Origin of the sequence: Pseudomonas sp. KUIN-1 (genome assembly GCF_009176725.1) — a bacterium.
Classification (GTDB): domain Bacteria; phylum Pseudomonadota; class Gammaproteobacteria; order Pseudomonadales; family Pseudomonadaceae; genus Aquipseudomonas; species Aquipseudomonas fragariae.
The window spans coordinates 2062325-2175910 of sequence record NZ_AP020337.1; the positions used below are offsets into that span (position 1 = coordinate 2062325).

100 protein-coding genes, 1 tRNA gene and 5 pseudogenes (2 of these 106 only partly in view) are annotated in these 113586 nt (G+C 59.3%); 61 read left to right on the forward strand and 45 right to left on the reverse strand.

Features of this window, described 5'->3' with window-relative positions; all coding sequences use genetic code 11:
* Both KUIN1_RS09685 and KUIN1_RS09690 read right to left on the reverse strand, forming a co-directional pair.
* Window positions 1-655, reverse strand: partial view of a hypothetical protein gene (locus KUIN1_RS09685; RefSeq protein WP_024642073.1) — the 5' portion only. The gene continues 149 nt to the left of window position 1, outside the view; 655 of the gene's 804 nt are visible here — the first part of the coding sequence; it begins with the start codon at window positions 653-655; its stop codon lies beyond the left edge, outside the window.
* Window positions 656-798: 143 nt separating this feature from the next.
* On the reverse strand, window positions 799-1830 hold the full coding sequence (locus KUIN1_RS09690) for an alpha/beta hydrolase (protein ID WP_011267282.1): 1032 nt from the start codon (window positions 1828-1830) through the stop codon (window positions 799-801).
* 141 nt (window positions 1831-1971) lie between these two features.
* On the opposite strand from KUIN1_RS09690, the gene aroC reads away from it, so the two are divergent.
* From aroC to KUIN1_RS09720, 6 genes are all read left to right on the forward strand, one after another.
* The gene (aroC, locus tag KUIN1_RS09695) at window positions 1972-3063 is read left to right on the forward strand and encodes a chorismate synthase (RefSeq protein WP_003405788.1); all 1092 of its coding nucleotides are present in this window, start codon (window positions 1972-1974) and stop codon (window positions 3061-3063) included.
* Window positions 3064-3093: 30 nt separating this feature from the next.
* The gene (locus KUIN1_RS09700) at window positions 3094-4257 is read left to right on the forward strand and encodes an MFS transporter (protein ID WP_058399269.1); all 1164 of its coding nucleotides are present in this window, start codon (window positions 3094-3096) and stop codon (window positions 4255-4257) included.
* The gene (locus KUIN1_RS09705; protein WP_003405783.1) at window positions 4254-4868 is read left to right on the forward strand and encodes a methylthioribulose 1-phosphate dehydratase; all 615 of its coding nucleotides are present in this window, start codon (window positions 4254-4256) and stop codon (window positions 4866-4868) included. The genes KUIN1_RS09700 and KUIN1_RS09705 overlap by 4 nt, the downstream gene beginning before the upstream one ends.
* A gap of 80 nt (window positions 4869-4948) precedes the next feature.
* Window positions 4949-5494: a 1,2-dihydroxy-3-keto-5-methylthiopentene dioxygenase gene (locus tag KUIN1_RS09710; protein ID WP_011267284.1), complete on the forward strand. Its 546-nt coding sequence runs from the start codon at window positions 4949-4951 to the stop codon at window positions 5492-5494.
* Between the two features lie 16 nt (window positions 5495-5510).
* Window positions 5511-6194 carry an acireductone synthase gene (mtnC, locus tag KUIN1_RS09715; RefSeq protein ID WP_024640613.1) on the forward strand — a complete coding sequence of 228 codons (684 nt, stop codon included), beginning with the start codon at window positions 5511-5513 and terminating at the stop codon, window positions 6192-6194.
* A 254-nt stretch (window positions 6195-6448) separates the two neighbouring features.
* Complete coding sequence (locus KUIN1_RS09720) at window positions 6449-7171, forward strand: helix-turn-helix transcriptional regulator (protein ID WP_024640612.1); 723 nt, start codon at window positions 6449-6451, stop codon at window positions 7169-7171.
* Between the two features lie 110 nt (window positions 7172-7281).
* Here the strand turns inward: KUIN1_RS09720 and KUIN1_RS09725 are convergent, their stop codons facing one another.
* Entirely contained in the window at window positions 7282-7560 is a 279-nt protein-coding gene (locus KUIN1_RS09725) for a DUF3509 domain-containing protein (protein WP_003315128.1), read from the reverse strand.
* A 346-nt stretch (window positions 7561-7906) separates the two neighbouring features.
* Here KUIN1_RS09725 and KUIN1_RS09730 point away from each other — a divergent pair, with 346 nt between their 5' ends.
* Together KUIN1_RS09730 and KUIN1_RS09735 are read left to right on the forward strand one after the other, a co-directional pair.
* On the forward strand, window positions 7907-8452 hold the full coding sequence (locus KUIN1_RS09730) for an ankyrin repeat domain-containing protein (protein ID WP_152091959.1): 546 nt from the start codon (window positions 7907-7909) through the stop codon (window positions 8450-8452).
* Between the two features lie 100 nt (window positions 8453-8552).
* A complete protein-coding gene (locus tag KUIN1_RS09735) occupies window positions 8553-9071 on the forward strand; it encodes a hypothetical protein (protein ID WP_003405772.1) in 519 nt (172 codons plus the stop codon).
* Here the strand turns inward: KUIN1_RS09735 and KUIN1_RS09740 are convergent.
* Window positions 9068-9994: a ZIP family metal transporter gene (locus KUIN1_RS09740; RefSeq protein WP_003405769.1), complete on the reverse strand. Its 927-nt coding sequence runs from the start codon at window positions 9992-9994 to the stop codon at window positions 9068-9070. The genes KUIN1_RS09735 and KUIN1_RS09740 overlap by 4 nt on opposite strands.
* Window positions 9995-10149: 155 nt before the next feature.
* On the opposite strand from KUIN1_RS09740, the gene KUIN1_RS09745 reads away from it, so the two are divergent.
* From KUIN1_RS09745 to KUIN1_RS09785, 8 genes are all read left to right on the forward strand, one after another.
* Window positions 10150-10341, forward strand: a complete 192-nt coding sequence (locus KUIN1_RS09745; RefSeq protein WP_003315122.1) for a PLDc N-terminal domain-containing protein — start codon at window positions 10150-10152, stop codon at window positions 10339-10341.
* A gap of 200 nt (window positions 10342-10541) precedes the next feature.
* Window positions 10542-11402: a polyamine aminopropyltransferase gene (gene speE, locus KUIN1_RS09750; protein ID WP_003371548.1), complete on the forward strand. Its 861-nt coding sequence runs from the start codon at window positions 10542-10544 to the stop codon at window positions 11400-11402.
* A gap of 263 nt (window positions 11403-11665) precedes the next feature.
* Entirely contained in the window at window positions 11666-13753 is a 2088-nt protein-coding gene (locus KUIN1_RS09755) for an LTA synthase family protein (protein ID WP_058822460.1), read from the forward strand.
* Between the two features lie 191 nt (window positions 13754-13944).
* Window positions 13945-14181 carry a hypothetical protein gene (locus KUIN1_RS09760; RefSeq protein WP_003405762.1) on the forward strand — a complete coding sequence of 79 codons (237 nt, stop codon included), beginning with the start codon at window positions 13945-13947 and terminating at the stop codon, window positions 14179-14181.
* 247 nt (window positions 14182-14428) lie between these two features.
* Entirely contained in the window at window positions 14429-14770 is a 342-nt protein-coding gene (locus KUIN1_RS09765) for a ribonuclease E inhibitor RraB (RefSeq protein ID WP_003371555.1), read from the forward strand.
* Between the two features lie 461 nt (window positions 14771-15231).
* Window positions 15232-16641, forward strand: a complete 1410-nt coding sequence (locus KUIN1_RS09775; RefSeq protein ID WP_003371557.1) for a circularly permuted type 2 ATP-grasp protein — start codon at window positions 15232-15234, stop codon at window positions 16639-16641.
* Between the two features lie 12 nt (window positions 16642-16653).
* The gene (locus KUIN1_RS09780) at window positions 16654-17613 is read left to right on the forward strand and encodes an alpha-E domain-containing protein (protein ID WP_003405759.1); all 960 of its coding nucleotides are present in this window, start codon (window positions 16654-16656) and stop codon (window positions 17611-17613) included.
* The gene (locus KUIN1_RS09785) at window positions 17610-18440 is read left to right on the forward strand and encodes a transglutaminase family protein (protein WP_116886305.1); all 831 of its coding nucleotides are present in this window, start codon (window positions 17610-17612) and stop codon (window positions 18438-18440) included. The genes KUIN1_RS09780 and KUIN1_RS09785 overlap by 4 nt, the downstream gene beginning before the upstream one ends.
* A gap of 54 nt (window positions 18441-18494) precedes the next feature.
* On the opposite strand, the gene KUIN1_RS09790 is transcribed toward KUIN1_RS09785, so the two are convergent.
* Window positions 18495-18866 carry a rhodanese-like domain-containing protein gene (locus KUIN1_RS09790; protein WP_011267291.1) on the reverse strand — a complete coding sequence of 124 codons (372 nt, stop codon included), beginning with the start codon at window positions 18864-18866 and terminating at the stop codon, window positions 18495-18497.
* Window positions 18867-19475: 609 nt separating this feature from the next.
* Here KUIN1_RS09790 and KUIN1_RS09795 point away from each other — a divergent pair.
* Window positions 19476-20204, forward strand: a complete 729-nt coding sequence (locus KUIN1_RS09795) for an amidotransferase (protein WP_011267292.1) — start codon at window positions 19476-19478, stop codon at window positions 20202-20204.
* 63 nt (window positions 20205-20267) lie between these two features.
* On the opposite strand, the gene KUIN1_RS09800 is transcribed toward KUIN1_RS09795, so the two are convergent.
* The 3 genes from KUIN1_RS09800 to KUIN1_RS09810 all read right to left on the reverse strand — a co-directional run bounded on the left by KUIN1_RS09800 (window position 20268) and on the right by KUIN1_RS09810 (window position 22471).
* A complete protein-coding gene (locus tag KUIN1_RS09800) occupies window positions 20268-21239 on the reverse strand; it encodes a magnesium and cobalt transport protein CorA (protein WP_024651623.1) in 972 nt (323 codons plus the stop codon).
* Between the two features lie 123 nt (window positions 21240-21362).
* Window positions 21363-22052: a crotonase/enoyl-CoA hydratase family protein gene (locus tag KUIN1_RS09805; protein ID WP_010427065.1), complete on the reverse strand. Its 690-nt coding sequence runs from the start codon at window positions 22050-22052 to the stop codon at window positions 21363-21365.
* Window positions 22053-22177: 125 nt separating this feature from the next.
* Window positions 22178-22471 (reverse strand): DUF6388 family protein, encoded by a 294-nt coding sequence (locus tag KUIN1_RS09810; RefSeq protein WP_003396701.1) that lies wholly within the window; start codon window positions 22469-22471, stop codon window positions 22178-22180.
* Between the two features lie 152 nt (window positions 22472-22623).
* Between KUIN1_RS09810 and KUIN1_RS09815 the strand changes: the two genes are divergently transcribed.
* Entirely contained in the window at window positions 22624-22953 is a 330-nt protein-coding gene (locus tag KUIN1_RS09815) for an EthD family reductase (protein ID WP_024651624.1), read from the forward strand.
* A 1-nt stretch (window position 22954) separates the two neighbouring features.
* Here KUIN1_RS09815 and KUIN1_RS09820 read toward each other — a convergent pair whose 3' ends face one another.
* Window positions 22955-23374: a hypothetical protein gene (locus tag KUIN1_RS09820; protein ID WP_003405745.1), complete on the reverse strand. Its 420-nt coding sequence runs from the start codon at window positions 23372-23374 to the stop codon at window positions 22955-22957.
* A 150-nt stretch (window positions 23375-23524) separates the two neighbouring features.
* Between KUIN1_RS09820 and KUIN1_RS09825 the strand changes: the two genes are divergently transcribed.
* A complete protein-coding gene (locus KUIN1_RS09825) occupies window positions 23525-23695 on the forward strand; it encodes a DUF6021 family protein (RefSeq protein ID WP_003405741.1) in 171 nt (56 codons plus the stop codon).
* Between the two features lie 65 nt (window positions 23696-23760).
* On the opposite strand, the gene KUIN1_RS09830 is transcribed toward KUIN1_RS09825, so the two are convergent.
* The 3 genes and pseudogenes from KUIN1_RS09830 to KUIN1_RS09840 all read right to left on the reverse strand — a co-directional run bounded on the left by KUIN1_RS09830 (window position 23761) and on the right by KUIN1_RS09840 (window position 25492).
* Window positions 23761-24129 (reverse strand): c-type cytochrome, encoded by a 369-nt coding sequence (locus KUIN1_RS09830; protein ID WP_003405739.1) that lies wholly within the window; start codon window positions 24127-24129, stop codon window positions 23761-23763.
* Between the two features lie 66 nt (window positions 24130-24195).
* A pseudogene (locus tag KUIN1_RS09835) lies at window positions 24196-24727 on the reverse strand (hypothetical protein).
* A gap of 261 nt (window positions 24728-24988) precedes the next feature.
* A complete protein-coding gene (locus KUIN1_RS09840; RefSeq protein ID WP_024651626.1) occupies window positions 24989-25492 on the reverse strand; it encodes a cupin domain-containing protein in 504 nt (167 codons plus the stop codon).
* Window positions 25493-25707: 215 nt separating this feature from the next.
* Between KUIN1_RS09840 and KUIN1_RS09845 the strand changes: the two genes are divergently transcribed.
* The 8 genes and pseudogenes from KUIN1_RS09845 to KUIN1_RS28600 all read left to right on the forward strand — a co-directional run.
* Window positions 25708-25965, forward strand: coding sequence for a DUF1652 domain-containing protein (locus KUIN1_RS09845; protein WP_003405731.1), 258 nt, complete (start codon window positions 25708-25710; stop codon window positions 25963-25965).
* A gap of 590 nt (window positions 25966-26555) precedes the next feature.
* Window positions 26556-26714, forward strand: coding sequence for a LexA family protein (locus KUIN1_RS28585; protein WP_225650781.1), 159 nt, complete (start codon window positions 26556-26558; stop codon window positions 26712-26714).
* 75 nt (window positions 26715-26789) lie between these two features.
* Window positions 26790-26927, forward strand: a pseudogene (locus KUIN1_RS09855) (Y-family DNA polymerase); the annotation flags it as partial.
* A gap of 151 nt (window positions 26928-27078) precedes the next feature.
* Window positions 27079-27303 (forward strand): annotated as a pseudogene (locus KUIN1_RS28590) (hypothetical protein); the annotation flags it as partial.
* Window positions 27304-27333: 30 nt separating this feature from the next.
* Window positions 27334-28566 carry a M10 family metallopeptidase C-terminal domain-containing protein gene (locus KUIN1_RS09860; protein WP_232060021.1) on the forward strand — a complete coding sequence of 411 codons (1233 nt, stop codon included), beginning with the start codon at window positions 27334-27336 and terminating at the stop codon, window positions 28564-28566.
* A gap of 231 nt (window positions 28567-28797) precedes the next feature.
* Complete coding sequence (locus KUIN1_RS09865; protein WP_032657254.1) at window positions 28798-29778, forward strand: IS5-like element ISPsy2 family transposase; 981 nt, start codon at window positions 28798-28800, stop codon at window positions 29776-29778.
* 229 nt (window positions 29779-30007) lie between these two features.
* Window positions 30008-30136, forward strand: a pseudogene (locus KUIN1_RS28595) (DNA polymerase V subunit UmuC); the annotation flags it as partial.
* 62 nt (window positions 30137-30198) lie between these two features.
* Window positions 30199-31112: pseudogene (locus KUIN1_RS28600) on the forward strand (tyrosine-type recombinase/integrase); the annotation flags it as partial.
* Window positions 31113-31134: 22 nt separating this feature from the next.
* Here the strand turns inward: KUIN1_RS28600 and xopG are convergent.
* The 6 genes from xopG to KUIN1_RS09905 all read right to left on the reverse strand — a co-directional run bounded on the left by xopG (window position 31135) and on the right by KUIN1_RS09905 (window position 34705).
* Window positions 31135-31791: a XopG/HopH/AvrPtoH family type III secretion system effector gene (gene xopG / locus KUIN1_RS09885; RefSeq protein ID WP_080269078.1), complete on the reverse strand. Its 657-nt coding sequence runs from the start codon at window positions 31789-31791 to the stop codon at window positions 31135-31137.
* Window positions 31792-32140: 349 nt separating this feature from the next.
* Window positions 32141-32590 (reverse strand): recombinase family protein, encoded by a 450-nt coding sequence (locus tag KUIN1_RS28605; protein WP_442963278.1) that lies wholly within the window; start codon window positions 32588-32590, stop codon window positions 32141-32143.
* 172 nt (window positions 32591-32762) lie between these two features.
* Entirely contained in the window at window positions 32763-33155 is a 393-nt protein-coding gene (locus KUIN1_RS28610) for a M91 family zinc metallopeptidase (protein WP_162885989.1), read from the reverse strand.
* Between the two features lie 18 nt (window positions 33156-33173).
* The gene (locus tag KUIN1_RS28615; protein WP_161936261.1) at window positions 33174-33482 is read right to left on the reverse strand and encodes a hypothetical protein; all 309 of its coding nucleotides are present in this window, start codon (window positions 33480-33482) and stop codon (window positions 33174-33176) included.
* Between the two features lie 205 nt (window positions 33483-33687).
* Window positions 33688-33777: transfer RNA gene (locus KUIN1_RS09900), tRNA-Ser, on the reverse strand.
* A 178-nt stretch (window positions 33778-33955) separates the two neighbouring features.
* Entirely contained in the window at window positions 33956-34705 is a 750-nt protein-coding gene (locus KUIN1_RS09905) for a 3-oxoacyl-ACP reductase family protein (protein WP_003315093.1), read from the reverse strand.
* A gap of 113 nt (window positions 34706-34818) precedes the next feature.
* On the opposite strand from KUIN1_RS09905, the gene KUIN1_RS09910 reads away from it, so the two are divergent.
* Entirely contained in the window at window positions 34819-35385 is a 567-nt protein-coding gene (locus KUIN1_RS09910; RefSeq protein WP_058821963.1) for a cysteine hydrolase family protein, read from the forward strand.
* A gap of 13 nt (window positions 35386-35398) precedes the next feature.
* Here KUIN1_RS09910 and KUIN1_RS09915 read toward each other — a convergent pair whose 3' ends face one another.
* From KUIN1_RS09915 to mfd, 3 genes are all read right to left on the reverse strand, one after another.
* Window positions 35399-38143: a DEAD/DEAH box helicase gene (locus KUIN1_RS09915; protein WP_011267302.1), complete on the reverse strand. Its 2745-nt coding sequence runs from the start codon at window positions 38141-38143 to the stop codon at window positions 35399-35401.
* Between the two features lie 75 nt (window positions 38144-38218).
* Window positions 38219-38743, reverse strand: a complete 525-nt coding sequence (locus KUIN1_RS09920) for a CsiV family protein (protein ID WP_032655223.1) — start codon at window positions 38741-38743, stop codon at window positions 38219-38221.
* Window positions 38744-38754: 11 nt separating this feature from the next.
* Window positions 38755-42207: a transcription-repair coupling factor gene (gene mfd, locus KUIN1_RS09925; protein WP_011267304.1), complete on the reverse strand. Its 3453-nt coding sequence runs from the start codon at window positions 42205-42207 to the stop codon at window positions 38755-38757.
* 190 nt (window positions 42208-42397) lie between these two features.
* On the opposite strand from mfd, the gene KUIN1_RS09930 reads away from it, so the two are divergent.
* Both KUIN1_RS09930 and KUIN1_RS09935 read left to right on the forward strand, forming a co-directional pair.
* Window positions 42398-43861, forward strand: a complete 1464-nt coding sequence (locus tag KUIN1_RS09930) for a glyceraldehyde-3-phosphate dehydrogenase (RefSeq protein ID WP_024640601.1) — start codon at window positions 42398-42400, stop codon at window positions 43859-43861.
* Window positions 43862-44008: 147 nt separating this feature from the next.
* Entirely contained in the window at window positions 44009-45271 is a 1263-nt protein-coding gene (locus KUIN1_RS09935) for an MFS transporter (RefSeq protein ID WP_152091960.1), read from the forward strand.
* 64 nt (window positions 45272-45335) lie between these two features.
* Here the strand turns inward: KUIN1_RS09935 and KUIN1_RS09940 are convergent, their stop codons facing one another.
* Window positions 45336-46628 carry an MFS transporter gene (locus tag KUIN1_RS09940; RefSeq protein ID WP_003405709.1) on the reverse strand — a complete coding sequence of 431 codons (1293 nt, stop codon included), beginning with the start codon at window positions 46626-46628 and terminating at the stop codon, window positions 45336-45338.
* A gap of 382 nt (window positions 46629-47010) precedes the next feature.
* Between KUIN1_RS09940 and KUIN1_RS09945 the strand changes: the two genes are divergently transcribed.
* Together KUIN1_RS09945 and sthA are read left to right on the forward strand one after the other, a co-directional pair.
* Entirely contained in the window at window positions 47011-48033 is a 1023-nt protein-coding gene (locus KUIN1_RS09945) for an FAD:protein FMN transferase (protein WP_172980044.1), read from the forward strand.
* A 165-nt stretch (window positions 48034-48198) separates the two neighbouring features.
* On the forward strand, window positions 48199-49593 hold the full coding sequence (gene sthA / locus KUIN1_RS09950) for a Si-specific NAD(P)(+) transhydrogenase (protein ID WP_003436620.1): 1395 nt from the start codon (window positions 48199-48201) through the stop codon (window positions 49591-49593).
* Between the two features lie 42 nt (window positions 49594-49635).
* On the opposite strand, the gene KUIN1_RS09955 is transcribed toward sthA, so the two are convergent.
* Together KUIN1_RS09955 and KUIN1_RS09960 are read right to left on the reverse strand one after the other, a co-directional pair.
* Entirely contained in the window at window positions 49636-50358 is a 723-nt protein-coding gene (locus tag KUIN1_RS09955) for a glycerophosphodiester phosphodiesterase (protein WP_003405702.1), read from the reverse strand.
* 41 nt (window positions 50359-50399) lie between these two features.
* Window positions 50400-50987 carry a PilZ domain-containing protein gene (locus KUIN1_RS09960; RefSeq protein ID WP_058821961.1) on the reverse strand — a complete coding sequence of 196 codons (588 nt, stop codon included), beginning with the start codon at window positions 50985-50987 and terminating at the stop codon, window positions 50400-50402.
* Window positions 50988-51089: 102 nt separating this feature from the next.
* Here KUIN1_RS09960 and KUIN1_RS09965 point away from each other — a divergent pair, with 102 nt between their 5' ends.
* From KUIN1_RS09965 to queF, 4 genes are all read left to right on the forward strand, one after another.
* Window positions 51090-52340, forward strand: coding sequence for a lipoprotein-releasing ABC transporter permease subunit (locus KUIN1_RS09965; RefSeq protein ID WP_003405692.1), 1251 nt, complete (start codon window positions 51090-51092; stop codon window positions 52338-52340).
* A 7-nt stretch (window positions 52341-52347) separates the two neighbouring features.
* The gene (gene lolD, locus KUIN1_RS09970) at window positions 52348-53031 is read left to right on the forward strand and encodes a lipoprotein-releasing ABC transporter ATP-binding protein LolD (protein ID WP_172452211.1); all 684 of its coding nucleotides are present in this window, start codon (window positions 52348-52350) and stop codon (window positions 53029-53031) included.
* Between the two features lie 75 nt (window positions 53032-53106).
* Window positions 53107-54351, forward strand: coding sequence for a lipoprotein-releasing ABC transporter permease subunit (locus KUIN1_RS09975; RefSeq protein WP_152091962.1), 1245 nt, complete (start codon window positions 53107-53109; stop codon window positions 54349-54351).
* Between the two features lie 130 nt (window positions 54352-54481).
* Entirely contained in the window at window positions 54482-55312 is an 831-nt protein-coding gene (gene queF / locus KUIN1_RS09980) for an NADPH-dependent 7-cyano-7-deazaguanine reductase QueF (protein WP_116886361.1), read from the forward strand.
* Between the two features lie 149 nt (window positions 55313-55461).
* Here queF and KUIN1_RS09985 read toward each other — a convergent pair whose 3' ends face one another.
* Both KUIN1_RS09985 and KUIN1_RS09990 read right to left on the reverse strand, forming a co-directional pair.
* Window positions 55462-55731, reverse strand: coding sequence for a DUF4404 family protein (locus KUIN1_RS09985; RefSeq protein ID WP_003407026.1), 270 nt, complete (start codon window positions 55729-55731; stop codon window positions 55462-55464).
* A gap of 103 nt (window positions 55732-55834) precedes the next feature.
* On the reverse strand, window positions 55835-56443 hold the full coding sequence (locus tag KUIN1_RS09990) for a hypothetical protein (protein ID WP_003407024.1): 609 nt from the start codon (window positions 56441-56443) through the stop codon (window positions 55835-55837).
* Between the two features lie 198 nt (window positions 56444-56641).
* Between KUIN1_RS09990 and KUIN1_RS09995 the strand changes: the two genes are divergently transcribed.
* Entirely contained in the window at window positions 56642-57343 is a 702-nt protein-coding gene (locus KUIN1_RS09995; RefSeq protein WP_003407022.1) for an MlaA family lipoprotein, read from the forward strand.
* An 88-nt stretch (window positions 57344-57431) separates the two neighbouring features.
* Here the strand turns inward: KUIN1_RS09995 and KUIN1_RS10000 are convergent, their stop codons facing one another.
* On the reverse strand, window positions 57432-57731 hold the full coding sequence (locus KUIN1_RS10000) for a PilZ domain-containing protein (RefSeq protein WP_032655216.1): 300 nt from the start codon (window positions 57729-57731) through the stop codon (window positions 57432-57434).
* A gap of 267 nt (window positions 57732-57998) precedes the next feature.
* Between KUIN1_RS10000 and rssB the strand changes: the two genes are divergently transcribed.
* On the forward strand, window positions 57999-59183 hold the full coding sequence (gene rssB, locus KUIN1_RS10005) for a two-component system response regulator RssB (RefSeq protein WP_003407019.1): 1185 nt from the start codon (window positions 57999-58001) through the stop codon (window positions 59181-59183).
* Window positions 59180-59665, forward strand: coding sequence for an anti-sigma factor antagonist RssC (gene rssC, locus KUIN1_RS10010; protein ID WP_003315067.1), 486 nt, complete (start codon window positions 59180-59182; stop codon window positions 59663-59665). Before rssB ends, rssC begins: the two co-directional genes overlap by 4 nt.
* Before the next feature lie 85 nt (window positions 59666-59750).
* Here rssC and tal read toward each other — a convergent pair whose 3' ends face one another.
* A complete protein-coding gene (gene tal / locus KUIN1_RS10015) occupies window positions 59751-60692 on the reverse strand; it encodes a transaldolase (RefSeq protein ID WP_024642154.1) in 942 nt (313 codons plus the stop codon).
* 352 nt (window positions 60693-61044) lie between these two features.
* Here tal and KUIN1_RS10020 point away from each other — a divergent pair, with 352 nt between their 5' ends.
* From KUIN1_RS10020 to KUIN1_RS10035, 4 genes are all read left to right on the forward strand, one after another.
* On the forward strand, window positions 61045-62307 hold the full coding sequence (locus KUIN1_RS10020; RefSeq protein ID WP_032655213.1) for a M20/M25/M40 family metallo-hydrolase: 1263 nt from the start codon (window positions 61045-61047) through the stop codon (window positions 62305-62307).
* 137 nt (window positions 62308-62444) lie between these two features.
* Complete coding sequence (locus KUIN1_RS10025; RefSeq protein WP_054092462.1) at window positions 62445-62888, forward strand: LexA family protein; 444 nt, start codon at window positions 62445-62447, stop codon at window positions 62886-62888.
* A gap of 78 nt (window positions 62889-62966) precedes the next feature.
* A complete protein-coding gene (locus KUIN1_RS10030) occupies window positions 62967-63206 on the forward strand; it encodes a hypothetical protein (RefSeq protein WP_024642150.1) in 240 nt (79 codons plus the stop codon).
* A gap of 133 nt (window positions 63207-63339) precedes the next feature.
* On the forward strand, window positions 63340-64467 hold the full coding sequence (locus tag KUIN1_RS10035) for a sensor histidine kinase (RefSeq protein ID WP_172980095.1): 1128 nt from the start codon (window positions 63340-63342) through the stop codon (window positions 64465-64467).
* A gap of 93 nt (window positions 64468-64560) precedes the next feature.
* Here the strand turns inward: KUIN1_RS10035 and KUIN1_RS10040 are convergent, their stop codons facing one another.
* Both KUIN1_RS10040 and KUIN1_RS10045 read right to left on the reverse strand, forming a co-directional pair.
* Entirely contained in the window at window positions 64561-64854 is a 294-nt protein-coding gene (locus tag KUIN1_RS10040; protein WP_172980045.1) for a hypothetical protein, read from the reverse strand.
* Window positions 64855-64933: 79 nt separating this feature from the next.
* Window positions 64934-65749: an isocitrate lyase/PEP mutase family protein gene (locus tag KUIN1_RS10045; RefSeq protein ID WP_024660675.1), complete on the reverse strand. Its 816-nt coding sequence runs from the start codon at window positions 65747-65749 to the stop codon at window positions 64934-64936.
* Window positions 65750-65892: 143 nt separating this feature from the next.
* Here KUIN1_RS10045 and KUIN1_RS10050 point away from each other — a divergent pair, with 143 nt between their 5' ends.
* The 10 genes from KUIN1_RS10050 to KUIN1_RS10095 all read left to right on the forward strand — a co-directional run bounded on the left by KUIN1_RS10050 (window position 65893) and on the right by KUIN1_RS10095 (window position 76458).
* Window positions 65893-66843: an alpha/beta fold hydrolase gene (locus tag KUIN1_RS10050; protein WP_232060022.1), complete on the forward strand. Its 951-nt coding sequence runs from the start codon at window positions 65893-65895 to the stop codon at window positions 66841-66843.
* 176 nt (window positions 66844-67019) lie between these two features.
* On the forward strand, window positions 67020-67949 hold the full coding sequence (locus KUIN1_RS10055; RefSeq protein WP_024640595.1) for a ThiF family adenylyltransferase: 930 nt from the start codon (window positions 67020-67022) through the stop codon (window positions 67947-67949).
* 43 nt (window positions 67950-67992) lie between these two features.
* Window positions 67993-69216: an MFS transporter gene (locus KUIN1_RS10060; protein ID WP_011267319.1), complete on the forward strand. Its 1224-nt coding sequence runs from the start codon at window positions 67993-67995 to the stop codon at window positions 69214-69216.
* Window positions 69191-69850, forward strand: coding sequence for an N-acyl amino acid synthase FeeM domain-containing protein (locus tag KUIN1_RS10065; RefSeq protein ID WP_003406999.1), 660 nt, complete (start codon window positions 69191-69193; stop codon window positions 69848-69850). The genes KUIN1_RS10060 and KUIN1_RS10065 overlap by 26 nt, the downstream gene beginning before the upstream one ends.
* A 41-nt stretch (window positions 69851-69891) precedes the next feature.
* Window positions 69892-71160: a diaminobutyrate--2-oxoglutarate transaminase gene (gene ectB, locus KUIN1_RS10070; RefSeq protein WP_162496678.1), complete on the forward strand. Its 1269-nt coding sequence runs from the start codon at window positions 69892-69894 to the stop codon at window positions 71158-71160.
* A complete protein-coding gene (locus KUIN1_RS10075; protein WP_003406996.1) occupies window positions 71160-71870 on the forward strand; it encodes a TenA family transcriptional regulator in 711 nt (236 codons plus the stop codon). The genes ectB and KUIN1_RS10075 overlap by 1 nt, the downstream gene beginning before the upstream one ends.
* Before the next feature lie 7 nt (window positions 71871-71877).
* A complete protein-coding gene (locus KUIN1_RS10080; RefSeq protein ID WP_024640593.1) occupies window positions 71878-72324 on the forward strand; it encodes a cupin domain-containing protein in 447 nt (148 codons plus the stop codon).
* A 283-nt stretch (window positions 72325-72607) separates the two neighbouring features.
* Window positions 72608-73531 (forward strand): LysR family transcriptional regulator, encoded by a 924-nt coding sequence (locus tag KUIN1_RS10085; protein WP_116830397.1) that lies wholly within the window; start codon window positions 72608-72610, stop codon window positions 73529-73531.
* 240 nt (window positions 73532-73771) lie between these two features.
* The gene (dusA, locus tag KUIN1_RS10090) at window positions 73772-74791 is read left to right on the forward strand and encodes a tRNA dihydrouridine(20/20a) synthase DusA (protein ID WP_024660678.1); all 1020 of its coding nucleotides are present in this window, start codon (window positions 73772-73774) and stop codon (window positions 74789-74791) included.
* A 179-nt stretch (window positions 74792-74970) separates the two neighbouring features.
* Complete coding sequence (locus KUIN1_RS10095; RefSeq protein ID WP_197739789.1) at window positions 74971-76458, forward strand: glucan biosynthesis protein; 1488 nt, start codon at window positions 74971-74973, stop codon at window positions 76456-76458.
* Window positions 76459-76477: 19 nt separating this feature from the next.
* On the opposite strand, the gene KUIN1_RS10100 is transcribed toward KUIN1_RS10095, so the two are convergent.
* Together KUIN1_RS10100 and KUIN1_RS10105 are read right to left on the reverse strand one after the other, a co-directional pair.
* Window positions 76478-77980 carry a glucosyltransferase domain-containing protein gene (locus tag KUIN1_RS10100; RefSeq protein WP_172980046.1) on the reverse strand — a complete coding sequence of 501 codons (1503 nt, stop codon included), beginning with the start codon at window positions 77978-77980 and terminating at the stop codon, window positions 76478-76480.
* A 25-nt stretch (window positions 77981-78005) separates the two neighbouring features.
* Window positions 78006-79472: a glucosyltransferase domain-containing protein gene (locus tag KUIN1_RS10105; protein ID WP_152091965.1), complete on the reverse strand. Its 1467-nt coding sequence runs from the start codon at window positions 79470-79472 to the stop codon at window positions 78006-78008.
* A gap of 236 nt (window positions 79473-79708) precedes the next feature.
* On the opposite strand from KUIN1_RS10105, the gene KUIN1_RS10110 reads away from it, so the two are divergent.
* Window positions 79709-80140 carry a universal stress protein gene (locus tag KUIN1_RS10110; RefSeq protein WP_011267332.1) on the forward strand — a complete coding sequence of 144 codons (432 nt, stop codon included), beginning with the start codon at window positions 79709-79711 and terminating at the stop codon, window positions 80138-80140.
* Here the strand turns inward: KUIN1_RS10110 and KUIN1_RS10115 are convergent, their stop codons facing one another.
* Genes KUIN1_RS10115 through KUIN1_RS10130 form a run of 4 tightly spaced genes read right to left on the reverse strand, consistent with a single transcriptional unit; the run spans window position 80141 to window position 84787 of the window.
* Window positions 80141-80605 carry a response regulator gene (locus tag KUIN1_RS10115; protein ID WP_003406975.1) on the reverse strand — a complete coding sequence of 155 codons (465 nt, stop codon included), beginning with the start codon at window positions 80603-80605 and terminating at the stop codon, window positions 80141-80143.
* A complete protein-coding gene (locus KUIN1_RS10120) occupies window positions 80602-82941 on the reverse strand; it encodes an ATP-binding protein (protein WP_152091966.1) in 2340 nt (779 codons plus the stop codon). Before KUIN1_RS10120 ends, KUIN1_RS10115 begins: the two co-directional genes overlap by 4 nt.
* Window positions 82938-83606, reverse strand: coding sequence for a response regulator (locus KUIN1_RS10125; protein WP_011267334.1), 669 nt, complete (start codon window positions 83604-83606; stop codon window positions 82938-82940). Before KUIN1_RS10125 ends, KUIN1_RS10120 begins: the two co-directional genes overlap by 4 nt.
* Window positions 83603-84787, reverse strand: coding sequence for a sensor histidine kinase (locus KUIN1_RS10130; RefSeq protein WP_024660682.1), 1185 nt, complete (start codon window positions 84785-84787; stop codon window positions 83603-83605). Before KUIN1_RS10130 ends, KUIN1_RS10125 begins: the two co-directional genes overlap by 4 nt.
* 192 nt (window positions 84788-84979) lie before the next feature.
* Here KUIN1_RS10130 and KUIN1_RS10135 point away from each other — a divergent pair, with 192 nt between their 5' ends.
* Entirely contained in the window at window positions 84980-85504 is a 525-nt protein-coding gene (locus KUIN1_RS10135; RefSeq protein WP_003406965.1) for an SgcJ/EcaC family oxidoreductase, read from the forward strand.
* A 78-nt stretch (window positions 85505-85582) separates the two neighbouring features.
* Here KUIN1_RS10135 and KUIN1_RS10140 read toward each other — a convergent pair whose 3' ends face one another.
* Window positions 85583-86119: an RNA polymerase factor sigma-70 gene (locus tag KUIN1_RS10140; protein WP_003319375.1), complete on the reverse strand. Its 537-nt coding sequence runs from the start codon at window positions 86117-86119 to the stop codon at window positions 85583-85585.
* Between the two features lie 316 nt (window positions 86120-86435).
* On the opposite strand from KUIN1_RS10140, the gene KUIN1_RS10145 reads away from it, so the two are divergent.
* The 4 genes from KUIN1_RS10145 to KUIN1_RS10160 all read left to right on the forward strand — a co-directional run bounded on the left by KUIN1_RS10145 (window position 86436) and on the right by KUIN1_RS10160 (window position 102177).
* A complete protein-coding gene (locus KUIN1_RS10145) occupies window positions 86436-87194 on the forward strand; it encodes a thioesterase II family protein (protein ID WP_011267336.1) in 759 nt (252 codons plus the stop codon).
* A gap of 95 nt (window positions 87195-87289) precedes the next feature.
* Window positions 87290-100300 (forward strand): non-ribosomal peptide synthetase, encoded by a 13011-nt coding sequence (locus tag KUIN1_RS10150; RefSeq protein WP_152091967.1) that lies wholly within the window; start codon window positions 87290-87292, stop codon window positions 100298-100300.
* A gap of 164 nt (window positions 100301-100464) precedes the next feature.
* Window positions 100465-101877 carry an aspartate aminotransferase family protein gene (locus KUIN1_RS10155; protein ID WP_011267338.1) on the forward strand — a complete coding sequence of 471 codons (1413 nt, stop codon included), beginning with the start codon at window positions 100465-100467 and terminating at the stop codon, window positions 101875-101877.
* A gap of 81 nt (window positions 101878-101958) precedes the next feature.
* Window positions 101959-102177 carry an MbtH family protein gene (locus KUIN1_RS10160; protein ID WP_003304661.1) on the forward strand — a complete coding sequence of 73 codons (219 nt, stop codon included), beginning with the start codon at window positions 101959-101961 and terminating at the stop codon, window positions 102175-102177.
* Between the two features lie 622 nt (window positions 102178-102799).
* Here the strand turns inward: KUIN1_RS10160 and KUIN1_RS10175 are convergent.
* The 8 genes from KUIN1_RS10175 to KUIN1_RS10210 are packed head-to-tail and all read right to left on the reverse strand — an operon-like array spanning window position 102800 to window position 109003.
* A complete protein-coding gene (locus KUIN1_RS10175; protein ID WP_024659859.1) occupies window positions 102800-103717 on the reverse strand; it encodes a metal ABC transporter substrate-binding protein in 918 nt (305 codons plus the stop codon).
* Window positions 103718-104617, reverse strand: a complete 900-nt coding sequence (locus KUIN1_RS10180) for a metal ABC transporter permease (RefSeq protein ID WP_024641872.1) — start codon at window positions 104615-104617, stop codon at window positions 103718-103720.
* Entirely contained in the window at window positions 104617-105381 is a 765-nt protein-coding gene (locus KUIN1_RS10185; protein WP_024641871.1) for a metal ABC transporter ATP-binding protein, read from the reverse strand. The genes KUIN1_RS10180 and KUIN1_RS10185 overlap by 1 nt, the downstream gene beginning before the upstream one ends.
* Complete coding sequence (locus tag KUIN1_RS10190) at window positions 105378-106310, reverse strand: metal ABC transporter substrate-binding protein (protein WP_011267340.1); 933 nt, start codon at window positions 106308-106310, stop codon at window positions 105378-105380. Before KUIN1_RS10190 ends, KUIN1_RS10185 begins: the two co-directional genes overlap by 4 nt.
* 35 nt (window positions 106311-106345) lie before the next feature.
* A complete protein-coding gene (locus KUIN1_RS10195; protein ID WP_024650818.1) occupies window positions 106346-106912 on the reverse strand; it encodes a DUF6162 family protein in 567 nt (188 codons plus the stop codon).
* Window positions 106909-107241 carry a hypothetical protein gene (locus KUIN1_RS10200; RefSeq protein WP_003406932.1) on the reverse strand — a complete coding sequence of 111 codons (333 nt, stop codon included), beginning with the start codon at window positions 107239-107241 and terminating at the stop codon, window positions 106909-106911. The genes KUIN1_RS10195 and KUIN1_RS10200 overlap by 4 nt, the downstream gene beginning before the upstream one ends.
* Window positions 107238-107783 carry a thiamine pyrophosphate-binding protein gene (locus KUIN1_RS10205; protein WP_116886356.1) on the reverse strand — a complete coding sequence of 182 codons (546 nt, stop codon included), beginning with the start codon at window positions 107781-107783 and terminating at the stop codon, window positions 107238-107240. Before KUIN1_RS10205 ends, KUIN1_RS10200 begins: the two co-directional genes overlap by 4 nt.
* Window positions 107780-109003, reverse strand: a complete 1224-nt coding sequence (locus KUIN1_RS10210) for a PepSY-associated TM helix domain-containing protein (protein WP_003406927.1) — start codon at window positions 109001-109003, stop codon at window positions 107780-107782. Before KUIN1_RS10210 ends, KUIN1_RS10205 begins: the two co-directional genes overlap by 4 nt.
* 296 nt (window positions 109004-109299) lie before the next feature.
* On the opposite strand from KUIN1_RS10210, the gene KUIN1_RS10215 reads away from it, so the two are divergent.
* Complete coding sequence (locus KUIN1_RS10215) at window positions 109300-110277, forward strand: TauD/TfdA family dioxygenase (RefSeq protein ID WP_024650819.1); 978 nt, start codon at window positions 109300-109302, stop codon at window positions 110275-110277.
* Window positions 110278-110643: 366 nt separating this feature from the next.
* On the forward strand, window positions 110644-113586 hold the 5' portion of the coding sequence (locus KUIN1_RS10225) for a non-ribosomal peptide synthetase (RefSeq protein WP_152091968.1). Its footprint extends 468 nt past the window's final position; the window shows 2943 of its 3411 coding nt (coding positions 1-2943); the start codon lies at window positions 110644-110646; its stop codon lies off the right edge, out of view.

A 113586-nucleotide genomic window follows, 5' to 3' on the forward strand; every position in this document is an offset into this window, starting at 1 on the left:
TCAGATTTTTCTCGGCCTTTTCCAGCATCTGCGAGGCTTCGAGAATCTCGATGATCTGCACCTTGTCGTTGTTCCAGGTGCTGTGCAGGTTGCCAACGTGTACATCCTTGATCGCGCCTTTCATGTGCTGGGCATCGGCATACGTCACTTCAAAGCCCAGCGTGCGCAGAAAGTGATCGCGACGCAGACGTGTGTCTTCGTTCAGACCGTCCTTGCTGGCCAGCGCCACGCCTTCAATCTTGTAGGAAGACCATCTTTTCTGCGCCCAATGCACCGCATGAGCAATCATGAAGCGTCCGATACCGCGGTTCCATGGCTCGATCTGCAAGCCTGACTCGGGACCGAAGCGCACCATGCGTTTTTCGTGGTCGGCCCAGATATCCAGATGGTTCTGTTCCTTGCGCACCCGCTGACCTGGCAATTGCACCGTGATGCGCAGCAGGCTCAACGCCTTGCTGTGCCGCTCGGCACGGCCAAACTGTACGAAGCGCAGGGGGCGGCCGCCTGTGGCTCGGTCGGTGGGCAGTGGCGACAGACGCAGCATCTGAAAGCTTTCGGGCAGAACGTCTTCCCACGGCTGCGGGGGCACCGGCACTGCGACTTCTGCGCTGGCCGGTTCTGCGGGGGTTTCAGTCATGGTAGTTGCGTCTGTCATAAGGGTGTCCTTTCCTGGGCCTTGCCCCGGAGCACGTTCGCCGGGGCATAAAGGTGCCGAAACACTAAGGTGCCGGAACACAGGGCCAGCAAATCGCTATCGGCCAGATTCGCCAGGACTGAAGGGCTTTTGACTAACGCGCGTCAGATCTTTTTCCCGGGTGTGGCATCCGGGTGAGGCAGCGCCTTGATGAAGCTCAGGATCCGCTCGGTCACTTCACTGGCCAGCGGCTGGGTCGGATTGCGGTAGGAGAGCAGTTGTTGCTGCAAATCGTCCGGGACGATGCGCAGCACATGATTCATGCCGTCGATCAGGGCCAGCTGTGCATCCGGCTTGGCCTTCTGCAACAGCAGCGCATCACCCACACCGACCTGAATGTCGTTGCGACCCTGAACGATCAGCGCCGGAATGTGCAAGGCACCGAAAGCCGCCGCCGGGTCCTGGCGGAACAGCGAGATCAGGTACGGCTGGACACTGGGGCGGAACACCACTTCCAGCTCGGCGGGCACGTTGTCATCGGTCTTGCCGGCCTTGAGTTCGTCGAGCAACTGATCGCTGCGCTGCAGCAGGTCCGGTGGCAGGCGCTCCTGAAACTGTTCGCGCAGCACCTGATCCACCGGTCGCCCGGTGCCGGCCACGGAAATCAGCGCCGCTGCTCCTACTTTTTCAGCCGCCAGCGTCGCCACCAGCGCGCCTTCGCTGTGGCCCAACAGAATCAACTGGCCCAGGCGCGGGTTGGCTTTCAGCGCTCTGGCCCAGAGCTGCACATCGGCCACATAGCGCTCGACGCTCAGGTTGCGTTCATCCGGCGTGACCGCCTTGCTGGCCGCGACGCCGCGTTTGTCGTAGCGCACGCTGGCGATATTGTTGCTGGCCAGGATCACCGCCAGGCGTTTCATGCTGTCGTTGCGTCCACCCTCCGGGTTGTTGCCGTCGCGGTCGGTGGGGCCGGAACCGGCGACGATCAGCACCACCGGCACCGGTTTGTCGGAACGCGGCATGAGCAGCGTGCCGTACAGCTTGCCGTTCTCGGTATCCACGCTTATCGGCCGCTGCACCGTACCGGGCGCCGCAGCGCTGGCGGTTGCGGCGGCCAGGCTCAGGATCAGGGTTATCGGCAGGGCCAGCAGACGCAGCGCGTTGGGAACTCGAAGCAGGGAAATACCGGATAACATCGCAAGGCCATCATTGGGGGAGTCACGCTTGGACGCACGCGGTGACAGAAGGTTCGAGGATGAACTGAACCGCGAGCCTGCGTATACTGGCGCGCTTGGTTTAACGATCTGGTTTTTTGGCTGATTTTTCGGAGCGCCCGCATGTCCGGCAACACTTTCGGCAAGCTGTTCACTGTCACCACCGCCGGCGAAAGCCACGGCCCGGCGCTGGTCGCTATCGTCGACGGCTGCCCGCCGGGGCTGGAGCTGGACCTGCAAGACCTGCAGCGCGACCTGGACCGGCGCAAGCCGGGCACCAGCCGCCATACCACGCAGCGTCAGGAAGCCGATGAGGTCGAGATACTCTCGGGTGTCTTCGAGGGCAAGACCACCGGCGCGTCCATAGGCCTGCTGATCCGCAACACCGATCAGAAATCCAAGGACTATTCGGCGATCAAGGACCTGTTCCGCCCGGCCCACGCCGATTACACCTATCACCACAAGTACGGCATCCGCGACTACCGCGGTGGCGGACGCAGTTCGGCAAGGGAAACCGCCATGCGTGTGGCTGCGGGGGCCATCGCCAAGAAGTATCTGGCAAGCCAGGGCATCGTCATTCGCGGCTACATGAGCCAGCTGGGCCCGATCCAGATCCCGTTCAAGACCTGGGATTCGGTAGAAGACAACGCGTTTTTCTGCCCCGACCCTGACAAGGTGCCGGAACTGGAAGCCTACATGGACCAGCTGCGACGTGATCAGGACTCGGTCGGTGCGAAAATCACCGTGGTCGCAGACGGGGTAATGCCGGGTCTCGGCGAGCCGATCTTCGATCGTCTGGACGCTGAGCTCGCGCACGCGCTGATGAGCATCAACGCGGTCAAGGGTGTGGAAATCGGTGCCGGTTTCGACTGTGTTGCCCAGCGCGGCACCGAGCACCGTGACGAGATGACGCCACAGGGTTTCCTGTCCAATCACGCGGGCGGCATTCTCGGCGGCATTTCCTCCGGCCAGCCGATCATCGCGCATCTGGCGCTCAAGCCGACCTCCAGCATCACCACGCCAGGACGTTCTATCGATGTCGATGGCAACGCCGCCGATGTCATCACCAAAGGTCGGCATGACCCGTGTGTCGGCATCCGTGCCACACCGATTGCCGAGGCAATGATGGCCATCGTTCTGCTCGATCACCTGCTGCGCCATCGCGGTCAGAACGCCGACGTCAGCGTCAACACACCTGTGCTGGGGCAGGTGTAATGTACGCCGTCACGGTTGCGGACTGCTAGCGTGGCGCAACCTGGCGGCGGACAGCTGCCTTACTGGCGGCTGTCCGGGTTCTACGTATGCTATTTCGCCTTGCTGGGCCTGTCGGCGCCGTTCATGGCCCTTTACCTGCACCATCTGGGTTTTTCCAGCGCACGGATCGGCGAGCTGGTCGCCATTCCCATGCTGATGCGCTGCGTCGCGCCCAATCTCTGGGGGTGGCTGGGTGATCACACCGGTTGGCGTCTGACCATTGTGCGGTCTGGTGCCATCTGCACGTTGCTGGCGTTTTCGCTGATCCTGGTCGAAAAAAGCTATGCCTGGCTGGCAATGGTCATGGCGCTCTATGCGTTCTTCTGGCACGCCGTCCTGCCGCAGTTCGAAGTTATCACCCTCGCACACCTGCAAGGCCAGACCTCGCGTTACAGCCAGATCCGCCTGTGGGGCTCGATCGGTTTCATTCTGGCCGTCGTGGTGCTGGGGCGGGTGTTCGAATGGTTCAGCCTGGACCTGTTTCCCTATATCGCGCTGACGATCATGTCCGGTATCGTTATCAGCAGCTGGTGGGTGCCGAATGCGCATCCCGCACCGTCGAGCCGCGAAGCCGGGTCGGGCGGTTTTCTCAGGCAACTGGCGCGCCCCGGTGTATGGGCGTTCTACCTCAGTGTCGCGCTGATGGTGCTCAGCCATGGGCCGTATTACACCTTTTTGACCCTGCACCTCGAAGAACTCGGTTACAGCCGCGGCCTGATCGGCCTGCTATGGGCGGTCGGCGTGGTGGCTGAAGTGCTGATGTTCATGGTTATGAGCCGGATTCTGCAGCGCTTCACCGTGCGCCAGGTACTGTTCGCCAGTTTTCTGCTGGCCGCACTGCGCTGGCTGCTGCTGGGGCTGTTTGCCGATCACCTCACCGCGCTGCTGATTGCCCAGGTGATGCACGCCGCCACGTTCGGCAGCTTTCACGCCGCTGCCATTCATTTCGTGCAAAGTAGCTTCGGTCCGCGTCAGCAAGGTCAGGGGCAAGCGCTTTATGCTGCCTTGTCCGGGGTCGGCGGGGCGTTGGGCGCTCTGTATTCCGGTTACAGCTGGAACGCGCTGGGGCCGACCTGGACCTTTGCCATCGCCAGCCTTGCAGCCTTTGCCGCTGCCGTCATGATTGTCACACCCAAGAAAGAGGAAGGTGTATGAGCCGCGAACAATTGAGCCTGGAAATCATCGAGGCCGGGCGTTTTCTGTACGGCCGTGGCTGGTCGCCTGCCACCAGTAGCAATTATTCTGCGCGCCTTTCTGCCAGTGAGGCGTTGTTGACCGTATCCGGCAAGCACAAGGGCCAGTTGGGCCCTGACGATGTGCTGGCCACCGATCTGGCTGGCAACAGCCTGGAGCCCGGTAAAAAGCCGTCTGCCGAAACCTTGCTGCATACCCAGTTGTACAGCTGCAGGCCGCAAGTCGGCGCGGTGCTGCACACCCATTCGGTGAACGCGACCGTGTTGTCGAGGCTGACCACGGCCGATCATCTGGTGTTCGAGGATTACGAACTGCAGAAGGCCTTTAGCGGCGTGGTCACTCACGAGTCGCAGGTCGTGGTACCGATTTTCGACAACGATCAGGACATTGCCCGTCTCGCGGCAAAGGTGCAGCCTTGGCTGGACACCCATCCCGAGTGCGCCGGCTACCTGATCCGCGGTCATGGCCTCTACACCTGGGGGGCTAAAATGAGCGACGCCTTGCGCCAGATCGAAGCGTTCGAGTTCCTGTTCGAATGCGAACTGAAAATGCGCGCGGTAATGAACCGCTGACAACGTCTTGCCAAACCAGTCTGTAAGCCTGACCGGCCTGTAAAAGCCGGAAGGCGTTGCACCAAACCGAGGATTCACGCATGAGCAGCCTGTCCGTTTATCACGTTTCAAGCCCTGATATGCCCAACAAGGTGCTGACCCATCTGGAAGACATCGCGTCGACACTGGCCGAGCACGGCGTGGCGTTCGACCGTTGGGAAGCCGCGACGCCGATCACTCCCGGTGCCAGTCAGGAAGAGGTGATCAGCGCCTATCGCACGCAGATCGACACGCTGATGACCGAACGCGGTTATGTCACCGTGGACGTCATCAGTCTCAACAGCGATCACCCGCAAAAAGCCGAATTGCGCGCCAGGTTTCTTGAAGAGCACCGCCACGGCGAAGACGAAGTACGCTTTTTCGTCGCCGGGCGGGGCTTGTTCACCTTGCACATCGACGACTATGTGTACGCCGTGCTGTGCGAAAAGAACGACCTGATTTCCGTACCGGCCGGCACGCGGCACTGGTTCGATATGGGCGAAAACCCGCACTTCGTGGCCATCCGCCTGTTCAACAACCCGGAAGGCTGGGTGGCCAATTTTACCGGTGAAGACATTGCCGGCCGTTTTCCACGGCTGGAAGACTGACAGGAGCCCGATTCTGATGCCCATCAAAGCTATCCTCACGGATATCGAAGGCACCACCAGTGCAGTGAGTTTCGTTTTCGACGTGCTGTTTCCGTTCGCCAGAAAGCACCTGCCCGCATTCGTTCGCGAACATGCCGAGCAACCGGCCGTGGCGCAGCAGTTGCAGGCGGTGCGCGACCTGGCCGGTGAGCCGGACGCCGATGTCGAGCGCGTCATTGCACTCCTGCTGGAATGGATCGCCGAGGACCGCAAAGCCACACCGCTCAAGGCCCTGCAGGGGATGGTCTGGGAGCAGGGTTACAACGCCGGACAGCTAAAGGGGCATGTTTATCCGGATGCTGTCGATGCCTTGAAACACTGGCATCAACAGGGCTACCGGCTTTACGTTTATTCCTCGGGCTCTATTCAGGCTCAGCAATTGATTTTCGGCTGTTCCGAGGCGGGCGATCTGTCCGGCCTGTTCAGCGGTTACTTCGATACGACCTCCGGCCCCAAGCGCGAAGCGCAGTCCTACCGGACGATTGCCCAGGCAATGGACTGTCCTGCCGGGGACATTCTGTTCCTGTCGGATATCGTCGAAGAACTCGATGCCGCACAGGCCGCCGGCATGGCCACCTGTGGTCTTGCGCGTGATGGCGGGGCACTTGCCGGGCACCGGTATGTGACCAGTTTTGCGCTTATCGACCCAGCCGCTTTCTAGAAGACTCCCGCCTGCTGTGCGCGGCATCGTCCTGATGCCGCTGCATTGAAAACTGCCTGCCGCAAGGCTCACGCACTACGTCTGTAGGACTTTTCCTGCTTTCTGGTGAGCTGTTGCCGGGTTGAAAGTGCGTTGAATCTGTTTGTTCTGTTCGCCGTTTTTCAACGTGATTATTCGTGTAAGTTCTGCGCCATCGCCAACGGGGTCACGGACAACACCTGTACCGATTCACGGGCGAACAAGGAGCGGCAGCGATGTGCAGTGCCATGACAGAAAGCGCAACCAGGGACTTATTGATACAGCAGATGGTGAGCACGATTACCGAGCTCGATGGGCAGACCGCCATCGAAAATGCACTCGAGTGGTTACGGCGCGAATGCAACAGCGAGCGCGCGATGTTCTTTCAGTTCAAGGGGCCGCTGTTGCTGACGTTCATCACCTCCAACGTCGACGAAGCGTGGGGCGATGCCTACCGTCAGCACGATCTGATCATGCAGGACCCGGTAATCCGTTGTTATCGCAATCAACTGGGCTTCCTTAACTGGCAGGATGCGTTCAGGCAATACCCGGTATCCGCCTTTTATGACGAGCTGGTCGATGCCTGTGAACTGCTTCCGGCCATCTCCTACGGCTACACCAATCATTGCCGCGGTGCCGACAGCGTGACATCGGTGTGTAGCCTGGGCGAAGTGGCGCGGCCCATCAGCGCTGAACAAAAGTACCTCATGAGCAGTCTCATGCCGGTGCTGCACAGTGTCGCGCGGGGTCTGAAGTTCTGTTCGCGCGGTCTGACCCATCGTGAGCTGGAAGTCTTGCAGTGGGCCAGAGACGGGAAGACGGCCTGGGAGATCTCGATGATCCGCGACGTGTCGGAGTCGACGGTGAAGTATCACCTCAAGACCATCTACTCCAAGCTCGGCGTTGCCAACAGGGCACAAGCGGTGGGCGAAGCACTGTGTCGTGGCCTTATCAGATAGTCGGCGGACAAAACGCAGGCAAAAAAAAGCCGCGAGAACAAGGTGTAATCGCGGCAAACAAGGGATGAGAGAGCGTACAGCGGGTGCCACCCAAGAGGGTGGCGGGCAAATCAACGTGTGTGATACGTCGGCAGATCAAAACGGTGCTGGCTTTGCAGCATCGAGATGGCTGGCAACTCGCTGGCTTGTGCAGCCAGGTCACGGCGGATGGCACTGATTACCCATTCCAGTTGAACCGGAGTGTGCAACTGAGCATAAGAGACTGAGCGACGGATCTGCTTACCATCCTGGGTACGCAGTGACAACAGAACACCACCATCGGGACGCGGTTGAGTGGTGACGGTGTAGTCGGAGAATACGGAAGCGAATTTTTCTTGAATAAAAGTCATGTGAGGCGGCTCCATTGCTCATGGGATAACAAGCTTGCAAGTACTATTGCAGTGTCTGTGCCAGACTTTCCTTGAAATTTAATCCTTTAAAATCAATAACTTGAAATATCTCTTGTTTTCAGGCTTCGTGCATTTTGCATGAACACCCGTCGTGCGCCCTGCATTTTGCCGTTTCTTGCACGATGGGCATCGGGCAGAAGGGCGATTGCATGCATTGCGGCGATCATGAGCAGGCATTGCGCATGGGGATCGATGCCAATCGAACAGCTGGCGAGACTTGAGGTCAGTGTGTTTATCGATGCCGGGTCAACGCATACCCGGAGTACCGTGCGCCAAGGAGTAGTTAATGACCGATACAGATATCAGCGCTTCGAAAACCATGACTGAAGAAGAAGCTGCCGAGTTCGCCGAGCAGGTATTCGATGTGGCTCGCCAGGGGAATGCCGTCATGCTCGAGCGTCTGCTTGAAAAGGGCCTGCCGGCAGATCTGCGCAACCACAAGGGCGATACGCTGCTGATGCTGGCCAGCTATCACTGCCATGCGGATGCGGTCCGTGTGCTGCTGAACCACAAGGCTGATCCTGAAATCCGCAACGATAATGGCCAAAGCCCCATCGCCGGCGCAGCGTTCAAGGGCGATCTGGCAGTGGTCAGGTTGCTGGTCGAGGCGGGTGCCGATATAGACGGTGCCTCTGCTGATGGCCGTACCGCATTGATGATGGCCGCGATGTTCAACCGCAACGAGATAGTCGATTACCTGATCAGTCAGGGCGCGGACCCGCATGCCACCGATGCCAAGGGCATCACTGCACTGGGCGCCGCTCAGGCAATGGGCGCGACCGTCACCATCGAGCAGTTGAGCAAAATGGGCGTGCAGCCAGCCCGGTCCTGACGGCGAGTGCATTGACCGCAAGGCATGAACACATAGAGGCGCGATGGATTTACCGTTATCCTTCGCGCCTCTTTTTTTGCCCGCTATCAGGATCGCCCCCATGAAAGACTCACTGGTCGAATTAATCAGCAAAGTCAGCTCCGGCTGCATGGGCGACGATGAGATCGTGCATATCGCCGATGAAGCCGCGCAGGCGTATGCCGATCCGCAGGCATTTCTGGCGGCCAACCCTGATATCAACTACGACGATACATTCCCGATCCCGCTGGGCGAGTGGGTCGTGGTGGGCAGCCTGCCGGAAACCGTACTGTTCCAGGCCGACAGCTACATGGACCTGTTCGAGCAGATCGTGCAGTCGTTTGGCAAGGACGTGACCTTCAACATCAAGCCCAGGCAACTGGCCAAGGTAGAGCCGCTGGTCGCGCTCAATCGCATTCAGATTCAGTTGAGCAGCATGAACAAGGAGATGGGCGGCTATGTGCTGATGAACTTCAGCCAGCCACTGGATGACGAGTTGCAAGCGGTGCTGGTGTATGGCCGTGACGAAGCACGCGTAGTCGAGCTGGCAGCAACGGCCGGCATCCATGCCGCACCTGCACTGCAAGCCTTGCGCGGTTAACCCAGCGCCGTATCGAGAAACATCATCACCGCAAAGCCGCCCATCAGGCCCAGGGTTGCCGAGGTCTGATGGCCATTGCGGTGGGTTTCCGGGATGACTTCATGAGAGACCACGAAGATCATCGCGCCTGCCGCCAGCCCCATGCTCAACGGGTAGGCGATGGCAAAGCCGCTGGAGATGCCCAGGCCCACCAGTGAGCCCAGCGGCTCCATGAGGCCGGAACCGATGGCCACCAGCATCGCCTTGAAGGCCGACAGGCCGGTCGCGCGCAGGGCCAGCGCAATGGCCAGACCTTCGGGAATGTCCTGAATGGCGATGGCCGTGGTCAACGGCAGGCCGACGTTCATGTCGCCGCTGGCGAAACTGACGCCAATCGCCATGCCCTCGGGCAGGTTATGCAGGGTGATCGCCAGCACGAACAGCCAGACCCGACTGATTCGATCCGAATGAGGCCCCTGGCGGCCTACGCTTTCATGTTCGTGCGGGGTGAACCTGTCCAGCCCCAGCATCAGCAGCACCCCCAGCCCCAGGCCGGCGACAACTGTCGCAGCTGCCCACGGCCCGCTGTCGGTAATGTCCCGGGCGGCTTCCAGGCCTGGAAGAATCAGCGAGAACGAACTGGCCGCCAGCATCATCCCCGCAGCGAACCCGAGCATGATGTCCTGAGCGCGTTGCGAGACGTTGCGCAGGGCAACCGCCATCACTGCGCCTAGCGCCGTCGCCAGAAAACCCGCGATACCGCCCAGCAGGGCGTGATTGAAGTTGACCTGACTGGTGCCATAGAAGGCGTTGTAAAGACTGATGCCGCCGAGGCCGACGACGATCAGCAGGGCCAAGGCGAAGCCCAGGCTTACCAGCGGGCTGCCCTGAAGCTGGTTTAACCAGGCCGCCCAGGGCGTTCGGGATGATGCGGGCGTAGGCATTGATAGGGCTACCTTTGTAAAGGGGGAGAAGCAATGGTGACTGAAATATGAAGTCGACCCCGTCTGGGAGCCCGAGAATATAAGGTTGGTTCAACGGAACCCCCGAACGGCGCGACTATCCTAGGAGGGTAAGCATTCAATTTAGGGGCAACACCATGGGTTCTAGCTTCAACGGCCTGGTCGGCTTGATCATTCTGGCGCTCGATATCTGGGCCATCATCAACGTCTTGAAAAGCGGTGCCGAGACGGGCAAGAAAATCCTTTGGGTATTGCTGATCGTACTGCTTCCCGTGGTGGGCCTGATCATCTGGGCTATCCTCGGGCCGCGTGGCAACGTACGCATGTGATACGTCCACACGCTGGGCAAATAACGCTTGATTACCCTGGGTAATCAGGCGTTTTTCGTTTCATGCGTCGGGCATTTGCAGCGGCAATGCCACGCCAGGCTGCATAGAGGTTCGACCTGTCATGTTCCTCGACGTAGAATGCGCGCCTTTGTTGTGGGCGGTCGGCCGTCCTGTCATCAGTACCCAGCGGGAGCTTACCCATGAGCGATTATCAGGAAACGTTATACGAAGGCTACGGCCAACGCTTTCGTATGGAAAAAATGCTTCACGAAGTACGTACCGATCACCAGCACCTGGTGATCTTCCAGAACCCGCGCATGGGCCGTGTCATGGCGCTGGACGGCGTCATTCAGACCACCGAAGCGGACGAATTCATCTACCACGAAATGCTCACCCATGTGCCGATTCTGGCGCACGGTGCAGCCAAGCGCGTACTGATCATCGGCGGTGGCGACGGCGGTATGTTGCGTGAAGTCGCCAAGCACATGAGCGTCGAACACATCACCATGGTCGAGATCGATGCGACCGTGGTCGAGATGTGCAAGGAATATCTGCCCAATCATTCCAGCGGTGCCTTCGACGATTCGCGTCTGAACCTGGTGATCGACGACGGCATGCGCTTCGTCGCGACCACCGAAGAGAAGTTCGACGTGATCATCTCCGACTCCACCGATCCGATCGGCCCGGGTGAAGTCCTGTTCTCGGAAAACTTTTATCAGGCCTGCCATCGCTGCCTCAATGAAGGCGGCATTCTGGTCACCCAGAACGGCACGCCTTTCATGCAGTTGAGCGGTGTGCAGACCACGGCCGGGCGCATGAACGGTCTGTTTGCCGACTGGCATTTCTATCACGCAGCGATCCCGACCTACATCGGCGGCGCAATGACTTTCGCCTGGGGTTCGACCGACAAGAGCTATCGCAAACTGCCGCTGGAAACCCTGCGTCAGCGTTTCTCGGGCAGCGGTATTGTTACGCGTTATTACAATCCGGAAGTCCACATCGGCGCATTCGCCTTGCCACAGTACGTTCTGCAGGCCGTGGGCAAGGCCAGCAACGACTGATGAGTCGGTCCGGCTCCTCGAGCCGGATTTTCTCGAGCGTGGCCTGTGAGGCTTTATAAGCGCTTAATTCGCGACAGAAATTTCACACGATCTGTCACAAAATTGCGCGCGAAGCTGAACAGGCACGCGTCTTCATGGGCCGACCTGGCCCCTGGCGACCCGCAATCAAGTAATATCTGCGCCCTGTCGCGCGCCGTCTCCCTCAAGAGGAGGGCGGCGCTGCACTCTGAACCTACCCCTGAATCCACCGGATCCTGACAACCATGGCCAAAACGGACGCCCAGATTCATCGGCAAGCCCGCCTGCAAAACCCCACTGTCAAATCGCATCTGGCGTACATCCTGCTCAGCGGCTTCGCCCTGATGGTGATGTACACGCTGTTGCGTATCGGTCTGCTGGTCTACAACCGCGAGATGATTGGCGACACGCCTGCCTCGACGTTCCTTGAAGCACTGTTCAACGGCACGCGCTTCGACCTGCGCCTGACCATGTACCTGTTGATTCCGCTGGTGCTGTCGCTGTTCAGCGCACGCGCCATGGCGGCCCGCGGGTTCTTCCGTTTCTGGCTGACCCTGGTCGGCAGCATCACGCTGTTCTTCGGCTTGATGGAAATGGACTTCTACCGTGAGTTTCACCAGCGCCTGAACGGCCTGGTGTTTCAATACGTCAAGGAAGACCCGAAGACTGTTCTGAGTATGCTCTGGTACGGTTTCCCGGTGGTCCGCTACCTGCTGGCATGGGCCGTGGTGACCTGGCTGCTGAGCCTGGTGTTCAAGGGCATTGACCGTGCAACCCGTCCACGTGTCGCTGCAAAAACCGGTCCGCAAGCCACTCGCTCCGTTGCGCCGTGGTATGTGCGCGCCGGCGTATTCGTGCTGGTGTTGCTGGTCATGGTGGTCTGCATCCGTGGCACTTTGCGCCAGGGCCCGCCGCTGCGCTGGGGCGACGCTTACACCACTGATTCCAATTTCGCCAACCAGTTGGGCCTCAACGGCACACTGACGCTGATCACTGCGGCCAAGAGCCGTATGTCCGAAGATCGCGACAACATCTGGAAAGCCACGCTGCCACAGAACGAGGCCCAGCAGACCGTGCGCGACATGCTGCTGACCCCGAACGACAAGCTGGTCGAGCCGGATATTGCGGCTGTGCGTCGTGACTTCACGCCACCGGCAGAGAACACCTTGCCGATCCGCAATGTGGTCGTGATCCTGATGGAAAGCTTCGCCGGTCACTCGGTGGGCGCGCTGGGCAACGATGCCAACATCACGCCGTACTTCGACAAGTTGTCCAAGGAAGGCCTGTTGTTCGATCACTTCTTCTCCAACGGTACCCACACCCACCAGGGCATGTTCGCCACCATGGCGTGCTTCCCGAACCTGCCGGGCTTCGAGTACCTGATGCAGACGCCGGAAGGCAGCCACAAGCTGTCGGGTCTGCCGCAATTGCTGAGCACGGGCCGCAACTACGATGACGTCTACGTCTATAACGGCAACTTTGCCTGGGACAACCAGTCGGGTTTCTTCAGCAACCAGGGCATGACCAACTTCGTCGGCCGTGAAGACTTCGTCAACCCGGTGTTCTCCGATCCGACCTGGGGTGTTTCCGACCAAGACATGTTCGACCGTGGCGCGCAGGAGCTCAAGGCGCGTCAGGACGGCAAGCCGTTCTATGCGTTGCTGCAGACCCTGTCCAACCACACGCCGTATGCGCTGCCGGATCCTCTGCCGGTCGAGCGCGTCACCGGACACGGCTCGCTGGACGAGCATTTGACCGCCATGCGTTATGCCGACTGGGCGCTGGGCCAGTTCTTCGAGAAGGCCAAAAAAGAGCCTTACTACAAGAACACGTTGTTCGTGGTGCTGGGTGACCATGGTTTCGGTAACGACAAGCAACTGACCGAAATGGACCTGGGCCGTTTCAACGTGCCTCTGCTGCTGATCGGCCCTGGTGTGCAGGAGAAGTTCGGCCAGCGCAGCAGCATCGTGGGTACGCAGGTCGACGTCGTGCCGACCATCATGGGCCGTCTGGGTGGTCTGAACCGCAACCAGTGCTGGGGCCGCGATCTGCTGAACCTGCCTGAGGGTGACAAGGGCTTCGGCGTGATCAAGCCGTCGGGCAGTGAGCAGGTGGTCGCTATCATCAGCGGCAACCGTATCCTGATCGAACCGACCGAGATGCCTGCCAAGCTGTTGACCTACACCCTTGGCGCCAAGCCGCATGCCGAAGAAGTGCCTGATGCGCCCGACACGCAGGAGCTCAAGCGCAAGCTGGAAAGCTTCCTGCAGACGGCCACCAAGAGCCTTCTGGACAACACGGCAGGTGTAGAAGCCAGCAAGAACCGCAACTGATGACAACTGACTCGTCCGGCTGACCGGCGAGTCGGATCAGTCAAGCGACGAAGGCCCTCGGCATTGACTGCGAGGGTCTTTTTTTTTGCCCGGCATGGCTGGCCCGGCGGCGTAATCGGTTGAACGAATACGCGGGCCAAAAGGTCCAGATCACATAAGCCAGAGTGCCTGGCTTCGTACGGGAGGCATTGATGAAACAGTGGGCCATTGTGTATCTGGACAAGGATGGTGTGCAGCAACGCCGCGAGGCTGGTTTTGATCAGCGTCCCAGTGAGGAGGAGGCCGCGCGTTTCCTGCGCAAGGACCTTTACCCGGTCACCGACGAGCTGGATCTGAATGATCTTGATGGGCGCACTGAGGAACCTACCGTGAAGACGCTCAAGGACCATAACAGTGTGCAGATCGTTTCCATTACAGAAGTCGCCTGATCTGCGCTGATCAAAAACCTTTTCGTGGCAACCACTTGGCATCCGGCCCACGATAGGGCTACTCTGCAGATGAGGCTGTTCAGGCAGCCTCTGACATCTCGATACCCGACCGGCGCCAAGCCTGGTCCGGTCAGCTACATGCTTGTTTCCCCGCGCCGGATTATCTGTCGTGAGGCGACCTCCGAAGACTCGGCGGTCGCTCTGGAAGAGTTGAAACTCTATCTATCGTTGCATAGGAGGACGTTTCATGAGCACAGCCTATCAAGAGGACATCAGCAGTAATGTACTGCGCCGCATGAAAGAAGGCGGTTTTGACTTCGCACGAATCTATCCCATCGAGTTCTACGCCATCTTCCCGGACGAGGAGCGGGCACGGCAGGCCGCAGAGCAATTTCGCGGCGAATCCCTCAACACTCAGGTAAACGTACGTGATGACGGCCATTGGCACCTGCAATTGAGCAAGGTCATGTACGCGACTTATCACGGCATTGGTGACTTCGAGCAGGACTTCCAGACGGTCATTTCACCTATGGACGGCGAAGTCGAGGGATGGGGCGTTACTCAGGAGATCAGAAGACTGCACGCTTGATGGCTGCGGATTGTCAGGCAATACACCACCGGCTGATTCGGGACACGTCCCGGATCGGCCGGTTCTGTTTTAGCGCCTCGTTCATAAACATTGATCAAAAAAAAGCCACTCAAACGAGTGGCGCAAAGGGAAGTCTGTTTAAAATCCGCAGGCATTTCTCGCCTGCTGGACAAAATATCGGTTGCGGCAAAAGCGGCGTTTGGTGCCCTGTTTGCTCGGTTGATATGGAGTGTGGAGAACTAATGTCGTTGGCGGAAATCAACTCTGACTATGCTGATCATAGATTTCACGGTTGAATGACGCCTCCGAATGAAGCGCGAAAGAATTGGCTTGGGCGTTTAGTGCACAGGAATGGTGCGTGGAACGTAGAGTGTTTACCTAACCTTTTGAAATCAAAGCGTTTATGCCGGTGGCACGGGCTTTGCGATGGTCTTGGTGTCCATGGTGACAAGGAGTACGGCATGATCCGCACCTTTTATGACGAGATGTACGATGCGGGCGGCGTAGTCCGTCCGCACTATCGGGAGTTCGCCCGCTGGCTGGGTGATACACCTCCCGAGCTTTTGGCTCAACGCAGGCGCGAAGCTGATCTGCTGTTTCACCGTGCCGGGATCACGTTCACACTCTATGGTGATGAGCAGGGCACCGAGCGGCTTATCCCTTTCGATACCATCCCGCGCAGCATCCCGGCCAGCGAATGGCGGGTTGTCGAGCGTGGCTGCATTCAGCGCGTCAAGGCGCTGAACATGTTTCTGGCGGATCTGTATCACGACCAGCGGATTATCAAGGCCGGGATAATTCCCGCCGAACAGGTGCTGGCCAACGAGCAGTATCAGCTGGCAATGCAGGGCCTGAACCTGCACCGCGATCTGTACTCGCATATTTCCGGCGTCGATCTGGTGCGCGACGGTGACGGCACCTATTACGTGCTGGAAGACAACCTGCGCACCCCGAGCGGCGTGAGCTACATGCTCGAAGACCGCAAGATGATGATGCGCCTGTTCCCGGAGCTGTTTTCCGCGCAGCGCATTGCGCCGATCGACCACTACCCGAATCTGTTGCTCGACACGCTCAAGAGTTCCAGCCATCTGGACAACCCGAGTGTCGTGGTGCTGACGCCTGGCCGCTTCAACAGCGCCTTTTTCGAGCATGCATTTCTGGCTCGCGAGATGGGCGTCGAACTGGTGGAAGGTGCTGATCTGTTTGTCCGCGATGACCGCGTGTTCATGCGCACCACTGATGGCCCGAAAGCCGTTGACGTGATCTATCGTCGTCTCGATGACGCATTCCTCGATCCGCTGGCCTTCAACCCTGACTCGATGCTGGGCGTCCCGGGGCTGCTGTCTGCCTATCGATCCGGCAACGTGGTGCTGGCCAATGCGATTGGTACCGGCGTTGCGGATGACAAGTCGGTTTATCCCTACGTCACCGATATGATTCGCTTCTATCTGGACGAAGAGCCGATTCTCAAGAACGTGCCGACCTGGCAGTGCCGCAAGCCCGAAGAGCTGTCGCATGTGCTGGCCAACCTGGGCGACCTGGTCGTCAAGGAAACCCAAGGCTCCGGCGGCTACGGCATGCTGGTCGGCCCCGCAGCGACCGCCGCCGAGATCGAAGCCTTCCGGGCGCGCCTCAAGGCCAAGCCGCATGCGTACATCGCCCAACCCACCTTGTGCCTGTCGACCTGTCCGACCTTTGTCGAGAACGGCATCGCCCCGCGACATATCGATTTGCGCCCGTTTGTTCTGTCCGGTCGTGAAACCCGCGTTGTGCCTGGCGGGCTTACCCGAGTGGCCTTGCGTGAAGGCTCACTGGTGGTCAATTCGTCACAGGGTGGCGGAACCAAAGACACCTGGGTGGTCGAGGATTAAGGATGCCTGCCAATGTTAAGTAGAACTGCCTCTGATCTTTTCTGGATGTCGCGTTACCTGGAGCGAGCGGAGAACCTCGCCCGTATGCTGGACGTGAGCTATTCGCTGTCGCTGATGCCACAGGACGGGCGGGGCGACGGACTGGATGAAATAGCCATGCCGTTGCTGATCACCGGAACGCTGGAAACCTATATCGAGCGTCACGGCGAGCTGCATGCCGAGCGCATGCTGCATTTCTTTGCTCTGGACGCTACCAACCCGGCCAGCATCTACAGCTGCCTGGGCGCAGCAAGGGTCAGTGCGCATGCCGTGCGCGGCCGCATCACCGCAGACATGTGGGAGAACATCAACTCCACCTGGCTGGAGATTCGCGGCATCGCCCAGCAGGGGCTGACCCGCTACGGCATGAGCCGTTTCTGCGAATGGGTCAAGGAGCGTTCGCACCTGTTCCGTGGCGCGACCTACGGCACCATCATGCGTAACGATGCGTTCCGCTTCATCCGTCTGGGTACGTTCATCGAGCGCGCCGACAACACCATGCGCATGCTCGATGCCCGCTATGAAATGCTTGAATTGCGCGGGCCACAGGCCAATGCTGCAGCAGACAACTCGGCGGCCGGTTATTACCAGTGGAGTGCCTTGTTGCGCGCACTGTCTTCGTTCGAGGCTTACACTGAAGTCTATCGGGACGCGCCAGGCGCGCGTCAGGTTGCCGAACTGTTGCTGCTGCGTGCCGACATTCCGCGTTCGCTACGCGCGTGTCTGGAGGAGATGGACGTCATTCTGGCCAGCCTGCCCGGCGTCAACGGTCGACCTGCGCAGCGCATGGCGGCCGAGATGGACGCGAGATTGCGCTACACCAGCATCGACGAGATTCTGGCTGAAGGCCTGCACGAGTGGTTGAACGAATTCATTCCGCTGCTGGCTCAACTGGGTGATGCCATTCACACTTCGTACCTGGAGGCTGCATGAGACTTTCGATAAGCCATGAGACCACCTATCACTATGATGACCAAGTGCGCTCGAGTATCCAGTATCTGCGTCTGACGCCTCACGACAGTGAACGTCAGCAAGTGCTCAGCTGGCAGTTGACGTTGCCACGTCCGGTGCGCGCGCAGATCGACCCCTTTGGCAATATCCTGCATGTTCTGAGCCTGGAAGAGCCGCACGAAGCGATCATCATTGGCGCGCGCGGGCAGGTTGAAATCGACGAGACCCGCGAGGCCGAGCACGAAAGCCAGTCGGCATTGCCGTTCTTGCGCGTGACCCGACTGACCGAGCCTGACGAGGCGATTCGCAGTTTTGCGGCCATGGAGTGCCGCAAGCGCGCTGACCGCACGGGGTTGATCGACCTGATGCAGGCGCTCAACCAGCACATGACCTACACCCAGGGCGCAACCGAAGTGGACACCAGTGCCGCGCAGGCCTTCGCCGGACGCTCGGGCGTGTGTCAGGACCATACCCACGCGTTTCTTGCCTGTGCCCGTAGCCTTGGGGTACCGGCTCGTTATGTCTCCGGCTATCTGTGCAGCGAAGACAGCGAGCATCTGTCCAGCCACGCCTGGGCCGAGGCCTGGATAGACGACGCCTGGTACAGTTTTGATGTCACCAATCAGTTGGCCATCCCCGAGCGTCATTTGAAACTGGCGGTAGGGCTGGACTATCTGGACGCCTGTCCGGTACGCGGCATGCGGCGCGGCGGCGGATCCGAGCAGATGCACGCCAAGGTCGTGGTGTCGCCCATGACCGGCATGCCGAAAGTGAAAACCCGCGTGCAGGTCCAGACGCAGCATCAGTAATCCGCAGCGGGTCTGCGCATCATGAAGTGGCCGGGCTCAATTGCCCGGCCCTGTTCATTCGGCGGGGTCGTCGGTGATGTCGTAGAGCGCGTTGTGCAGCTCTTCATAGTTGCCGCCATTGATGACGCTGAAGTAGCCGGCAGCCCGGAGCTTTTCCTGGGCCTTGTCGGCCTTGCTGTCCGTGCTGCTGAAAATCACGAACACCGCATTGCGGTCGGTGAGCACCTGTTTCATCTGATTGACCAGCCGTCGATCATCGACGCGTACCGCGTTCAGTACCGTGCCTGCGTCATAGTCGGTCTGGCTACGCACATCCATCGCCAGTTTGCCTTCCTTAAGCGCCGCCACGGCTGCAGCCTGATCGACCATCCCGGCGTGTGCTGCGAAACTGCTGACAAGTGCACAAACAGCAATCCATTGGCGCATACATTCAACCTCCCTCAGTGCGAAGGGAAAGAGTGGCACAGATGAACGTTGATCGAAAGCGCGTGGATCAACCAAACAATCGATTCAGGTTAGGCACGATCAATAACAGCGCAGTGGTGAAGAGGATCAATCCCGCCTGACGTACTTTGGAGTGTTTGAACTTGAACATGGCTGACCGCCTTTTGTTGTTATTCCTGAGCGACAAAAGCAGGCCCGATCTGCAAAACAGATAATCGACTGCTGGCAAGGTTGTGCATTGAACAGGTGGGTCCGGTCATTCGACCGCTGGCCCGAGCGCTGAAAGGATTTTGCGCGCCTCCTGTTACAGATATAACCATAGAGCCGAGGTGCCTTATAGTTTAGAACTGTTGGGAATCTAAACGTGTTTATCTAGAATCGAAAGCTATTACCGAGTGGGGCGCTGAATGCTCAGGCCTTTTCTAGACGCTTCGTCGGTGGCCTGCAGTTTTGCACCGTTCGTCCGGGACAGAATTTTCCTACATGGAATAAACGTCTGAAACGGGCCGGGGTGCTGCTTGATTTGCCGAGGTCTTCAAGGCAGGCTCTGCCGGTGCGCTACTGCCTCATTACTGCTTCAGGGTCTCTCTTATGTCTTTACGCATCTGTATTCTGGAAACCGACAATCTGCGACCTGAACTGGTCGAGCAGTATCATGGGTATGGGCGGATGTTCGAATTACTCTTCGCTCGCCAGCCCATCGCCGCAGAGCTGACGGTTTACAACGTGGTGCAAGGGGACTATCCACCTGCAGACGAGCAGTTCGATGCTTACCTGGTGACCGGCAGCAAGGCCGACTCATTTGGTACCGACCCCTGGATTCAAACCTTGAAGGTCTATCTGCTGGAACTGTATCAGCGCGGCGAAAAACTGCTGGGTATCTGTTTCGGTCATCAGTTGCTGGCGTTGCTGCTGGGCGGCAGGACCGAGCGTGCGGTGCAAGGGTGGGGCGTCGGCATTCACCATTATCAACTGGCCCCCGCCAGGCCGTGGATGACGCCGGCGATGGACAAGCTCACGCTGCTGATCAGTCATCAGGATCAGGTGACTGCGCTGCCCGAAAACGCGACGGTGCTTGCGTCCAGCGAGTTCTGCCCGTTTGCGGCCTACCATATCAATGATCAGGTGCTGTGTTTCCAGGGGCATCCCGAGTTCATCCATGACTTTTCCCGCACCTTGCTTGACCTTCGTCAGGAAGCGCTGGGCGAGCAGATTTACAAGCAGGGTGTCGCCAGCCTGGATCACGACCATCATGGCGCGACAGTGGCGGAGTGGATGATGCGCTTCGTGGCGCATAAACCGGAAAAACAGTCCGTCTGACCCGGCGCATGGCGCATCGTCATGCGCTGGCCGGACTGTCTGGATGGGAATGCGGTGGCGGGGTTATAGCCAGCCGGAGCGCTTGAAGCTGGCGAACAGCGCCGTACACCCGCCCAGAATGACACCCAGCACGATGAAGTAGCCGTGTTCCCACTTGAGTTCAGGCATGTTCTCGAAATTCATGCCGTAGATGCCGGCAATGGCCGTCGGGAACGCCAGAATCGCCGCCCAGCCGGCAAACTTGCGCTGCACGATGCTTTGTCGCGAAGACTCCAGCAGCAGGCCGATTTCGATCGTCTGGCTGGCGATGTCACACAGGTTGCCGAGGTCTTCCATCTGCCGCTTGACGTGAATTTCGACATCGCGAAAGTAGGGGCGCATGTTCTTGTCGATGAACGGAAAACTGAGTCTCTGCAATTCTTCGCCCACTTCCACCATGGGTGCCACGTAGCGGCGCATGCGTAACAGGTCGCGGCGCAGGGCATGAATGTGCTGGATGTCGGACTCGCGCAACGAACCACCAATGACGCTCTGCTCCAGTTGCTCGAGCTCGGCGTGGATGGCTTCGGTCACCGGCTGATAGTTCTCGGTCACGAAGTCCAGAAGCGCGTAGAGCACGAAGTCTTCGCCGTGCTCCAGCAGCAGTGGTCTGGCCTCGCAGCGCTGACGCACCAGTCCGTAGGACTTGGAGTGGCCGTTGCGCGAGGTGATGACGTAGCCCTTGCCGGCGAATATATGGGTTTCGATGAACAGCAGCTTGCCGTTGTCGCGTACGGGGGCGTAAGTCACGATGAACAGCGCATCACCGAAGGTTTCCAGCTTCGGACGGCTATGCACCTCCAGCGCGTCTTCAAGGGCCAGCTCATGCAGATTGAACTGATCCTTGAGGCTGGTCAGCTCCGCGTTGGTGGGCTGCTCCAGTCCTATCCAGACGAAATGATCGGGCTTGGCCGCCCAGGCGGCGCCCTCATCGAGGGTGATATCACGGACTTTTTTGCCCTTGCTGTACACCGCTGCTGCAACAACTCGGCCCATGGCGCTATCGCTTCTTCAATTTGTCAGTGGCGCAAAAACATGCGCGGTCGCTGATCAGATTGATCAAATGCGTATGAGTTCGCCGATAAACGAAAGCCCGTTTGCACGGGCTTCGGTTGGGGATCACAGCATGTGCTGTCGATCCTGTTCGATCGCGGCCTCCAGCGTGTCGAGCAAAGCCTTTCTGACCTTGAGTTTGGTCTTCTTGTGCGCGCTCATATTGATCTTCTTCAACTGCCCGGCGACGGCCAGCGCGGTGCTTTGCAGCTCTTCGATGCTGACCACCCGGTCGAGGAAACCGGCGGCCATCGCTGCTTCAGGGTCGAACATCTCGGCGTTGATTACCGAGCGATTGAAAGCCGACTTGCGCAGGCGGTCGCGCGCCAGTTCGATACCGGCGTGGTGCATGGTCATGCCGATCTGCACTTCGTTCAGGCCGATACTGAACGGCCCGGCGACACCGATTCGATAATCGGCGGACAGCAGCAGAAAGGCGCCCTTGGCAACCGCGTGGCCGGGGCAGGCGACGATGATCGGGAAGGGGTGCGACAGCATGCGCCGTGCCAGCGTCGAGCCCTGTGCGACCAGCTCGATCGCGGCCTCGGCGCTGGAGGTCATGACCTTGAGGTCGTAGCCGCCCGACAGAATGCCCGGCTGGCCGGTGAGAATAACGATGGCCCGATCCTTTTCGGCCTGATCCAGTGCGGCGTTGAACGCAACGATCACGTCCGGGGAAATGGCATTGACCTTGCCGTTGTTCAGGGTCAGCGTGGCGACACCGTCGTCCAGATGGTACGAGACCAGATCACTCATGGCGTGATTCCTTTATTGAAGTGAGCAGACGTTACTCATCCATAAGGAACAGGTAAAGCGCTGACTGCCGGGTCACTGAACAGTGTGCCGATCAATGGCTGATTCAGCGCCGACTGCGCTCCGCGTCATGGCTGGATATCGTTGAATCCGCAATACTCTTCCCAGTCCATCCCCAGCGCTTCGGCGACCTGGCGATGGGCTTCAAGGCGCATGCTCTGCAACTGTTCGGGCGACTCGGCAATCAGTTCCAGCGCCAGCTCCCAGGTCTCGATACCCTGGCTCTCGGCTTCGTCTTCGAACGCCCACTGCACTTGCTGCTGTTGCTCCTTGGGGCTCAAGGCGCTGATTTCATCCTTCAGGGTCGGATGGGTCGCGAGGTATTTCGCCAGCGCGGCCTCGTTCCACTCAAGTGTATTCATGCGGTTTTTCCTCAAACGTTTCGATAGCCAGGCTGTCTGTTGAAATAGTCTGGCAAGACGGCGTGATTGTGAGGGAGGAGGCCTTTGGTGTCAGCACTTGCAAGCCGCTGTCCACACGAATTTATTGACCACTTGAACAGGAGCCTGTCGTTATGATCAAAGTCAGCGTGCTGTATGCGTATGAAGAGGGTGCCCGTTTCGACCACGATTACTATCGTGATAAACACATGCCGCTGGTACAGGAACTGATGGGCAAGTACTGCAAGGGTTACAGCGTGGACCGGGGTATAGGCGGAGCAACGCCAGGCTCGGCCCCCGTGTATATAGGCATGTGCCACATTTACTGTGATTCCATTGAAGACTTTGAAGCCGGCATGGGCCCGCATTCAAAGCAGATCAATGCCGATATCATCAACTACACCGACCTGATCCCTGAAATTCAGATCAGCGAAGTGCGCGCCGATGTGAAAACCGCTCTGTAAGTTATCGAGCGGTATCCCGAGAGGCCGCCTGTTTTTTTGAGGACATTCCACCCGATGGATCGAAACACTGACTGTCGTAATGCGGGCTTTGGCACTGCGAAGGAATGTTCGGCGGAGGCGGGCGGTTTCTCTGGAAGGCCTTGTAGCGCTCGGTCTCGATCACCTGCACTCGAGTGCGACCGCCGACCTTCAGGTATTCGGTAGCCTTGAGGTTGGTCTTGTGAACGTAGTCCAGCGGCTCGTCTTCCCATCGCATGTATGACGGCCCCTGGCGTTGCAATGCGCTTTGCGCGTTTTCATCGCACGGGATCGATGCATAACTCACCTTGCCTTGCGGTGATGTGCATTTGAAGATCTCGCCGTACGCTGCGCCGCTGCCCAGCAAAGCGGTCATTGCCAGTGTGATTGAAAGCCTTTTCATGATTCTCTCCTTACATGGCGCAAGGCTACCATTTGCCCTTGACTGCCGCCAGATGCCTCTTTGCAATGTTCCGTTCGTCAGACACATCGCACGGCTGTGTTGAGAGGCTCTCTGAATATCAGGTCCTGAATTCAACAAACGGAGGCGCATATGACCGGCACCCAGCCAGGCAGCAGCAACGGAAACAAGAATGATCCGGGTTTTGACGAGAAGTCACCGAATACCGAAGACCCGCAGATCGACCCTACCGAGCCGGCGAAGACTCCTGCCACCGATAAAGGCAGCAAGGACGATTACCCGCCTTACACGCCGGACAAGTAACTGACAGATTGCCCTCGGTGAGTACCGGGGGCGATTCATATCCGAACCTCGCTTTACCCCGCGTACTACTTGTTGGCGTCAAGGTATTCCAGAAGATCCTCCATTCGCTCATCGTTACCCATCCACCACAGCTTCATGCGGGTGCCAGGTACAACGGCGCTCGGGTCCTTGATATAGGTGCGCAACGCTTCACGCGTCCAGACCAGCCCCGAATTCTTCATCGCGTCGGTGTAAACGTAGCCTTCCTGTTGCCCCGCCTGACGACCAATGATGCCGTTGAGGGGCGGGCCAAATGCGCTGCGTGCAGAGGGGCCGATCTTGTGGCAACCCGAGCAGAGGCGGGTGAACACAGCTTTCCCGGCCTCCGCATCGCCCGCGCCCTTGGCAAGCGCAGGCAGGGTCAGTGCCAATAGGAGTAACGTGGTTTTTTTCATCGATAATCCACAGCGCGTTCTGCCTTGCGCTCAAAAGTGGCAGATTTTAGCGCAATTATCGGCGGATCACTTGCTGGCCGGTATCTGGCTCGACAGTTCGTCGAAGTCGCGCTTGTAACTCGCCATCTCGGATGCGCTGACAAAGCTCTGTTCAAGGACCACTTTCTTAGCTCCGGACTCGATAGTGTCCAGTTGATGAAGGAAGCGCTTCTTCTTTCTGGCCTCCATCCGTGTACCTGCCGCATCGATAGCCGTGCGTAGCTCTGTTGCCCGCTGGTTTACAAAATCCTGGCCGCGACGGTCAACCGTGAGCCCGTCATTTTCGACATAGCCTTCCAGCCCGGTTTTTTTTCAAAACCAGCCACAACGCCTGATCAGGGGTGAACCTACCCTTGAATTTCTTGACCTTTCTGCTGCTGTCCGCGCCCAGGTCGACCGTCACCGGGCAGCCGGATCGATGGGCCAACTGCTGCAAGGCCTCGTCCAGACGTTGCGAAGGCATGTCGTACTCCGCCGGCGTCATCTGACACGCAGCGAACGCAGGAGCCGTCGCCAGACACGCAACAGCGAGAAGCAGTTTTTTCAGGGTGTTTTTCATGATTGACGGGTTTCATCCGGGAGGTAGGGCTTGGAAATCGTTTTCTGCATGATGTTCCCTGTCTGCCCGACGCTTGCTTGAGCAGTCGTGTCCCTTATGTCTCTTGACCCATGCCAGACGTTGCATGCTCAAATCGCAGACAAAGAAAAGCCCGCGATGGGGGGTAGCGGGCTTAAGGTCTTGCTGGGAATTGAGTTAACAATAAACCCGCGAACGTGAAAAAAGCGTGAACTGCCGGATACAATTTACAAACAATTCAAATCAGGGCTCGCCGTCCCAGTAATCGAGGTTTTCCGTGGTCCGCTGGTTGGCGGTGAACACTCGGGTCCCTTGAACGGACACCATGGCCTGGTACTTGCCCGAGTCCGGGTACTCACACACTTCCGGTGTTTCCCGGGTGCTGATCGACAGGTATTTCAGCGGCGCCTGCGAGGTATTGATTATCTGGTGCGGGTAGTCGGCACCCGCGGGGATAAACAGGATATCGCCCGTCCTGATCGGCAGCATCTCGCCCGCAACACGCAAACTGCCTTCGCCCTCGATGATCACGAACATCTCTTCCTGCACATGATGAAAGTGATAAGGGCAGGAGCGTTTGCCCGGCGCCACCACGTCAATCGACGCCCCCAGCTTTTGCGCTGCCGTGCCTGTGCCCAGGCGAGCGGCAGAGCTTTCATACAGCGGTTCACGAACTTCATGTTCGAGGGGAGCTTCGTTGAAATTGCGAATCAGACGAGACGCCAGCTCACGTGCGCGTTCATTCATATCGGTCGAGGCTCGGGGAGTTCAGGAGAGGGTACTTTAGACCAGAGAGCGTGAGGTGTTGCAGGCAGTTACCTCGATCAGGCAAAAACAGCCCCAGACATTCGCCACAAAAAACCTTCCGCGACGCATGCGTCCGTTGCGCGGGTCGGAAACCTATTCGCCTGAAACTCGTCTACACTTCACATCACGATTTGGCCCCTTCCAGAGGACGCACCATGTTTTCAAAACCCGATATTCAGCGAGTTCTTGAAACAGCTTTTCTGCCTTCAAAGTGCGAGTGCGTCGTAGCGCCAAATGAAACCTTCTCGGTGAAGCTTCTCCACCCCGAGTCAGGTGATATCCAGCTCTACGTAACGGGGCTGTCCTTGTCCGAGGTAGGCAGCAGCCGATCCATCGCACGGCTGGTGCTCTCGTTGAGAGAACAGAGAGATTTGATGGGGCAGATGAATTTGTCCCTGAGGCGGATGGCGTAAGGACTGGGCTCGTATTTTGATTGCGGTTTTTTGATCGCATTCACGACGGCCTATCGTCTCCAGCAGGCTAATAGCGGGCATTCGCCCATGCAACGTCGCACAGCCGATTTTTGAAGCGTCAGAAACCACAAAGCCCCTGAATTTCTTTCAGAATTCAGGGGCTTTGCGTTGTATCGATATGGCGGTGAAGGAGGGGGTCTCAAGTAGTCGTCAATGGCGTGCTGGTCGAGCCGCTACCATTAAGCGAATCGTTCAGTTCCTGGGCGAAAATGTGATCACCTAGTTTGCTAAGGTCGTAAAGCTCCAGCCCTAGACACGACACAAAACTTTGTCATGGCTACATCATCACCTAAACCCAGATGTCCCATAGCACGCCGAATACCTTTCCGAACTGGACGAGATGTCTAGCAAAGCGCTCATCACGTTGAAAGCCAAGCTTCGGGGCGACTCGGCCATTAGGCTGCGTATAGATCCCAGAGACGAATGCACCATCGCTCTCAACGACGAAATGCGTTCGAATTTGCGAGTATCGAAAGGAAAGTACAAATGGCACTGCCTGTACGTAGGGCTTGCAACTGGCCACACGTTCTATGACGCCTCACGGCTCCGCAGGTGGAGGGATATTTGATGGTGACTTGATTGTCGTCGACCGCTCCTTGACTGCAGTGCATGGCAGCATTGTCATCGCCTCTGTGAATGGCGAACCGTTGTGTAAACGGTTGACCATACAAGGGCAGAGCGTCGTTTGATCTCGGAGAATCCTGGCTATGCGCCGCGCTACATTCTGGAAGGGGAGGAATTGGTAATTTTTTTGGGGGGCAAGCATGGCGTGCGTACCTTCGACCTCACCTCCTGACCAGGTCTTCGCTCTGATTGATTGCAACAGCTTTTACGCCAGTTGCGAGCGCGTATTTCGCCCTGATCTGGCAAAGGTCCCGATCGTAGTGCTGAGGAACAACAATCTGAGCGATACCGATTGTTAGGAAATCTTGAGCCACAATCACGGTCTGTATGATGCTGTAATGAGTGCGCTCATCGATGTGAGCCCTTGCATTCAGGCAGGGCCGAGCAGTCCATCCATGGGAAATTTCCGTCCTGTTCAGGCGAACTATCATGTCTACCGTCTTACAATCTGCTCTGTCATCAGAACTAGATGAACAAATTACGTTTCATAAACGGCCTTCTTTCAATACCTACACGGGTACGTCAGGCGACGACGCACTTGCCGGTACGTATTGGGACGATCACCTGCTCGGCGGCGCCGGGGATGACACCCTGGATGGACATAGTGGCAGCGACACATTGATAGGCGGCGCTGGGGTAGATACCCTCACCGGCGGAGAAACCTACGGATACGGGGTGAAATTCGTGTTCACGTCGCTTACCGATAGTTACGCCAACGCCCAAGGCTCCCACTCGGACCTGATTACCAGCTTCAGCGAATACGACGTATTGGACCTGACCACCCTGCACTTGGAGCGGATCGGTAACGGCCATAATGGCGACCTGGCCGTAAGCTATGACGCGGCCTCGGATATCACCTACCTGCGCTCGCTGGACAAAGACGCCAGCGGTAATTTCTTCGAGGTACGCCTGGCGGGCGATTATCAAGGCAAGCTAAGCACCTCCAACTTTGTACTGCGTAATGACGGCACGGCCGGCAACGACACGCTCTATAGCCTCAGCACCAAGCAATACGTGCTCAATGGCCTGGACGGCGACGATACGCTGTATGCCGGGAAAACCGGCAGTGTACTGGACGGTGGCGCCGGTGCTGATCACCTGATCGGCAATACCAACGCCGAAACCTTCCTCTATCACCAGATCAGCGACAGTTTCGTCAATGACGCCTCGGGTGTGGCCAGCGTTGACCTTATCAGCGATTTCAACCTGTTCCGTGGGGATGTATTGGACGTTTCCGCGCTAGGCTTCACTGGCCTGGGCGATGGCTATGACGGCACGCTGAATTACGCCTATGACAAGACCCTTGGGCATATCGTGGTGCAGTCTTTCGAAGCTGATGCCCAGGGCAACCGCTTCGAAGTGTATATCGACCAGTCCAACCGCCACGGTAGCATTGCTTACCAAGATGCCGATGGTTTTATCTTCGCCGGTGACAACAGCCATGACGATGCAGACCAGACCCTGACCGGGAAGCCGGGTTGGGATTCGCTGCACACGCAAGACGCGGGCGGTGTTCTGATTGGTGGCGGCGCGGGCGATGCGCTGACAGGCGGTTCAGGGGTAGATACCTTCCGCTATCTGGACAGCAGCGACAGCGTCCATGGCGCCGCCGACCTGATCAAAAACTTCGATGTAGCCCACGACAAGATTGACGTGGCCGCCCTCGGCTACACGGGCCTCGGTGACGGCACCAACGGCACCTTGAAGCTGGTCTACGACAAGGAGCTCCACCACACCTACCTCAAGGATTACGACTTGAACGCCGACGGTCAACGCTTTGAGATCGGTTTGGTCGGTACCTTCACTAAGACCTTCACAGCAGACAACCTGATCGTTGCAGGCACCGTTTCAACAGCCGAGCACGCTACCGTTGAATTGGTAGGCGTTGCGCCAGCAGATAACCATCTGGTGGGATAGTGCAATAATCCACACTGGCTGATCGTCGAGATGTTAGTGAATCGCGGCGAGCTCAGCCAGTGTCTCTTGGACAGGCACTGATACGTGGCTTCTCGGCCAATGACAAAGAGCCCGGTAGCCTTCATGGACCACCGGGCTGTCTGGATCAGACCTGCATGATCTAAGGAAACTCTGAAAAAGACTTCCTAATTTGGCAAAATCTCCGGACACCAGTCGCCGAGCTTTTCGATGATGAAACAGATGACCTTCGCCGACGCCGAATACGCCGGCAAGCGCAAGCGGACCCGTAAGGAATTGTTCCTGATCGAGATGGATCAGGTGGTGCCCTGGAAAGGTTTGATTGCCCTGATTGAGCCCTATTATCCAAAAGGAGAAGGTGGCCGTCCCGCCTACCCACTGATGGCGATGCTGCGTGTTCATCTGATGCAGAACTGGTTCGGCTACAGCGATCCGGCGATGGAAGAAGCACTGTATGAGACGACCATCCTGCGTCAGTTTTCAGGCCTGAGCCTGGAGCGCATTCCAGACGAAACCACCATTCTCAACTTCCGTCGTCTGCTGGAAAAGCACGAGTTGGCGACTGGAATTCTCGGCGTAATTAATGGTTATCTGGGCGACCGTGGCTTGTCGTTGCGTCAAGGCACCATCGTCGATGCCACGCTGATTCACGCGCCCAGTTCGACCAAGAACAAAGATGGCAAACGCGACCCTGAGATGCATCAAACCAAGAAAGGTAACCAGTACTATTTCGGCGCCAAGGCTCACATCGGCGCCGACGACGAGTCAGGCCTGGTGCACAGCGTGGTAGTAACAGCGGCCAATGTGGCAGACGTCACGCAGGTTGCCAAACTGCTGCACGGCGAGGAAAACGTAGTCTGCGCCGACGCAGGTTACACCGGGGTAGAGAAGCGCGAAGAACATACTGGGCGCAAGGTCATTTGGCAGATTGCCGCCCGCCGTAGCACTTACAAAAAACACGGGAAACGCAATGTTTTGTACAAGGCGATCCGCAAAATCGAGAAGGCCAAGGCCCAGGTTCGCGCCAAGGTCGAGCATCCGTTTCGGGTAATCAAACGCCAGTTTGGCTATGAAAAAGTGCGCTTTCGGGGCTTGGCCAAGAACACCGCGCAGATGGTGACGTTGTTCGCCCTGTCAAACCTGTGGATGGCCCGCCGACATTTGTTGGCGAGCGCAGGAGAGGTGCGCGTGTAATGCAGGAAATGGTTACTGCAAAGGGCTTTGCAGCGGCCGAAAGAGCTGAAAAACGAAGAAAATTGAGCAAATTTCGACATGCATCGTTTTTTGAAAAGTGCTGAGGACTCGGTAGCCGGAAAACATCCGGCTACTTCAGACCTTCCCTAACCGGAATATCTATTAATGAATAATTTAACTTGAATATCAGTAGGTTGTGAGCTGCTAGCAGTTAGTATCATTCATATATAACGACGGCTGTGTGATCGCCCGCAGCTATGATGCGAAAGATCACGTCAAGATGGGCGCGCCTTATTATCAGGTCAAGGATTTGTTGAAGCGCAAGGGCATCCTGGCGTTCAGCAGTAACTATGCCCTCTAGTAAGTTAGGTGGAATGCTTCTGAGCTACCCTGATTCTGTCGACGTTCTGGGGGATCGCCATGGCCTCTACAACTGCCTCTTATGAGCACGTGCTTCACCGCTACCCAAGCGTTCAGGAATGGCTGACACTGCTCGATAACCTGGGAAGAGCGCCGGCTACTTTGGATGCGTACGGCAGGGGATTGGCGCATTTACTTGCTCCACTGCGAAGCCTCCGGTCTGGAGGCTGAATCCGTCACATTTGAGCAAGTAACGCTCTACATCCGTCGGCTACTGCCCGGGCAAGAAAACGCGGTGGCGAATTCGACCTTGCACCAGCGCCTCACCGCGATCCGCCTGTGGTACGACTACCTGGTCTTTCAGGGGCGTTGCGCACAGAATCCGGTACCTCGCGGCCAGCACGGCCGCTTGTGTCAGGTCCCTGGACATTCAGGCTTTGTGAGAGGGCTGGTATCTCGCTTGATAAAGCTGCCCGACATCCCCACGGATGAGCAGTGGCGATACTTTCTGAGTATCGCGGCCAGGTCGTCTATTCGTGATCGGCTTATGCTCTCGTTGGCGTACTGCGGTGCGCTCCGTCGTGCCGAACTGGTGGCCCTGAGAATCGAAGACCTGGATCTCGCCCATCGACTCATTTCAGTGCGCGCAGAGACGACCAAAGGCCGACGCAGCCGCGTCGTGTGCTACAGCCCGGACATTGCGCCGATGCTTGGAACGCATCTTCATGCGCTTCGTCTGGCCGGTTGGTCAAAAGGAGCCCTGTTTCGATCCGAGTCTGATCGCAATCGTGGTTTGGCACTCACGCGGTGGACGTGGAGTAAAACGGTAGAAAGATGGGCCACAGACTCAAATCTGTCCTGCCTTAGCACACACACTTTTCGTCATCTGCGACTCACCCCATTTGGCCCGTGCGGGGTGGAAACTGCATGAATTGACAGCCTATGCAGGTCACCGGGATCCGAAGACCACTTTGAATTTACTTACAGTAGGTTGTCCTATTGATGTGGCCTGTACTTCATGCGCAGAGGCAGACCGTGTTCAGCACGGATGGAGTTCTCTGACGGTTTTTTTGTAAGTGAATAGCGGTACTTGTCTAATCCAACGGCCCTAAGTTCCTCTTTGCCAGATCCCGTACGTGGATTATAGCGATCTCCGCCATCCGCTAAGGAACTCCCATTTAACACGTGTCGAGCATGAACGAGCTCATGAGCCAAGGTCGTGATTTTGTCGTCGTTATCCATTCCAAGGTGTAACGGTGAGCCATTCTGATTTAAGCGTATGCTTGCTTTGTCTGGTGACCAGCCAATAATCGCATTGCTTCCTTCACCTTTGGTAAAGGTCCCCTTTCGTGATAGCTGTGATGCAATGTGTCGATTCTCGTTAAAGTTTTCTGGTTCGTACTTTTCCAGTTGCCTCCCGCTCAGAACAGCTTCGGTATAACACTGGTTATTTATTTCAATCTCTTTTAGTGTGACTTTTCTATCTTTTTGACTGGCAAGAGTGGATATTTTTCGCAATAGCTTATCGCCAGAGGGGCCGGCGCTGATATGGTCAAGCGCTTTCTCTGCCTGTTCTTTGAATGTGTGAGCTGCTGTCGGTTCGCTACTGAGGGGGGCGATATAGATGCCTGGGTATCGAGACGGAGTGATCATGACTATCCTAAGAAGTTAATTGAGCTATATGATCGCTTGAAATTGCAACTATTGGCGCTACCCCAATTGTTGCTGACATGGTTTGGCAGGGAGTCCAATGGACCATCCAGGATTACCTGAAAATTACACTCCCGTGTGCATACATCTATGTCGTAGATATGTTGCGCTGCTTGAGTGGCCCTTGAGATGGGTTCGGTTCCATACAAAGGTAACGTAGTGTGCAATCAGTCGAAAAAGGCATCCTCTGCGTGATGCTAAGGTGGCATTGATGTTGGGGAAACGCTTTTTTCACGCCTCATCGGCCTCTAAAAACGGGTCCTATGCGACTTTACGACGTGTTTCGTTAATTTCAGGCGCACTTCCCCCCCCTCAGGTCCTCAGATACTTGGGGGTGAGAGAGAAAACGGACAAAATAGGGGGGGTGCGGCTGAGAGCGAAATGACACCCTAAGCCGCTTCGCGATGCCTGCGCGCAATTTCAGTGAAGGTGCTTTTGTTGATATCAGGATCTCAGGCGATTCACCTGTAGCTGCGGCAATTGCGTCCATGACTTTTGGGTCAAGCTTGTCGGATTTTGGACGTACTCCCGCTTGGCTCCCTAGTTTACGTCCTCGAGCACGAGCAGCCGCGAGACCCGATTTGATTCGCTCGCAGATCAGATAACGTTCGAACTCCGCAATGCCGGAGAGAAACGTCGCCAGCATCCGACCATGCGGGGACGAGAGGTAAGAATACGGCGCAAGGGCTGATGCTGCTTGTGCTGATCCGTGGATGGTGCGCGGGCAATTGCTGCCGACCATGAAGCTGCCTGGCGACAGCCAGAACCGCCACGTAGCAAAGAGAAGAGGGGAGCGCCCACAGAATTCGGGAACATCGTGCGCTAAGCCTACGGCACCTATGCGCACGATGTTCCATGGCTCCCCATACCCATCAACGCCAGCTACAAAGCCGCCCGGTACTCCATCAGCTGGATTACATATCTGACCAGCGTCTGGCGTTGAGCGATCTGAGCCGTGCCTCCGTATATTGCGAGTTCCGTTCAGGCGGCTCACGAAAATTTGTTCCTGTATTCCCTGAGTAACTTGTGCGAGGCGCCAATCCATGCTCGCGACGTATTGCGTTTTCTGACGGATATTCGTCTTCGTACTGCCCGATGCCAACCGTTCGGAGTTCTTCCTCCGCCGCTCCGCTATCTTCGTCGACATCCGGTCGGCCTCGACTCACTCGGTATTGAGTACCTTGTAACGTTCTGGATGCATGAATAAGTTCATGACCGAGAAAGACGTAAGCAAGGCTTGGGTCAGGTTGCCCATTGACAGACTGGTCAGCGAGTCTCTGGGGCGTGGTCACAAGACGCCAAAGCATGATGCCGCTTATAAAGCTTCACTGTCTCTCCGGACCTTTGGTTGATTTTCCATTCCACATAAACGGCGACATGAGCCAAAGGGGCATGGCAATAATCGAGTCCATGGTTCCTGCCGTGGAGGTGTATAGCATCGACGGAGCCTTTACAGATTGGATGGCATCCAATTCCTCTCTGAATTGCTCGCGCAGCTCAGGCACTTCAGGAACATTGGCAAAAACGAGACGATTATTAATTGCTAGATAAAGCCGAGTTTTAGCATCGCTTTTGTGGGTTGCGAGTATTTCCACGGAATCCCGCAGGCGGCATCTGAAATTCCCTAAAGCCATGGCCTGCGTTCCTCGTCAGTCGACGCGCTGCGCCGGTCCAGCGCTTTTCAGGCCTCACTACAACTGAGAGCAGCAAGACAGCGAATCTTGCTGCTCTGTCCCATATCTGTCCCATGGAGCGTCCCACGGCCATTTTTTCAGACCCCAGAAACCAAAAAACCCCTGAATTCCTTTCAGAATTCAGGGGTTTTGTGTTGTATCAATATGGCGGTGAAGGAGGGATTCGAACCCTCGATACAATTTCTTGTATACACACTTTCCAGGCGTGCTCCTTAAGCCACTCGGACACCTCACCGTATCTCGACGACAACGTTGTGTCTGCCGAGGCGCGCTAATGTAGTCGAAAGCTTTTCCTAACGCAAAACTTTTTTTCAGATTTTTCATGCGCTTAAGCAAATAAACTCTGATTCGCCAGTAAAAGGCCCTGGCACGGGATGCGGCCCTTGGGCCAAGGGCCGCTTGTGGTGGTGGCGTCAGGCGCTGAAGCCGCCGTCGATGGTCAGGCTGGCACCGGTGATGTAGCCCGCTTCAGGGCCTGCGAGGTAGGCGACGAAGCTGGCGATTTCTTCGCTGGTGCCGTAGCGGGGCAGGGCCATCAGCGCTTTCAGGGTTTCGGCGAATTCGCCCTGCGCCGGGTTCATGTCGGTGTCCACCGGGCCGGGCTGAACGTTGTTGACGGTGATGCCTTGCGGACCGAGGTCGCGGGCCATGCCTTTGGTCAGGCCGATCAGCGCTGATTTGCTCATGGCGTACGTGGCGCCGCCCGCAAAGGGCATGCGGTCAGCGTTGGTGCTGCCAATGTTGATGATGCGGCCGCCTTCTTCCATATGTCGCGCGGCTTCCTGGCTGGCGATGAATACGCTGCGCACGTTGATGGCCAGGGTCTTGTCGAAGTCCTGCATGCTGAATTCATTGAGCGGCGCGATGGCCAGAATGCCGGCGTTATTGACCAGGATATCCAGCCTGCCAAGGGTCTCGGCAGTGGTCTGCACGGCCTGGCGGATGGCTTTTTCGTCGGCGCTGTCTGCGCGAATGGCCAGTGCGCGGCCGCCATTGGCGACGATGCTGTCCTGAATCTCCAGAGCGCTGACCTCGGAGCTGACGTAGGTAAACGCCACGGCAGCGCCTTCTTTGGCCAGGCGCTGGACGATGGCTGCGCCGATGCCACGTGAGCCGCCCTGCACGAGCGCTACTTTGCCGGCGAGTTTAAGGTGTTCGATCATGATGTTCTCCTTGGGGGCAGGTCTCGGACAAGCCTGAGGCTGTCGACGATTGCGACCAGAATAGACCTTGATTGCGATAGTCTTGCTGAACCAAAAGTTCGGACTGATTCATCATGGATATTCAAGACAACAGCGCGCTGATCCTGATCGACCTGCAGCAGGGCATCCATCATCCCAGGCTCGGGCGACGTAATAACCCACTGGCCGAGAGCCATGTCAGCGCTCTGCTCAGTGCCTGGCGGCAATCCGGGCGGCCGGTGATTCACGTCCGGCATTTTTCGACGTCACCCGAATCAGTGTTCTGGCCGCAACAGTCAGGGGTCGAGTACCAGCCGGCGTTCGTGCCGCAAGCTGATGAGCGTGAGCTGAGCAAGCAGGTCCCCGACGCGTTTTGCGGGTCCTTTCTGGAAATGTGGTTACGCTCCGACGGCATCAGGCAGTTGGTGATCGCCGGTGTGGTCACCAACAACTCTGTCGAGTCGACCGCGCGCAGTGGCGGTAATCTGGGGTTTGACGTGCTGGTTGCGCACGATGCCTGCTTTACCTTTGATCAAAAGGACTTCTTCGGCACGCCGCGCAGTGCCGAAGAGGTGCACGCAATGTCGCTGGCCAATCTGCATGGCGAGTACGCTACGGTCCTGTCGACGGCGCAGATTCTCCAGCAGGTGGCTGTCGAATAAGCGCCTGACACGCCTACTTGCGGGTTTTCTTCGGTGCGGCGGGCAATGGGGCGAACAGCGCCTGCAAATCTTCGTCGCGCAGCTTCCAGTCGCCGGTTGTGCGACCGTCAAGCACACCCGAGGCCAGCGCTGATTTTTCCCGTTGCAGGCGCTGGATTTTCTCTTCCACGGTGCCGCGCGCGATCATCTTGTAGACGAACACCGGCTTGTCCTGGCCGATACGGTACGCGCGGTCGGTCGCCTGATTTTCCGCTGCAGGGTTCCACCACGGATCGTAGTGGATCACGGTATCGGCGGCGGTGAGGTTGAGGCCGGTGCCGCCTGCTTTGAGGCTGATCAGGAAAATCGGCAGCTTGCCGCTCTGGAAGTCATGAATCGGCGTGCGGCGATCGCGGGTCGAGCCGGTCAGCAGGGCGTAGGCGATACCGCGTTGCTTGAGCTCTTCCTCGATCAGGCTGAGCATCGAAGTGAACTGCGAGAACAACAGAATCTTGCGACCTTCGGCCAGCAATTCTTCGAACATCTCCATCAGGCTGTTGAGCTTGCCCGAGGTGCCCTGTTTGCTGTTGACCGGCATGTCCTGATTGACCAGGCGCAGGTCACAGCAGACCTGACGCAGCTTGAGCAGCGCTTCGAGAATGATGATCTGGCTGCGTGCCACGCCTTTGCGGGTGATTTCGTCCCTGACCTTTTTGTCCATCGCCAGGCGCACGGTTTCGTACACATCGCGCTGCGCGTCGTTGAGGTCGACCCAGTGGATGATCTCGGTCTTGGGTGGCAGTTCGGTCGCCACCTGTTCCTTGGTACGACGCAGCAGGAATGGCTTGATGCGCGCATTGAGGTGATGCAGGCGGTCCTGGTTGCCATGCTTTTCGATGGCGGTGCGGTAGTTGCTGTTGAATTCCTTGCTGTTGCCCAGCCAGCCGGGCATCAGGAAGTGAAACAGCGACCACAGCTCGCCCAGGTGGTTTTCCAGCGGCGTGCCGCTCAGGCACAGGCGCTGACGGGCGTTGAGGTTGCGTGCGGCCTGGGCGGCCTTGCTGTTGGGGTTCTTGATGTACTGCGCTTCATCGAGAATCAGCACATGGAAGGGCTGTTTTTCGAGCAACTCCAGGTCCCGTGGCAGCAAAGCGTAGGTGGTCAGGATCAGGTCGTAATCCTGAAGGTTGCCGGCATCCTGATGGCGGTTGGCACCGTACAGGGCCAGCACTTTGAGGTCCGGGGTGAAGTGCTCGGACTCGTCCAGCCAGTTGGGGATCAGGCTGGTCGGCATGACCGCCAGTGCCGGGCGATCGAGGCGTCCGGCCTGTTTTTCCATCAGCAGGTGGGCCAGGGTCTGCAGGGTCTTGCCCAAGCCCATGTCGTCGGCCAGCACGCCGCCGACTTCCAGCTCGCGCAGCGACTGCATCCAGCTCAGGCCTTCCAGCTGATACGGGCGCAGCGTAGCGTTCAGCCCGTCGGGCAGGCTGACCGGCGCGTCCTTGATGTTGATCAGGCGTTCGGCAAAGTGACGCAGGCGGTCGCCGCCCTGCCAGGTCAGCGGCAGGTCTTCGAGCTGGGTAAGGCGTGCCGCATCGGCTTTGCTCATGCGCAGCGCGTTGTTGCCCTCCTGACGCCAGTAGAAGTCCCCCAGCGTCGCCAGTACCGGCTTGAGCCGGCCGTAGGGCAGGGCGATCTGTACCGGGCTGCCGCCGCTTTGCGTGAAGTGATTGAGCTGCACCAGCAGTTGTTCTTCGTCCCCGCGCTTGGCCACGGCCGACGGGCTCATCAGTTCGGGATGGCTGCGGATCAGGTTGATCAGGATCGGCAGCAGGCTCAGGCGCTCGCCGTTGACGATGATGCCCAGTTCCAGATCGAACCAGTCGCGCTCGTTCTCTTCATCGATGACCGCGTACCAGTCTTCCACTGGCGTGACGTCGAAGCCGAACTCTTCCTGAATGTCGATTTCCCAGCCTTGTTCGCGCAGCCGCGGCAGGTCATCGAGGACAAAATGCAGCCAGGCCTTGTCGTTGGGCAGTTCGTACATGTCACCGGCGCTGTCGGGCAGTGCCTTGCTTTGCCGGGTGGCGACCTTGAAACCCAGATCGGCCAGTTCCTGGCGCAACTGCCGCTCCCGTTCGCCCTGACGACGGATGCGCAGGGTTTCGGTGTCGGTGTGTTCGATGATGTCGCTTTTCTGATTCACCAGATCGCTGCCCAGCGAACTGACCAGAATGCTGACGTTGGTGGTGCCGACCGCGTAATGCTTGCCGTAGGCAAAGGCCAGCGCGGCACGGTGCTGAATGTGCCGCTGCATGCGCCCGTTGCGCGGCTCGTAGGCACTGAACTCGATGCTGGCCAGAATCAGCCTGGGCCGTGGCTGCAGGTCATCGATCAGGCGCTCCGGCAACCTGGGCTTTTGTTCGACAGGCTTTTCCATCTCTTGCTGGTGCGAGGCCAGCGCGGCCTGCAGCAGCGGACGGTTGTGCGGGTCCTGCAGAAACAGCAGGGCGGCCACGCAGTGTTTGCAGTCGTTGCGAACCGGGCAGGTGCATTTGCAGGTCAGGTAGTTCTTGTAGCGATCGGGGTCCTTGAACAGCAGCGTCTGGGTGTAGATTTCCAGGCCCGAGCCCCGACAGGCGGTGCGGATGATCTGCGGGCTGGAGTCTTCCAGCACGATGCGTTTTTGCCGGGCGTAGTCGCGCCCTCGCTCAAGCGTTCGCTCGTGGAATAGGTCTGTCCAGGCCGCAGCCAGGACTTTTTCGAGAATGGACGACAAGTTTTAAAAAGCCCTACGCCGCAGCGATGCTCAAAAAGAAAGGGGACGCTTGGGCGTCCCTTGCGTACGTAAAGATCAAAGAGGAGAAACCTTGATCAGCAACGCGAGGTTGCCATTGTCCAGATAGGTCAGCTCACCGTTCTTTACCCTGGCAGTCTGCTTCAATCGTTCACTGCTGATGACCACGCCATGCGGGTCCAGCTGGTTGACCCAGAATTGTGCACCAATATCGGTGAAGCGTGCCATCGCCAGACTCACGGTACCCTCGATCGGGAAATGCCCAAGCCGCTCTTCACCACTGGTGATGGCGACCTTGCCCGGTTCGGTGCCGATGCTCTGCTGCCAGGCGCGCTGCATCAGTACTTCATAGTGGCCGCTGCCTTGCAGTTTGCTCGCCAGATCATTGAGCGCGGGGCTTCGTTCATCGTTCGCGTCGATCTTCTGTGCGCCCTTGTCCCAGTTTTCCGGTACAAGCTGGCGGGTCGAGGCCGGCTCGCCGCTCTGGCGAAACAGCAGAATCTCGACTTGATACAGGCCATCGGCGAACGCGGCCGGCGTGATCAGCGCCAGCAGCAGGATCAGTGAACGAAACAGAAGCATGCGTGAATCCTTCAAGCAGTTTTCGGGGTCAGGCGCTCAAGCAGCGCTTCGATCGTATTGAAGCGCTCTTCCGGGCGCTCCATGGGAACCATGAATTTGAACAGTGTGGCGCCTTCGAACTTGTAGCGGTTGGGCTGGCTCTGAATCAGCTTGATCAGGGTCAAAGGATCAACCGGCGTCTCGGCCGCGAACTCGATACGGCCACCTTGCGGGCCACCGTCGATTTTCCGGATGCCCAGCTGTTCGGCGTGCAGTTTGAGCAGCGTGATACGCACCAGATTCTTGGTCGGCTCCGGAAGCAGGCCGAAGCGGTCGATCATTTCGACCTGCAGGTCCTTGAGGGCCTCTTCGTCAGCGGCGTTGGCAATGCGCTTGTAGAGAATCAGGCGCGTGTGCACATCCGGCAGATAGGCTTCGGGGATCAAGGCCGGCACGCGCAGGTTGATTTCCGGTCCGCCGCCCAGCGGCTGATCGAGATTGGGCTGTTCGCCCTTGCGAATCGACTTCACCGCGCGCTCGAGCATTTCCATGTACAGGGTAAAGCCCACCGCCTGGATCTGGCCGCTCTGGCCGTCCCCGAGCAGTTCGCCTGCGCCACGGATCTCCAGGTCGTTGGTGGCGAGCACGAAGCCCGCGCCAAGGTCCTGAGTATTGGCAATCGCTTCCAGACGCTTTTCGGCGTCGTGGGTAATCTGTTTGCGTGGCGGGGTCAGCAGGTAGGCATAGGCCTGGTGGTGACTGCGCCCGACACGACCGCGCAACTGGTGCAACTGGGCCAGACCGAACTTGTCGGCGCGCTCGATGATGATGGTGTTGGCGCTCGGCACGTCGATGCCGGTCTCGATGATTGTCGAGGCGATCAGCACATTGAAGCGCTTGTGGTAGAAATCGCTCATCACCTGTTCGAGTTCGCGCTCGCGCATCTGCCCGTGGCCGATGCCGATACGTGCTTCCGGCACCAGTTCGGCCAGATCGGCGGCGCATTTCTCGATGGTCTTGACGTCGTTGTGCAGGTAATAGACCTGGCCGCCGCGCAACAGCTCACGCAGCAAGGCTTCCTTGATGGTCGGCTTGTTCTGCTCCATCACGAAGGTGCGCACCGACAGCCTGCGCGCCGGTGGCGTAGCGATGATCGACAGGTCGCGCATGCCCGACACGGCCATGTTCAGGGTGCGCGGGATCGGCGTTGCGGTCAGGGTCAGAATATCGACCTCGCTGCGCAGCGCCTTGAGCTGTTCTTTCTGGCGAACGCCAAACCGGTGTTCTTCGTCGATGATCACCAAGCCGAGGTTTTTGATCTTGACGTCATCCTGCAACAGCTTGTGCGTACCGATGACGATGTCGATCTTGCCCTCGGCCAGATCGGCAACTGCGGCGCTGACTTCCTTGGCCGACTTGAAGCGGCTCATTACCTCGACGGTCACCGGCCAGTCGGCGAAACGGTCGCGGAAGCTGTTGTAGTGCTGCTGCGCGAGCAGGGTGGTCGGCACCAGAATGGCCACCTGACGCCCGCCATGCACAGCGATGAAGGCGGCACGCATGGCCACTTCGGTCTTGCCGAAACCCACGTCGCCACAGACCAGACGATCCATCGGCTTGGGCGCCAGCATGTCGGCGCGCACGGCGTCGATGGTGGTCTGCTGATCCGGTGTCTCTTCGAACGGGAAGCCTGCGCTGAAGGTCGCGTAATCGGCTTTCGGGTCGGCAAACGCATAGCCTTCGCGGGCCGCGCGACGCGCGTAGATATCCAGCAGTTCGGCGGCCACGTCACGGACCTGCTCGGCAGCCTTGCGTTTGGCTTTCTGCCAGGTTTCCGAGCCCAGGCGGTGCAGCGGCGCGGTTTCGTCGTCGCTGCCGGTGTAGCGGGCAATCAGGTGCAGGTTGGCGACGGGTACGTACAGCTTGGCGTCTTCGGCGTAGGCCAGCATCAGGAATTCGGCGACCTGGTTTTCGACTTCCAGCGTCGCAAGCCCGAGATAACGACCCACGCCATGATCGATGTGCACCACCGGCGCGCCTTCGCGCAGCTCGGTGAGGTTCTTGATGACTGCGTCGTTGTTGCCGCCGTCGGTGCGCTTTTCGCGGCGACGGCGCTGCATGACGCGCTGGCCGAACAGCGGGCTTTCTGCGATCAGCGCCAGGGCTGGTTGTTCCAGCAGCAGGCCTTCGTCAAGCGGTGCGATGGTGATTGCCAGCCGGTCCTTGCCGTCGACGAAGTCCAGCCAGCTGTCGACGGTTTTGGGTCGCAGCTTGAGGCGTTCGAGCAGTTCCAGCAGCACTTCCCGGCGTCCGGCGGACTCGGCGGTGAACAGCACGCGACCGGGGAAGTCATCCAGAAACGTCGACAGGGCCGCCAGTGGTTGAGTGGCCTTGGCTTCGATGGACAGGTCCGGCAGGGACTGCGCCGGGAAGCGCTCGCGTCCGGCACCGGCGTCGACATCCTGCTGGCTGGCGACCACGCGCGGCCAGTTTTTCAGGCGCGCGAAACAGTCTTCTACCGGTAGAAACAATTCTGCGGGCGGCAGCAGCGGCCGGGCAGGGTCGACGCGGCGTTCTTCATAGCGGTTGCGCACGTCGTTCCAGAAGTTCTCGGCAGCCTGCTCAATGCCCGGCAGGGAAAACACCTGGGTGTCCTGCGGCAGGTAATCGAACAGCGTCGAGGTTTCCTCGAAGAACAGCGGGATGTAGTACTCGATGCCGGCAGGCGTGATGCCGCTGCTCAAGTCCTGGAAAATCGGGCTGCGTCGGAAGTCCACGTCGAAGCGCTCGCGAAAGCGCGCCTTGAAGCGTGTGACTTCTTCTTTCTGTAACGGGAATTCACGGGCAGGCAACAGGCGCACCGACTCGACCTTGTCGATGGAGCGCTGGGTGTCCGGATCGAAGGTGCGCAGCGTTTCGATTTCATCGTCGAACAGGTCGATCCGAAACGGCAGCTTGCTGCCCATCGGGAACAGATCGATCAGCGCCCCGCGCACGGTGAACTCGCCATGTTCGTAGACCGTATCCACATACCGGTAGCCGCTGGCTTCCAGGCGCGTACGCATGGCTTCCACATCGAGCTTCTGGCCGACATCCAGCACCAGGCTGCTGCCGAGCAGAAATTTGGTCGGCGCCAGTCTATGTAGGGCGGTGGTGATGGGAACTACCAAAACGCCATGCTCCAGTTCCGGCAGGCGATAGAGGCTGGCAATACGCTGGGAAATGATGTCCTGGTGCGGCGAAAACAGGTCGTAGGGCAGGGTTTCCCAGTCCGGGAAGTGCAGAACCGGCAGCGTAGGTGCAAAAAACTTCAGCTCTTGCTCGAGCCGCTCGGCGCTTTGGCTGTCGGCGGTCAGCAGCAGGGTGAAGCGCTTGGCCGCGCTGGCGGCTTCGGCAATGGCCAGGCTCAGTGTGGCACCGGGAAGATTGCCCCAGTGTTGTTTGCCTGCAGCGGCAGAAAGATGCGGTAGACGCAGAACTGGCACGGGAAGGTCGGGCTCCAGGCGTTGCAACAGGGGCGGCGATTGTAACGGGGGAAGGTGGTGGCTGTCAGTTTTCCGGAGTATTACCGAGTATTTACGGGCGAAAATTATGTAGTGCGCGTCGATATGACAGCCGTGCATTGCTCATAAACAAAGGCGCGGTCATAATGTAGCCCCTTTTTTCAGCCCCTACATGTGGAAGGTTCCCGTGACTCAGAAGCCCGACCAGTGTCTTGGTGAATGGATTGATCGTGAAGCTCTCGCCGAAGCGATGATCCCGCTCATCGGTCAGCTCTACCGCAATAATAATGTGGTGAGCTCGATCTATGGCCGTAGCCTGATCAACCGTTCAGTCATCGCGATTCTCAAAGCTCACCGCTTTGCGCGTCATCGTCAGTCCGATGCGGTTGAGTTGTCCGTACACGAGACGTTCCCGCTGATCAAGGCGATGAGCGAGCTCAAGCTGGGTGCCGCTTCGGTGGACCTGGGCAAGCTGGCGGTGAAGTTCAAGACCGAAGGCAATGGCCGCACGCCAGAGCAGTTCGTCCGTGAAGAACTGGCCAGTGTAGTGGGGCAGCAGGGCGCCAGCCCACGCAAGGGCACCGACGTCGTGCTGTACGGTTTCGGTCGTATCGGTCGCCTGCTGGCGCGGATCCTGATCGAGAAGACCGGTGGTGGCGACGGCCTGCGTCTGCGCGCCATCGTGGTCCGCAAGGGCGCGGAAAACGATCTGGTCAAGCGCGCCAGCCTGTTGCGCCGTGACTCGGTTCACGGTCCGTTCGATGGCACCATCACCATCGACGAAGCCAACAGCACGCTCACCGCCAACGGCAACCTGATTCAGGTGATCTACGCCAAGAACCCGTCCGAGGTGGATTACACCCAGTACGGTATCAAGGACGCTCTGCTGGTGGACAACACCGGTGTATGGCGTGATGCCGAAGGTCTGGGTCAGCATCTGGCCTGCCCGGGCATCGACCGCGTGGTCCTGACCGCGCCGGGCAAAGGCAAGCTGAAGAACATCGTGCACGGTATCAACCACGGTGAAATCACTGCGGACGACAAGATCGTCTCGGCGGCATCCTGCACCACCAACGCCATCGTGCCGGTGCTCAAGGCGGTCAACGACAAGTTCGGCATCACCAACGGTCACGTCGAAACGGTTCACTCGTACACCAACGACCAGAACCTGATCGACAACTTCCACAAGGGCGATCGTCGCGGCCGTAGCGCCGCGTTGAACATGGTCATCACCGAAACCGGTGCGGCCACCGCTGCTGCCAAGGCATTGCCCGAGCTGGCCGGCAAGCTGACCGGCAACGCGATTCGTGTTCCGACGCCGAACGTGTCCATGGCCATTCTCAACCTCAACCTCGAGAAGCAGACCACTCGCGAAGAAATGAACGAGTACCTGCGCTACATGGCGCTGCACTCGGACCTGCACAAGCAGATCGACTTCGTGAACTCGCAGGAGGTGGTCTCCACTGACTTCGTTGGCTCGCGTCACGCCGGTGTCGTGGATGCCGAAGCGACCATCGTCAACGACAACCGCGTTGTGCTGTATGTCTGGTACGACAACGAATTCGGTTACAGCCATCAGGTGGTTCGCGTGATGGAAGACATGGCAGACGTCAATCCGCCAGCTTTTCCGCAGTAAACGTTGAACGCTTAAGCTGCCCGGTCTGACCGGGACAGCAGATAAACGGGCCGAACCCTGCGCAGGCAGGCTTCGGCCCGTTTTGTTTTGTGGCTGACCATGAGAATCTGTCACGCGCAGATTTTCTGGACGATGGAGTCACCAAGGATGAGCAGTTCGGCCCTGGACGGTTCGCAACACCCCCTCAAAAGCAGCTTCTTCCTGCTGTTTCTGACGATCTTCATCCCCTTTGGGCTGGGGCATTTTGTTTCCTACCTGTTTCGCACCGTCAACGCAGTGATTTACGTCGACCTGCAGACCGACCTGAGCTTGCCCGCCAGCAGTCTGGGCTTGCTGACTGGTGTGTATTTTCTGACCTTCGCAGCCGCGCAGATTCCGCTCGGCGTCCTGCTGGACCGCTATGGGCCACGCAGCGTGCAGGCGCCGATGCTGCTGTTCGCGGTCGCCGGTTCGGTCATCTTCAGTATTTCCAGCACCGAGACAGGGCTGTTGATCGGGCGAGGGCTGATTGGCCTCGGGGTGGCAGGCTCGCTGATGAGTGCGATCAAGGCGTGCGCCATCTGGTTGCCGGTCGAGCGTTTGCCACTGAGTACTGCCTGCCTGCTGTCGATCGGCGGGCTGGGCGCGATGGCGTCGACCACGCCATTGCATGCGTTGCTGAGCTGGTTGACCTGGCGAGAAGCGTTTCTGGTTCTGGCGCTGCTGACCTTTTGTGTGGCGGTGGTCATACACCTCAGCGTCCCCAAGACCTACGAGAGCAAAAACACTCGCTACGCCGACATGTTTGCCGCTGTCGGCAAGCTTTACGCGTCGTGGACATTCTGGCGTCTGGCGTTGTATTCGGTGTTCGCGCATGCCATCTACATGTCGGTGCTGTCATTGTGGATGGGGCCGTGGTTGCGCGATATGGCCGGCCTGAGTGATTCCGCTATGGCCAATGTGCTGTTGTTCGGAGCCATCGCGATGGTGGCAGGGGCTCTGACGTTCGGCGCGATCACCGATTACCTGCGCAGGTTCGGCGTACAGCCGATCATGATCTGTGGCACCGGTATGCTGATCTTCATCGGCTTTCAGGTGCTGATGGCCAGCGGCTTGCCGGTATCGCCTTACCTGATTGCCATGGGCTTCAGCTTCTTTGGCACCTCGACGACCATGAACTACGCCATTGTGGCGCAATCGGTGTCGCCGGAGCTGGCGGGCAGGGTCAGTTCCTCGTTCAATCTGGTGGTGTTCGTGCTGGCGTTTTTCCTGCAGTGGCTGATGGGAGCAGTACTTAATCTGTGGCCAGCGCCCCAGGGTGCCGGTCACCCGCTTGAGGCTTATCAGTTGTCGTTGGGCCTCATGATTGCGCTGCAATTGCCTGGCGTGCTGCTCTGGCTCAGCTTTCGGCCCTGGAAACGCAAGGTCTGAAAACGCAAAACCCCGGCCGAGAGACTCTCGAGCCGGGGTTTTCTTGTTGCAATGCCGCGATCAATCAGCTGGCGGAAGCCGCGACAGGCGCTTCAAGCTTCTGCCCACCCTTGCGGAACAGTATCAGCGTCGCAACCAGACCCAGCACCGCTGCGCCGGTCAGCCAGATACCTGGCGCTGCCTTGTTGTCCAGTACGTGAATCAGGTAAGTACAGGCCGCCGGGGTAAAACCACCGAAGGTTGCAGTCGCCAGGCTGTAGGCCAGCGAGAAGCCGGTGGTGCGGACGTCGACCGGCATGATCTCGGTCAGCGCCACAACCATTGCCCCGTTGTAGGAGCCATACAGGAACGACAGCCACAACTCGACCATCAGCAGGTTGCCGAAGCTTGGGTGTGCGACTAGCCACGACAGGGCAGGGTAAGCGGTGGCGATAGCCAGTACGGTCGCCGCAATCAGCAGCGGCTTGCGGCCGATGCGGTCCGAGAACGAGCCCATGATCGGCAGCCAGATGAAGTTGGACACACCAACGCAGACCGTCACCAGCAGGCTTTCAAGGTCTGTCAGGTTCAGTTCGTTCTTGCCGAACGTCGGGGTGTAAGCGGTGATCAGGTAGAACGTCACGGTGGTCATGACCACCAGCGCCATGCCGCCCAGCACCAGACCGAAGTTCTGGCCGATAGAGCGCACCACTTCACTCAGCGTCGGGCGATGCGTGCGGGCTTCGAATTCCGGCGACTCTTCCAGCGAGCGACGGATGATGAAGATGGCCGGTACGATCAGGCAGCCGATCAGGAACGGCACGCGCCAGCCCCATTCACCCATCTGCTCCGGGCTCAGCCAGTGGTTGAGACCCACGCCCAGCAAGCCGGCGAAGACCACGGCGGCCTGTTGGCTGGCGGACTGCCAGCTGACGAAGAAGCCTTTGCGGCCCGGTGTCGAGATTTCAGCCAGGTACACCGAAACACCACCCAGTTCCACACCTGCCGAGAAACCTTGCAGCAAACGACCGAGCAGCACCAGCAAGGGGGCGATGACGCCCAATGTGGAGTAGCCCGGCACGCAGGCAATCAACAGAGTGCCCATTGCCATCATCGCGAGGGTGATAATCAGCCCTTTGCGACGCCCGTGACGGTCGATGTAGGCACCGAGAAAGATTGCGCCCAGCGGACGCATCAAGAAGCCTGCGCCGAAGGTCGCCAGCGACAGCATCAACGAAGCGAAAGCGCTGTCGGAAGGGAAGAAGGTTTTTGCGATGGCCGTGGCATAGAAGCCGTAGACCATGAAATCGAACATCTCGAGGAAGTTACCGCTGACAACGCGAAAGATCGCTTTGCCCTTACTTGTTGTGGAGGCCATTTAGTTACTCGCTCAGGCTCGTCGGCTTGGAGTCCGTTGTCGTTTTTATCCCGTTCGCATCGCCATTTCGTGTGTGCAACTGGCGATGCGCACTTGTAACAGTATGTGTAACAGGGCTCAAAGACAACCGTTTCGGCGATTTGCTATCAGTTAACTGACGCTTGACAGGTCAAGACAATTGAGAACGTGCGGCGTGTCGTTTTGATGAAACTTGATGAACAGACCGTGCGCGCAGGGAGCATTAATGGCCCTCGACCACTCAATATGAGGGTCGGCCTTGTATCGGGACGGTTCACTGGGTGTCAGAGCAGGTTATGGACGCTTTTCTGGCTTGTTCGCCAATGGCAGCAAGTCACTCTGAAGGTTTTTTATAGTGCGGGGCATGGGTTTGCGTAGGTTCGGCAAGGTTGCAGGGTGCCTCGTGTTGCTGGTGTGCAGTGGTTGTGGTCAGGAACGCAAGCTGGAAAGCTTTGGCGGGCCGACCATGGGCAGTCATTATTCCGTGGTGTATGCGCGCGCTTCCGGGCAGCCGGAGCCTGCGGCTGTGCGTCCCGAGGTCGAAGCGATTCTGGACGAGGTCGATCAGCAGATGTCGCTCTGGCGCGCGGATTCGGATATCGAGCGCTTCAATGCGTTGCCTGCCAATAGCTGCCAGGTGATGCCGGAACCGGTCTTGAAACTGATCGGCGTGGGCGAACAGTTGGCGCAGGAGAGCGACGGAGCCTTCGATCTGACGGTCAAGCCGTTGATGGACCTGTGGGGGTTGGGGCCTCATACGCTGTTCGAGCAGATGCCGCTGGTGCGGCAACTGGCCCGGACTCAGGCGCTGGTCGGTTATCGCAACCTGCGCATCGTCGGCGACCGGTTGTGCAAGAGTGCCGCCGTGCAAGTGGACCTCAACAGCATCGCCGCCGGCTATGCGGTCGATCGGATCAGCGAACGGATGGACGCGCTCGGCTTGCACGATTATCTGGTGCAGGCCACGGGTGAACTGAAAGTCAGCGGGCTCAAGCCCGACGGCTCGCCCTGGCGGGTGACCCTGGACGCGCCGCTCGATGATGGCACTGTCACGCAAAAAGTGTTTCCGCTGAAAGGCTACGCCGTGTCTACGTCGGGCGACTATCGTCGCTACGTCGACCATGCCGGGTGGCGCATTTCCGATACGCTCGATGCCTTGAGCGGTAAGCCGATCATCCACAGTCTGGCGTCAGTGACAGTCATTCAGCCCTCGGCGCTGATGGCTGACGGTCTGTCTTCCCTGCTGTTGATTCTCGGCCCGCAGCGCGGTTGGGATTATGCGCAAGAACATAAAATCCCTGCTTTTTTTGTGATTCGTGCCGATAAGCGCTTTATCATCCGCAGCAACGCGTCGTTTGATCATCTGGTTGTGCAGCAGCCGCGCTAAGTCAGCGGGCCGGATCATCCGGTCAGTTGCGCCATGTGCAGACAAAAATTGGCCTTCGACGCGACCAAGGGTTAATGTTCGCCGCCTCGGTGCAGCGCTAGACTGCGCCGCGTGATTTAGCCAGAGATGCCAGAGTGGCGCCTCGGTCTGTTTAAAGGAGTACGCATGGCTGTCTACAACTACGACGTAGTGGTACTGGGTTCCGGCCCTGCCGGAGAAGGCGCGGCAATGAACGCCGCCAAGGCGGGGCGCAAGGTCGCCATGGTCGACAGCCGTCGGCAAGTGGGCGGTAACTGCACCCATTTGGGCACCATTCCGTCCAAGGCCCTGCGTCACTCGGTCAAGCAGATCATTCAGTTCAACACCAACCCGATGTTTCGTGCCATCGGCGAGCCGCGCTGGTTTTCGTTTCCGGATGTGTTGAAAAACGCTGAAATGGTCATCTCCAAGCAAGTGGCCTCGCGCACCAGTTACTACGCCCGCAACCGCGTCGACGTGTTCTTCGGCACCGGCAGTTTTGCCGACGAGACCAGCATCAACGTGGTCTGCACCAACGGTGTGGTGGAAAAGCTGGTGGCCAACCAGATCATCATCGCCACCGGTTCGCGCCCCTATCGGCCGGCCGACATCGATTTCAGTCACAAGCGCATCTACGACAGCGACACCATCCTCAGCCTGGGCCATACCCCGCGCAAGCTGATCATTTACGGTGCCGGTGTGATCGGCTGCGAATACGCCTCGATCTTCAGCGGCCTTGGCGTGCTGGTCGAGCTGGTGGATAACCGTGATCAGTTGCTGAGCTTCCTGGATTCGGAAATCTCCCAGGCGCTGAGCTATCACTTCAGCAACAACAACGTGATGGTTCGCCACAACGAAGAGTACGAGAAGGTCGAAGGTCTGGATAACGGCGTTATCCTGCACCTGAAGTCCGGCAAGAAGATCAAGGCCGATGCCTTGCTGTGGTGCAACGGCCGTACCGGCAACACCGACAAGCTGGGTCTTGAGAACATCGGTCTGAAGGCCAACGGCCGTGGTCAGATCGAAGTGGACGAGACCTACCGCACCAGCGTTTCCAACGTCTACGGCGCCGGCGATGTGATTGGCTGGCCAAGCCTGGCCAGTGCTGCTTACGACCAGGGTCGTTCGGCCGCGGGCAGCATGGTCGACAATGGCAGTTGGCGTTATGTCAACGATGTGCCGACCGGGATCTACACGATTCCCGAGATCAGCTCGATCGGCAAGAACGAACACGAACTGACGCAGGCCAAGGTGCCTTACGAGGTGGGCAAGGCGTTCTTCAAGGGCATGGCGCGCGCGCAGATTTCCGGTGAGCGGGTCGGGATGCTGAAGATCCTGTTCCACCGCGAGACGCTCGAGGTGCTGGGCGTGCATTGCTTCGGCGACCAGGCGTCCGAGATCGTGCACATCGGTCAGGCAATCATGAGCCAGCCGGGTGAAGCGAACACCATGAAGTACTTCGTCAACACCACGTTCAACTACCCGACCATGGCCGAAGCCTATCGGGTAGCCGCATACGACGGCCTCAACCGGCTTTTTTAAGCGACTCCGGCCGGTGGCCTGAGCCGGCCGGGGAGACCGATTTCAGTGATTCCCGAGCGTGGCGGTGGCCAAACCGGGAAAGTCTGTAATCAGGCTGTCGACGCCGAAATCAGCGAGCCTGCGCATCAGTGCAGGCTCGTTGACTGTCCACACCGACACATGCAGGCCCTGACGCTGTGCTTTCTGCAGGCGCTCCGGGGTACACAGTGTCCAGTTCAATGCCAGAATTTCACAGCCGTAGCTCTGGGCGACCTTCAACGGGTCGAGCCAGGCGTACTCGGCTACCAGCCCGCGCGAAATGTCCGGCGTCAGGTCCAGAGCGGCGCGCAGCACTTCGCGTGAGCTGGAGGTGATCGTCACCTTGTCCAGCAAGCCATGGCGCTGAGCCATTTCACGAATCGCCAGCACGGTATTGGCGGCGCGAGTGCGTGAGGCGCTTTTGACTTCCAGCTGCCAGTGCTCGAAAGCGCATTGCTCGAAGAGTTCTTCCAGGCGTGGAATCGGGCACGGCGAGACCCAGCCGGGGCCACCCTTGCGCGCGTCATAGGTCACCAGGTCGGCGGCGAGGTGTTCATTGACCTTGCCGCGCCGGTCGGTGGTGCGCTTGAGGGTCGGGTCATGAATGACCATCAACTCTCCATCCTTTGAAAGATGCAGGTCCAGTTCACAGCGGCGCACGCCGTGCTTGAGGCATTCCTGAAAGCTGGTCAGGGTATTTTCCGGTGCTTCGCCCTTGGCGCCGCGGTGGCCGTAGATAAGGGTCACGTTTACTCCTGGCTACTGATAGTGATAAAGGGGCCGGGCGTTCAATTTCCGGAGGGCTGGCCTTGTTCCAGCGCCTGACGCCGCTGCTGAGCCTGACGCTGCAACACATGGCGGGCGAGTAACTGGCGCTGCGCATCCGGGAGATTGACGAACTCGGTACTGATATAGAAATTGCTGTCGGCCAGCGTGTCGCATTGCGAAACCCTGGCGCGCAGCATCAGACCCGCGGCCTGGGGCATGAGCACCATCTTGATCGACAGTTGTTCGCCGACGGCAAAAGCCTGTTGCGAATTGAACTGAATCCCGCCTTCAGACAGCTTGACCGGCTGAGGCGCGCCCAGCTTGCCCAGTGCGGTGTGGGCAACCACTTCGCCCAGCAGGTCGATGCGCTTGCTCAGCGACTTGAGAAAACTGTTCAGCACCCGGTCGCGCTCGTCGAGCTGGCGCATCAGATGCTGCGACTCGAACTCGCTGACATGCAGCTCGCTGAGCAGGTCGAACAGCGTCGAGGTGTCCTGCATGGCATCCTGGCTTGCCTGGTCGGCGGCAGACAGGGGGTTAATTTCCAGTGCGACGCTGTCGTCGATACGGTAGTATTCGCGGCGTCCTGCTTCATCTAATGTCGACATGGCGAACCCAAGCTAGCGGCGGTGGTCAGAGAGTTTCGAGTGTAAAGCTGCACGTCAAGGCCCGCCACACGGACGTCCTCATTCCTGCGAACAAATTCCTACATGTTCAGACCTCTTTTTGTATTTATCGGCACGCGCTACACCCGTGCGAAGCGACGCAATCATTTTGTTTCCTTCATCTCCCTGACCTCCATGATCGGCCTCGCCCTGGGCGTTGTGGTCATGATAGTCGTGTTATCGGTGATGAACGGTTTCGATCACGAAATGCGTACCCGCGTGCTCGGCATGGTGCCGCACGCGACCATCGAATCGGCTGACCCGATCACCGACTGGCGCGGTCTGGCCGCGAAGGTTCAGGAAAACCCGCAGGTGCTGGCCGTTGCGCCGTTCACCCAGATGCAGGGCTTGCTGACTCACGACGGCAAGGTCCAGAAAGTGCTGCTCAACGGTATCGACCCGCTTGAAGAGCGCAAGGTCTCGATCATTGACCACTTCATCAAGCAGGGCCAGCTCGACAGTCTGTCGCCCGGCAGCTTCGGCATCATGATCGGCGACAAGGCCGCGGCCAAGCTGGGCGTCGGCATCGGCGACAAGCTGACCTTCGTTGCGCCTGAAGTGACGGTGACGCCAGCCGGGATGTTCCCGCGCATGAAGCGCTTCGAGGTGACCGGCATCTTTCACGTCGGCGCCGGCGAAATCGACGGCTTCCTGGGGCTGACCAACCTTGATGACCTGGGGCGTCTGCACCGCTGGAAGCCCAATCAGGTGCAGGGCCTGCGTCTCAAGTTCGACGACCTGTTCGCGGCGCCGCGCACCTCGTGGGAAATCGCGCAGAAGCTGGGCGAAAACAATTTCTACTCGCGTGACTGGACGCGCACCCACGGCAACCTGTATCAGGCGATCCGCATGGAGAAAGCCATGATCGGTCTGTTGCTGCTGCTGATCGTGGCGGTGGCGGCCTTCAACATCATTTCCACGCTGGTGATGGTGGTCAATGACAAGAAGGGCGACATCGCGATTCTGCGTACCCTGGGCGCTACGCCGCGACAGATCATGGCGATATTCATGGTCCAGGGCACAGTGATCGGCGTGGTTGGCACGCTGATCGGCGCGGCACTGGGTATTCTGGCGGCGCTCAATGTCAGCGCAGCCATTTCCGCACTCGAAGGGCTGATCGGCCACAAGTTTCTCAACGCCGACGTCTACTTCATTGATTACCTGCCTTCGCAACTGATGGCCCAGGACGTGTTCCAGGTCTGTGGTGCAGCGTTGGTCCTGAGTTTCCTCGCCACCCTGTATCCCGCCTGGCGTGCTGCGCGCACCCAGCCGGCGGAGGCGTTACGTTATGAGTGAGTCGGGCATGTCTGATAAAGCAGTATTGAGTTGCCGCAACCTGGGTAAATCCTACGAGGAAGGCCCGGAGTCGGTGGTGGTGTTGTCCGGCCTGCAGCTGGAATTGCACCCTGGCGAGCGTGTCGCGATCGTCGGCAGTTCGGGGTCGGGCAAAAGTACCTTGCTCAACCTGTTGGGCGGTCTGGACACGCCGTCCGAAGGCAGTGTCTGGCTGGCGGGCGAAGAGTTGTCGGCGCTGGGCGAAAAGGCTCGCGGCCTGCTGCGTAACCGGGCGCTGGGCTTCGTCTACCAGTTCCACCACCTGCTGCCCGAATTCACCGCGCTTGAAAACGTCTGCATGCCGTTGTTGATCGGCCGTACGCCGATCCCCGAAGCCCGCAAGCGCTCCACTGCATTGCTGGAGCGTGTCGGCCTCGGTCATCGTCTGGCGCACAAGCCTTCGGAGCTGTCCGGTGGTGAGCGTCAACGTGTGGCGATTGCCCGTGCCCTGATCAATCAGCCGGGTCTGGTGATGCTTGACGAGCCAACCGGCAACCTCGATCACCACACCGCGCAGGGCATTCAGGACCTGATGCGTGAATTGAGCACGTCATCGCGCACGGCGTTTCTGATCGTGACCCACGACATGAGCCTGGCCCGGCAAATGGACCGTGTCCTGCGTCTGGAAGACGGCCGCCTCGTCGAGGCCTGATCGACCCGGCCCGGCGCAATTCATCGCGTCGGGTTCCAGTTTTTATACGGTGTATTTTTCCACGGTGCTTCGCGAATGTTCAGACCGTTACCCATCTTCATCGGCATGCGCTATACCCGCGCCAAACGCCGCAAAAGCTTCATCTCGTTCATTTCGATGACCTCGATGATCGGTCTGGCACTCGGTGTCCTGGCGATGATCGTGGTGCTGTCGGTCATGAACGGTTTCCAGCGGGAAATGAGCTCGCGGATTCTCGGCATGGTGCCGCACGCGGTGATTGCCGGTACCACTCCGGTCGATGACTGGAAGCCGCTGGCCGACGCTGCGCTGAAAAACCCTGAAGTGACCGCTGCCGTGCCGTTCACCGACATGGAAGGCATGCTCTCCTACAAGGGCTCGATGCAGCCGATCCAGATCAGCGGCGTAGACCCAGCGCTGGAACATGAAGTGTCGATCGTCACGCAGCACATCACCCGCGGAAACCTCGAAGACCTCAAGCCGGGCGAGTTCGGCGTAGTGCTCGGCGATATCACCGCGCGCCGCTTTCGCCTGAGCATCGGCGACAAGCTGACCCTGATCGTCCCGGAAGTCAGCAGCGCTCCTGGCGGCATCACGCCGCGCATGCAACGCCTGACCGTCGTGGGTATCTTCAAGGTCGGTGCCGAACTGGATGGTTCGATGGGCCTGATCAACATCGCCGATGCGGCGCAGATGCAACGCTGGCAGCCCAATCAGGTTCAGGGCGTGCGACTGGCGCTCAAGGATCTGTACAAGGCGCCCCAGGTGTCCACCGCCATTGCCGCCGGTCTGGGTGAAGGCTATCGCGCCGATGACTGGACCCACACCCAGGGCAGCCTGTTCAGTGCCATGAAGATGGAAAAGACCATGATCGGTCTGTTGCTGCTGATGATCGTCGCTGTGGCTGCGTTCAACATCATTGCCACGCTGATCATGGTGGTCAACGACAAGGGCGCAGACATCGCCATCCTGCGCACCATCGGCGCCACGCCGCGGCAGATCATGGCGATCTTCGTGGTACAGGGCACCGTCATCGGCATCGTCGGTACCTTGATCGGCGGCATCTTGGGGATTATTGCGGCGCTGAACGTCAGCAGCCTGGTGGGCTGGGTCGAGCGGGTCAGCGGTCAGCACATCTTCAGTTCCGATGTGTATTTCATCAGCAACCTGCCTTCCGAACTGCAGGCCGGTGACGTGCTGTTGATCTGCGGTGCCGGGTTTATCCTGAGCTTTCTGGCGACCATCTACCCCGCATGGCGCGCCGCGCAGATCCAGCCAGCGCATGCACTGCGTTACGAGTGACAGGGCCTGAGTCACCTTCGTCGAGGCCGCAGGGCGGCCTGCGAGGGTGGCGGGGCAGAGCGGATTTTCGCTGAAAGCCCCAGGCAAACGCTATAAACTCGCCGCGTTCATTCATGATCCAGGTATCGCCATGCATCCCGCAGCCGAACACTCGCCGCTGGGCAAGTCCAGTGAGTACATCGCCACCTACACGCCGTCTCTGTTGTTCCCGATCCCGCGTGCCGCCAAATGGGCCGAGCTTGGGCTCACCGCGCAGACGCTGCCTTATCAGGGTGTCGATTTCTGGAACTGCTACGAGCTGTCATGGCTGCTGCCTTCCGGCAAGCCGGTGGTGGCCATTGGCGAGTTCAGTATCCCGGCCGAATCGCCGAACATCATCGAATCGAAGTCATTCAAGCTGTACCTCAATTCGTTGAATCAGACGGCTTTCGCGACCGTCGAACAGCTGCAGACCACCCTCGAACAGGATCTCTCGGCTGCTGCGGGCAAGCCGGTTGGCGTGCGTATTCGCAGCCTGGCGGAAATCGAAGAGGAGGGTGTTGCTGCGTTGCCGGGCGTGTGTATCGACGACCTGGACATCTCGGTCAGCAGCTATGACCGGCCGCAGCCAGAGTTGCTGTGTTGTGATGACTCGCGGGTGGTGGCAGAGAGCGTGCACAGTCATCTGCTCAAATCCAACTGTCCGGTCACCAGCCAGCCTGACTGGGGCAGCGTAGTGGTCGAATATCGCGGCGCAGCGCTGGATCACGCCAGCCTGCTGGCGTATATCGTCAGCTTCCGCCAGCACTCGGATTTTCATGAACAGTGCGTGGAAAGAATCTTCCTCGACCTGCAGCGCCTGCTCAAGCCGGCGAAGCTCACTGTGTATGCGCGCTACGTGCGCCGCGGTGGGCTGGACATCAACCCGTACCGCAGCACTGAAACGCTCGACGTAGACAACCGCAGGCTGGCGCGGCAGTAGTGTCTGAGGCCCGCGGAGCGGACGCAGAGCGTCCGGAGCGACATTCCCACGCGGAGCGTGAGGAACGATAGGTGTCAGTAGTGCCGATGCTCCGCGTCGCACCGCGCATCAGCGTTCGGACGCAGAGCCAGCAGAGCGGCATTCCCCGATCAGACTCCGATGTTACCCAGCGTCTGCACGATGTTGCGCAAGGTCCCGGCAATGGTCGGATGCTCCAGCTCGAAACGCTCGACGGCCAGATTCACACCATCAGCCAGGCTGCTGTCCTGCTCGTGGGTGGCCTGTTCCAGCTGAATTTTAGTTTCAATTTGTTGCATGAGTTCGCGCAGATTTTCCCGCTCGGACTCTGACATCGGCGGGTTGTGCTCCAGTTGCTCGCGCAGGGTATTGAGTTGTTCTTGCAGTTCGCGGGCAGGCATGAGGTGCTCCTTGATTGATAAGTCTGTCTCATGGACTTCGCCGAAGAGCTAAAGGTCCATGTTCACTCAAGACTAATCCAGTCTGCACCTGGCTGCATGTGTATCAGGGTTTTTCGCCTTTGCTGCGACGCAGTGCGATGTCGGCCAGGCAGGATTCCAGTTCGCCCAGGTGGTCGATCACCGAATGCACTCCCAGCGAGTAGAGTTTGAGCGTGGCCTGTGCGCGTCGCCGTTCGCGTTCGGCATCGCTGAGTGCCTGCCATTGTGAAGGCGAGAGCCCGCACAGTGGGCCGCAGGATGCCAGGCCAATGGTCCACAGCCCGGCGTTCAGCCCGGACTGCAACAGGCGCGGGTCGCCGCTGATCAGTACGCAGCCATCCAGGTGGCTGACTTTCAGGGCCATCAATGCCATCCAGCAGGCATCCGGGGCGGGCCAGCCTGCGGTCGGGCGTGGGGCGGGAATCATCCAGTCACTCACCGGTGCAGCCAGTGCAGCGCTCACGTTTTCAGGCAGTTCATCGAGCCAGGCGCACGGCATGCTCTGGTCACGCAGGGTCTGCAGAATAGCCTTTGCACCCGGTGTGAGCTGCGTGTGCTCATGGCCGGGTGCGCGCGAGTTTGCGGCCTGCGCACCGAAGTCCACCAGGCAGCCGCTAAGGCCGAACAGCAGGGCAGGGAAGGTTGGCAGAGGCGTGAGGACCGGGGCGAGCATGAGGATCTCTCTGAAATATCGAGAAACGCTACCGATCTTTTGTGACACTTCGATGAAGGTGCGATGACGGAGTTTATCCGGAACCCTTTGCTGACAGACCTGCCTTATTCTCGACAGAAGGCTTTATACTCCCTGTCCTAGCGTGTGGGGCGTAGCACCCGCGTCATTATTTCGATATCTCGATCAGGAGTGTCAGCTATGCCCGTGACCGGTGCAGGCTTTATCAAACGTTTGCTGCAATTGTCCCTGTGTGCCGGCATCGCGCTGGTGCCGGTGGCCGTGCAGGCCGCTGAAGATGATCCGTGGGAAGGCATCAACCGTCCCATTTTCAAATTCAACGATATCCTTGACGCTTACACGCTCAAGCCGTTGGCCAAGGGATATCAGTACATCGCACCGCAATTCGTCGAAGACGGTATCCATAACTTCTTCAGCAACATCGGCGATGTCGGCAATCTGGCGAACAACGTGCTGCAAGCCAAGCCTGAAGCGGCTGGCGTCGACACTGCGCGTCTGATCGTCAACACCACCTTCGGCCTGCTGGGCTTCATCGACGTGGGCACCCGCATGGGCCTGCAACGCAATGATGAGGACTTCGGTCAGACGCTGGGCTACTGGGGCGTGCCGAGCGGCCCGTTCGTGGTCATTCCGTTGCTGGGGCCAAGCACTGTACGTGATGCAATCGCCAAGTACCCGGACACCTACACCTCGCCCTACCGCTACATCGATCACGTCCCGACCCGTAACACCGCACTGGGCGTCAACCTGATCGATACACGTGCCAGCCTGCTGTCTGCCGAGCGCATGGTCAGCGGCGATCGTTACACCTTCATTCGCAATGCCTACCTGCAGAACCGCGAGTTCAAGGTCAAGGACGGCAAGGTTGAAGACGATTTTTAATCGCTACCTTGCATCGGCTTGAATCGATAAAGGCGACCCTGGGTCGCCTTTATTATTTTGTAAAAGTGTGAACCTGTTCCGCCCGTTTTCACTTCATCGAGATGATTGAAAGCCCCAGTTTCTGTCCACCACCTTTTTCATCATTCACCCAGACCACCTCGGTTTCGGCTTCAAGCCCCTTGAGCGCAGGATGGTCGGAGTCAATGCTCACGCTGAGTTTGTCTCCCACCTGGAACGAGCGTGGCGCCTGAACCTGCATGCCCGAGCTGGAAAGGTCAATGCACACGGCGGGAATCACTTGGCCGGCATGGATCAGGTTGACGTCTGCATCGACGCGCATGCGGATGTAATCCCGTTTTTCCTCGTAGTCGCGATCATTTCGACTCATGTACAGTCCTTCGTTTTAGTTGCTGATTTGTGAGTTCTTATAACTCTGGGTGATTTGCGATGTAAAGAGCGCAAAGTGAGGGTAGGAGCATGCTTGAAACACCCGTCGGATGGGAGTACCGTCTGCGCCTTGAAGGGCACCTCTGAAACACGACAGACTTATCAAGTTGTTGCGTGTTATTGCGGAGAGGCTAGAAGCGAATCCAGTAAGCGGGTTCCGGTAATCCCGGGCCGCCTACGCCAACCTGATCTGGCGCCGTTTGCCCCCATGCCAAAAACCAGTGCCAAGCTGCTGATTATCGATGACGACGACGTAGTGCGCGCAAGTCTTGCCGCCTACCTTGAAGACAGTGGCTTCAGCGTTCTGCAAGCGAGTAATGGCTTGCAGGGAATTCAGATATTCGAGCAGGAGAACCCCGATCTGGTGGTCTGCGACTTACGCATGCCACAGATGGGAGGGCTTGAGCTGATCCGTCAGGTGACGGCCATTGCTCCGCAGACGCCTGTCATCGTCGTATCCGGCGCGGGCGTGATGAGCGATGCAGTCGAAGCTTTGCGTCTCGGCGCTGCCGACTACCTGATCAAGCCCCTCGAAGATCTTGCCGTACTCGAGCATTCGGTGCGTCGTGCGCTGGATCGGGCTCGCCTGCTCACTGAAAACCAGGTCTATCGCGAAAAGCTGGAAAAGGCCAATCGCGAACTCGAAGCCAGTCTTCATCTGTTGCAGGAAGACCAGGACGCGGGTCGGCAAGTGCAGATGAACATGCTGCCGATCACGCCGTGGTCAATTGACGCGTTCAAGTTCGCGCACCAGATCATTCCATCGTTGTACCTGTCCGGCGACTTTGTCGATTATTTCAGGGTCGACGAACGGCGCGTCGCCTTCTATCTGGCTGATGTTTCAGGGCATGGTGCGTCATCGGCGTTCATCACCGTGCTGCTGAAGTTCATGACCACTCGGCTGCTGTTCGAGTCCAAGCGTGGCGGCACGCTTCCGGAATTCAAGCCGTCTGATGTGCTGGGGCATATCAACCGTGGCCTCATCAGTTGCAAGCTGGGCAAGCACGTTACGATGGTCGGCGGTGTCATCGACGAAGAGTCAGGTAAACTGACGTACGCAGTGGGCGGACATCTGCCATTGCCTGTGTTGTATTCCGAAGGGCAGGCGCATTATCTGGAAGGTCGTGGACTGCCTGTCGGGTTGTTCAACGAGGCCACCTATCAGGATCACGAAATCGATCTGCCCGAGTCCTTCAGTCTGACCATGTTGTCTGATGGCATACTGGACTTGTTACCCGGTGATACACTCAAAGAGAAAGAAGCCGTCCTTCCCGAATTGGTCAAGGCGGCTGGCGGCAGCCTGGATGGCTTGCAGCGGGTTTTTGAATTGGCAACGCTAGGGGAGATGCCGGATGATATCGCCTTGTTAGTGTTAAGCAGGAATCTTGAATGAGTACCGGTAGAATCCAGTTCGCCGAGCAGGAAGGCACCTTCGTTCTCAAGTTCGTGGGTGAAGTGCGGTTGACGCTGTGTTCGGCCCTGGATGCGACTATCGAGCGCATCTTCACTGCGCTGAATTTCTCGGCGGTGGTCATTGATCTGACCGAGACGCGCAGCATTGACAGCACCACGCTGGGCTTGCTGGCCAAACTGTCGATTCTGTCGCGCCAGAAGGTAGGCCTGTTGCCGACCCTTGTGACCACTCACGAGGACATTACGCGCCTGTTGCAGTCGATGGGCTTTGATCAGGTCTTCAACATCGTTGACCGGCCTCTGCCGCGGCCTGAATGCCTGACCGACCTGCCGTCACAGGACCAGTGCGAAGAAGTGGTGAAAGCCAAGGTGCTTGAAGCACACAAGATCCTCATGGGCCTTAACGACTCCAATCGTGAAGCTTTCCATGATCTGGTCAATGCACTGGAAGGTCAGCGCTAGGCATCAGTTGCGTCTGTCTCTCTTATCTCAGAACGGCAGGCAGCAAAAAGGGCGACACCTGCGAAGGTGTCGCCCTTTTTCATGTTCAGGCTTTTTTGGCGGAGAGCAGTGCTTCCAGCTTTTCCTGATCGCGAGCGAACTGGCGAATACCTTCAGCCAGCTTTTCAGTGGCCATGGCATCTTCGTTGGAAGCCCAGCGGAACTGGCTTTCGGTCAAGTTCTTGACCGTACCCAAACGTTTCTCACCTGCATTATCCGGGGTAAGCTTACGCTCCAGGGTGCCGGTATCTTCCGCCAGCTTCTTGAGCAGATCGGTGCTGATGGTCAGGCGATCACAACCAGCCAGCTGTTCGATCTGGTTCAGGTTGCGGAAGCTGGCACCCATGACCACGGTCTTGAAGTCGTTGGCCTTGTAGTAGTTGTAGATGCGCGTTACCGACTGCACGCCCGGGTCTTCTGCGCCGGTGTAATCGGTGCCTGTCGACTTCTTGTACCAGTCGTAGATACGGCCCACGAACGGCGAAATCAGGAACACCCCGGCCTCGGCGCAGGCGACTGCCTGGGCGAAGGAGAACAGCAAGGTCAGGTTGGTCTGGATGCCATCCTTCTCGAGTTTCTCAGCTGCGCGGATACCTTCCCAGGTGGCGGCCAGTTTGATCAGCACCCGATCACGCTTGATGCCTGCGGCGTCGTACAGACCGATCAAACGCTCACTGCGCTCGATCAGGGCGTTGGTGTCGAACGAGAGGCGTGCGTCCACTTCAGTGGATACGCGGCCCGGAACCACCTTGAGAATCTCCTGACCGATGGCGACTGCAAAGCGGTCGCAGGCCAGGCCGATGTCGCCCTTGCTACCATCGAACGCTTCGCCCAGCATCTTGGCGTTGTTTGCGTCGGAAGCGGCCTTGAGCAGCAGGGAAGGGTTGGTGGTGGCGTCCTCGGGTTCGAGGCTCTTGATTGCGCCGAAGTCGCCGGTGTCAGCAACAACGGTGGTGAATTTCTTGAGTTGATCCAGCTTGGAAGTCATGAGCGTGCTCTGTCCTGTGCGGTTGGATGACATTACCCGAGCGCTGTCGACCACTCAAGGCCGCAGCGTTTCTGCTGCCGATGATAGGCCTTGAGGGACGGCATTGTCGTGAATACCTTTGTCTAGACTGTTTTTGAGCCTCGCACTGACCGCTTGTTCCCTCGATATGAATTTAACCTCTGCCTAGCGGCCTGCGCGCTGCGCGATTGCCGGACCTATCAGGCCATCGGGCCTCTGGCAGCAGACATTTGCCTTGATATGAGCCGGTCTCGCAACCGGTCTGGCTTGTGGCGTCGAGCGGCGCATTGGGGTAAAGATGCTGTTCAACTCGCGATCATCTGAAGGAACCAGCATGCATTCACGACGCTTCCCCATCACTGCCGCAATCGGACTTTCCCTGGGGTCCATGGGCGTGTTTTCCATGTTTGCCAACGCCGCCGAGCTGTCACCCGATCAGTTGCTGAAAAAAGCCCAGGCCGAACAACCGGCCTACCTCGACACTGTCCGCCAGCTCGTTGATGTCGATACAGGCACCGGCCAGGCTCCCGGGCTGAAGACCGTCAGCGCAATGCTGGTCGAACGTCTCAAGGCGCTGGGCGCAGAAGTCTCCACCACGCCGGCAGAGCCTTCGGCGGGGGACAATATCGTCGGTACTTTCAAAGGCACCGGCACACGGTCTTTTCTGTTGATGGTTCACTACGACACGGTGTTCGGGCCGGGCACCGCCGCCAAGCGTCCGTTCAGACTCGACAGCGAGCGCGCCTATGGCCCAGGGGTGGCAGACGCCAAGGGCGGCGTGGCGATGATTCTGCATGCGCTGCAGCTGTTGCAGAATGAGCGGTTCAAGGCGTTCGGCACGCTCACTGTGCTCTTCAACCCGGACGAGGAGACCGGCTCCAGCGGCTCGAAAAAAGTCATCGCCGAACTCGCCCGCCAGCATGACTACGTGTTTTCGTTCGAGCCGCCTGACAAGGATGCCGTCACCGTCGCCACCAACGGCATCAATGGCCTGATTCTCGAGGTCAAAGGCAAGTCGTCACACGCAGGCTCTGCTCCCGAGGCCGGACGCAATGCGGCCATCGAGCTGGCGCACCAACTGCTGCAGCTCAAGGACCTCGGCGACCCGGGCAAAGGCACCACTGTCAACTGGACGCTGATCAAGGGCGGGGAGAAGCGCAACATCATTCCATCCAGCGCGTCGGCCGAGGCGGACATGCGCTATTCCGACCTCAGCGAGAGCGATCGCGTATTGGCTGACGGACAAAAGATCGTGAAGAAGACGCTGGTCGATGGCACCGAAGTGACCTTGCGAATGGAAAAAGGCCGGCCGCCGCTGGCCAGAAATCCTGGCTCCGACCAGTTGGCGAAAACCGCGCAGACGCTTTACCAGAAAACCGGTCGCACTCTGGAGCCGATTGCCATGCGTTTCGGTACCGACGCTGGCTATGCCTACGTGCCGGGCAGTGCAAAGCCTGCGGTGCTCGAAACCATGGGCGTGGTCGGTGCCGGCCTGCATGCCGACGATGAATACATCGAATTATCGAGCATCGCACCCAGGCTTTACCTGACCGTGGCGTTGATTACGCAGTTGTCGAAGGGTGATGCAACGCCCTGATGGCCTGTGAGGTGAGCGCTGAAAGGCGTGGTCTTCGGTCCGCGCCATCTGTCGAGGTATCTGGCATTGCGATTGACCTGAGCGCCGATAAACGATTAACTGTATATGTATACAGTTAATCAGAAAAGGCTCGCCTCATGAGTGTTACCTTCCTTGGCCCGTTGTCGGCAGGGGGCATCAAACTCCCGTTCATATCGCTGTCGTCCGTTGGCTCCAGATCGCCAGTGGTCGAGAAGCATGTTTCCATCTCCGAGCTTTGTGAGGTCCGTGAGCCACACGCCTACCTGGCCAGGATCGAAGACCAAGGTATGCAGGGGGGCGGCATGTGCAGCGGGGATATGCTGGTGGTCGACCGCAGCCAGTACGCCGAGCACGGTGACATCGTCGTTGCCTCGCTCAATGCACGGCAGATCTGCCGACGTTTGCACATGCGCGGCGATGTGGTGATTCTGGAATCGCAAAACCCGGATTACCCACCACTGCATGTCACCGACAACGATGACCTGATCATCCTGGGCGTGGTGACCTACAGCCTGAAAAACCTGCTGGAGGGCCGCGCTGCATCATCAGCTCATCGATGAACAGACGCATGTTCTTGCATTGCACGCCGCTGCATGATCTGCTGCCCACTCTTTGGCTTTTACCGGAATACCGAGCGCATGCAAGAACGACTTGACCAGTTACGGCTCCCCAAGCCTGTCCAGGGAGCGATCAGTGATCTGGTGAGGGCGCTCGACGCAACCAGCACCCGTGCCGACGTGGAAGCCGAAGCGGCGTTGCAGATCGAATACATTCACGGTCTGGAGACCAGCAGAAAGCTGCGCCCAGCCGATGCCGAAGCGCTTTACATCATTTTCGACGATGCAGTTCAGGCTCGTTTACAGGCACTTGCCGATTAAATTCGGTATTCCGTTATACCCTTGCCTGTGTGAACTTCACTCCATATTGTATCTGTCCGCCTGATCGGGACGGATACTTGGCTCACCCTACGAATCTGCAGTCTGCAGGGTTCATGTTCAGGTTTGAATGGCTATGCGGTTATCAGGCTTCATCCTCGACAACGTCGAGCCTATCGTGCGCGAATGGACCGATTTCGCACGCACCCTGTCCGCGCTCGGCGAGCCTCTGGATACCGCAGAGCTCAGGGACCATGCCGAGCAAATGCTGCGGGCTATCGCCACTGATCTGCAAACGGATCAGTCGTTGCAGCAACAGGTCGACAAGTCGCAAGGGCACGGCGCGTCAGATGAACAGACCGCAGCGAAAAGCCATGCGATCACTCGATTGATGTCGGGCTTCACCATCGATCAGGTGGTCTCGGAGTTTCGGGCATTACGGGCGAGCGTGATCAAACAGTGGATGTCGCGAGAGGCGCTGGACACTCAACAGCAGATCGAAGACATGATCCGTTTCAACGAGGCGATAGATCAGGCCCTGGCCGAGTCTATCTCCAGCTATACCAGCGCGATCCAGGCGTCACGCAACATCTTTCTGGGCATTCTCGGGCACGACTTGCGCACCCCGCTAAGCGCCATACTGCTGGGTGCCGACGTGTTGTTGCGCACCCATGATCTGGGCGCGCGGCCAACCAAGGTCGCATCGAGGATCTATTCCAGCGTGAAAAGGGCCAACCAGATCGTTGGCGACCTGCTCGACTTCACGCGCTCACAGATCGGTCCCGGCATCCCGCTGAAAAAGACCGAAGTAGACATGCAACCCATCTGCGTCCGCATCGTTGAAGAATCGAGTACGGTCCACCCGGAAGCAGACATTCGTCTGACTTCAGACGAACCGGTCATTGGCCGCTTCGATGGCGATCGCCTGGAGCAGGTCTTCTCCAACCTCATCGGCAACGCCATACAGCACGGCAATAGCAGCGATCCCGTCGAAGTGACGCTGGCCGTCTCGAAGAACGAGCTCCACTTTACCGTCCACAACACCGGCAGCCCGATTCCCGAAGACGTGCTTCCGTTCATCTTCAACCCGATGGACCGTTACTCACCCGAAAAGATGACCGACAACGGACCTTATTCAAGCCTGGGGCTGGGCCTGTTCATCGTCGACAGGATAGTCGATGCGCACGGCGGGCGTATCGAGGTGACGTCGAAAGCGGATCTGGGGACTACGTTTGCGGTGATTATTCCGTTGAATTCGGAGTGAGGTCGCGTGGCGGCGATAGAGTTGCGAGGCAACTGAAGAGCATCCGGATCAGAGCTGCCTGTCCCTGATAACGCGCCCGTCATGGCCTGAAAGTCAGCGCAGGATAATCACACCCTGACGTGCCACACGGATGAGATGCCTGTAGGTGTCCGATCTGCTGCCGTCGGGGGGAAGACAAATGATCAACAGGTCATAAGTATCATCGTCCCATAGACCCATGTCTGCACACCCGTCAAAAAGCCGCATGGCCGGGCTCAGTACCGTCGCCAGGCCTGTCGTCGAAACGGGTAAGTTTTCAACGCCTGCCATCTCAGTTGCCAACTGCTCTGCTTTACCAAACCTCAGCGTCCGCCAGGCCAGACGAAAGGAGCTACGGTTGATCGTCACGCCGTTCTCGAGACCAATAACGGGATTTCGGTTTCTATCGGATATCACATGTATGCTCCATGCAAACACTCGATCCTGGCTAACGCATCACTTCATCGAGCTGATTCAGACTCAGTCCCGATTGTAGAAAATCCAGCCCCTCTGGTTCTTCCAATCCAAGTAAAACAGTGAAGATCTGCCGGTAGGCGTTACGAAACAATGAACTGCCCAGGCTGATCCGGCGAACGCCTACTGCCCTGAGTCTGTCAATCGTCATACCGAAAACAGGCAGGACGTTGAGAGGTTTGCTGAGCGCTCTCTGAATCGCCTCAAGGTCCTCGATCGACTTCACGCCGGGTGCGAACAGACAATCGGCTCCAGCTTCTTCAAACGCGACCAGCCGTTTAATAACCTCGGTCAACGAATACGCGTGCGCTCCAAGCAGATAGTCGGTCCTGGCGGTGACGATGAAATCGGCATCGAGCGCGTGGGCGGCCTCGCTCGCAGCGCGCACCCGATCGCACGCTTCTTCGATGGAGAAATACAGCGGGGTGTCCGGGTCATGATAGTCGGATATATCCTCAATGGACGCACCGGCGCAGCCGACGGTCAGGGCTCTTCTGAAATGCTCCTCGACCTTGCTCAGTGTTTTCGCCAGACCGTTCTCCAGGTCTGCCGTCACGGGTATGTCCACTGCCCGAACGATGCGTTCAATCGCCGCAAAGCGATCTTCATTGTCCATCGAGGGAGATGAATCGCGGTAGCCCTGTGCATAGGCAATCCCCGCGCTGGTGGTGCCGAGGCTGGCGTAGCCCAACTGCTGAATGAGGCGCGCGCTTCCCTCACACCAAGCATTGGGCATGACGAATAACTCATTGCGTTCATGTAACTTTCTGAATGCCTGGCTGGTGTTCATGGCGCCTCCCTGAATGGCCAAGCATAGTCCTCTTCGCAGCACGCATGATTAAAAAAAAGTGAAGGGGCTTAAAAAAGTTTGAACAGACAACAAGCAGCCCCTGTGGAATGCTTTTATCCACTTTATCGCAAGGACGTCGACTGATGAAAAGGATTGCTTCTGCTGCGTTGTTTATTGCGTCCTGTACCACCGCTTTAATGGTGAGCGCGGCGCCACTGCCTGCCAGTTCAGCCGCAAATATAGACGGTGTGGAAATTCATACCGTCACGCTAAAAACTGACGCGATGAAAATGGCCCTCTGGCGTGATTCGCCGAAAGGGACCCACACTCAAACAATGAAAGAGTCACAAGTTGTTCTGTTTATTCATGGCGCAACCATTTCAGGTAATCTCTCGGCCGGGTACGCCATTGACGGTTATTCCTGGGCCCAAGACGTCGCCAATTCAGGACGCGAGGCCTGGGTGGTGGACCTGCCGGGGTATGGTCGTTCTGATGATTATTCGGAAATGCGCGAGGCCAGTCCACACGCCAACGGTGAATCGGTGGGCAATGCCAAAAGCCTGGTGCCCGTGATTGATGCCGCCGTCGACTATGTATTGAAGTTTACCGGTGCTAAAAAGCTGACGATTATCGCCACGTCCAGGGGCGCGATACCGGTGGGGTATTACCTGAGCGCGCACGGCGAAAAAGTAGACAAGGTCGTGTTCAACTCGCCCATCGTCCGGCGTGATACCACAAGCCCGGAGATTGTCCGAGGCTTGTTCGGCAGTGCCGAAAGACCCGACAAGAGCTTTTATGAGATTCCGGTCGACAAGCGATTGTCCATGATAGAAGAAGACCGTCCGGCGGGCACCGAGACGCAGCTTGAACAAGGGTTTATAAAAAACTGGCCCGGTGATGCAGCGCTGGAAAGAGCGCATCAAAAGAACATGATTAAAGTACCCGGCGGCTTTGCCCAGGATATCTACGATGCCTGGCATGGCGTGTATTGGGACCCTGCCACAATCACGGTGCCTGTGTTAATCACACGCGGTGATTATGATCATGTGCTGACCACCGCGGCGGATATCGACTGGCTGTACACACACACCTGAGCAATGCTTCCAGTAAACGGTACGTGCTGATCGATAAAGGCACCCACGCCATGTTATTTGAAAAAAAGCGTTTCGAACTCTATCGCGAAGTACGGGTTTTTCTGGAAGGCTCATATAACCGATTGTCACTGGCCTGTAGTTTTTGCGGTGGCCGCAACTAAAGCAAGGAGCAGATCATGTTGAAGAAAGCACGCATTGTTAAATTTCCAGGCGTTTTCGACGAGCGGGTATACAACGAGCGGGTTTCACGCAGCGGTTGTTTTCTCGGCAACTCGAAACTGGAGCAGATGGCCAATCAGGGTAAGCTTTCCAATGCTGTTGTCGGCGTCGCAGGCGCAGGGGGTATTGGCGGTGCCGTGGCCCTCGGGCTGGCACGGTTGGGTGTAAGGCATATCAAAATTGCCGATCCCGATTCTTTCGAAATCAGCAATATCAACCGACAGTTTGGTGCTTCAGTGGAAACCGTCGGTCGTAACAAGGCGTTGGTGGTTGCCGAGCTGGTTCACCGTTTGGCGGGGGACGTGAGCGTTGATGTGTTTCCGGAGGGTATACAGAAGCACACCGCTGAAGCGTTTGTGGAGGACTGTGATCTGGTGTTGGATCAAATGGACTTCTACAGCATTGGCGAGCGCTATGCACTGCACAGGGCGTACCGTAACTCAGCCAGGTGCAAAGGCTTGCTGGCATCCTCGGTGGTCGGTTGGGGCGCGAACATCTACAAGTTCGACAAGGCAGGCCTGACGCTGGAGGATTTTTACGATATTCCGGAAGAGGCGCAGATGACACCTGAACTGGTCGAAAGGCTGGTCATGCTCCAGGCCTCTTATCAGCCTCGTTTTCCGAGCATTCCCGATATTTTCAGCTGGATGAAAGACACAGGAAACGTGCCTATTCTTTCCGTGGCACCGACGGCCTCGCATTACCTGATTCTCTGTCGCTCAGCGCTGATGCTTTGCGACCTAGAGGGCGCACCGTACAGCACCGAACTTCCCCCCATGCCCAAGTATTACTGGTTCGACGGCTCTACGTTCGACAACGGTATTTATGAGTTCGACGGCACGTGGGCAAACCCCGAGGAGCATCGCAAGCACTTCAATGTCAATTGAACCAGCTGGCCCCGATCGGGGCCAGCCCTTTGAGGAAGGCGCCGTGAACGAAGTGCTCGATACTCAGGAACGGCACAATATTTCCAGGTTCCTCCTGGCCTCCAGTCTGTGGTTCATTTGTGTGGGAATACAAAGCGTATTTCTGCCCTGGGTACTGATCAGCGTCGTTCATGCATCGGCCTTTCAATTTGGCATCGCCCAGATGTGCCTGATGTTGCCGGTGCTGCTGCTGGTGATCTATGGCGGTTATGTTGCCGATCGCAAGCCGGTGCGCAGGTTATTGGTCTGCGTGTACCTGGGTGGCGCGCTGACGGCATTGGTCTTCGCCGTCTGGAGCTACCAGTCCGCAATAACCTACGCCAACGTGCTGGTGTATGCGTTGGCCTTTGGCGTGCTGTCGGCCTTTTGTGCGCCTGCCAGAGAACTTTACTTGAATGTACTGGGCAAGAAACAGTTGCAAAAGATCGTCACTATAAACATCGGGATTGAGTTCGGGATTCAGACGGTGGGTTTCGCCATTGGAGGTTTTGCACCGCAGGTGGGCGTCGGTCTGATGTTCTTGTTGTTGTCGCTTCTGTTCGGGATGTCGTCCCTGGCCGCCTCTTATATTTCGGTGACCACGCCCAGCAAGCCTCATTCCGGCCTGATCGCTGAAACCAGTACCGCGCTGCGGTTTTCCATTCAGCACCCGGTCATCTTCCCGGTACTGTTATTGAACGGCCTGATCGGTGTGTTCTTTCTGGGCTCGTTTTTCGTCATGCTGCCCCTACATATTTCCCGGTTGCCGGGGTACGACGCCTCGTTGTTGGCGCTGTTCAATATCGTGTTTATGGTCGGGTTGATCGCTTCCGTCATTGTCTTGACCGTCAAGGGCGGGATAGAAAATAAATTACGGGCACTGATCAGTTCCTGCCTGCTCGCGTCGTTACTGCTGGCGGTTATCCCGTCCGTGCTCACAGAGTGGATTCTGTTTTTAGGGGTATTGAGTTGGGGGTTTCTGGGCGGTATTGCCCTCAGCATGGGGCAGACGCTGATTCAGGAAAATGCCCCTTCAGGCAATAAAGCTCAGGTGTTAGCGTTACTGATGTTGTTTTTCATGGGGGGCAGTCCGATAGGTTCTTTCCTGCTGGGAACACTTCTCGAGTTCGTTGAAGCGCCCGTCGTAGGTGTCATCAGTGCAGTCGCAATGATTGTTTCAATAATGGCAGTTTCCTATACCTACACGCTATGGAATGCACAACATGAACGGATCGACACTGTCCTTTGACGAAGCCACGTCAAAGGATTTCAAAGGTAACGTGTTACTTGCAAACTCTGATATCGAACTCGCCCTGGTCAAGGCTGTTTGGCAGGAAGTGTACAGCGAGGAGTTAGGTTGGCTGGACGGGGATGACACCGATCCTCGCAATGATCGCTACCATGCCAACTCGGTCTACCTGCTCGCCACTGACGACGAGGGAGCCGCCGTGGGGGTCATGCGCATGATTATCGACGGGGACCAAGGTCTGCCCATCGACAATTTTGCCGACATTTCCGGGATACGGGCAACTGCGCAAGGCGCGCTGATCGAATGTGCGCGACTCATGGTTCCGGCCAGGCACCGTGATCAGATATTTTCGGCTTACCCCTACGGTATTTTTGCTGCCTTGGTAAAAGCGGCTTTGCAGTATTGCCTGAAAGAAAAAAACTACGACGTCCTTGCCAATTGTTTTATCGATACACCTCACACACCGATAAAAGCACTGGCCCACATGGGGTTCCGTGACTTGAACATTCGCTTTCGAGACGAGTTGCATGAAACGTCAGAGTGTACGGTTCTGCATTTGGACATCAAGGACATGCTGTCGATATTTTACGGGCCCGAGAAAAGCCTGGGGCATTACATCATGGCGCGAGCGTAGTTTAATTTTTCCGGGCAAGGGAAGCAGGCATGAACCCATCAATGGCTATCTACGAGCGTGAGTCGAATGTGCGTTCTTATTGTCGCGACTGTGACGTTGTGTTTGCGACGGCGCAAGGGGCAGTGATCGAAGACGTCGAGGGGCGGCAGTTCATCGATTTTTTTGCGGGGGCCGGATCACTGAACTATGGCCACAATAACCCGCGTTTGAAAAAAGAGCTGTTGGACTATATTCAGCAGGACGGCATCACGACCACCCTGGACTTTCACAGCGCTGCGAAGTCTCGGTTTATCGAACAGTTCGAGCGGATTATCCTCACGCCGCGGGGGATGAACTACAAACTGCAGTTCACCGGGCCCACGGGGACCAATGCAATCGAGGCCGCCTTGAAGCTGGCCCGCAAGATCACCGGACGCACTTGCATCGCTGCGTTTACCCATGCATTTCACGGCGTCACGCTGGGCTCGCTGGCGCTGACCGCCAACGCCGATAAAAGAGCCGTCTCTGGCGTAGAGCTGTCAAACGTCGTTCGGCTGCCTTATGACGGATTTCTGGGGCGTGACATTGACAGCGCGTATATCATTGAAACGATGTTCTCCTCAGCAGGCGCAGGTGTCGAGCCGCCGGCGGCCATTATTCTGGAAGTTGTGCAGGGCGAGGGCGGTTTGAATTGCGCGCGGCCGCAATGGTTACAGAGAATTCAACAGCTGTGCCGGGCCTCAGGTGCGCTACTGATCATTGACGATATTCAAGCCGGTTGCGGTCGTACGGGCACGTTTTTCAGCTTCGAATCTGCCGATATATCCCCCGACATCATTTGCCTTTCAAAGTCCATCAGCGGTTATGGTCTGCCGATGTCACTGGTGCTGATAAAACCGGAGCACGATCAGTGGGCGCCCGGTGAACACAATGGCACCTTCCGTGGAAACAACACTGCATTCGTGACGGCTGCGGCGGCACTGAGCTATTGGCAAGACAATGCGTTCGAGCGCTCGATAGCGCAACGTTCCGCCGTCCTGCGCCTTGCACTGGAAAAAATAATTGCTCATTCACCCCCCGAGGCTGTCCGCATTGTCGGGAGAGGGCTGTTCATGGGATTGAGATTTGGCGACTCACGGCGCGCGAGCAGACTGTCTGCAGAATGCCTGTCCCAAGGTCTGCTTGTGGAAACCTGTGGCCCCTTGAATGAAGTGCTCAAGCTGATGCCGCCGCTGACCATCGATCTGCCTGTACTAGAGAGCGGACTGGACATCTTGAAACGTGCCTACCTATCGACCTTACACAACGAATCATCGCGAGGGATTGCCTGATGGATTTAATGGTTGGAGATACCCGTACATTGTCTGCCCGTGCGTTGGGCAATGAGTTCATCCTGCAAGAGCTTGCACAATTAAGAGACGAACTGATCCAGCAGGTTTTCGATCATCCTTTTCTGGTTCAGTGCCGTGCGGCAAGCATGCCGATAGACCGGCTGAAGAACTTTCTCGTGCAACAAGGGAAATACAGCCGTTATTTCACGCGGTACATCTGCCAGTTAATGAGTCATCTTGAGGGTGATGAAGATATTCTGGCAGTGTTCGAAAATCTTTTCGAAGAACTGGGTTTTGGTGAAGTCGCCGAACCCACTCATTCGGCTATCTACCGTGAGATGTTGTGCTCCTTCGACCTGAACCTGGAGGCGCACGCCACGCTTCCTTCCACGCAGCACCTCATCGATACAATGATGAACTTCTGCAAACAGCCCAATGGTATTTATGGACTCTCGGCGTTGTGCCTGGGGGCCGAGGCCATTGTTCCTCATCTGTACAGTGACATTGTCACTGGCTTCTCGGGTCAGGGCGTTGCTGCAGAGAGGCTCAGGTTTTTCACGTTGCATATCGAATGTGACGATGGTCACGCGGACACCCTGTTGGCGATTCTGTCGCGTCTGGTGATGGAAAAACCGACTCGTTTTGAAATAGTCCGGCACGCCGCCGTCATGATGATCAAGGCGCGACTTGAGTTTCTCGATAAACTTTGAGGTGAGCATGAATAACCATACTTTTTCTTCCGGTGATTTCGTGCATGTTCCCGCCAGTCTGGCCGCTGGCGAGGACGTGGGCACGCTGTTACATGAAGGGGTCAGAACAACCACGCTGGACGCGTTCAGCAAAACAAGAAAGCACGAAGTTCATGTTGTCGACCTGCCGTCCAGGTCGATAAGTATGACCTTCGGTGCGCTGCAGCCGCTGCAAGGGTCGGGCCTGCATCGGCATAACTATGAAACCATCATCTATATCATTTCAGGCACCGGTTTTTCGATGGTAGGAGAGACGCTCGTTGCCTGGACAGCTGGAGACGCCGTTTATATTCCCGTCTGGCGTTGGCACAAACACGTCAATACATCAGAGGACGCAGAGGTCACGTACATCGCCTGTGAAAATACACCTCTGCTGCAGGCGCTTGGCGTCGCGTTGCGGGAGGAAGCTTCCTGAACGAAGCTCGGTATCCGTGCCGCGGAGGGGAGTCTGGACGTACCGAAGTTTTCATCTGTAAATGAACGGTCAGAAAGATGATCGGGGCGCAGAAAATCGATTCAGCCCGCCGTTTTTTAACCCTATGTCCTCTGATGCTCAGGAATACTTTGCGAATACCCGCCAAATGGCCTAACTATAGAGGGAAGGAAAGCCGGGGTGCAGTGGGAAAACCCCGGAGCGGGAAAACACCCGGTCAGCAAAGTCGACCATCCGCTTTGCACCGGGTAAACAGGGAAAACGGATGTCTCGAATCTTTGATGTTGATACGCACCTTTGGCGCACGTTCAAATCGGTGAGCGAAACTCGAAGTATCACGCGGTCTGCGGTTGCGCTGTGCAAAACTCCACCAGCCATCAGCATGCAGATAAAAAAGCTGGAAGCACTTCTGGAACTGAAGTTGTTCGTCAGAGGCGACGACGGTTTTCGGCTGACGGTCATTGGCGAAGAAGTATTGGCGGCCGCTGAAAAGATTCTCGCCATGCATGACAATTTGTTCCGCTTGAAGAACAAGAACCCTGATAGCGAATTGCGTCTGGGCATGCCGGATGATTACGCACTCTTTTTCCTTCACGGGATTGTAAAAGCCCTGGCTCGATCAAACCCCGATCTCAAGATAAAGCTGGTCTGCAAGACGTCGTCGTTCTTGATAGACGACGTCGACCAGGGTCGACTGGACATGGCCGTTGTCGCAGTGCCGGAATCTCGGGTCATGGAGCATTCTGAATACATCAGGCGTGAAGAACTGCACTGGATCGGCGATGCCAGGCTGATCAGGGCAGGGCATCCGATACCGTTGGTGCATTTTCCCGATGGTTGTATATGCCGAGAGGTCTCTGTCCAATCCTTGCAGTTTGCCGGGATGGCGTCCGAGATACGATTCACCTCAGAGTCCAATTTTGCCGTTTTCAATGCCATCAGTGCCGGTGTAGGTATCGGCGTGGGCGAGTTATCACTCATTCCGGGCGATACGCCTATTATCACAAGCTCGCTGCTTCCCGCATTGCCCGCGATACGGATGTCTGTACTCTCTAACGACGATCGCATTTCCAGAGCTGTCCTTTCCAGAATAAGCACCAGCGTTGTGAGGAGCGTCAATGCTGTCTGCGAGCAGAATATCCTCGGAAAAAAACGCCCGGAAAATGCCTTTGCCGTTGGCGCTTTTTGACACGTTCAGCTCCCGTGCCTGAAATCCGGCTGCGAATCAGCACGTCATCAGAACTGCCGCTTTCCTGATAAACTATCGGCCTTTCCCGATTGATCGCGTCTCTGCGTGCGGGCCACTGTGTGGTCCCACGTATCGCTCGATTCAATTGAGCCATTTTCTCGCTGACCGCCTCTCAATGATGCATGTCGTTGAGGCCAGCTAAGGGATGGCGATAACCCGCCGCGTAAAAGACCAATCCACATGAACATCGAAAACAACGAAGCCTCAGCAAACATTGGCGATCCGCTTGCAACAGTGTCCCGCCGCTTCTCCGTCGCCCCGATGATGGACTGGACCGACCACCACTGCCGCTACTTCATGCGCAAGCTCTCAAAGCATGCCTTGCTCTACACCGAGATGGTCACCACCGGTGCCTTGCTGCATGGCGACCGCGAGCGGTTCCTGCGCCATGATGAAACAGAGCATCCGCTGGCATTGCAGTTGGGTGGCAGTACGGCGGCGGATCTGGCTGCGTGTTCGCGTCTGGCGCAAGAGGCGGGGTATGACGAGGTCAATCTGAACGTCGGTTGCCCGAGTGACCGGGTGCAGAACAACATGATCGGCGCGTGCCTGATGGCGCATCCTGAGCTGGTGGCGGATTGCGTGAAGGCGATGCGCGATGCGGTCGGTATTCCGGTCACGGTCAAGCACCGGATCGGTATCAACGGCCGTGACAGCTACGCCGAGTTGTGTGATTTCGTCGGCAAGGTTCAGGAGGCGGGTTGCCAGAGTTTCACGGTTCACGCGCGTATCGCGATTCTCGAAGGGCTGTCTCCCAAGGAAAACCGCGATATTCCGCCACTGCGTTATGACGTGGTCGCGCAGTTGAAGTCTGACTTTCCCGGCCTGGAGATTGTGCTCAATGGCGGCATCAAGACGCTGGAGCAGTGCAGTGAGCATTTGCAGACGTTCGATGGCGTGATGTTGGGGCGTGAGGCTTATCACAACCCGTATCTGTTAGCGCATGTCGATCAGCAGTTGTTCGGCAGCACTGCGCCGGTCATCAGTCGTTACGATGCGTTGGAGTCGATGCGGCCGTACATTGCGGAGCACATTGCCAGCGGCGGCAACATGCACCACGTCACCCGGCATATGCTCGGTCTTGGTCTGGGTTTCCCTGGCGCGCGACGCTTCCGTCAGTTGCTGTCGGTTGACATACACAAGGCCGAAAATCCCATGCTGTTGCTGGATCAGGCCGCGGCGTTTCTGCAAGGCCATTGAGTTAATCTGACGAACTGACCGGGTGGCTTTGGCGGGCTGAACTATGCTCACATCTACTGCCCACCAGGTCACTTCCCATCATGTTGAATCGACGAAACTTTCTCGAGTTTTCTTCGATATCTGCTTTGTTGTTCGTATCAGGTATCCCTTCCTCCTCGCAGGCTGATGAGCGGCTAAAAATGGGGCATGGCGAGCCCTTTTCCTTTGATTCTCTGGTGCAGCGCGCACAAGAGGCGGCTTCGCAACCTTACATTGTGCCGTCTGTTATTCCGGCAGATTTGTTGGCGAAACTGGACTATGACGCTCTCGGCAAGATTCGCTTCAAGCCGGATTACGCCTTGTTCGCTAAAGGCCCTGGGCAGTTTCCGGTCACTTTTTTTCATCCAGGCAAGTTCTTCCCCAAGCCGGTACGGCTCTATGTCATCGATAAGGGGGCTGCGAGGGAAATTCTCTACGATCCGGCGTATTTCGATATGCCGGAAGACAGCCCTGCGCATCAGTTGACGCAGGGGACCGGTTTCGCCGGATTTCGTTTTCAGGAAAGTCGAACCGGTGATCAGCAAAAACTGGATTGGCGTAATAACGATTGGACAGCGTTTCTCGGGGCTGCGTACTTTCGTGCCATCGGTGAGCTTTATCAATATGGGCTGTCTGCGCGAGGTATTGCGCTGAATGTCGCCCAGGCCGAACGCGCTGAAGAGTTTCCCGACTTCACTCACTTCTGGTTTGAATCACCGGATAACGACACCGCCGATTCAGTCGTCATTTATGCGCTGCTTTACGGACCGAGTATCTGTGGGGCCTATCGCTTCGTGATGCGGCGGGGCAAAGGGGTCTTGATGGAGGTCGAGGCTGCACTTTTCATGCGCGGCGAAGTACAAAGGTTTGGCATTGCGCCAATCAGTTCGATGTACTGGTTCAGTGAACAGGTCAAGAAGACCGCTGTTGACTGGCGTCCCGAGGTTCATGACTCCGACGGACTGGCGATCTGGACCGGGGCGGGTGAGCGAATATGGAGACCGCTCAACAACCCACCGAGAACCACGGCTTCTGCGTTCAGCGACGATAACCCGCGAGGTTTTGGTCTGTTGCAGCGTGATCATGATTTCAACCATTACCTTGATGGCGTGCATTATGAACGGCGGCCGAGCCTGTGGATCGAGCCCTTGGACGATTGGGGCAAAGGTGCCGTGCAGTTGGTCGAAATTCCTACCGATGATGAGATCCACGACAATATCGTCGCGATGTGGGTGCCTGAAAAGCCCGCAGGTCCTGGTACCGACTATCGGCTGCGTTATCGTCTGCACTGGCTGGCGGACGAGCCCTACCCCGGTGAGCTGGCACGTTGCGTGGCGACGCGCCTCGGGAATGGCGGTCGGCCCGGACAGACGCGGCCACAAGGCGTGCGAAAATTTGTCGTCGAATTCCAGGGACGCTCTTTGGCCCAACTGCCGTCCGGTGTCTTTCCAGAAGCAGTGCTGTCCAGCACAAGAGGGAGTTTCTCCTACATTTTCACCGAGGCAGTATCCGACGGTTTGGCAGGACATTGGCGAGCGCAGTTCGACCTGACGGTAGAAGGTGCAGAACCGGTAGACATGCGTCTTTATCTGCGTCTGGGTGAGCAGACCTTAACCGAGACCTGGTTATACCAGTACCATCCGTCCTGATAGAAAAGGTCAGGCGGGGTCAGCGTGTTGGATAATAGTTCTGTGGCTGGCTGATTTTTTTGAGCACCAGATAACCCACGTTTTCAGACAAATGAAAGCGATAAAGCTGCCTGATCAGCGCAGGGGGCGGAAGGTGTTCACCGACTGGCGGCTCGGTATATTTATGTATGCTGGTGATGCCGGTTCTCGGCAGTGCTTCCGGCAGCGTCAGGTAATGAATATTCAGTAGATAACCCAGTACCGGTAGAGCATTGGCGGTTGACTGCATTGCGGGCAGCCAGTTCTGCAAATAGAACCCTCGGAAATGGATGCGCTCCAGCGTTCTGGCGCGTGAGAGCGCGTCGATGTCGTACGCGATGCTGCGCGCAACATGCTGACCCAGCTCTTTATGAGCACTCAGGGCATTCCCGTAGACAAAAGAGAGCGACAGCATGCTTGCCAGTGGCAGGATAATAAACAGCCTGGGCAGCAGCATTTTCGGTGGGCATGAACGTTCGTAAAGATAGAACGCTGCGACAAGCAATGTCGAAAAACCGGTCAGGGTTCTGGCGTCCTGAATGAAGTCTTTGAGCATCAGAGTTGTACCGGACACGAGAAGTATCAGCAGCGGAACGGTGGCTAGAAAAATCAGAAAAATCCCCGCCCTGCGAAACAGGGTGCCGGGGTAGTGCAGAATCGTTATCGCGATGGAAATGAATTTTACAATGGCAACAATGGTAATAATCAGGGCGATTGTTTCAAGCACTTCACCGTGCACCAGCAGAGCGATTTGCTGAATCAGAAAGTGTAGGCGGTCTTGTAACTCTTGCAGCGCGTGTTGATCGATATTCAGCAGGTGCGAGCGGCTGCCTTCGACGAAAGGTATCGCCAGACACGCGTAGATCAACAGCCCCGCCACGCAGGTTATTAGATGGTTCAACAGTGAGGAGAATGAGGCGTTGAACGAGTTTTTTGTGTCGATATTGCGAATGAACTCAATGCAATACAGGCCTACCAGAACATTAAGCGCTGGCTGATACAGTGCAAGTGCTGCGGCCACCCACAAGGCAGCTTTCCAATTTCTTTTCAGCGGATTGGGGACCGTACGCAGCAGTGCCTCCACGACCATAAACAGGCTCAGCACCATCCCTGGGCCGTCGTATTGGTATGACAGGTTCTGCAGAAAAAAGGGGTTGTACAGAACAGGCAGCACAATCAGGCAGTTCAGCGCAGTTGGGCAGTTGAAGTAGTGATGCGCCAGGCGCGTCAGCGATACCGCCAACAGGCCCGTGGTCAGCAATAACGGTAATGGGAACAGGTTGATGGCGCCTGACGAAAAACCGAGCGCCATGTAAAGCAGGCTTACGCCTGGACGGCCTTGCTCTGTCCAGCGACCCTGTGCAAGTTGCGACCTCCAGTAGTCGTCGGCGTATGTCTGATCAGCCATGAGCAATGGAACGATATAAAGCAGGCTTGCCCCGAGCAGTAACAGGAATGAGTGTTCCCAGGACAGTGCTTTATTCAGCGCTCTGATAAAGATCATATGACGTGCCGCTCCAGAGGGGGGCTTACGGTTCCCAGATATAGGTGTCGGGAACTGTAATTTTTTTCATGACGATGCATCCGGTCTGCTGCTGAATGTGAATGTTGTAATAAGTGCGGTCGACTACCGGGGCACTTGACGCACCGCATGAGGTTGTCGGCCATTTACCGCGAGTGATGCCGACGCGTTGCAGTCGTGAAGGCGTCAAGCGCTCGTCGGCATTCATGATGTACTTGATCGCTGGAAGTTTTTCGAAGGTTCCGCTGGCTGCCGGTAGCCAGCTTTGAAGAGGCTGAGTATTAAAGTGAAACGTGTCTATGTTTCGCAGCGCAGGTTGGGTGTCGATGTCGTAGGCAAGACTGAACAGTACAGAGATGCCAAGCTCTTTCTGCAGAATCAGCACTCTGCCGTAGGCGTATGAAAAGGACAGCATGCAAACGATCGGCAGGACCAGTATCAGGCGCATTGCGTCATGCCGCTTCCAGGCATGAGTGTTGATCAGGAAAAAGATCGCGATCAGGATTGTCGAGAATGCCAACAGTGTTCCGGCCCGCCCGTCGAAATGGGCGGCCAACAAGGTTATTCCGGGAATCAGAAGCAAGAATGCAACAGGCAGGCACAGGCAAAAGAGAGCGATAACTGTCTTGCGAGCAATACCGTCCTGTCGTCTGAACGCGATTAGTACATGGCGGCTGTAACTGGTCAGCGCAACCAGTACCAGCCCGATAGCAAGACAGAGGGTGCTCGTGTTGAACAAAAGCGCTACGTCCCGGCTGAGCGGTGCCAGACGTCTTATTATTTCCGAAGGCCATTGGCTGTCCATTGTCAGCCAATCATACGAGCCGACAGTTGCGTAAATGCCTATCCCGATCGTCAACTGCGCCAGCCTGACCATCAACAACCTGCCAATTACACCCGGACTGCGCTGCTGGATAAGTGCGCTCAGACATTCAACGCCAAGCAGACCGAGGAAGACGTTAGGACTTGTTGCAGCGAACGCCAGCGCGAAGGCGATCATCAAACCTGAAATGGCCAGTTTTCGGGGCATTCCCGGAGCGTCATAAACAATGGCGAAAACGATCAGCGCGATGCCCAGTGCAGTGGCCGGGCCCTCGTAATGGCGGGAAAGATTCTGCAGGAAAAAAGGGTTATACCAGAGCGGCAGTACCACCAGGCAGTCAATCAGTGTAGGCGTCGTAAAGCAGTAATTCACCCACTTGAGCATGGCCCATGAGATCAGCGCTGTGGCGATCAATAGTGGTAGCGGGAAGATATCGGGCGCACCGGACGTGAAGGTCAGCGCGCGATAGGCAAGGGTGACAAGTGGGCGTCCTTGCTCTGCCCAAGGGCCCTGAGCATCGCTTGATATAAGGTCATCTTCAGCTGAGGGGGCGTTGGCGAGCAGTAATGGCAGCACGTAAAGCGCGTTGGCGGTCAGGATAAACAGCAGCATGGCCGGTTTCGAGAGGGGGTTGTTCCACAGGGCAGTCATCGACCGATCGTTCCATGAGACCGATAACGCCACTGCCGGTCGTTGCTGGCACTCCTGCACTCACTCTAGAAGAATAGATGCCTTCATCAAATCATTTTCCAGGTCGTAGTGCGGTGCTGTCGCAGATGCGTTGGCCATCACACACTGTCATGAATCAACAAGCTGCCGTTCAGCAGTGGTTGCCCGTCAGCCATCGGATTATAGTGATTGAATACCCCAACAAGGAAAAAACGCCCATGCACAAAGTCCTGGTTCCTTTCGACGGCTCCAAGCACGCCATGCGTGCCCTGGGCTATGTCATCGAGCTGTCTGGCGAGCTCAACAAGCCGCTTGAAGTACATGTGCTCAACGTGCAGGCAAGCCCCATCGACTACAGCCTTTATCTGGCGCCCGACATGATTGATGGCGTCAAGGCCGGCCTGACCAATGAAGGCAAGCGGGTGCTGGCTGATGCGGTTGCGTTATTGACTGCTGCTGGTGTGCCGTTTCTGGCCCACGTCGATCTGGGTAATGTGGCCGAACAGGTCGAGGCCGCAGTTCAGCGACTCGACTGCGACGCCGTGGTCATGGGCACCCGCGGGCTGGGCAACATTGGTGGCCTGCTGCTGGGCTCGGTGGCCACGGGGGTGATCCACGAAGCATCGGTGCCGGTGACGCTGATCAAATAATCACTGCTGCGCCAGCGTGCGCGGCTGGCGCAGCAGTTCGATATTTTCCGCAGGCACCAGCTCGCGCAGCGATTTATACAGTGCGCGGGTTTCCAGCAGGTTCCAGATGCGCAGCATGGTTTCCAGGGCATCCAGCGGCTTGCTGATGAAATCCCGTGCGCCCAGTGCCAGCGCGCGCAGGCGGGTATCGCGCGTCGCGTCGGCGGTCAGCACCATGATCGGCAGGTAGTCATTGGCTGGTATGCGCCGGTTGAGCTGCTCCAGCACCGCAAAGCCATCGAATTCGGGCATGTGCAGATCGAGCACCACAAGGTCGGGCTCGAAGCTGTTGAACAGGTCCAGCGTGCGCAACGGCTCGGTGCTGCTCAGGACATTGGTCAGCCCCTCGCGGGCAAGCAGTTGCTCCATCAGATCAAGGTTGGGCCGTTGGTCATCAATGATCAGAATGCGAAAGTCGCCGGTCATGTGGGCTCCGGTAAATACTGGTCCAGGAGGGCAAGGAACACTGGCACCTGGATGGGTTTGATCACAATGGCCGTGGCGCCGGCCTGTTTCAGTTCGCGATGGGCTTGATCACTGGTGTCGGCAGTGATCATCAGCACGGGCGTCTCTGCGGTAGCCGGCAGTTGGCGCAGACGTTGCAGCACTTCAAGCCCCTTGATGTCCGGCAGGTTGAGGTCGAGAAGAATCAGCTGTGGCGCATGCTGGCGTGCCAGGTCGAGCCCCAGTTGGCCCTGCATGCTCGACAGCAACTGGATACCCGGTCTGCGTTGCAGCAGCGTTTCAATCAAGGCCATGCTCGACAGGTTGTCTTCGATACACAGCAGCTTGCCGTGATAGGCGGGGCGGGCAGGGCAGCGGGCATCAGGCGTTATCTCGAGGCGAGTGTCAGCTTGACGCGGCAGAGTGGCGGCAGGCGGCTGCACCCGCACAAGCGGCAGCGCCAGTATGAACCGGCAGCCTTCGTCCGGCGTGTTCTGTACGGAAAGCGTGCCGTGCATCATCTCCAGCATGCTTTTGCTCAGCGCCAGTCCCAGCCCGGTTCCTTCGACGCTCGGGTTGGCATCCAGGCGTTCGAACGGCTTGAACAGCTGCCCGATACGCTCCGGCGCAATCCCGTAACCGGTGTCCACTACGCTGACCGTCACCTGCTCGGCGGTCTGCTCGATTTCAATCCGCACCTGGCCAGCGGGCCGGTTGTATTTGATCGCGTTGGACAGCAGGTTCAGCAACACCTGAATCAAGCGCTGACGATCCGCCACTACGCCGATCTCGTCAGGCAGGTTCGGCAGGGGCTTCAACTCTATATTGGCGTCGGCAGCCATTGGCGAGACCAGCACCAGGGCTTCTTCAAGCACGTTCGACAGGGATACCGGCTCGAGGATCAGGGACACATGCCCGGCTTCGATTCTGGCGATATCGAGCACTTCATTGATCAGCTTCAGCAGATGCTGGCCCGCCCGCAGAATATGACCGATTTGCGGGCGCTGGCTGGCGGGGGAGTCCATGTCCAGCAACTGGGCAAAGCCCAGAATCGAGTTCAGCGGCGTGCGCAGTTCATGGCTCATGCGCGACAGGAATTCACTTTTGGCCCGGCTGGCGCGTTCGGCTTCCTCGCGCGCAGTGCCCAGAGCAATTTCGGCAACGCGACGATCACTGATGTCACGGGTGATCTTGGAGAAACCGCGCAGTTCGTCATTGCTGTCGTACTGTGCGGTGATCACCACACTGGCCCAGAAACGGCTGCCATCCTTGCGTTGGCGCCAGCCTTCCTCGGTATACCGGCCGTTGACGGTGGCCTCATGCAGCGCCATGTCGGGGTGTTGCGGACACTCCTGTTGCAGATAGAACACCGAAAAGTGCTGGCCGATGATCTCCTGCTCCGTGTACCCCTTGATACGTTCGGCCCCTGCGTTCCAGGTGGTGATGTAGCCGTTGCGGTCCAGCGCGAAGATGCCGTAGTCCTTGACGCCTTCGATGATCAGCCGCAAACGCTCTTCGTTGTCGCGCAGTGCGCGTTCGCGTTCGGCCAGCAACTGGCCGGCTTCGACCAGCCGGGTGCCGAGCTGGCCGATTTCGTCCTTTTCAGGCGGCTGGGGCAGCAGCGGATGCCCGAGCGCCAGACGCTGGGCGTTGCGTTGCACCTGATGCACCCTGGCGACGATGCCTTTGGACAGCATCAGCACGGCAAGAATGGCCCCGAAGATTCCGCAGGCCGCTGCCAGCAGGGTCGACAGCAGCAGGCGCTCGCGGGTGGCTGCGGCAGCCTCGGTGCGTTCGGCAAGCAGCGCGTCTTCACGTTCGCGCATGATGCCGATGCGTTCGCGCAACTGGTCGAGTACGTACTTGTTTTCGATCAGGATACGGGCGACGGTTTCCCGGTCCTCCCGATTCATCGAGCGCAGTTTTTCCAGGCCTTCGACCTTGGTGCTGATCAGCGGCTCGATGGCTTTCAGGTGTTCGCGCATCTGCTCGTCACGCACATTGGTGTTGAGCCGGGCCAGCGCCGCCTCGATCAGCGGTTGCGCGTTGAGGTAGCCGGGCAGGAAGTCTTCCTGGTGGGTCAGCAGGTAGCCACGCACGCTGGCCGCACCTTCTGCGATCTGGGTGTGAAGGGTCTGGATATCGCCTTGCACAAGCAGCACACGCCGTACGTCTTCCTCTGCCCGAGCGGTCTGGCGCTCGGCGATATAAATCAGCACCAGCGAGAACATCAGAATCGCCAGTGGCAGCGAAATGGCCACCAGTGCCTTGCCGCGTAGCGGAAGGTCTTCCCAGCGACTGCTGGCGTGTGCCGTCATTGCCAGTCGCTCGTCGATTGGCTCACCAGCCCCAGTGCCACACCGCGTACCGCCGCCTGAGTGCGGTCCGAGGCGCCGAGTTTGCCGATGACCTTTTCCACATGGGCCTTGGCCGTGCCGGTGGTGATGCCAAGTTTTTCGCCGATTTCCCGATTGCTGAAGCCGCCCGCTACCAAGCCGAGTACCTGACGTTCACGCGGGGTGAGGGTTTCCGGCAGGGCTGCGCCACTGGTGTTGCGTTCGGTCATGCGCCGCAGCAGGCGCGCGCTGACGGCGCTGTTCAGTGCTTCTTCACCACGCGCCACGCGTTGCAGGCCGTCGATCACTTCGTCGCGGCTGGCATCCTTGAGCAGGTAGCCCACCGCACCGGCGCTCATGGCGGCCTCCAGGTGATCGGTGCTGTCGTCCATGGTGAAGATCACCACTTTCAGTCCCGGCATGCGCTGCTGGAGAATTCGTGCAGCGCCCAGTCCGTTGAGCACCGGCATGCGAATGTCGAGGATAGCGATGTCCGGTTGCAGTTCCTGGCACAGATCGATGGCTTGCTGGCCGTCGGCTGCCTGACCGACCACTTCGAACTCCGGATGCCCCGCCAATAGCGAGACGAACCCGGTGCGCGTCACTTCATGATCGTCCGCTAAAACCAGTCGCACAGTGTCAGTCATGTCATTGCCTTGTCTGCGGTAAAAGGAACGATGGCGCGCAGTCGGGTGCCGTGCCCGGGCCGACTGACGCAGGTCAGGCGGCCGCCGAGCAGGCTGGCGCGCTCCTGCATGGCCACCAGGCCCAGTTTCTGGACGCCTTTGCCATTAAACGGTTTTTGGGTGATGAAGCCACTGCCGTTGTCTTCCAGCAGCAGTGAAATGTGCTCTTCACTCAGTTCCAGGGCCAATTCTACGCGGCCTGCACTGGCGTGTTTGAGCACATTGTTGATGCCTTCCTGGGCAATACGGAACAGGGCGATTTCCAGATGGCTGGGCAGGCGGGTCAGGGAGCGCGAGCGCCAGTGCACCGCGACTCCGGCTTCGCGCAACCGGTCGGCGTCCTTGTCGACTGCCTGCAGCAGGCCGAAATCGTCGAGCACGCTAGGACGCAGGCCACTGATCAACTGTCGACCTTCACCCACGCAGTGCTGCGCCAGCTTGAGAATGGCCTGCAGATCGGCGTCCAGCGGCTCGGGCAGGTCCGGACAGCGACCGGCAAAGCCCTGCAATCGCTGGTGCAGACCGGCCAGTGTCTGAGCCAGACCATCATGCAGGTCGTAGGCCATGCGCTTGCGTTCGTCTTCCTGAGCGGTGAACAACTGGCGGACCAGTTCGGACATGGTCTGCTCTCTGACCACCAGCGCGTCAAGCAGCCGATTGTTTTCCAGGTGTGCCGCCAGCAACGTCGCCAGCAATTGCAGCGACTCGATGTCCTCGTTGTCCGGTGCATTGATGCCCACGCTGTTGGCCAGCAGCAGGGTGCCAAAAGAGCCTTCATCGGCGCCACGCAACGGTAACAGCAGCATGCACGGCAGATCGGCAGCGGGCCTGTCCAGCCATTGCGGGCCGATAGCCAGCGGGTCGGCAGCGGTTTCAAGCGTGGCGAGGTGTTCTGCACTGCCATGGCTGGCGGTGGTCTGCACACCGTTGTCGGCGCTCCATTCCAGCAGCAGGCCATGGTCCATCGCCACGAATGCGCACGCGCGTTGCAGCACGCGCTGGCGCATGGCTTGAGGTGGCAGATGAGTCAGCTCCTGACCGGTATCGACCAGCAGACGAAGACGTGCGGCGCGGCTTTGCGACTGGCGATACTGGTTGCGAATGGCCAGTGCGCTTGCCGGGTCATGGGGAGGACTTTGCATGGGGTGCTCCAGCGAGGGTTGATGCCCGCGCGGGCATAACAGAAGTAAGGCTATTAGAACTGTATCAGGAGGTGAAGCCCATCTGCCGATCGGCATACACAGATAACCCCGGTTGGCCGATGGCGAGCCGTGGCGGGGAGGGCAAAGTGGCACTCACTGAATCCCTGAACAGATCCCCGTAGGAGAGTAGCGATGAAAACGAAATTGACCGCCCTGGCCCTGTTGCTGGCTGTAAGTGCACCGATGGTTCACGCTGCTGCCGAGCCGTCCGGCTATACCTACCGCATGGTGGCCGAGACGCCAAGCAATGTGAACGACAAGGAGATCGCCGGTCTGTTTGATCGCTGGAACAAGGCCCTGCAAACCGGAAACTCCACTACCGTCGCATCGTTGTACGCGCCGGACGCTGTCCTGCAGCCTACGGTCTCCAACAAAGTGCGTGCCACTCCGGCAGAGATCAAGGACTACTTCGACAAGTTCCTGGCACTCAAGCCGATTGGCGAGATCAACTACCGGGAGATTCGTCGCCTGGGGCCTGATGCCGCAGCGGACAACGGTGTCTACACCTTCACGTTGACGGCGCCGGACGGCAAGAAGACCAAGGTGCAGGCACGTTATTCGTTCCTCTACCACCGCGTCGGCAACGAGTGGAAGATTCTCAACCACCACTCCTCGGCGATGCCGGAAGTGCAGCCCGAGTATCAGGTCAGCCGCTGATCTGTCGCCTGCCAGGCTGAAAACAAAAATCCGGAGCCAGTGCTCCGGATTTTTTTTGCCTGTCTGAACCGCCCGCAATCAGGCTTCGGCCTGGGCGCCATTGACCTTGCGGCAATGAATCAGCGCATCGCGGATCATGAAGTTGACCAGCGTTGGCGACACACCCAGTTCCTTGGCGATGTCCTTTTGCGGCACACCGTGCAGGCGGTACATCTCGAACGCATAACGGGTGCGGGGCGGCAGCTCGGTCAGGGCGTCGGCAATTTTCTCCAGGCTGGAGAAATTGATATGCGAGATTTCCGGCGATGCACCCTGAATCACCACATTCAGACCCTCGGCCTCCGGGCCGGTGTATTTCTGTTCCAGCGCCTGTTTGCGGTAATGATCGATGGCCAGGTTGCGCACGATCTGAAACAGGTAACTGAGCTGTGCCTTGAAGGTCAACGTGGCCTGCGGTGCCGAGCGCAGTCTGAAAAAGGCATCCTGCACGACGTCTTCGGCGCGCGAGCGGCAACCCACGATGCGGGCCGCGATCTTGACCAGCAGCAAGTAGTTATCGACGAATGCCTGGAGTAAGGGTGAGTCGCACTTACTTGTGATTACGTGTTCCGTCATGGAATTCACCTTGCTGCTTTAACAATGGAGGGGAGGGCCGCATGAAAGGAGCAGCGCCATCACATGGGGCGACAAATTAGCCTTAATGATAATTATTGTCAAATGCGAAAGCCAATCAGCGCACTTTAAAAGGGCGCTCTTGTCGTGCATGTCCTCGCCGCGTGCATCCGCCTAATTATTTGCAGACGCCATCCGTTCTCATTGGTGACAGGCCCGACCAAGGTTGCGGCCAGGGAATACCTCAGGAGAACCCCATGCGTTCCGATCACGCGCATCGCCGCTTTTACATCCGCGCCCACAGCCGGACGCTTTCGATATGAGCACGCCGGTGAGCCTGACGCTGTTCTGTCTGCCTTATTCCGGGGCCAGCGCGATGTTCTACAGCCCCTGGCGGCGCAAATTGCCGGAGTGGCTGAACGTGCGCCCGCTGGAGCTTCCCGGCCGTGGCATGCGCATGGACGAGCCCTTGCAGACCGACATCGTGCAGCTGGCCAGTCATCTGGCCGACGAGATCAGTGCCGAACTGGACAAGCCCTATGCGCTGTTTGGCCACAGTTTGGGCGGGCTGCTGGCCTTTGAGCTGGCGCACGTCTTGCGCGAGCGCGGTCTGCCTGCGCCGCTGGCACTGTTCGCATCGGCGACTGCCGGCCCGGTGCGTCGCGATGTCAGCGAATACGCCACTGCGAAGACTGATGCGCAACTGCTCGACCGATTGCGCACGTTAAAAGGCACCAGCGAAAACGTCATCGCCAACCAAGAGCTCATGCAGTTGATGCTACCGATCCTGCGCGCCGATTTCCTGCTCTGCGGCAGCTTTGTGTATGGCAAGCGCGAGCCGCTCAGCGTGCCGATCCATGTATTTGGCGGCAAGCAGGACAGCATCAGCGTCGAGCAACTGCTCGACTGGCAGGAAGAGACCTGCACCGGCTTCTCTCTAGACATGTTCGAGGGCCATCACTTTTATCTGGTCGACGAGCAAACGCAGCTGCTCCGTCTGCTGCGACGCTATTGCGAACAGCACCTGACCCGCTGGCGCAACAGCGCATCACGGCAAATGAACCGGGCCGCCGGTTGACCCTGTTTGCCCCACGCGCGGCCTCCTTGCAGGGCGCGCGTCTTTTTTGAAATTCAGATTTTATCTGGCACGCCGAATCTAGCAGGAACCCCATCATGGATGCGTTTGAACTCCCCGACACTCTGGCTCAGGCTCTTCAGCGTCGCGCCTTGCATACGCCGGATCGGCTGGCGCTGCGTTTTCTCACCGATGAGAACGACCAGGGCCTGGTGTTGACCTACCGTGACCTGGACCTGCGCGCGCGGACCATCGCTGCTGCGCTGCAACGTCAGGCTGTGCCGGGGGATCGGGCGATTCTGCTGTTCCATAGCGGGCCGGACTATGTCGCGGCGTTCTTCGGCTGCCTGTATGCCGGGGTCATTGCCGTGCCGGCTTATCCGCCGGAATCCAACCGTCGCCATCACCAGGAGCGCCTGCTGTCGATCATCGCCGATGCCGAGCCGCGTCTGCTGCTGACCGGCGCCGATTTGCAGCCTGCCTTGCTGCAGATGGACGAGCTGGCCGCCGCCGATGCGCCGCCACTGCTCTGTGTCGACACGTTGCCTGCTGCCCCGGCACAAGACTGGCAGGGCCCGCAGCTGCAGGCCGACGACATCGCGTTCCTGCAATACACCTCGGGCTCGACCGCACTGCCCAAGGGCGTGCAGGTCACGCATGGCAATCTGGTCGCCAACGAGTCATTGATCCGCCACGGCTTCGGCATCGACGCCAACCCGGACGACGTGATTGTCAGCTGGCTGCCGCTGTACCACGACATGGGCCTGATCGGCGGCTTGTTGCAGCCGATTTTCAGCGGCGTCCCGTGCATCCTGATGGCCCCCGCGTACTTCCTCGCCCGGCCATTGCGCTGGCTGGAAGCCATCAGTGAATACGGCGGCACCATCAGCGGCGGGCCTGACTTTGCCTACCAGCTGTGCAGCGCACGGGTCAGCGATTCGGCGCTGGAGCGTCTGGACCTGAGTCGCTGGCGCGTGGCGTATTCGGGCTCCGAGCCGATTCGCGAAGACAGCCTGAGAGCATTTGCCGATAAATTCGCCAGTTGCGGCTTCACGCCTGACAGCTTCATGGCGTCCTATGGCCTGGCCGAAGCGACGCTGTATGTGGCCGGTGGCAAGCGCGGCAAGGGTATTCCATCGCTGCGCCTGAATGCGCAGGCGCTGGCGCGCAATGTCGTAGAACCGGGCGACGGTCAGCCAGTCATGAGCTGCGGCACGGGCCAGCCAGGGCATGGCGTGCTGATCGCCGACCCGGTCAGCCTGCAGGTGCTTGGCGAAAATCAGGTTGGCGAAGTCTGGGCCAGCGGGCCGAGCATTGCCCACGGTTACTGGCGCAACCCCGAAGCCACCGCCAGGGCGTTCGTGCAGCATGCCGGGCAGACCTGGCTGCGCACCGGCGACCTGGGGTTTCAGCGTCACGGCGAGCTGTACATCACCGGCCGCTTGAAGGACATGCTGATTGTCCGTGGCCACAACCTGTATCCGCAGGACATCGAAAAGCTCATCGAGAGTGAAGTGGATGTCGTGCGCAAAGGCCGGGTGGCGGCGTTTGCCGTCACTCAGGACGGTAGCGAAGGTATCGGCATTGCTGCTGAAATCAGTCGCAGCGTGCAGAAAATCCTCACGCCCGACGCGTTGATTAAAATCATCCGGCAGACCGTGGCTGAGGCGTTTCAGGAGGCGCCGAGTGTCGTGGTGCTGCTCAATCCCGGCGCGTTGCCCAAGACCTCCAGTGGCAAATTGCAGCGCTCGGCCTGCCGCACGCGTCTGGCCGACGGCAGCCTGGACAGTTACGCGGTGTTTCCCGCGAGCGATACCACTCTTTCAGCCCATATCCCAGGCAGCGGCTCGAACCTGCAAGCGCAGATCGCCACTGTATGGTGCGAGCAGTTGCAATGTGAACAGGTCAGTGCCGACGACCATTTCTTCCTGCTGGGCGGTAACTCGATCATCGCGACCCAGGTCGTGGCCCGCCTGCGCGAAACGCTGGGGATCGACCTGAACCTGCGACTGCTCTTCGAAGCGCCGACACTGGCAGCCTTTGCGGCACAGGTCGAAACGCTGCAGACCGCCGCATCGCAAGGCGACAGCCAGACGCAGAGCGCCATCGCCCGACTGCCCGGCAACGAGCATCTGCCACAGTCCATGGCCCAGAACCGCCTGTGGTTCCTCTGGCAGCTTGACCCGCATAGCAGCGCCTACAACGTTCCCGGCGGGCTCCACCTGCGTGGCGAACTGGACAGCACTGCGTTGCGCTCCAGCTTCCAACGCCTGATCGAGCGCCATGAATCGTTGCGCACGCGCTTCTACGAGCAGGACGGCGTGGCCTTGCAACGTATCGATGCGCCGAGTGAATTCCACCTCGATACCCTTGATATCAGCGACCTGCCCGGCGCCGAGCGTCAGGCACGTGCCGTGGCGATTCGCGAACAGCAGGCGCGCCTGCCGTTCGATCTGCAACACGGCCCGTTGCTGCGCGTGACCCTGCTGCGACTGGACGAAGAAGAGCATCAACTGCTGGTCACGCTGCACCACATCATTGCCGATGGCTGGTCGCTGAATGTGCTGATCGACGAGTTCTCGCGCCTCTATGCCTCGGTTGTTCAGGGCCAGACTCTGGAACTGGCACCGTTGCCGCTGCGTTACGCCGATTACGGCCAATGGCAGCGCGAATGGCTGGCGAACGGCGAGGCCGAGCGTCAGTTGACTTACTGGCAGCAGCAACTGGGTGGCGAGCAGCCGGTCCTGACGCTGAACACTGACCATCCGCGTTCGGCCCGCCAGCAGCACAGTGCCTCGCGCTACAGCCTGCGCCTGAGCGCAGAACTGAGCGCCGCCGTACGCAACACCGCGCAAGCCTGGCAATCGACGTCGTTCATGTTCTTGCTGGCGGGGTTCCAGACTCTGTTGCATCGTTACAGCGGGCAAGCCGACATTCGCGTCGGTGTGCCCGGCGCCAATCGGCCACGCCATGAAACCCAGGGCCTGATCGGCTTCTTCATCAATACGCTGGTGCTGCGCGCACAGTTGGACCCGCGTCTGCCATTCTCGACGCTGCTGGCCCAGACCCGGCAGGCGGCGCTTGAAGCCCAGGCCCATCAGGACGTGCCGTTCGAGCAACTGGTCGAAGCGTTTCCGCAGGCGCGCGAGCACGGTCTGTTCCAGGTCATGTTCAACCACCAGCAACGCGACCTTGGCGCCTTGCGTCGTCTGCCGGGGTTGCTGGCCGAAGAACTGCCGTGGCACAGCCGCGAGGCCAAGTTCGATCTGCAACTGCACAGCGAGGAGGACCGCAATGGGCGCCTGACGCTGTGCTTCGATTACGCCGACGAACTGTTCGAGCACGACACCATCGTGGCCATGGCTCAGCACTATGTACGCCTGCTGACGCAGGTCAGTCAGCAGGCCCAGCTCGCGCTGGGTGACGTGCAACTGCTCAGCGCCGAGGAGCAGGAGCAACAGGCGCAATGGAGCGCCGCGCCTTGCGCACCGGCCACGTTGTGGTTGCCGGAACTGCTGAATCACCAGGCGCGGCAGACCCCGGAACGTATCGCGCTGGTGTGGGAGGGCGGCAGCCTCGACTTCGCCAGCCTGCACACGCAGGCCAACCGCCTGGCGCATTACCTGCGCGACAAGGGCGTTGGTCCGGACATCAAGGTGGCGATCGCCGCCGAGCGCTCGCCGCAGCTGTTGATCGGGCTGCTGGCGATCCTCAAGGCGGGCGGGGCTTACGTGCCGCTGGACCCGGACTATCCAATGGATCGACTCGCCTACATGCTGCAGGACAGCGGGGTCGAACTGCTGTTGACCCAGAGCCATCTGCTGGGCGACCTGCCGAGCGCCGAAGGCGTGTGCACGGTCGCCATGGACACCCTGCACCTGGACAACTGGCCGGTCAGTGCGCCGCGCCTGAACCTGCACGGCGACAACCTGGCGTACGTGATTTACACCTCCGGCTCGACCGGTCAGCCCAAAGGCGTCGGCAACACCCATGCGGCCCTGGCCGAGCGCCTGCAATGGATGCAGGACACCTACGCACTGGATGAAAGCGACGTGCTGATGCAGAAGGCTCCGATCAGCTTCGACGTCTCGGTGTGGGAGTGTTTCTGGCCACTGATCACTGGCTGCCGCCTGCTGCTGGCAGGCCCTGGTGAACACCGCGACCCGCAGCGCATCGCGCAGTTGATCAATACGTATTCGGTCACCACGCTGCACTTCGTGCCGCCGCTGCTGCAACTGTTCATCGATGAGCCCCTGGCGCAGCAGTGCAACAGCCTGCGTCGCCTGTTCTCTGGCGGCGAAGCATTGCCCGGCGAGCTGCGCAACCGGGTGCTCGAGCAACTGCCCGGCGTACAACTGCACAACCGCTATGGCCCGACTGAAACCGCGATCAACGTCACCCACTGGCAGTGCCGGATCAGCGACGGCCTGCGCTCGCCGATCGGCCGCCCGCTGGGCAACGTGCTGTGCCGGGTGCTGGACAGCGAACTGAATCCGCTGCCACGCGGGGTGGCCGGGGAGCTGTGCATCGGCGGCACTGGTCTGGCGCGTGGCTATCTGCGGCGTCCCGGGTTGACTGCCGAGCGCTTTGTCGCCGATCCGCTGGGGCAAGCGGGTGAGCGCCTGTATCGCACCGGTGACCTGGTGCGCTGGGCCGCCGATGGCGCGCTGGAATACCTCGGTCGTCTGGATAAGCAGGTCAAACTGCGCGGTTTCCGCGTCGAACCACAAGAGATCGAGGCGCGCCTGCTGGCCCAGCCAGGCGTAGGCCAGGCAGCCGTGCTGCTGCGCGAAACCGTTGCCGGGCCGCAACTGATCGGTTACTACACCGCCGAAGCAGGGCAGAACGTCGAGGCTGAGCGGATCAAGTCGGCGCTGGCTCTTGAGCTGCCGGATTATATGGTCCCGGCGCAGCTGGTGCGCCTCGACAGCATGCCCCTGAGCCCGAGCGGCAAGCTGGATCGTCGCGCCTTGCCCGAGCCGCAATGGCAGACCCGCGAGCACGTCGAGCCGCAGACCGACCTGCAAAAACAGATCGCCGCGATCTGGCGACAGGTGCTGGGCGTGCCGCGTGTCGGCTTGCGCGATGATTTCTTCGAGCTGGGCGGGCACTCGTTGCTGGCCACGCAGATCATTTCCCGCGTGCGCCAGGCCTGCGACATCGATTTGCCGTTGCGGGCGCTGTTCGAAGCCAGCGAGCTGGGCGCGTTTGCCGAGCAGGTTGAGGCCATACAGCAGTCCGGCGCACGCAGCAGCCTGCAACCGATTGCCCGTGTCGACCGCAGCCAGCCGGTGCCGTTGTCCTATTCCCAGCAGCGCATGTGGTTCCTCTGGCAGATGGAGCCGGACAGCCCGGCCTACAACGTTGGCGGCATGGCGCGCTTGAAAGGCGTGCTGAACATCGAGTGCTTCGAGGCAGCGCTGCAAGCCTTGATCCTGCGCCACGAAACCCTGCGCACCACGTTCCCGAGCGTCAACGGTGTTGCGTGTCAGCAGGTCAGCGAGCAGTCCGCCCTGCGCGTGCAATGGCAGGACTACTCGGCATTGCCCGCCGAGCTTCGTCAGCAGCGCATTCAGGCACTGGCCGACAGTGAGGCGCACCAGCCTTTCGATCTGGAAACCGGACCGTTGTTGCGCGCGTGTCTGGCCAAGGCGAGCGACCTTGAGCATTACTTCGTCCTGACCCTGCACCACATCGTCACCGAAGGCTGGGCGATGGACATTTTCGCCCGCGAACTGGGGCAGCTTTACGAAGCCTTCCTTGAAGGACGACCATCGCCGCTGGAGCCGCTGGCGGTGCACTACCTGGATTACAGCGTCTGGCAGCGGCAGTGGATGGAAGCCGGCGAGCGCCAGCGCCAGCTCGATTACTGGACCGCGCAGTTGGGCAACGAGCATCCATTGCTGGAGCTGCCTGCGGACCGGCCGCGTCCGCCGGTGCAAAGCCATAAAGGCGAGCTGTACCGCTTCGACCTGAACGCCGACCTGGCCGCGAAAGTTCGTGCATTCAATGCCCGCAACGGCCTGACCCTGTTCATGACCATGACCGCCACCCTGGCGGTATTGCTGTACCGCTACAGCGGCCAGAACGACCTGCGCATCGGCGCGCCGGTGGCCAACCGCATTCGTCCGGAAAGCGAAGGGCTGATCGGCGCGTTCCTCAATACCCAGGTGCTGCGCGTGCAGCTTGACGGGCAGATGAGCGTCGCCCAGCTGTTCGAACAGGTTCGCCACACGGTGATCGAAGGCCAGTCGCATCAGGACCTGCCGTTCGATCATCTGGTCGAAGCCCTGCAACCGCCACGCAGCGCAGCCTACAACCCGTTGTTCCAGGTGATGTGCAACGTGCAGCGCTGGGAATTCCAGCAAAGCCGCGAACTGGCGGGCATGACTGTCGAGTACCTGGTCAATGATGCGCGAGCCACCAAGTTCGACCTCAATCTGGAGGTCACCGAGCTGGATCACCGTCTGGGTTGCTGCCTGACCTACAGCACCGATCTCTTCGACGAGCCGCGCATCGCGCAGATGGCCGAGCACTGGCTGAACCTGCTGCAGGCGCTGCTTGCTGATCCACAACAGCGTTTGAGTGAATTGCCGCTGTTGCAGGAGACAGAGCGTCAGCACCTGCTCGACAGCCTCGGCGTCGAAGCGGGTGAGCAACGGCTCGACCAATGCATTCACAGCCTGTTCGCCGAACAGGCACACCGGCGTGCAGACGCGCCGGCGCTGACGTTCGCCGGGCAAACCCTCAGCTATGCCGAGCTGGACGCCAAGGCCAACCAACTGGCCTGGATGCTCCGCGAGCGCGGCGTCGGCCCGCAGATTCGCGTCGGTCTGGCGCTGCCGCGTTCGCTGGACATGGTCGTCGGCCTGCTGGCGATCCTCAAGGCCGGTGGTGCGTACGTGCCGCTCGACCCGGAATACCCGCTGGAACGCCTGCACTACATGATCGAAGACAGCGGCGTTGGCCTGCTGTTGAGCGACCGTGCCCTGTTTGCCGCACTGGGCGAGTTGCCTGCCGGTGTTGCCCGTTGGTGCCTGGAAGACGATCAGCCGTCGCTGGCGTCTTTCTCGTCCGATGAGCTGCCGTTCATCAGCCTGCCGCAGCATCAGGCGTACCTGATCTACACCTCCGGTTCGACCGGCAAACCCAAGGGCGTGGTGGTGTCCCATGGTGAAATCGCCATGCATTGCCAGGCGGTGATCCGGCGCTTCGACATGCGCCCTGACGATTGCGAGCTGCATTTCTATTCGATCAATTTCGATGCCGCCACCGAGCGCCTGCTGGTGCCCTTGCTCAGCGGCGCCCGTGTGGTGCTGCGTGCTCAGGGGCAGTGGGACGCCGAAGAAATCTGCACGCTGATTCGCCAGCAGCAGGTCAATATTCTCGGTTTCACGCCCAGCTACGGCAGCCAGTTGGCGCAGTGGCTGGCGACCCAGGGCCAGACCCTGCCGGTGCGCATGTGCATCACCGGCGGCGAAGCGCTGACCGGCGAACACCTGCAACGCATCCGTGCGGTGTTCCAGCCCGAGCTATTATTCAATGCCTATGGCCCGACCGAAACTGTGGTCATGCCGCTGGCCAGCCTGGCCCCGCAACAATTGGAGGAGGGCGAAGCCAGCGTGCCGATCGGGCGCGTGGTCGGCGCACGGGTGGCGTACATTCTCGACGCCGATCTTGCGCTGGTACCCCAAGGCGCGAGCGGCGAGCTGTACATTGGCGGAGCGGGCCTGGCGCAGGGCTATCACCAGCGCCCCGGCATGACTGCCGAACGCTTCGTGGCCGATCCATTTGCCAGCAATGGCGGGCGTCTGTACCGCACCGGCGATCTGGTGCGCCAGCGCGCCGACGGCTTGGTGGAATACCTGGGGCGTATCGACCATCAGGTGAAGATTCGCGGCTTCCGCATCGAACTGGGTGAAATCGAAACCCGCTTGCTGGAGCACGCAGCCGTTCGCGAAGCCATCGTGCTGGCGCTGGACACGCCATCAGGCAAGCAACTGGCGGGCTATCTGGTCAGCGATGTAGCCGGGCAGGGCGACGAGCAGCAGGCGCAATGGCGTGAAGCGCTCAAGTCGCACCTCAAGGCGCAACTGCCGGACTACATGGTGCCGACCCACCTGATCCTGCTCGACAGCATGCCGCTGACCGCCAACGGCAAACTCGACCGCCGTGCCTTGCCTGCACCGGACCCGGAACTCAATCGTCAACACTACGTAGCGCCCGCCAGTGAGCTGGAGCAGCAGCTGGCGGCGATCTGGTGTGCGGTGCTGAACGTGGAGAAAGTCGGCCTCAACGACAACTTCTTCGAACTGGGCGGCGACTCGATCCTGTCGATTCAGGTGGTCAGCCGGGCGCGTCAGTTGGGTATCCATTTCAGCCCGCGTGATCTGTTCCAGCACCAGACCGTGCAGACCCTGGCCGCCGTGGCTACCACCCGCGAACTGATTCAGGCCGAGCAGGGGCTGCTCGACGGTAATTCTGGTTTGACGCCGATTCAGCACTGGTTTTTCGACACGCCGATCCCCGAGCGTCAGCACTGGAATCAGTCGTTGCTGCTGGAGCCGCTCAGCGCGCTGGACCCGAACCTGCTGGCGCAGGCGTTGCGTGCGCTACTCGAACAACACGACGCGCTGCGCCTGAGTTTCACCGAGCATGAGGGTACGTGGCAGGCAGAACACCGCGCAGTGACAGCCGACACCCTGTTGATTCAGGCGCAGGTCAGCGACATGGCTGAATGCGCAGCCCTGTACGCCGACACCCAGCGCAGCCTCGACCTGCACAACGGTCCGCTGCTGCGCGCCTTGCTGGTCGACGGTCCGCAGGGCCAGCAACGGTTGCTGATGGTCATTCATCACCTGGTGGTCGACGGCGTGTCGTGGCGTGTGCTGCTCGACGATCTGCAAAACGCTTATCGTCAACTGCGCGACGCGACGCCGGTGCGCTTTGCGGCGAAGACCAGCGCTTTCCGCGACTGGGCCGCGCGTCTGCAGGCCTACGCCGGCAATGAGTCGTTACGTGAAGAACTGCATGTGTGGCAGCGCCAGTTGGGCGGTTCTGCGACGAGTCTGCCGTGCCATAACCCGCAGGGTGGTCGGCAGAATCGTCATGCGCAGACGGTCAGCGTGCGCCTCGATGCCGAACGTACCCGGCAATTGCTGCAACAGGCGCCGAGTGCCTACCGAACCCAGGTCAACGACCTGCTGCTGACCGCGCTGGCCCAGGTGGTCTGCCGTTGGAGCGGGCAGCCGTCGACACTGATTCAGCTTGAAGGTCACGGCCGTGAAAATCTGTTCGACGACATCGACCTGACCCGCACGGTGGGCTGGTTCACCAGCGCCTATCCGCTGCGACTGACGCCAGCGCCGGCTGCCGATTCGGCACCGGGCGACTCGATCAAGGCGATCAAGGAGCAACTGCGGCAGGTGCCGCACAAGGGGCTGGGCTATGGCGTGCTGCGTTACCTGGCCGATAGCGCCAGCCAGGCCGCCATGCAGGCACTGCCGGTGGCGCCGATCACCTTCAACTACCTTGGCCAGTTCGATCAGAGCTTCGCTGACGATGCGCTGTTCCGTCCGCTGCAAGAGTCGACAGGTGTGGCTCACGATCCGCAGGCGCCGCTGCCCAACGAACTGAGCATCGACAGTCAGGTGTATGGCGGCGAGTTGTTGCTGCGCTGGACCTTCAGTGCCGAGCGCTACGAACCCGCTGCCATCGAAGCGCTGGCGCAGGATTACCTGAGTCAGTTGCAGGCGCTGATTGCCCATTGCCTGGCCGATGGCAGCGGCGGCCTGACGCCGTCGGACTTCCCGCTGGCTGCCCTGGATCAGGCGCAGCTCGACGCGCTGCCGGTTCCGCCAAGCCAGATCGAAGACGTCTACCCACTGACCCCGATGCAGGAGGGCATGCTGCTGCACACCCTGCTGGAGCCGGGCACCGGGCTGTATTACATGCAGGACCGCTACCGCATCGACAGCGCGCTGGACCCGCAGCGTTTCGCCCAGGCCTGGCAAGCGGTGATCGCCCGTCACGAAGCGCTGCGTGCCTCGTTCTGCTGGAACATCGGCGAGACCATGCTGCAGGTCATTCATAAACCGGGCAGCACGCCGATTGATTATCTGGACTGGCGTGACGTGCCGGCGGAGCAGCAGGAGCCGCACTTGCAGGCCCTGCTCAAGTCCGAGCGCGAGGCCGGTTTCGCGCTGCTCGATCAACCGCCGTTCCACCTGCGCCTGATCCGCGTCGACGAGGCGCGCTACTGGTTCATGATGAGCAACCACCACATCCTGATCGATGCCTGGTGCCGCTCGCTGCTGATGAACGACTTCTTCGACATTTACACCGCGCTGGGCGAAGGCCGCGATGCGCAACTGGCCCCCGCACCGCGCTATCGCGACTACATCGGCTGGTTGCAACGCCGTGGTCTGACGCAGGCACGTGACTGGTGGCGAGATAACCTGCGCGGCTTCGAGCGGCCCACGCCGATCCCCAGCGACCGGCCGTTCCTGCGTGAACATGCGGGCGACAGCGGTGGCATGGTGGTGGGCGACTGCTACACCCGTCTCGATGAACGCGACGGCGCACACTTGCGCGAACTGGCGCAGCAGCATCAACTGACCGTCAACACCTTCGCCCAGGCGGCCTGGGCGCTGACCCTGCGGCGCATGAGCGGTGATCGCGACGTGGTGTTCGGCGTTACCGTGGCCGGGCGGCCGGTGGAACTGCCGCAGATGCAGCGCACGGTCGGCTTGTTCATCAACACCATCGCCCTGCGTGTCGGCATGCCGGCCGACGATCAGCGTTGCAGCGTTCGCCAATGGCTCGGCCAGTTGCTGGACAGCAACATGCAACTGCGCGAGTACGAATACCTGCCGCTGGTGACCATTCAGGAAAACAGCGAGCTGCCCAAGGGTCAGCCACTGTTCGACAGCCTGTTCGTGTTCGAGAACGCGCCGGTCGAGGTCTCTGTGCTGGACCGTGCGCAAAGCCTCAATGCCACCTCGGATTCCGGTCGCACCCACACCAACTACCCGCTGACTGCAGTCTGCTATCCGGGCGACGACCTGGGCCTGCACCTGTCCTACGATCAGCGCTATTTCGACGAATCCACCGTGCAGGGCATGCTCGGTGAGTTCAAGCGCCTGCTGCTGGCGCTGGTCGAAGGCTTTCATGGCGACATGGCCGAGCTGGCGCTGGTCAGTGAGCAGGAGCGGGCTTTCCTGATCGACGGCTGCAATCAGAGCGACCATGCTTACCCGCTGGATAAAAGCTATGTAGAACTGTTTGAAGCGCAGGTCGCGGCGCATCCGGAGCGTATTGCGGTCAGTTGCCTGGATCGTCAGCTCAGCTATGCCGCGCTGAATATCGCCAGCAACCGTCTGGGCCATGCCCTGATCGAGGCCGGTGTCGGTTTCGATCAGCCGGTTGCCGTGCTCGCCGAGCGTGGCGTTGAACTGCCGGGCATGATCATCGGCAGCTTCAAGGCCGGTGCCGGCTACCTGCCGCTGGACCCGGCGCTGCCGAACTCCCGCCTGAGCGGCATCATCGGCCAGAGCGCCACGCCGCTGCTGGTGTGCAGCGCTGAGTGTCTGGAACAGGGCAGGGCGCTGCTTGATGCGCTGCCCGAAGCGAGTCGACCGCAGTTGCGGGTCTGGGAAAACGTGCAGCAGAGCGATTCCGCGCAGCACAACCCTGGTCGCTACAGCGCGCCGGACAGCCTCGCTTATGTGATCTTCACCTCAGGCTCCACCGGGCTGCCGAAGGGTGTGATGGTCGAGCAGCGCGGCATGCTCAATAACCAGTTGAGCAAAGTGCCTTACCTGAGCCTGAGCGACCGCGATGTGATCGCCCAGACCGCCTCGCAGAGTTTCGACATTTCGGTCTGGCAGTTCCTTGCCGCGCCGCTGTTTGGCGCTCGGGTGGATATCGTGCCGAACGACATCGCCCGTGATCCGCAGGCGCTGTTGGCGCATGTTCAGGCGCAGCGCATCAGCGTGCTGGAAAGCGTGCCGTCGCTGATCACCGGCCTGCTCGCCGAACCGCAGGCAGCGCTCGACAGCCTGCGCTGGATGCTGCCGACCGGTGAAGCCATGCCGCCGGAACTGGCCAGCCAGTGGCTGCAACGTTACCCGCAGATCGGCCTGGTGAATGCCTATGGTCCGGCCGAGTGCTCCGACGATGTGGCGTTTTTCCGGGTCGATGCGCAGTCCACTCGCAGCGCTTATCTGCCGATCGGATCGCCGACCGACAACAATCGCCTGTACCTGCTCGACGATGCGCTGGACCTCGTGCCGCTGGGTGCCGTCGGTGAGCTGTGCGTGGCAGGGGCCGGCGTCGGTCGCGGTTATGTCGCTGATCCGCGGCGCACCGTGCCGGTGTTCGTGCCGCATCCGTTCGGTGCGCCGGGCGAGCGTCTGTACCGCACCGGTGACCTGGCGCGGCGGCGCAAGGACGGCGTGCTGGAGTACGTCGGCCGGGTCGATCATCAGGTAAAGATTCGTGGCTATCGCATCGAGCTGGGCGAAATCGAAACCCGTCTGCTGGAGCATCCGGCCATCCGCGAGTCGGTGGTGCTGGACGTCGCTGGCCCATTGGGCAAGGTGCTGGCGGCCTACCTGGTGCCGCGCTCCACGACGCAGGATCACGAGGCCTTGCGTGACGAGGTGAGAAACCACCTCAAGGCCAGCCTGCCGGACTACATGGTGCCGACGCATCTGGTGCTGCTGGAAGCCATGCCGCTGACCCCGAACGGCAAGCTGCACCGCAAGGCCCTGCCGGCGCCGGACGTCAGCCTGGTGCAGCAGGATTATCAGGCACCACAGACGGAAATGGAGCAGCAGCTGGCGACGATCTGGGCCGATGTGCTCAAGGTCGAGCGCGTGGGCATTACCGACAACTTCTTCGAGCTGGGCGGGCACTCGCTGCTCGCGACCCAAGTGGTGACCCGTGCGCAGAAGCGCTTGCAACGTAACGTGCCGTTGCGGGCAATGTTCGAGTTCAACACCGTTCAGGCGTTGGCGCAGCACCTGGAAAGCCTTGGTGGAGCACAGGTCGACGAGCAGAAATTCGATCGTCTGGCGGACTTGATGGCGGAGCTGGAAGGGCTCTGATCAGCCTCTCGTCGGGACGCCGGGGCTGCGGATAAAAAACTCGTTACTGAGTGTAAATCCGCAGCTCGCTGGCGCGTTTTCCAAGGAACGAACACACACCTGAAGCGGCATGCGCCAACGCCCATGCTTCAGGTCATTCAAGCCGCGTATTGAGGGTTGCACAGATGTCAGTCGCTACCAGGTTTATCGATGATCAGCCGACACGGGTTGCCCCGGCTGCGGCTGAGACGCTCTACCAGTTCGACGAATCGCCACTGCTGGCCCGACAGAGTCGCCAGGAGTCCAACGCACGCAGCTACCCGCGGCGCATACCGCTGGCGCTCAAACGCGCCAAGGGTATTCACGTCGAGGACGTCGAAGGGCGGCGCTTCATCGATTGCCTGGCAGGCGCGGGCACCCTGGCGTTGGGGCATAACCATGCGGTGATTATCGAAGCGATCCAGCAAGTGATCGCCGACGAGTTGCCGCTGCATACGCTGGACCTCACCACGCCGGTCAAGGACCAGTTCGTTCAGGACCTGTTCGGCCTGTTGCCGCCAGCGCTGGCCGATGACGCGAAGATTCAGTTTTGCGGCCCGACCGGCACCGATGCAGTGGAAGCCGCGTTGAAGCTGGTACGCACCGCTACCGGGCGCAGCACGGTCTTGTCATTTCAGGGCGGTTATCACGGCATGAGCCAGGGCGCATTGAGCCTGATGGGCAGCCTGGGGCCGAAAAAGCCGCTGGGTGCCTTGCTCGGCACCGGCGTGCAGTTTCTGCCGTACCCCTATGATTACCGCTGCCCGTTCGGGCTTGGCGGCGAACAGGGCGTGCGCGCCAACCTGCATTATCTGGAAAACCTGCTCAATGACCCGGAAGCCGGCGTGCAATTGCCCGCAGCGGTCATTCTTGAAGTGGTGCAGGGCGAGGGTGGAGTGATCCCCGCTGATCTGGACTGGCTGCGCGGCGTGCGACGCATCACCGAAAAGGCCGGCGTGGCGCTGATCGTCGATGAAATCCAGAGCGGTTTCGCACGCACCGGCAAGATGTTTGCCTTCGAACATGCCGGGATCATCCCGGACGTGGTGGTCATGTCCAAAGCCATTGGCGGCAGCTTGCCACTGGCGGTGGTGGTCTATCGTTCCTGGCTGGACACCTGGCTGCCGGGCGCACACGCCGGGACGTTTCGCGGCAATCAGATGGCCATGGCTACCGGTTCTGCCGTAATGCGCTATCTTCAGGAACACTCTATTTGCGAACACGCGACAGCCATGGGCGCGCGTCTGTCCGGGCATTTGCGTGCCTTGCAACGTGACTTCCCGCAGTTGGGCGATATTCGCGGGCGCGGGCTGATGCTCGGTGTCGAGCTGGTCGACCCGTCCGGTGCGCGCGATGCACAGGGTCATCCGCCGCTATTTTCGCGCTTGGCGCCGCTGATCCAGCGTGAATGCCTCAAGCGCGGGCTGATTCTGGAACTGGGCGGTCGACATGCCAGCGTGGTACGTTTTCTGCCACCGCTGATCATCACCGCCGAGCAGATCGACGAAGTGGCAGAGATCTTCGGCCGTGCGCTGAACGCCGCTGTCGCCCAGGTTTAATTTTTCGACGTAGTGATACGTTCAATCCCTATAGCTGCCATGAATTGGCGCGGCAGCCCTGAACACACATGGAGAGTAGCAATGACTTCAGTATTCGATCGGGAAGACATCGTCTTTCAAGTTGTAGTCAACCACGAAGAACAGTATTCCATCTGGCCCGACTACAAGGCGATCCCCAATGGCTGGCGCACCGTGGGCAAGAGCGGCTTCAAGAAAGAATGCCTGGCCTACATCGAAGAAGTCTGGACCGACATGCGCCCCCTGAGCCTGCGCCAGAAAATGGAAGCGCAGACGGCCTGATTGACGGTCTGCACGGATACTTCGATTATCGTGCGACGCTCCGCGTCGGTCTGCACGGACAATCCGATTATCGTGCGACGCTCTGCGTCGTCATGCCGTTCCGGACGCTCCGCGTCCTCTTTGCGACGCAGAGCGTCGAGAACTGCATTCCCACGCTGGAGCGTGCGGAACGATAATCTGAACTTCGTGCTGAAGCTCTGCGTCAGGCAACTCAACTATCGTGCGACGCTCCGCGTCGTCATGCCGTTCCGGACGCTCCGCGTCCTCTTGCGACGCAGAGCATTGCGAACTGCATTTCCACGCTGGAGCGTGAGGAACGATAATCTCAACTCCGTGCTGAAGCGCTGCGTCGGGCAACTCAACTATCGTGCGACGCAGAGCGTCGTCATGCCGTTCTGGACGCTCCGCGTCCTCTTTGCGACGCAGAGCGTCGCGAACTGCATCCCCACGCTGGAGCGTGAGGAACGATAATCTCAACTCCGTGCTGAAGCGCTGCGTCGGGCAACTCAACTATCGTGCGACGCAGAGCGTCGTCATGCCGTTCTGGACGCTCCGCGTCCTCTTTGCGACGCAGAGCATCGCGAACTGCAATTTCCACGCTGGAGCGTAGGGAACGATAATCTCACTCCTTGCCAGCCAGCACCCCGATAATCCCCTGAATATCACCCTGTAACTCCGCTAGCGGGTCAGCGCCGTCAATCCCCAGCACCAACAGCTTGCTGCCAGCCGCCTCGATGGCGGCCTTGACCGGCGCGGGTGGCTGGCGGTGATCGAGCACCAAGGCCACGTCGTTATCCTTCAGGGTCGCGCTCAGTTTGCTCAAGGCTTCTGGCGTCCATTGCTCGTCCGTCAGTGCCTGAGTGTCGATCAGCTCCAGATTCAGCCCGCTGATCAAATAGCCGAAGCGATCCGACAAACTCACCACACTCAAATTATCGGCACCGGCCAGCGCGGCTTCGCTGATGGCGCTGAGCTTGAGTAGCTGCTGTTTGAACGCCGCCAGATTGGCCTCGATTTTCGGTTTGGCGGCCGGTGCCAGGCGCACCAGGTCCGCTGCCAGCACATCCGCCATACGCCCCATGTTATTGCTCGCCAGCCACGGCTGACTGTTCAATCCGTCAGTGCCCTGACCCGGCTGTACGGCGATGCCCGGCAGACTGCCGTCCACCGGACGTGCGGCATCGATCTCGACGATACGAATATTGCTGCGCCGTGCATTGGGGTAGAGCGGGTCATCGGCCCAGATCGAGCGCAAGCCGATCACCGCGTCGGCGTTGTTCGCCAGCCCGCGCAAGGCATCGGCACCACGCCCGGTGAAATACGCGGTCTGACGCGAGCCCGGCAGGTTGGCCGCGGCAGCGCGGTCCAGCACCACACCGCTGTCCTTGAGCAGTATTTCGCCCAGGCCATAAGTGATCGGCAGGCTGGCCAGCACTCGCACCGGTTGCGGTTTATCGGTTTTGCTGTCGGCCGCCTGCAGGCTGTTGCTGAACAGGCCGGTGATGAGCAGCGCCAGACTCAAGGTACGTAACGTGGGCATTTATCCAATATTCCCTTTCAGGCTCGGCAGCGTGCCGCGAGCGATGGCGGCCAGGGCGAAAGCAATGCCCGCCACCAGAATGATTGCCGCGCCGGACGGCACAGGCAGGTCGTAGACGATGGGCAGCAGGATGCCGCACAGGGTGCTGATGGTCGCGATGGCCACCGAGATCCAGAAGAAGCCTTTCAGCGACTGGCTCAATAACCTCGCTGCCGCCGCCGGAATCACCAGCAGCGCACCGACCAGAATCGCGCCGATGACTTTCACCGCCGCGACGGTAATCAGCGTCACCAGAATCACGAACAGGTAATCCAGCGTCTTTACCGCCACGCCGCGCACCGCAGCCAGCTGCGGATTGAAGCTGGCCAGCATGATGCGGTTGTACAGCGGCAGGCTCAGGCCCATGACCAGCGAACCGACAATCAGCAGCACCAGCAGGTCGTTACCGTTGACGGTCAGTACCGAGCCGAACAGCACGTTTTCCAGAATGTGCACGTTGATCTTGCCGGCCAGCACCAGCAGCAGGCTCGCGCCCAGTGCCAGGGATACCGACAGGAACACGCCGATCAGCGTGTCCGGTGCTAGCCCGGTGCGGTTGCGCAGGTAGTTGAGGACGATGCCGAACAGCAGGCAATAGCCGAACAGGGCACCATAGGGGCCGGTGTAGGGTTCACCGAGCAGAATGCCGATCGCCACCCCGGTGAGTGCCGCATGACCCACGGCTTCGGAGAAAAACGCGAAGCGCTTGACCACCACCAGCGTGCCCAGACCGCCCAGCACCGGGCCGATCAACAGCCCGGCGAGCAGGGCGTTGACCACGAAACCGTAGGCCAGCGCCTCGGGCAGGTAACCGGACGAGGCGAGGCCCTGAATGAACAGGCGAAAGGTTTCGTAATCCATTACGCGATCCTCCCGGCACTGCTATCCATCGTGCGCGGGTGCGCGGAAAACAGGGTCAGCAGCCGTTCCGGGGTCAGCGCGGTGGCGGCCGGTTCGTCGAACAGGATGCGTCGGTTGAGCCCCGTAACCTGATCGGCCAGACGCCTGACGGCATCCAGGTCATGCTCGATCCACAGGACCGTGAATCCGCTTCGGCGCCAGTCACCCAACAACCGCTCAAACACCTGAATACCCGCCTCATCCAGCGCCGACATCGGCTCATCCAGCACCAGCAATTGCGGCGCAGGAATCAGCCCCTGCGCCAGCAGCACGCGCTGCCGCTCGCCACCGGACAGCGCGCCCATGCGCCGTTTGCGCTTGTCCTGCATGCCGACCCGTTCCAGTGCCTCGCCAATCGCTGCTGCGTAGTGCTTCGACAAGCCCAGAAACGCCGGGCGTCGCTGACACATGGCCGCCATGAAATCGTCCACGGTCATCGGCAGGCCACGGTCGAACTCCAGCGCCTGCGGTACATAGCCGATCAGGCCCGGGGCAGCAGGCCACAGCAGGCTCAACTGACCTTGATGCGGTGTCTGCCCGAGCAGGGTCTTGATCAGCGAACTTTTGCCACCGCCGTTCGGGCCGACCAGTGCGTGTACGCTGCCGGCGCGCACATTGAAGTGAACCTGATCGAGAATCGTGGTGCGCCCGAGGGTCAGGCTGACCTGATTGAATTCGATGCCCGGCCCCTGGCTGACGATGTCGAGGTGCTGTGCAGCCGTCATGCGCCCGACTCCTGAATGGCACGTACCACCGTGTCGAGGTTGCCGGCCATTTCCTTTTCGTACTTGTCGGCGGTGTACTCGCCATAGGAAATGTGCGACAGCGGGTACAGCCGAACTCCGGATTCACGCTGAATGGTCTCGACGTAGGTGGACGGGAAGTCCATCTCCGAGAAGATCACTTTCACATCCAGCTCACGCAGTTGGTCGATGGTTTTTTTCAACTGACTCGGGCTGGGCTCGATGCCATGCGCCGGTTCAACCACGGCGGTGACTTCCAGGCCGAATTCGCGCAGCAGGTAGTCGTAGGCGGCATGCACCGTGGCCACGCGCAGGTCGGCATTGGGTGCCTTGGTCAGTTTGGCGAGCGCGTCGGCGCGCATCTGGCGCAGGCGTTTGCCATAGGCACGGGCATTGGCGGTGTAGGTTTTGGCATTGTCCGGGTCCAGCTTGCCCAGCTCGCGGGCGATATTGTTGACCTGCGCAATGGACGCACTGATCGACAGGAAGGTGTGCGGGTTGACCACTTTGCCGGCACCTCGCGCCGCCACCCCGGTGGCCGCCAGCAACGGCACATCGGCGTTGGCCTCGATGGTCTTGATGTTCGGCGTTTCACTGGCGGCGATCATGCGGTCGGCAAAGTCGTCATGGCCGACGCCGTTGAGTACGATCACGTCCAGCGAACCGATGCGCTTGATGTCCTCGGCGCGCGGCTCATAGGCATGCGGGTTGAAGCCCGCCGGGATCAGCGGCACGACGTCGGCCTTGTCGCCGACGATATTGCTCACGTAGCTGTAGTAAGGGTGCAGGGTAATGCCGATGCGCAGGCGTTTGGCCGGTTCGGCGGCGAAGCCGGACGGCGCCAGCAGGGCGACCATCAGCCCCGTCAGCAGGACGCGCAGCAAGGGACGGCGTTTGAGTGAAATAGGCATGGGCAAGCGGTCTTCTTTCAAAGGAATGCGGAGTTTCAGTGCGGGTGCTGACGGGTCACGCCAGCATCGAATTGCGCGACGACCTGTTTCCAGCCTGAATCGATCAGGGCCTGGTCACCGAGGTCGCTGACCGCCGCCGGCGAGGCGTTGCGGTTGATCCAGATGTCCGGCTGCTCGCCGGAATCGACACGCATCAGAAACGAACCGGCCACGCTCGGCGTCCGGCTCAGCCCCAGATAGGACCGCTCGATCATCTGCCAGGCATGATCGCCACGGCTCACCGAACTGGCATCTTTGGCGAACGGCGCAAAGCCTTCATCGCCCAGTTGCTCTGGGGTGATCGGTGTCTGCTGCTCGGTGGCCAGCAGGCGGATTTCATCGAGGGTCACGCGCAGGTCGGCGTAAATGCCTTGTTCCGCAGCGCTCAGGTCGCGTCGTGCGTCCAGTTGATGGCTGGAGACGCTGTGCGTTTCCTGAGTATCACGGTGCAGGCTGATCACGCCGGCAGCGCTGCCGAGGATCAGCAGGCACAGCAACAGGACGTACAGGGTTTCATGCCCGGCGCCTGCCGGACGGACGATATGTCGGGTCGGTGCGCTCATGGGGCCTGGATATCCGCCTGATCGATTTCCACCACGTGACCGGGTCCGGCGTCGAACAGCACGTAGAACTCCGAAGCCGGGCGCTTGAAGGTCACGGTCGAGTCTTCGCCGAGCTTGCCGGGCACCAGAATGGTTTCGTCGTAGCCGATCACGTCCAGGGTCACACCCGGTGCACCACTGCCGTCGGAAAAACCGCCGGTGCAGCGGATCTGCTCGGTGTCGATCTGTTTGCATTCGCACATCGGGTTATGCGCCAGGGCGTTGCTGCTCAGGCCAAGCAGGCACAGGGCACTGGCCGTCAGCCAGCGCAGGGAAGGGCGGGCACTCATGGTTGGGCTCCTTGTTTTTTCAGCCACGCCACGGTGCTGGGCGAAGCCTGTTGCAGGGGGATGGAGGTCTGATGCACGGCGCCGTCCCAGCCTTCCATGGTGATCCACAGCTCGGCGTCGGGATCGGTGTTTTGCGCAATCTGCATGGAGGCGCTCATGCGGTAGCCGCCACCGAAGAAAATCACCCCGGCGGTGCGCAGGCTGCGCGGTTTGCCGATGCGCAGATAAGTGGCCTTGACCCGGTCGATGCAGGCGTTGCACAGCGCCGCATTGAAACTTTTCATGTAGCCCGATGGGCCGGAAAGGCGCGGCGCTTCGTTGCGGTCTTCTGCCAGGCGCAGGCTCCACGGGCCGACCTGAATCTCGCCGATCTCGCGCTGGCCAAGGCCCTGATCACCGCGATCCAGCGCGTTATCGGAAAAGTACTTGGGCATGAAACCCAGCGGGATCAGCACCAGCAGCACGTTGATATGGAAGCGCCATTTGTGCCAGAAACGACTCAATGACGATGCAGGTTGTGCAACAGTGGCGGCCTTGCTCACAGGCTGTTCTCCGGGGTGCGGGTCGCCAGCGGCGAGGGCGAGGTGTTTCGTGGGGTTGCAGCGGCCGTTGCCGGGCGGGCTCGGGTTTCACGCTTGAGGGCGTTGAGCGTCGCCAGTGCAGTACGCTTGCTCCAGATCAACAGGCCGCTGAGCACCATCATGCTTAGCAGCAGACCGAAGAACGCCCAGATCAGCTTGATCCAGATGCCGCCGAAATCACCGGTGTGCAGCGGCCGCATGGACTCGGTGACGAACTCCAGTTTGTTGCGGTCCGACAGCAGGTGCGAGGCGGCAATCTCGCCGCTGTACGGGTTGATTTCGGCAGTCTGGAACATCAATGGATACCAGCTGCGCCCACCCACCTGCAGGTTGCTGTAGGCATTGAACGGCGGCGTGATGAAACTGGCTTCCAGGCCCGGAATCCGCTCCCTGGCGATTTCCACGGCGCGCTCCAGGCTGATGGTCGGCGCGGGTCTGCCGTCGGCAGTCAGTGGTACGGCGCTGTGCGGGATGATCGACGCGACCTGGGATTTGCTGGAAATACTGATCTGGTTGTCGCCCAGAATCGCCTGGATCAGAAACCACGTGCCGGTGATGGAAATCACCGCGATGAACCAGATCGACCAGACGCCGCTGAGGCGATGCAGGTCGCCCCAGAAAATCCGCGGGCCCTGGCTAAAACGCACGGGCTTGAAAAAGCCGCGCCAGAATTTCTTGTAGACCACCAGCCCGGTCACCAGCGACGCCAGCAACGGCAGGCCGAGAATCGACACCAGATACCAGCCCCACGAATAACCGTTGGTAAACGGCACCAGCCACCAGCCGTGCAGCGCGCGGGTGAAGCGGCGGAAGTCGAACGACGGGGTAATGCCCTGAATCACCCCGGTGTAAGGGTTGACGTAAGCCGGCACCGAACGCCCGTCGGGGTAGGTGATGAACACGCTCAAGGCGAAGTAGTCGCCGTCCGGCTGCATGATGGTACCGACGATCAGGTCCGGTTGGTTGCGTTCGATGGTGGCGCGAATCTGTTCGAAGTTCAGGCGCCGGGCATCATCGGAAGGGCGGTTGTCACGCATCTCCGGGTTGGCCAGCCACATGATTTCCTTGCTGACCACGGCCAGCGTGCCGGTCACACAGACGATCAGCACGAAGAACCAGATCGGCAGGGCCAGCCAGCTGTGGACGAGAAACCAGATTTTTGAACGGGACTTCTTCGACATGGATAAACAATCTCGATTCACGATGTGGAGCGGCCGCAGGGCGGTGCCCTCTGTCTGTACGCGCGGGCGATATAAAAGCGTCACATTAAGTCAAAGACGAATGAGAACTGAATTCCTATAGGAATTTTTTGCGTTTAAATGCAAAAAATTGTTTCAGGACGGCCGAACACCTCCGCATGCCGCATGAATAGGGCGGTACGGTTAATTTTTCAGCGGCGCAGTACGTTCAATCTGGACATTGGTGTTGCGCCAGGCCGCAGGGGCTCGGGCGCTTTTGCCATCAAGGGAGAAACATCATGAGTCATGCGTTGAGTTTGGATATCCGGCCGTTGCTGGCAGGGGCGGGCAGCTTGCCGATGCTGGTGCAGGCACCCGAGCCCGGTCTGGACTTGATGGAAGCGCTGGGCGAACTCAAGCCGCTGGTCGCCGGGCACCTGTACAGCGCCGGCGGGATTCTGTTTCGCGGCTTCGAGGTCGGTGGCGCAGAAGCGTTTCGCGAGTTCGCCGCCGGTTTCGGCGATCCGCTGCTTAACTACGAGTTCGGTTCTACGCCGCGGAGCAACGTTACCAAAGGCGTGTACACCTCGACCGAGTACCCGGCGCACCAGAGCATACCGCTGCACAACGAGCAGGCGTACACGCTGGAATGGCCGATGAAGATCTGGTTCTACAGCATGATCGCGGCGCAGACGGGTGGCGAAACACCGATCGCCGACAGCCGCGAAATCTACCGACGCATCCCGGCGCGCATTCGCGAACGCTTTGTCGAAAAGAAACTGATGTACGTGCGTAACTACGGCAACGGGCTCGATGTGGAATGGAGCCAGGTATTCAACACCGAAGATGAGTCTGTGGTCGAAGCCTACTGCCGGGCGCACAACATCGAATGCGAATGGAAAGACGACGGCGAACTGCGTACCCGGCAGATTTGCCAGGCAGTATCGCGCCACCCGGTGACCCATGACAGCGTCTGGTTCAACCAGGCGCACCTGTTCCACATCTCCAACCTGCAACCGGAAGTGCGCGAAACCCTGCTCGACGTAGTGGACGAAGAAGACCTGCCACGCAACGTCTACTACGGCGACGGCTCGCCCCTCGAAGAAACCCTGCTGGACGAAATCCGCGGCGTACTCGACGAATGCACCGTCAGCTTCCCATGGCTGGAAAACGACGTCCTGATGCTCGACAACATGCTCACCGCCCACTCCCGCGCACCCTTCACCGGCAAGCGCAAAGTCGTGGTCGCCATGGCGCAGGGACATTCGGATAAGTAACCGCCTATAGATCATCGTGCCCGACTTTTGATTATCGTGCCGACGCTCCGCGTCGGTACGCCGTTCTGGACGCTCCGCGTCCTCTTGCGACGCAGAGCGTCGTGAACTGCATTCCCACTGGAGCGTGAGGAACGATAGGCTCAATATTGATTATCGTGCCGACGCTCCGCGTCGGTACGCCGTTCTGGACGCTCCGCGTCCTCTTTTGACGCAGAGCGTCTTGAACTGCATTCCCACGCTGGAGCGTGAGGAACGAGAAGCGCCCGGCTACCACCGCAACGAACCTTTCTAAATATTTCCTCGCCAATTCGTTCTTGTTGATACGACCCCGCCCGACGGTCAGCCCCACTCAGCAAGGATCGACCCATGAACCCCGAACACGCCCAGAAACTCGCTCGCCGTTTTGTCGAGTTACCCCTTGAAAAACGCCGCCTGTTCCTCGACGGCATGCGCAAGGAGAACATGGATTTCTCGCTGTTCCCGATCCCTTCCTGTGCCGGCCTGGCCGAGCGTGATGGCCTGTCCTATGCCCAGCAACGCATGTGGTTTCTCTGGCAACTGGACCCGCACAGCGCGGCCTACAACCTGCCGATGTCGGTGTGCCTGAACGGTCCGCTGGAGCTGCCGCTGCTGGAGCGGGCCTTCAGTGCGCTGGTCGAGCGACATGAAAGCCTGCGCACCACTTTCGGCCAGGAGGGCGACCGGGCGTTTCAGCGTGTTGCGCCGCCAGCGCCAGTGAGCATCCGCCTGACCGATCTGAGCGCCTTGCCGCCCGAACAGCGCTGGGCCAGTGCGCGGCAGGCCATGGCCGAACAGGGCGCACAAACCTTCGATCTGCAGCGTGGGCCGCTGTTCACCGTGCAGGTGCTGCGTCTGGCCGAACAGGAGCACCTGCTGCTGCTCAACCTGCACCACATGATCACCGATGGCTGGTCGATGAACGTGCTGATCGACGAATGGCTGCGCGGCTACGACGCACTGCTGGCCGGTAAACCGCTGCCTTTTCAGCCGCTGCTCGTGCAGTACCGCGATTATGCGGTCTGGCAACGCAGCTGGCTGGAAGCCGGTGAGCAGGAGCGTCAGCTGGACTACTGGCGCAGACACCTGGGCGAAGAGCATCCGCTGTTGGAGCTACCCACCGACCGTCCGTATCCGGCCTTGCCCAGCCACGACGGCGCGCGCCTGGAACTGGCGCTGGAGCCCGAGTTGCTGCGCAACCTGAAAGGCCTCGCGCAACGCCAGGGCGTGACCCTGTTCGTGGTGCTGCTGGCGGCCTTCAAAAGCCTGCTGCATCGCTACAGCGGGCAGACCGATATTCGTGTCGGCGGCCTGATCGCCAACCGCACCCGCAGCGAAACCGAAGGGCTGATCGGCTGCTTCATCAATACTCAGGTACTGCGCAGTGAAGTGACGGCGCAGACCCGCTTCGTCGATCTGTTGAACATCGTGCGCGACGCCTCGACCGGTGCCCAGGCGAATCAGGAGTTGCCATTCGATGCGATCATCGACGCCCTGCAGCCGGAGCGCAGCCAGAGCCATAACCCTTTATTTCAGGTGATGTTCAATCACCAGCCGATGGTGGCCGACCTGCTCGACAAACAGTTGAGCGGCGGCCTGCGCGTGGCCAGTCTGCCTGCCGGGCAACAGGCATTGGCGCAGCGCTCGCACGCTGCCGCCAGCGACCTGATGCTGGCCACCAGCGGTGAAGGCGAGCAACTGCATGCCGCCTTCACCTACGCCACCGACATCTTTGACGAGTCGACCATCGCTCGCCTGGCCGGGCACTGGCGCAACCTGTTGGCGTCTGTCTGTGCCGACCCGCTGCAGACCATCGCCGAGCTGTCGATGCTCTCGGTCGACGAGCGCACGCAACTGCTGGATGTCGACAACGCCACCAAAGCCGACACCACAACTCCCGCGCATCGCCAGTTCGAAGCGCAAGTACAACGCACACCGGACGCACTGGCACTGATCCTCGCCCGTGAAGGTCAATCGCCGAGCCTGAGCTACACCGAACTGAACCAGCGCAGCAACCGTCTGGCCTGGCAGCTGCGCGAGCAGGGTGTCGGTGCGGACGTGCTGGTCGGCGTGGCGCTGGGCCGCTCGCTGGACATGCCCGTGGCGCTGCTCGCCGTGCTCAAGGCGGGCGGCGCCTATGTGCCACTGGACCTGAATGCGCCGAGCGAACGCTTGCGTCATGTGTTGGAGGACAGTGGCGTGAAACTGCTGCTGACCCACAGCGATCAGCTGACCGGGCTGCCTGAATTGGCTGACATGCAATGCCTGTGCATCGATCGAATGAACAGCGAAACCGTCAGCGTGCACAACCTCGACGGCCCGATTGCTCCGGCCAGCCTGGCCTACGTGATCTACACCTCGGGGTCGACCGGGCGGCCTAAAGGCGTGGCGATCAGTCATGCGGCGCTGGCCGAATTCGTCACCCTGGGTGCTGACTACAGTGACCTGCACGAAGGCGACCGGGTCCTGCAATTCGCCACCCACAGCTTCGACGGCTTCGTCGAGCAGTTCTACCCACCGTTGTGTCGCGGTGCGGCCGTTGTGCTGCGTGACGAACGCCTGTGGGACAGCGCCACCTTCCATCAGGCCATCGTCGAGCATGGCGTGACCCTCGCCGACTTGCCCGCGGCCTATTGGCTGACGCTGGTTCAGGACTTCGCCGCCAGCCTGCCCACGCATTACGGCGCGCTACGGCAGGTGCATGTCGGCGGCGAAGCCATGGCCGTCGAAGGTCTGCGCCTGTGGCACGAGGCCGGGCTGGGGCATGTGCGGCTGCTCAATACCTATGGTCCGACCGAAGCCACCGTGGTGTCGAGCATCCATGATTGCAGCACGCTGACCCCGCAGCAGGTGTCATGGCGCGGCGTGCCGATTGGCCAGGCGCTGACAGGACGACGCCTGTATGTTCTCGACGATCAAATGAACCTGCTGCCGCAAGGTGCGGTGGGCGAGTTGTACATCGGTGGTCCTGGCCTGGCGCGGGGTTATCACGCCCAGCCGGGTCTGAGCGCCGAACGTTTCGTCGCCGATCCGTTTGGCAGCGGTGAGCGCCTGTATCGCAGCGGCGACCGCGCCCGACTGCGTGCCGATGGCGCTGTCGAGTACATCGGCCGGGTCGATCATCAAGTGAAAATTCGCGGTTTCCGCCTTGAACTGGGCGAGATCGAATCACGCCTGCAGCAATGCACGGGCGTGCGCGAGGCCGTGGTGCTGGCCGTCGAACTGGCGGGCAGCACGCAGCTGGTCGCCTACGCGGTGCCGGACGTTGCCGCCTCCACAGAGGCCGAACAG

What these genes read in the sequence shown, in the direction of transcription:
- KUIN1_RS09690 (WP_011267282.1), bottom strand. Translation starts at nt 1,830, where the DNA reads ATGTTATCCGGTATTTCCCTGCTTCGAGTTCCCAACGCGCTGCGTCTG.
- aroC (WP_003405788.1), top strand. Translation starts at nt 1,972, where the DNA reads ATGTCCGGCAACACTTTCGGCAAGCTGTTCACTGTCACCACCGCCGGC.
- KUIN1_RS09705 (WP_003405783.1), top strand. Translation starts at nt 4,254, where the DNA reads ATGAGCCGCGAACAATTGAGCCTGGAAATCATCGAGGCCGGGCGTTTT.
- KUIN1_RS09710 (WP_011267284.1), top strand. Translation starts at nt 4,949, where the DNA reads ATGAGCAGCCTGTCCGTTTATCACGTTTCAAGCCCTGATATGCCCAAC.
- mtnC (WP_024640613.1), top strand. Translation starts at nt 5,511, where the DNA reads ATGCCCATCAAAGCTATCCTCACGGATATCGAAGGCACCACCAGTGCA.
- KUIN1_RS09720 (WP_024640612.1), top strand. Translation starts at nt 6,449, where the DNA reads ATGTGCAGTGCCATGACAGAAAGCGCAACCAGGGACTTATTGATACAG.
- KUIN1_RS09725 (WP_003315128.1), bottom strand. Translation starts at nt 7,560, where the DNA reads ATGACTTTTATTCAAGAAAAATTCGCTTCCGTATTCTCCGACTACACC.
- KUIN1_RS09730 (WP_152091959.1), top strand. Translation starts at nt 7,907, where the DNA reads ATGACCGATACAGATATCAGCGCTTCGAAAACCATGACTGAAGAAGAA.
- KUIN1_RS09735 (WP_003405772.1), top strand. Translation starts at nt 8,553, where the DNA reads ATGAAAGACTCACTGGTCGAATTAATCAGCAAAGTCAGCTCCGGCTGC.
- KUIN1_RS09740 (WP_003405769.1), bottom strand. Translation starts at nt 9,994, where the DNA reads ATGCCTACGCCCGCATCATCCCGAACGCCCTGGGCGGCCTGGTTAAAC.
- KUIN1_RS09745 (WP_003315122.1), top strand. Translation starts at nt 10,150, where the DNA reads ATGGGTTCTAGCTTCAACGGCCTGGTCGGCTTGATCATTCTGGCGCTC.
- speE (WP_003371548.1), top strand. Translation starts at nt 10,542, where the DNA reads ATGAGCGATTATCAGGAAACGTTATACGAAGGCTACGGCCAACGCTTT.
- KUIN1_RS09755 (WP_058822460.1), top strand. Translation starts at nt 11,666, where the DNA reads ATGGCCAAAACGGACGCCCAGATTCATCGGCAAGCCCGCCTGCAAAAC.
- KUIN1_RS09760 (WP_003405762.1), top strand. Translation starts at nt 13,945, where the DNA reads ATGAAACAGTGGGCCATTGTGTATCTGGACAAGGATGGTGTGCAGCAA.
- KUIN1_RS09765 (WP_003371555.1), top strand. Translation starts at nt 14,429, where the DNA reads ATGAGCACAGCCTATCAAGAGGACATCAGCAGTAATGTACTGCGCCGC.
- KUIN1_RS09775 (WP_003371557.1), top strand. Translation starts at nt 15,232, where the DNA reads ATGATCCGCACCTTTTATGACGAGATGTACGATGCGGGCGGCGTAGTC.
- KUIN1_RS09780 (WP_003405759.1), top strand. Translation starts at nt 16,654, where the DNA reads ATGTTAAGTAGAACTGCCTCTGATCTTTTCTGGATGTCGCGTTACCTG.
- KUIN1_RS09785 (WP_116886305.1), top strand. Translation starts at nt 17,610, where the DNA reads ATGAGACTTTCGATAAGCCATGAGACCACCTATCACTATGATGACCAA.
- KUIN1_RS09790 (WP_011267291.1), bottom strand. Translation starts at nt 18,866, where the DNA reads ATGCGCCAATGGATTGCTGTTTGTGCACTTGTCAGCAGTTTCGCAGCA.
- KUIN1_RS09795 (WP_011267292.1), top strand. Translation starts at nt 19,476, where the DNA reads ATGTCTTTACGCATCTGTATTCTGGAAACCGACAATCTGCGACCTGAA.
- KUIN1_RS09800 (WP_024651623.1), bottom strand. Translation starts at nt 21,239, where the DNA reads ATGGGCCGAGTTGTTGCAGCAGCGGTGTACAGCAAGGGCAAAAAAGTC.
- KUIN1_RS09805 (WP_010427065.1), bottom strand. Translation starts at nt 22,052, where the DNA reads ATGAGTGATCTGGTCTCGTACCATCTGGACGACGGTGTCGCCACGCTG.
- KUIN1_RS09810 (WP_003396701.1), bottom strand. Translation starts at nt 22,471, where the DNA reads ATGAATACACTTGAGTGGAACGAGGCCGCGCTGGCGAAATACCTCGCG.
- KUIN1_RS09815 (WP_024651624.1), top strand. Translation starts at nt 22,624, where the DNA reads ATGATCAAAGTCAGCGTGCTGTATGCGTATGAAGAGGGTGCCCGTTTC.
- KUIN1_RS09820 (WP_003405745.1), bottom strand. Translation starts at nt 23,374, where the DNA reads ATGAAAAGGCTTTCAATCACACTGGCAATGACCGCTTTGCTGGGCAGC.
- KUIN1_RS09825 (WP_003405741.1), top strand. Translation starts at nt 23,525, where the DNA reads ATGACCGGCACCCAGCCAGGCAGCAGCAACGGAAACAAGAATGATCCG.
- KUIN1_RS09830 (WP_003405739.1), bottom strand. Translation starts at nt 24,129, where the DNA reads ATGAAAAAAACCACGTTACTCCTATTGGCACTGACCCTGCCTGCGCTT.
- KUIN1_RS09840 (WP_024651626.1), bottom strand. Translation starts at nt 25,492, where the DNA reads ATGAATGAACGCGCACGTGAGCTGGCGTCTCGTCTGATTCGCAATTTC.
- KUIN1_RS09845 (WP_003405731.1), top strand. Translation starts at nt 25,708, where the DNA reads ATGTTTTCAAAACCCGATATTCAGCGAGTTCTTGAAACAGCTTTTCTG.
- KUIN1_RS28585 (WP_225650781.1), top strand. Translation starts at nt 26,556, where the DNA reads ATGACGCCTCACGGCTCCGCAGGTGGAGGGATATTTGATGGTGACTTG.
- KUIN1_RS09865 (WP_032657254.1), top strand. Translation starts at nt 28,798, where the DNA reads ATGAAACAGATGACCTTCGCCGACGCCGAATACGCCGGCAAGCGCAAG.
- xopG (WP_080269078.1), bottom strand. Translation starts at nt 31,791, where the DNA reads ATGATCACTCCGTCTCGATACCCAGGCATCTATATCGCCCCCCTCAGT.
- KUIN1_RS28605 (WP_442963278.1), bottom strand. Translation starts at nt 32,590, where the DNA reads ATGGTCGGCAGCAATTGCCCGCGCACCATCCACGGATCAGCACAAGCA.
- KUIN1_RS28610 (WP_162885989.1), bottom strand. Translation starts at nt 33,155, where the DNA reads ATGCTTTGGCGTCTTGTGACCACGCCCCAGAGACTCGCTGACCAGTCT.
- KUIN1_RS28615 (WP_161936261.1), bottom strand. Translation starts at nt 33,482, where the DNA reads ATGGCTTTAGGGAATTTCAGATGCCGCCTGCGGGATTCCGTGGAAATA.
- KUIN1_RS09905 (WP_003315093.1), bottom strand. Translation starts at nt 34,705, where the DNA reads ATGATCGAACACCTTAAACTCGCCGGCAAAGTAGCGCTCGTGCAGGGC.
- KUIN1_RS09910 (WP_058821963.1), top strand. Translation starts at nt 34,819, where the DNA reads ATGGATATTCAAGACAACAGCGCGCTGATCCTGATCGACCTGCAGCAG.
- KUIN1_RS09920 (WP_032655223.1), bottom strand. Translation starts at nt 38,743, where the DNA reads ATGCTTCTGTTTCGTTCACTGATCCTGCTGCTGGCGCTGATCACGCCG.
- KUIN1_RS09930 (WP_024640601.1), top strand. Translation starts at nt 42,398, where the DNA reads ATGTGGAAGGTTCCCGTGACTCAGAAGCCCGACCAGTGTCTTGGTGAA.
- KUIN1_RS09935 (WP_152091960.1), top strand. Translation starts at nt 44,009, where the DNA reads ATGAGCAGTTCGGCCCTGGACGGTTCGCAACACCCCCTCAAAAGCAGC.
- KUIN1_RS09940 (WP_003405709.1), bottom strand. Translation starts at nt 46,628, where the DNA reads ATGGCCTCCACAACAAGTAAGGGCAAAGCGATCTTTCGCGTTGTCAGC.
- KUIN1_RS09945 (WP_172980044.1), top strand. Translation starts at nt 47,011, where the DNA reads ATGGGTTTGCGTAGGTTCGGCAAGGTTGCAGGGTGCCTCGTGTTGCTG.
- sthA (WP_003436620.1), top strand. Translation starts at nt 48,199, where the DNA reads ATGGCTGTCTACAACTACGACGTAGTGGTACTGGGTTCCGGCCCTGCC.
- KUIN1_RS09960 (WP_058821961.1), bottom strand. Translation starts at nt 50,987, where the DNA reads ATGTCGACATTAGATGAAGCAGGACGCCGCGAATACTACCGTATCGAC.
- KUIN1_RS09965 (WP_003405692.1), top strand. Translation starts at nt 51,090, where the DNA reads ATGTTCAGACCTCTTTTTGTATTTATCGGCACGCGCTACACCCGTGCG.
- lolD (WP_172452211.1), top strand. Translation starts at nt 52,348, where the DNA reads ATGTCTGATAAAGCAGTATTGAGTTGCCGCAACCTGGGTAAATCCTAC.
- KUIN1_RS09975 (WP_152091962.1), top strand. Translation starts at nt 53,107, where the DNA reads ATGTTCAGACCGTTACCCATCTTCATCGGCATGCGCTATACCCGCGCC.
- queF (WP_116886361.1), top strand. Translation starts at nt 54,482, where the DNA reads ATGCATCCCGCAGCCGAACACTCGCCGCTGGGCAAGTCCAGTGAGTAC.
- KUIN1_RS09985 (WP_003407026.1), bottom strand. Translation starts at nt 55,731, where the DNA reads ATGCCTGCCCGCGAACTGCAAGAACAACTCAATACCCTGCGCGAGCAA.
- KUIN1_RS09990 (WP_003407024.1), bottom strand. Translation starts at nt 56,443, where the DNA reads ATGCTCGCCCCGGTCCTCACGCCTCTGCCAACCTTCCCTGCCCTGCTG.
- KUIN1_RS09995 (WP_003407022.1), top strand. Translation starts at nt 56,642, where the DNA reads ATGCCCGTGACCGGTGCAGGCTTTATCAAACGTTTGCTGCAATTGTCC.
- KUIN1_RS10000 (WP_032655216.1), bottom strand. Translation starts at nt 57,731, where the DNA reads ATGAGTCGAAATGATCGCGACTACGAGGAAAAACGGGATTACATCCGC.
- rssB (WP_003407019.1), top strand. Translation starts at nt 57,999, where the DNA reads ATGCCAAAAACCAGTGCCAAGCTGCTGATTATCGATGACGACGACGTA.
- rssC (WP_003315067.1), top strand. Translation starts at nt 59,180, where the DNA reads ATGAGTACCGGTAGAATCCAGTTCGCCGAGCAGGAAGGCACCTTCGTT.
- tal (WP_024642154.1), bottom strand. Translation starts at nt 60,692, where the DNA reads ATGACTTCCAAGCTGGATCAACTCAAGAAATTCACCACCGTTGTTGCT.
- KUIN1_RS10020 (WP_032655213.1), top strand. Translation starts at nt 61,045, where the DNA reads ATGCATTCACGACGCTTCCCCATCACTGCCGCAATCGGACTTTCCCTG.
- KUIN1_RS10025 (WP_054092462.1), top strand. Translation starts at nt 62,445, where the DNA reads ATGAGTGTTACCTTCCTTGGCCCGTTGTCGGCAGGGGGCATCAAACTC.
- KUIN1_RS10030 (WP_024642150.1), top strand. Translation starts at nt 62,967, where the DNA reads ATGCAAGAACGACTTGACCAGTTACGGCTCCCCAAGCCTGTCCAGGGA.
- KUIN1_RS10035 (WP_172980095.1), top strand. Translation starts at nt 63,340, where the DNA reads ATGCGGTTATCAGGCTTCATCCTCGACAACGTCGAGCCTATCGTGCGC.
- KUIN1_RS10045 (WP_024660675.1), bottom strand. Translation starts at nt 65,749, where the DNA reads ATGAACACCAGCCAGGCATTCAGAAAGTTACATGAACGCAATGAGTTA.
- KUIN1_RS10050 (WP_232060022.1), top strand. Translation starts at nt 65,893, where the DNA reads ATGAAAAGGATTGCTTCTGCTGCGTTGTTTATTGCGTCCTGTACCACC.
- KUIN1_RS10055 (WP_024640595.1), top strand. Translation starts at nt 67,020, where the DNA reads ATGTTGAAGAAAGCACGCATTGTTAAATTTCCAGGCGTTTTCGACGAG.
- KUIN1_RS10065 (WP_003406999.1), top strand. Translation starts at nt 69,191, where the DNA reads ATGAACGGATCGACACTGTCCTTTGACGAAGCCACGTCAAAGGATTTC.
- ectB (WP_162496678.1), top strand. Translation starts at nt 69,892, where the DNA reads ATGGCTATCTACGAGCGTGAGTCGAATGTGCGTTCTTATTGTCGCGAC.
- KUIN1_RS10075 (WP_003406996.1), top strand. Translation starts at nt 71,160, where the DNA reads ATGGATTTAATGGTTGGAGATACCCGTACATTGTCTGCCCGTGCGTTG.
- KUIN1_RS10080 (WP_024640593.1), top strand. Translation starts at nt 71,878, where the DNA reads ATGAATAACCATACTTTTTCTTCCGGTGATTTCGTGCATGTTCCCGCC.
- KUIN1_RS10085 (WP_116830397.1), top strand. Translation starts at nt 72,608, where the DNA reads ATGTCTCGAATCTTTGATGTTGATACGCACCTTTGGCGCACGTTCAAA.
- dusA (WP_024660678.1), top strand. Translation starts at nt 73,772, where the DNA reads ATGAACATCGAAAACAACGAAGCCTCAGCAAACATTGGCGATCCGCTT.
- KUIN1_RS10095 (WP_197739789.1), top strand. Translation starts at nt 74,971, where the DNA reads ATGGGGCATGGCGAGCCCTTTTCCTTTGATTCTCTGGTGCAGCGCGCA.
- KUIN1_RS10100 (WP_172980046.1), bottom strand. Translation starts at nt 77,980, where the DNA reads ATGATCTTTATCAGAGCGCTGAATAAAGCACTGTCCTGGGAACACTCA.
- KUIN1_RS10105 (WP_152091965.1), bottom strand. Translation starts at nt 79,472, where the DNA reads ATGACTGCCCTGTGGAACAACCCCCTCTCGAAACCGGCCATGCTGCTG.
- KUIN1_RS10110 (WP_011267332.1), top strand. Translation starts at nt 79,709, where the DNA reads ATGCACAAAGTCCTGGTTCCTTTCGACGGCTCCAAGCACGCCATGCGT.
- KUIN1_RS10115 (WP_003406975.1), bottom strand. Translation starts at nt 80,605, where the DNA reads ATGACCGGCGACTTTCGCATTCTGATCATTGATGACCAACGGCCCAAC.
- KUIN1_RS10120 (WP_152091966.1), bottom strand. Translation starts at nt 82,941, where the DNA reads ATGACGGCACACGCCAGCAGTCGCTGGGAAGACCTTCCGCTACGCGGC.
- KUIN1_RS10125 (WP_011267334.1), bottom strand. Translation starts at nt 83,606, where the DNA reads ATGACTGACACTGTGCGACTGGTTTTAGCGGACGATCATGAAGTGACG.
- KUIN1_RS10130 (WP_024660682.1), bottom strand. Translation starts at nt 84,787, where the DNA reads ATGCAAAGTCCTCCCCATGACCCGGCAAGCGCACTGGCCATTCGCAAC.
- KUIN1_RS10135 (WP_003406965.1), top strand. Translation starts at nt 84,980, where the DNA reads ATGAAAACGAAATTGACCGCCCTGGCCCTGTTGCTGGCTGTAAGTGCA.
- KUIN1_RS10140 (WP_003319375.1), bottom strand. Translation starts at nt 86,119, where the DNA reads ATGACGGAACACGTAATCACAAGTAAGTGCGACTCACCCTTACTCCAG.
- KUIN1_RS10145 (WP_011267336.1), top strand. Translation starts at nt 86,436, where the DNA reads ATGAGCACGCCGGTGAGCCTGACGCTGTTCTGTCTGCCTTATTCCGGG.
- KUIN1_RS10150 (WP_152091967.1), top strand. Translation starts at nt 87,290, where the DNA reads ATGGATGCGTTTGAACTCCCCGACACTCTGGCTCAGGCTCTTCAGCGT.
- KUIN1_RS10155 (WP_011267338.1), top strand. Translation starts at nt 100,465, where the DNA reads ATGTCAGTCGCTACCAGGTTTATCGATGATCAGCCGACACGGGTTGCC.
- KUIN1_RS10160 (WP_003304661.1), top strand. Translation starts at nt 101,959, where the DNA reads ATGACTTCAGTATTCGATCGGGAAGACATCGTCTTTCAAGTTGTAGTC.
- KUIN1_RS10175 (WP_024659859.1), bottom strand. Translation starts at nt 103,717, where the DNA reads ATGCCCACGTTACGTACCTTGAGTCTGGCGCTGCTCATCACCGGCCTG.
- KUIN1_RS10180 (WP_024641872.1), bottom strand. Translation starts at nt 104,617, where the DNA reads ATGGATTACGAAACCTTTCGCCTGTTCATTCAGGGCCTCGCCTCGTCC.
- KUIN1_RS10185 (WP_024641871.1), bottom strand. Translation starts at nt 105,381, where the DNA reads ATGACGGCTGCACAGCACCTCGACATCGTCAGCCAGGGGCCGGGCATC.
- KUIN1_RS10190 (WP_011267340.1), bottom strand. Translation starts at nt 106,310, where the DNA reads ATGCCTATTTCACTCAAACGCCGTCCCTTGCTGCGCGTCCTGCTGACG.
- KUIN1_RS10195 (WP_024650818.1), bottom strand. Translation starts at nt 106,912, where the DNA reads ATGAGCGCACCGACCCGACATATCGTCCGTCCGGCAGGCGCCGGGCAT.
- KUIN1_RS10200 (WP_003406932.1), bottom strand. Translation starts at nt 107,241, where the DNA reads ATGAGTGCCCGCCCTTCCCTGCGCTGGCTGACGGCCAGTGCCCTGTGC.
- KUIN1_RS10210 (WP_003406927.1), bottom strand. Translation starts at nt 109,003, where the DNA reads ATGTCGAAGAAGTCCCGTTCAAAAATCTGGTTTCTCGTCCACAGCTGG.
- KUIN1_RS10215 (WP_024650819.1), top strand. Translation starts at nt 109,300, where the DNA reads ATGAGTCATGCGTTGAGTTTGGATATCCGGCCGTTGCTGGCAGGGGCG.